Source organism: Pseudomonas sp. WS 5412 (assembly GCF_012985615.1).
GTDB lineage: Bacteria > Pseudomonadota > Gammaproteobacteria > Pseudomonadales > Pseudomonadaceae > Aquipseudomonas > Aquipseudomonas shahriarae.
The window spans coordinates 1-115,343 of sequence record NZ_JAARMB010000002.1 but is presented as its reverse complement, the minus strand read 5'-3'; the positions used below and the strand labels follow the sequence as shown (position 1 = coordinate 115,343).

General features: G+C 61.8%; 94 protein-coding genes (1 of these 94 running past the window's edge). 52 read left to right on the top strand and 42 right to left on the bottom strand.

Translation table 11 applies throughout. The annotated features are described in order from the left end of the window. The 9 genes from tssH to HBR94_RS03450 form a co-directional block, all read left to right on the top strand. On the top strand, nt 1–2,505 hold the 3' portion of the coding sequence (gene tssH, locus HBR94_RS03485) for a type VI secretion system ATPase TssH (RefSeq protein WP_170044295.1). 69 nt of this gene lie to the left of the window's left edge; the window shows 2,505 of its 2,574 coding nt (coding positions 70–2,574); the start codon falls outside the window, past its left edge; the stop codon is at nt 2,503–2,505. After that, on the top strand, nt 2,505–4,031 hold the full coding sequence (locus HBR94_RS03480) for a sigma 54-interacting transcriptional regulator (protein WP_170044154.1): 1,527 nt from the start codon (nt 2,505–2,507) through the stop codon (nt 4,029–4,031). The genes tssH and HBR94_RS03480 overlap by 1 nt, the downstream gene beginning before the upstream one ends. A 67-nt stretch (nt 4,032–4,098) precedes the next feature. Beyond that, complete coding sequence (locus HBR94_RS28510; RefSeq protein ID WP_081044223.1) at nt 4,099–4,236, top strand: type VI secretion protein TagU; 138 nt, start codon at nt 4,099–4,101, stop codon at nt 4,234–4,236. Nucleotides 4,237–4,251: 15 nt separating this feature from the next. Continuing rightward, complete coding sequence (gene tagH / locus HBR94_RS03475) at nt 4,252–5,370, top strand: type VI secretion system-associated FHA domain protein TagH (protein ID WP_170044153.1); 1,119 nt, start codon at nt 4,252–4,254, stop codon at nt 5,368–5,370. A 5-nt stretch (nt 5,371–5,375) separates the two neighbouring features. Then, nucleotides 5,376–5,876, top strand: coding sequence for a type VI secretion system lipoprotein TssJ (gene tssJ, locus HBR94_RS03470; RefSeq protein ID WP_057436897.1), 501 nt, complete (start codon nt 5,376–5,378; stop codon nt 5,874–5,876). Further along, the gene (gene tssK / locus HBR94_RS03465) at nt 5,863–7,194 is read left to right on the top strand and encodes a type VI secretion system baseplate subunit TssK (protein ID WP_057436895.1); all 1,332 of its coding nucleotides are present in this window, start codon (nt 5,863–5,865) and stop codon (nt 7,192–7,194) included. Before tssJ ends, tssK begins: the two co-directional genes overlap by 14 nt. A 4-nt stretch (nt 7,195–7,198) precedes the next feature. Beyond that, on the top strand, nt 7,199–8,065 hold the full coding sequence (gene icmH / locus HBR94_RS03460) for a type IVB secretion system protein IcmH/DotU (protein WP_057436893.1): 867 nt from the start codon (nt 7,199–7,201) through the stop codon (nt 8,063–8,065). A gap of 15 nt (nt 8,066–8,080) precedes the next feature. After that, on the top strand, nt 8,081–11,467 hold the full coding sequence (gene tssM, locus HBR94_RS03455; protein ID WP_170044152.1) for a type VI secretion system membrane subunit TssM: 3,387 nt from the start codon (nt 8,081–8,083) through the stop codon (nt 11,465–11,467). A 141-nt stretch (nt 11,468–11,608) separates the two neighbouring features. Beyond that, complete coding sequence (locus tag HBR94_RS03450) at nt 11,609–12,490, top strand: serine/threonine-protein kinase (RefSeq protein WP_262383356.1); 882 nt, start codon at nt 11,609–11,611, stop codon at nt 12,488–12,490. On the opposite strand, the gene HBR94_RS03445 is transcribed toward HBR94_RS03450, so the two are convergent. Together HBR94_RS03445 and HBR94_RS03440 are read right to left on the bottom strand one after the other, a co-directional pair. Further along, entirely contained in the window at nt 12,487–12,825 is a 339-nt protein-coding gene (locus HBR94_RS03445) for a DUF6388 family protein (protein WP_057959356.1), read from the bottom strand. The genes HBR94_RS03450 and HBR94_RS03445 overlap by 4 nt on opposite strands. Before the next feature lie 32 nt (nt 12,826–12,857). Then, a complete protein-coding gene (locus HBR94_RS03440) occupies nt 12,858–13,037 on the bottom strand; it encodes a hypothetical protein (protein WP_252117166.1) in 180 nt (59 codons plus the stop codon). Between the two features lie 447 nt (nt 13,038–13,484). On the opposite strand from HBR94_RS03440, the gene HBR94_RS03435 reads away from it, so the two are divergent. The 3 genes from HBR94_RS03435 to HBR94_RS03425 all read left to right on the top strand — a co-directional run bounded on the left by HBR94_RS03435 (nt 13,485) and on the right by HBR94_RS03425 (nt 18,458). After that, the gene (locus HBR94_RS03435; RefSeq protein ID WP_170044150.1) at nt 13,485–15,587 is read left to right on the top strand and encodes an EAL domain-containing protein; all 2,103 of its coding nucleotides are present in this window, start codon (nt 13,485–13,487) and stop codon (nt 15,585–15,587) included. A gap of 818 nt (nt 15,588–16,405) precedes the next feature. Continuing rightward, on the top strand, nt 16,406–16,915 hold the full coding sequence (gene praB, locus HBR94_RS03430; RefSeq protein ID WP_057436883.1) for an alkane oxidation protein activator PraB: 510 nt from the start codon (nt 16,406–16,408) through the stop codon (nt 16,913–16,915). A gap of 100 nt (nt 16,916–17,015) precedes the next feature. Next, a complete protein-coding gene (locus HBR94_RS03425; RefSeq protein ID WP_170044149.1) occupies nt 17,016–18,458 on the top strand; it encodes an outer membrane protein transport protein in 1,443 nt (480 codons plus the stop codon). Nucleotides 18,459–18,559: 101 nt separating this feature from the next. On the opposite strand, the gene HBR94_RS03420 is transcribed toward HBR94_RS03425, so the two are convergent. The 11 genes from HBR94_RS03420 to nirS form a co-directional block, all read right to left on the bottom strand. Next, nucleotides 18,560–20,020 (bottom strand): cytochrome D1 domain-containing protein, encoded by a 1,461-nt coding sequence (locus HBR94_RS03420; protein WP_057436878.1) that lies wholly within the window; start codon nt 20,018–20,020, stop codon nt 18,560–18,562. Next, nucleotides 20,017–20,850: a uroporphyrinogen-III C-methyltransferase gene (gene cobA / locus HBR94_RS03415; RefSeq protein ID WP_115128345.1), complete on the bottom strand. Its 834-nt coding sequence runs from the start codon at nt 20,848–20,850 to the stop codon at nt 20,017–20,019. Before cobA ends, HBR94_RS03420 begins: the two co-directional genes overlap by 4 nt. A gap of 67 nt (nt 20,851–20,917) precedes the next feature. Next, nucleotides 20,918–22,096, bottom strand: a complete 1,179-nt coding sequence (nirJ, locus tag HBR94_RS03410; protein ID WP_170044148.1) for a heme d1 biosynthesis radical SAM protein NirJ — start codon at nt 22,094–22,096, stop codon at nt 20,918–20,920. 57 nt (nt 22,097–22,153) lie between these two features. Then, nucleotides 22,154–22,684: an Lrp/AsnC family transcriptional regulator gene (locus HBR94_RS03405; protein ID WP_169989810.1), complete on the bottom strand. Its 531-nt coding sequence runs from the start codon at nt 22,682–22,684 to the stop codon at nt 22,154–22,156. After that, nucleotides 22,659–23,102: an AsnC family transcriptional regulator gene (locus HBR94_RS03400; protein ID WP_169989811.1), complete on the bottom strand. Its 444-nt coding sequence runs from the start codon at nt 23,100–23,102 to the stop codon at nt 22,659–22,661. The genes HBR94_RS03405 and HBR94_RS03400 overlap by 26 nt, the downstream gene beginning before the upstream one ends. Continuing rightward, on the bottom strand, nt 23,095–23,610 hold the full coding sequence (locus tag HBR94_RS03395) for an Lrp/AsnC family transcriptional regulator (protein ID WP_057436868.1): 516 nt from the start codon (nt 23,608–23,610) through the stop codon (nt 23,095–23,097). The genes HBR94_RS03400 and HBR94_RS03395 overlap by 8 nt, the downstream gene beginning before the upstream one ends. Then, a complete protein-coding gene (locus HBR94_RS03390) occupies nt 23,607–24,065 on the bottom strand; it encodes an Lrp/AsnC family transcriptional regulator (RefSeq protein WP_057959364.1) in 459 nt (152 codons plus the stop codon). The genes HBR94_RS03395 and HBR94_RS03390 overlap by 4 nt, the downstream gene beginning before the upstream one ends. 1 nt (nt 24,066) lies before the next feature. Continuing rightward, complete coding sequence (locus HBR94_RS03385) at nt 24,067–25,239, bottom strand: cytochrome D1 domain-containing protein (RefSeq protein ID WP_170044147.1); 1,173 nt, start codon at nt 25,237–25,239, stop codon at nt 24,067–24,069. Then, complete coding sequence (locus tag HBR94_RS03380) at nt 25,236–25,562, bottom strand: cytochrome c (RefSeq protein WP_170044146.1); 327 nt, start codon at nt 25,560–25,562, stop codon at nt 25,236–25,238. Before HBR94_RS03380 ends, HBR94_RS03385 begins: the two co-directional genes overlap by 4 nt. Before the next feature lie 16 nt (nt 25,563–25,578). After that, nucleotides 25,579–25,893 carry a c-type cytochrome gene (locus HBR94_RS03375; RefSeq protein ID WP_057436867.1) on the bottom strand — a complete coding sequence of 105 codons (315 nt, stop codon included), beginning with the start codon at nt 25,891–25,893 and terminating at the stop codon, nt 25,579–25,581. Nucleotides 25,894–25,917: 24 nt separating this feature from the next. Beyond that, on the bottom strand, nt 25,918–27,486 hold the full coding sequence (gene nirS, locus HBR94_RS03370; RefSeq protein ID WP_232544800.1) for a nitrite reductase: 1,569 nt from the start codon (nt 27,484–27,486) through the stop codon (nt 25,918–25,920). Between the two features lie 302 nt (nt 27,487–27,788). Between nirS and HBR94_RS03365 the strand changes: the two genes are divergently transcribed. The 7 genes from HBR94_RS03365 to HBR94_RS03335 all read left to right on the top strand — a co-directional run bounded on the left by HBR94_RS03365 (nt 27,789) and on the right by HBR94_RS03335 (nt 33,822). Further along, complete coding sequence (locus tag HBR94_RS03365; protein WP_057436862.1) at nt 27,789–28,565, top strand: CbbQ/NirQ/NorQ/GpvN family protein; 777 nt, start codon at nt 27,789–27,791, stop codon at nt 28,563–28,565. Next, nucleotides 28,549–29,115, top strand: coding sequence for a cytochrome c oxidase subunit 3 (locus tag HBR94_RS03360; protein WP_170044145.1), 567 nt, complete (start codon nt 28,549–28,551; stop codon nt 29,113–29,115). Before HBR94_RS03365 ends, HBR94_RS03360 begins: the two co-directional genes overlap by 17 nt. After that, nucleotides 29,112–29,333 (top strand): cytochrome C oxidase subunit IV family protein, encoded by a 222-nt coding sequence (locus HBR94_RS03355; RefSeq protein WP_057959367.1) that lies wholly within the window; start codon nt 29,112–29,114, stop codon nt 29,331–29,333. Before HBR94_RS03360 ends, HBR94_RS03355 begins: the two co-directional genes overlap by 4 nt. Nucleotides 29,334–29,486: 153 nt before the next feature. Further along, entirely contained in the window at nt 29,487–30,005 is a 519-nt protein-coding gene (locus HBR94_RS03350) for a sigma-70 family RNA polymerase sigma factor (protein WP_057436856.1), read from the top strand. Further along, nucleotides 30,002–30,937, top strand: a complete 936-nt coding sequence (locus HBR94_RS03345) for a FecR domain-containing protein (RefSeq protein WP_169960670.1) — start codon at nt 30,002–30,004, stop codon at nt 30,935–30,937. Before HBR94_RS03350 ends, HBR94_RS03345 begins: the two co-directional genes overlap by 4 nt. 161 nt (nt 30,938–31,098) lie before the next feature. Then, nucleotides 31,099–33,489, top strand: a complete 2,391-nt coding sequence (locus HBR94_RS03340; RefSeq protein ID WP_170044144.1) for a TonB-dependent receptor — start codon at nt 31,099–31,101, stop codon at nt 33,487–33,489. A gap of 117 nt (nt 33,490–33,606) precedes the next feature. Beyond that, the gene (locus HBR94_RS03335) at nt 33,607–33,822 is read left to right on the top strand and encodes a TOBE domain-containing protein (RefSeq protein WP_003173733.1); all 216 of its coding nucleotides are present in this window, start codon (nt 33,607–33,609) and stop codon (nt 33,820–33,822) included. Nucleotides 33,823–33,855: 33 nt separating this feature from the next. Here HBR94_RS03335 and HBR94_RS03330 read toward each other — a convergent pair whose 3' ends face one another. Genes HBR94_RS03330 through HBR94_RS03320 form a run of 3 tightly spaced genes read right to left on the bottom strand, consistent with a single transcriptional unit; the run spans nt 33,856 to nt 36,669 of the window. Then, on the bottom strand, nt 33,856–35,004 hold the full coding sequence (locus tag HBR94_RS03330) for a PatB family C-S lyase (RefSeq protein WP_170044143.1): 1,149 nt from the start codon (nt 35,002–35,004) through the stop codon (nt 33,856–33,858). Between the two features lie 49 nt (nt 35,005–35,053). Then, on the bottom strand, nt 35,054–35,734 hold the full coding sequence (locus HBR94_RS03325; protein ID WP_169960672.1) for a Crp/Fnr family transcriptional regulator: 681 nt from the start codon (nt 35,732–35,734) through the stop codon (nt 35,054–35,056). 47 nt (nt 35,735–35,781) lie between these two features. Beyond that, nucleotides 35,782–36,669, bottom strand: a complete 888-nt coding sequence (locus HBR94_RS03320; protein ID WP_170044142.1) for a LysR substrate-binding domain-containing protein — start codon at nt 36,667–36,669, stop codon at nt 35,782–35,784. A gap of 113 nt (nt 36,670–36,782) precedes the next feature. Here HBR94_RS03320 and HBR94_RS03315 point away from each other — a divergent pair, with 113 nt between their 5' ends. Then, entirely contained in the window at nt 36,783–37,643 is an 861-nt protein-coding gene (locus HBR94_RS03315) for a DMT family transporter (RefSeq protein WP_170044141.1), read from the top strand. 89 nt (nt 37,644–37,732) lie between these two features. Here HBR94_RS03315 and narL read toward each other — a convergent pair whose 3' ends face one another. Further along, nucleotides 37,733–38,380, bottom strand: coding sequence for a two-component system response regulator NarL (gene narL / locus HBR94_RS03310; protein ID WP_170044294.1), 648 nt, complete (start codon nt 38,378–38,380; stop codon nt 37,733–37,735). Between the two features lie 11 nt (nt 38,381–38,391). Beyond that, nucleotides 38,392–40,197, bottom strand: coding sequence for an ATP-binding protein (locus HBR94_RS03305; protein ID WP_057436849.1), 1,806 nt, complete (start codon nt 40,195–40,197; stop codon nt 38,392–38,394). 310 nt (nt 40,198–40,507) lie between these two features. Here HBR94_RS03305 and HBR94_RS03300 point away from each other — a divergent pair, with 310 nt between their 5' ends. From HBR94_RS03300 to HBR94_RS03240, 13 genes are all read left to right on the top strand, one after another. Next, nucleotides 40,508–41,773 (top strand): nitrate/nitrite transporter, encoded by a 1,266-nt coding sequence (locus tag HBR94_RS03300; RefSeq protein ID WP_081044233.1) that lies wholly within the window; start codon nt 40,508–40,510, stop codon nt 41,771–41,773. Continuing rightward, nucleotides 41,770–43,167 (top strand): NarK family nitrate/nitrite MFS transporter, encoded by a 1,398-nt coding sequence (locus HBR94_RS03295; protein ID WP_057959377.1) that lies wholly within the window; start codon nt 41,770–41,772, stop codon nt 43,165–43,167. The genes HBR94_RS03300 and HBR94_RS03295 overlap by 4 nt, the downstream gene beginning before the upstream one ends. A gap of 71 nt (nt 43,168–43,238) precedes the next feature. Continuing rightward, complete coding sequence (locus tag HBR94_RS03290; protein WP_057959378.1) at nt 43,239–47,012, top strand: nitrate reductase subunit alpha; 3,774 nt, start codon at nt 43,239–43,241, stop codon at nt 47,010–47,012. Nucleotide 47,013: 1 nt separating this feature from the next. Beyond that, nucleotides 47,014–48,552: a nitrate reductase subunit beta gene (gene narH, locus HBR94_RS03285; protein WP_029291316.1), complete on the top strand. Its 1,539-nt coding sequence runs from the start codon at nt 47,014–47,016 to the stop codon at nt 48,550–48,552. Nucleotides 48,553–48,555: 3 nt separating this feature from the next. Then, complete coding sequence (gene narJ / locus HBR94_RS03280; protein WP_057436843.1) at nt 48,556–49,311, top strand: nitrate reductase molybdenum cofactor assembly chaperone; 756 nt, start codon at nt 48,556–48,558, stop codon at nt 49,309–49,311. Beyond that, nucleotides 49,304–49,981, top strand: coding sequence for a respiratory nitrate reductase subunit gamma (gene narI / locus HBR94_RS03275; protein ID WP_057436841.1), 678 nt, complete (start codon nt 49,304–49,306; stop codon nt 49,979–49,981). The genes narJ and narI overlap by 8 nt, the downstream gene beginning before the upstream one ends. A gap of 10 nt (nt 49,982–49,991) precedes the next feature. Beyond that, the gene (locus tag HBR94_RS03270) at nt 49,992–50,906 is read left to right on the top strand and encodes a peptidylprolyl isomerase (protein WP_115128330.1); all 915 of its coding nucleotides are present in this window, start codon (nt 49,992–49,994) and stop codon (nt 50,904–50,906) included. Nucleotide 50,907: 1 nt separating this feature from the next. Continuing rightward, entirely contained in the window at nt 50,908–51,894 is a 987-nt protein-coding gene (moaA, locus tag HBR94_RS03265) for a GTP 3',8-cyclase MoaA (RefSeq protein ID WP_057959380.1), read from the top strand. A gap of 120 nt (nt 51,895–52,014) precedes the next feature. After that, nucleotides 52,015–53,067 carry a PDDEXK nuclease domain-containing protein gene (locus tag HBR94_RS03260; protein WP_170044140.1) on the top strand — a complete coding sequence of 351 codons (1,053 nt, stop codon included), beginning with the start codon at nt 52,015–52,017 and terminating at the stop codon, nt 53,065–53,067. Between the two features lie 96 nt (nt 53,068–53,163). Beyond that, nucleotides 53,164–55,158, top strand: coding sequence for a ribonucleoside triphosphate reductase (locus HBR94_RS03255; RefSeq protein WP_057436835.1), 1,995 nt, complete (start codon nt 53,164–53,166; stop codon nt 55,156–55,158). A gap of 64 nt (nt 55,159–55,222) precedes the next feature. Next, nucleotides 55,223–55,378: an anaerobic ribonucleoside-triphosphate reductase gene (gene nrdD, locus HBR94_RS03250; RefSeq protein ID WP_038441552.1), complete on the top strand. Its 156-nt coding sequence runs from the start codon at nt 55,223–55,225 to the stop codon at nt 55,376–55,378. Continuing rightward, nucleotides 55,375–56,070 carry an anaerobic ribonucleoside-triphosphate reductase activating protein gene (locus HBR94_RS03245; RefSeq protein ID WP_170044139.1) on the top strand — a complete coding sequence of 232 codons (696 nt, stop codon included), beginning with the start codon at nt 55,375–55,377 and terminating at the stop codon, nt 56,068–56,070. The genes nrdD and HBR94_RS03245 overlap by 4 nt, the downstream gene beginning before the upstream one ends. Before the next feature lie 100 nt (nt 56,071–56,170). Beyond that, nucleotides 56,171–57,790 (top strand): methyl-accepting chemotaxis protein, encoded by a 1,620-nt coding sequence (locus HBR94_RS03240; RefSeq protein WP_120733256.1) that lies wholly within the window; start codon nt 56,171–56,173, stop codon nt 57,788–57,790. Nucleotides 57,791–57,984: 194 nt separating this feature from the next. On the opposite strand, the gene HBR94_RS03235 is transcribed toward HBR94_RS03240, so the two are convergent. From HBR94_RS03235 to HBR94_RS03220, 4 genes are read right to left on the bottom strand one after another with little or no spacing between them, the layout of a single operon-like run. Continuing rightward, nucleotides 57,985–59,310 carry a 4Fe-4S binding protein gene (locus HBR94_RS03235; protein ID WP_170044293.1) on the bottom strand — a complete coding sequence of 442 codons (1,326 nt, stop codon included), beginning with the start codon at nt 59,308–59,310 and terminating at the stop codon, nt 57,985–57,987. Nucleotides 59,311–59,342: 32 nt separating this feature from the next. Then, nucleotides 59,343–60,185, bottom strand: coding sequence for an FTR1 family protein (locus HBR94_RS03230; RefSeq protein ID WP_169960677.1), 843 nt, complete (start codon nt 60,183–60,185; stop codon nt 59,343–59,345). A 17-nt stretch (nt 60,186–60,202) separates the two neighbouring features. Then, nucleotides 60,203–60,526, bottom strand: coding sequence for a cupredoxin domain-containing protein (locus tag HBR94_RS03225; protein WP_057436827.1), 324 nt, complete (start codon nt 60,524–60,526; stop codon nt 60,203–60,205). Further along, nucleotides 60,527–61,057, bottom strand: a complete 531-nt coding sequence (locus HBR94_RS03220; protein ID WP_115128326.1) for an iron transporter — start codon at nt 61,055–61,057, stop codon at nt 60,527–60,529. A gap of 176 nt (nt 61,058–61,233) precedes the next feature. On the opposite strand from HBR94_RS03220, the gene HBR94_RS03215 reads away from it, so the two are divergent. Further along, entirely contained in the window at nt 61,234–61,443 is a 210-nt protein-coding gene (locus HBR94_RS03215) for a DUF3079 domain-containing protein (RefSeq protein WP_057436825.1), read from the top strand. A 105-nt stretch (nt 61,444–61,548) separates the two neighbouring features. Then, on the top strand, nt 61,549–61,761 hold the full coding sequence (locus HBR94_RS03210; RefSeq protein WP_057959387.1) for a PLDc N-terminal domain-containing protein: 213 nt from the start codon (nt 61,549–61,551) through the stop codon (nt 61,759–61,761). 202 nt (nt 61,762–61,963) lie between these two features. On the opposite strand, the gene HBR94_RS03205 is transcribed toward HBR94_RS03210, so the two are convergent. Beyond that, entirely contained in the window at nt 61,964–62,848 is an 885-nt protein-coding gene (locus tag HBR94_RS03205) for an alpha/beta fold hydrolase (RefSeq protein ID WP_170044138.1), read from the bottom strand. Between the two features lie 74 nt (nt 62,849–62,922). Continuing rightward, entirely contained in the window at nt 62,923–64,092 is a 1,170-nt protein-coding gene (locus HBR94_RS03200; RefSeq protein ID WP_170044137.1) for a GGDEF domain-containing protein, read from the bottom strand. A gap of 183 nt (nt 64,093–64,275) precedes the next feature. Between HBR94_RS03200 and HBR94_RS03195 the strand changes: the two genes are divergently transcribed. After that, nucleotides 64,276–64,872 (top strand): NUDIX domain-containing protein, encoded by a 597-nt coding sequence (locus tag HBR94_RS03195; RefSeq protein WP_057436817.1) that lies wholly within the window; start codon nt 64,276–64,278, stop codon nt 64,870–64,872. A gap of 97 nt (nt 64,873–64,969) precedes the next feature. Continuing rightward, complete coding sequence (locus tag HBR94_RS03190; RefSeq protein ID WP_169989820.1) at nt 64,970–65,557, top strand: LysE family translocator; 588 nt, start codon at nt 64,970–64,972, stop codon at nt 65,555–65,557. A 1-nt stretch (nt 65,558) separates the two neighbouring features. On the opposite strand, the gene HBR94_RS03185 is transcribed toward HBR94_RS03190, so the two are convergent. The 11 genes from HBR94_RS03185 to gloB all read right to left on the bottom strand — a co-directional run bounded on the left by HBR94_RS03185 (nt 65,559) and on the right by gloB (nt 80,679). After that, nucleotides 65,559–66,380, bottom strand: a complete 822-nt coding sequence (locus HBR94_RS03185) for an AraC family transcriptional regulator (RefSeq protein WP_057436815.1) — start codon at nt 66,378–66,380, stop codon at nt 65,559–65,561. Between the two features lie 111 nt (nt 66,381–66,491). Further along, a complete protein-coding gene (locus tag HBR94_RS03180; protein WP_057959390.1) occupies nt 66,492–68,960 on the bottom strand; it encodes a TonB-dependent receptor in 2,469 nt (822 codons plus the stop codon). Between the two features lie 227 nt (nt 68,961–69,187). Continuing rightward, the gene (locus tag HBR94_RS03175) at nt 69,188–70,156 is read right to left on the bottom strand and encodes a FecR domain-containing protein (RefSeq protein WP_170044136.1); all 969 of its coding nucleotides are present in this window, start codon (nt 70,154–70,156) and stop codon (nt 69,188–69,190) included. Continuing rightward, nucleotides 70,153–70,683, bottom strand: a complete 531-nt coding sequence (locus tag HBR94_RS03170) for a sigma-70 family RNA polymerase sigma factor (protein ID WP_115128320.1) — start codon at nt 70,681–70,683, stop codon at nt 70,153–70,155. Before HBR94_RS03170 ends, HBR94_RS03175 begins: the two co-directional genes overlap by 4 nt. Nucleotides 70,684–70,859: 176 nt before the next feature. Next, nucleotides 70,860–72,470, bottom strand: a complete 1,611-nt coding sequence (locus tag HBR94_RS03165) for an ABC transporter ATP-binding protein (protein ID WP_115128319.1) — start codon at nt 72,468–72,470, stop codon at nt 70,860–70,862. Nucleotide 72,471: 1 nt separating this feature from the next. Further along, nucleotides 72,472–73,491 (bottom strand): ABC transporter permease, encoded by a 1,020-nt coding sequence (locus HBR94_RS03160; protein WP_057436809.1) that lies wholly within the window; start codon nt 73,489–73,491, stop codon nt 72,472–72,474. 1 nt (nt 73,492) lies between these two features. Continuing rightward, nucleotides 73,493–74,566, bottom strand: coding sequence for a microcin C ABC transporter permease YejB (locus HBR94_RS03155; RefSeq protein WP_057436807.1), 1,074 nt, complete (start codon nt 74,564–74,566; stop codon nt 73,493–73,495). A 1-nt stretch (nt 74,567) separates the two neighbouring features. After that, nucleotides 74,568–76,406 (bottom strand): extracellular solute-binding protein, encoded by a 1,839-nt coding sequence (locus tag HBR94_RS03150; RefSeq protein ID WP_057436805.1) that lies wholly within the window; start codon nt 76,404–76,406, stop codon nt 74,568–74,570. After that, a complete protein-coding gene (locus HBR94_RS03145) occupies nt 76,403–78,232 on the bottom strand; it encodes an extracellular solute-binding protein (protein WP_170044135.1) in 1,830 nt (609 codons plus the stop codon). The genes HBR94_RS03150 and HBR94_RS03145 overlap by 4 nt, the downstream gene beginning before the upstream one ends. 168 nt (nt 78,233–78,400) lie before the next feature. After that, on the bottom strand, nt 78,401–79,813 hold the full coding sequence (locus tag HBR94_RS03140) for a lytic transglycosylase domain-containing protein (protein ID WP_115128317.1): 1,413 nt from the start codon (nt 79,811–79,813) through the stop codon (nt 78,401–78,403). Between the two features lie 98 nt (nt 79,814–79,911). Continuing rightward, complete coding sequence (gene gloB, locus HBR94_RS03135) at nt 79,912–80,679, bottom strand: hydroxyacylglutathione hydrolase (RefSeq protein ID WP_057436801.1); 768 nt, start codon at nt 80,677–80,679, stop codon at nt 79,912–79,914. A gap of 65 nt (nt 80,680–80,744) precedes the next feature. Between gloB and HBR94_RS03130 the strand changes: the two genes are divergently transcribed. Then, nucleotides 80,745–81,503, top strand: a complete 759-nt coding sequence (locus tag HBR94_RS03130) for a methyltransferase domain-containing protein (protein ID WP_057436800.1) — start codon at nt 80,745–80,747, stop codon at nt 81,501–81,503. A gap of 84 nt (nt 81,504–81,587) precedes the next feature. After that, nucleotides 81,588–82,040, top strand: coding sequence for a ribonuclease HI (rnhA, locus tag HBR94_RS03125; protein WP_057436798.1), 453 nt, complete (start codon nt 81,588–81,590; stop codon nt 82,038–82,040). Between the two features lie 55 nt (nt 82,041–82,095). Here rnhA and HBR94_RS03120 read toward each other — a convergent pair whose 3' ends face one another. Further along, nucleotides 82,096–82,401 (bottom strand): DUF2388 domain-containing protein, encoded by a 306-nt coding sequence (locus HBR94_RS03120; RefSeq protein WP_057436795.1) that lies wholly within the window; start codon nt 82,399–82,401, stop codon nt 82,096–82,098. Nucleotides 82,402–82,601: 200 nt separating this feature from the next. Here HBR94_RS03120 and dnaQ point away from each other — a divergent pair, with 200 nt between their 5' ends. The 3 genes from dnaQ to HBR94_RS03105 all read left to right on the top strand — a co-directional run bounded on the left by dnaQ (nt 82,602) and on the right by HBR94_RS03105 (nt 86,387). Next, a complete protein-coding gene (gene dnaQ, locus HBR94_RS03115) occupies nt 82,602–83,342 on the top strand; it encodes a DNA polymerase III subunit epsilon (protein ID WP_162947798.1) in 741 nt (246 codons plus the stop codon). A gap of 217 nt (nt 83,343–83,559) precedes the next feature. Next, nucleotides 83,560–85,815 carry an Orn/Lys/Arg decarboxylase N-terminal domain-containing protein gene (locus tag HBR94_RS03110; protein WP_115128315.1) on the top strand — a complete coding sequence of 752 codons (2,256 nt, stop codon included), beginning with the start codon at nt 83,560–83,562 and terminating at the stop codon, nt 85,813–85,815. 8 nt (nt 85,816–85,823) lie between these two features. Further along, entirely contained in the window at nt 85,824–86,387 is a 564-nt protein-coding gene (locus tag HBR94_RS03105; RefSeq protein ID WP_057436789.1) for a GNAT family N-acetyltransferase, read from the top strand. 18 nt (nt 86,388–86,405) lie between these two features. On the opposite strand, the gene HBR94_RS03100 is transcribed toward HBR94_RS03105, so the two are convergent. Further along, nucleotides 86,406–87,305 (bottom strand): LysR substrate-binding domain-containing protein, encoded by a 900-nt coding sequence (locus HBR94_RS03100; RefSeq protein ID WP_057959400.1) that lies wholly within the window; start codon nt 87,303–87,305, stop codon nt 86,406–86,408. Nucleotides 87,306–87,397: 92 nt separating this feature from the next. Beyond that, nucleotides 87,398–87,622 (bottom strand): hypothetical protein, encoded by a 225-nt coding sequence (locus tag HBR94_RS03095; protein WP_057436787.1) that lies wholly within the window; start codon nt 87,620–87,622, stop codon nt 87,398–87,400. 227 nt (nt 87,623–87,849) lie between these two features. Between HBR94_RS03095 and HBR94_RS03090 the strand changes: the two genes are divergently transcribed. From HBR94_RS03090 to HBR94_RS03065, 6 genes are all read left to right on the top strand, one after another. Further along, nucleotides 87,850–88,407, top strand: a complete 558-nt coding sequence (locus HBR94_RS03090) for an NAD(P)H-dependent oxidoreductase (RefSeq protein WP_170044134.1) — start codon at nt 87,850–87,852, stop codon at nt 88,405–88,407. Nucleotides 88,408–88,762: 355 nt separating this feature from the next. Continuing rightward, entirely contained in the window at nt 88,763–90,277 is a 1,515-nt protein-coding gene (locus HBR94_RS03085; protein ID WP_170044133.1) for a class I adenylate-forming enzyme family protein, read from the top strand. Continuing rightward, entirely contained in the window at nt 90,267–90,878 is a 612-nt protein-coding gene (locus tag HBR94_RS03080; protein WP_170044132.1) for an HAD family hydrolase, read from the top strand. Before HBR94_RS03085 ends, HBR94_RS03080 begins: the two co-directional genes overlap by 11 nt. A gap of 57 nt (nt 90,879–90,935) precedes the next feature. Beyond that, nucleotides 90,936–92,306, top strand: a complete 1,371-nt coding sequence (locus HBR94_RS03075; protein WP_170044131.1) for an FAD-dependent monooxygenase — start codon at nt 90,936–90,938, stop codon at nt 92,304–92,306. 99 nt (nt 92,307–92,405) lie between these two features. Beyond that, nucleotides 92,406–93,263, top strand: a complete 858-nt coding sequence (locus HBR94_RS03070; RefSeq protein WP_170044130.1) for a polyketide synthase — start codon at nt 92,406–92,408, stop codon at nt 93,261–93,263. Between the two features lie 41 nt (nt 93,264–93,304). Continuing rightward, nucleotides 93,305–96,721 (top strand): beta-ketoacyl synthase N-terminal-like domain-containing protein, encoded by a 3,417-nt coding sequence (locus HBR94_RS03065; protein ID WP_170044129.1) that lies wholly within the window; start codon nt 93,305–93,307, stop codon nt 96,719–96,721. Nucleotides 96,722–96,813: 92 nt separating this feature from the next. Here the strand turns inward: HBR94_RS03065 and HBR94_RS03060 are convergent, their stop codons facing one another. Then, entirely contained in the window at nt 96,814–97,308 is a 495-nt protein-coding gene (locus HBR94_RS03060; RefSeq protein WP_029291397.1) for a DUF934 domain-containing protein, read from the bottom strand. Then, nucleotides 97,292–98,950 carry a nitrite/sulfite reductase gene (locus tag HBR94_RS03055; protein ID WP_170044128.1) on the bottom strand — a complete coding sequence of 553 codons (1,659 nt, stop codon included), beginning with the start codon at nt 98,948–98,950 and terminating at the stop codon, nt 97,292–97,294. Before HBR94_RS03055 ends, HBR94_RS03060 begins: the two co-directional genes overlap by 17 nt. Nucleotides 98,951–99,402: 452 nt before the next feature. Here HBR94_RS03055 and HBR94_RS03050 point away from each other — a divergent pair, with 452 nt between their 5' ends. Further along, nucleotides 99,403–100,482, top strand: coding sequence for an ABC transporter substrate-binding protein (locus HBR94_RS03050; RefSeq protein WP_170044127.1), 1,080 nt, complete (start codon nt 99,403–99,405; stop codon nt 100,480–100,482). 6 nt (nt 100,483–100,488) lie between these two features. Here the strand turns inward: HBR94_RS03050 and HBR94_RS03045 are convergent, their stop codons facing one another. Beyond that, nucleotides 100,489–100,704, bottom strand: coding sequence for a DUF2970 domain-containing protein (locus tag HBR94_RS03045; protein WP_057436772.1), 216 nt, complete (start codon nt 100,702–100,704; stop codon nt 100,489–100,491). Nucleotides 100,705–100,840: 136 nt separating this feature from the next. Between HBR94_RS03045 and HBR94_RS03040 the strand changes: the two genes are divergently transcribed. After that, on the top strand, nt 100,841–107,953 hold the full coding sequence (locus HBR94_RS03040; RefSeq protein WP_170044126.1) for an NEL-type E3 ubiquitin ligase domain-containing protein: 7,113 nt from the start codon (nt 100,841–100,843) through the stop codon (nt 107,951–107,953). Nucleotides 107,954–108,003: 50 nt separating this feature from the next. Here the strand turns inward: HBR94_RS03040 and metH are convergent, their stop codons facing one another. Continuing rightward, the gene (gene metH / locus HBR94_RS03035) at nt 108,004–111,714 is read right to left on the bottom strand and encodes a methionine synthase (protein ID WP_169960694.1); all 3,711 of its coding nucleotides are present in this window, start codon (nt 111,712–111,714) and stop codon (nt 108,004–108,006) included. Between the two features lie 165 nt (nt 111,715–111,879). Here metH and HBR94_RS03030 point away from each other — a divergent pair, with 165 nt between their 5' ends. Together HBR94_RS03030 and nfuA are read left to right on the top strand one after the other, a co-directional pair. Further along, nucleotides 111,880–114,171, top strand: coding sequence for a fatty acid cis/trans isomerase (locus HBR94_RS03030; protein ID WP_170044125.1), 2,292 nt, complete (start codon nt 111,880–111,882; stop codon nt 114,169–114,171). Between the two features lie 86 nt (nt 114,172–114,257). Continuing rightward, a complete protein-coding gene (gene nfuA, locus HBR94_RS03025) occupies nt 114,258–114,842 on the top strand; it encodes a Fe-S biogenesis protein NfuA (protein WP_057436766.1) in 585 nt (194 codons plus the stop codon). Nucleotides 114,843–115,343 lie beyond the last annotated feature (501 nt).

The following is a 115,343-nucleotide window of genomic DNA, read 5'->3' as shown; positions in this document are numbered from 1 at the left end:
GCCGCCGAACGCTGTGTGACCCGGGGCGGGACGCAAGTCCTGGTGGAGGACATGTTGCTGGCGCTACTGGAGCACCCGCAAGGATTGCTGGTGCGCGCGCTGCAAGATGCCGGTGTCGAACAGGGCGAGTTGCAAGCCACCCTGCAGCCCAGGGTGGGCCAGGGCACTTCACGCAATCCGGTGTTTGCGCCGTTGCTGGTGCAATGGTTGCAGCAAGCGCTGGTGGTTGCCCAGCTGGAATTGGCGCAATCCCAGGTCGGTGACGCAGCCTTGATCCTCGCCTTGCTGCGTAACCCACAGTCTCACGCAGGCAGTCGTTATCAGGTGCTGCTGGCGCGCCTCGATGCGCAGCGCCTGCTTGAATTCGCCTTGAACGCCGAGATTGAGGGTTCCCGTGGGACAGCCGGCGCCAACAATGAGTCGTTGTTGCAGCGCTTCACCCATGATCTGACTCAGCAAGCCTTAGAGGGGCGGGTTGACCCGGTATTGTGCCGCGACGCAGAAATCCGCCAACTGACCGATATCCTGGCGCGTCGGCGCAAGAACAATCCGATCATTGTCGGTGAGGCCGGTGTCGGCAAGACTGCGCTGGTCGAGGGGCTGGCCCGGCAGATCGCCTGTGGGCAAGTGCCGCCAGTGCTCAAGGATACGCGCCTGCTGGTCCTCGACATGGGGCTGCTGCAGGCCGGTGCCAGCATCAAGGGCGAGTTCGAGCGGCGGCTCAAGGGCGTTATCGACGAAGTGAATGCTTCACCGGTGCCGGTGATCCTGTTTATTGACGAGGCACACACCTTGATCGGTGCCGGCAGCGCGCCCGGCAGCGGCGATGCGGCGAACCTGCTCAAGCCGGCGCTGGCCCGTGGCGAGCTGCGTACCATCGCCGCCACCACCTGGTCGGAGTACAAGAAATACTTCGAAAAGGATCCCGCATTGGCCCGGCGCTTTCAGCCGGTGCATGTCCAGGAGCCCAGTGTCGATGACGCAGTGATCATCCTGCGTGGTCTGACTGCGGTGTATGAAGCCAGCCATGGCGTGTACGTGCGTGATGACGCCGTGGTTGCCGCCGCGCAGTTGTCTGCCCGTTACCTGGCGGGGCGACAGTTACCCGACAAGGCCGTGGATCTGCTCGATACGGCCTGCGCCCGTGTGCGCATCAGCCTGGTGACAGCCCCGCCGGCGTTGCAGGCCGTGGCGGCGCAACTGGCTGAAAGCACCGGCCAGCACCAGGCGCTTTGCCGCGATAGGGACGCTGGGTTACCTATAGATCCGGGCGCGCTGCAGGTTCTGGCTGCACGCCTGCAAACCATCAGTTGCGAACACGAGCACCTCAAGCAGTGCTGGACGCGCCAGCGCGAGAGGGCCGAAGCGATACTGGCCCTGCGCATACAGGTGAGCCAGGCCCGTCAGTCGGGGCAGGCAATCGAGGTGCTTGAGCAGCAATTGTGCGAGGCCCACGGCAGTCTGCTGGCCGAGCAATCTCACCAGCGCCTGGTCAGCTTCGAAGTGTGCCCACGGCTGGTGGCGGAAGTAGTCAGCGCGTGGACGGGAATTCCGCTGAGCCAGGTGGCCTGCGAGCACAGCACCCAGGTCCGCGATTTCGCCACCGATCTGCGGGCGCGCATTCTTGGCCAGGCGCACGCCGTACAGGCGCTGGATCGCTCGATGCGTGCGGTTGCGGCAGGCCTGAACCGCCCCGATGCGCCCGTGGGCGTGTTTCTGCTGGTCGGCCCCAGTGGCGTCGGCAAGACAGAAACGGCACTGGCCCTGGCCGAGCTGTTGTATGGCGGTGAGCGGTTCCTGACCACTATCAACATGTCCGAGTACCAGGAGCCACACTCACTGTCGCGCCTGATAGGTGCTCCGCCCGGGTATGTCGGCTATGGCGAAGGTGGCGTCCTCACCGAGGCGGTCAGGCAAAAGCCCTATTCGGTGCTGCTGCTCGATGAAGTCGAGAAGGCGCCCCCCGGTGTGATGAACCTGTTCTATCAGGTCTTCGACAAAGGGCGGGCCAATGACGGTGAGGGACGTGAGATCGATTTTCGCAACACCCTGATCCTGATGACCTCCAACCTGGGCAGCGAATGCACCATCGACCTGTGCCGGGCTACATCGCGTCCCACCCCACAAGCGTTGCAGGAAGCGCTTGCACCGCTGCTCAAGCAGCATTTCAAGCCGGCGCTGCTGGCCCGTATGCGCGTAGTGCCGTACTACCCGATCGACGGAGCGGTGCTGCGGGAATTGGTAAAAAGCAAATTACAGCGCCTGGCTCAGCGTTTGTTGCAGCGCCAGTTGGCGTTCAGCTATTGCCCGCGGCTGGTCGATTACCTGGCAGAGCGCTGTACCCACAGCGACAGCGGGGCGCGGTATGTCGATCAATGGATCGACGCCAATCTATTGCCCCTGGTCGTCGATCGCCTGCTTGAGGCAATGGCCAGGGACGAGCATCTGCAGCGTGCCCACGGGACGCTGGATGGCGACGGTCACGTAATCTGTGAGTTTGCGTGATGAGGGAGAACCCGTTGTCACAGGCGCTTGATCCTGCCGAACAGCTGGTGCAGTGGCTCTTGCACATGGGCATCGACAGCGATCGGGCAAGTATGCCTGGCCAACTTGCCCATGCCGCCGTGCAGTTGAGCCAGTGCTCGCTCAGCCAGGTGTACCTGGCAGATGAGGGCGACCGTGGTCTGGTGCTGGCTGCCGAATACCGGCGAGATGCAGGGCCTGGGGATATCGGCGCACGTGCAGCAGTTGATCAGCAGCACCAGCAATTGCTGCAGTTCGCCCTGGAGCACAAGCGCCCCCTGAGCATCCGCGGCCTGCAAGACAGCATTTATGACACGACTTTTATTCCGTCAGGCCCGGTGCCCTGGCAATCGCTGCTGTGCGTCCCCGTCACCCATCGCCACCTTGCTGTGAAGGGCGTGTTGTTATGCGTAACCGAACGCAGCATCGACCTGCAGGGGTACGCCACGACACTGGGGCAGTTGGCGGTGTTTGCGCTGCGCCAATGGTCGCTGTTACCGGAGCCTTGCCCGCCGCCGGCCCATTCGGTGCTCGAAAACGTGCTGCATCCCGTAAGTCTCGGCCTGATCGGCAACAGTACGGCGATGGATGAGACCTGCCGCCTGATCGGCAAGGTGCTGGACAGTACCTATACCGTGCTTTTGTGCGGCGAGACCGGCACGGGCAAGGAGGTGGTCGCGCGGGCGATCCATGCCATGGGCCCGCGCCGGTCCAGGGCCTTTGTCGTGCAGAACTGCGCGGCATTCCCGGAAGGGTTGCTGGAGAGCGAACTGTTTGGCTATCGCAAAGGCGCGTTCACAGGCGCCGACCGGGACCGACCGGGGCTGTTCGATACCGCCGACGGCGGCACGTTGCTGCTCGATGAAATCGGCGACATGCCGATGTCACTGCAAGCCAAGTTGTTACGGGTATTGCAGGAGGGCGAAGTACGCCCGCTGGGCGCCCGCGTCGCCCATAAAGTGAATGTACGGATCATTGCCGCCACCCACCGCGACCTGCCTGCAATGGTGGCCCAGGGCAGCTTTCGCGAGGACCTCTACTACCGGCTGGCGCAGTTTCCAATCGAGCTGCCGGCCCTACGCCATCGCGAAGGCGATGCACGGCAATTGGCTCGCCATTTTGCGGGCCAGGCCTGCGCGACCCAGGGGCGAGCACCGGTGTCCTGGTCGGACCAGGCCCTGGATCAACTGTCCAGCCACAGCTTCCCCGGCAACGTGCGCGAACTCAAGTGCCTGGTGGAGCGCGCGGTGTTGTTGTGCGACGACGGGGTGATCCTGCCGCAACATTTGTCGTTGCCATTGGCGTCCTCCACACAGGCCAGCGACGCAACGCTGCGCCAACGCCTGGAGCGCGTCGAACGTGGCTTGCTGATTGATTGCCTGCACAAGAATCGCGGCAATCGCACCCGCACCGCCCGCGAGCTGGGAGTCGCCAGGCGCACCCTGTTGTACCGCCTGGCGCGGCTGAATATCCCTTTCGGTGAAGTATCAAGGGGGAGCGCTGAATGATGCCAGCCCTGACTGACAGGCGCCGGCTGTTGCGCTCGGACGGATTTATTTCAATGGGAGAGGCGTGATGATTGTTTCTCGGTGGCAGGTATTAGTCCTTGTTCTGCTGATGTTGGTGCTGAGTGGTTGTACGGCAAATTACGTGTTTGACGACGATGAATATCGGCCGCTGGGAGATCCGCGGCCCGACCAGTACGCGCAATAAGCCCGGAGGCCCCGTATGCAGTTGATATTTGAGATCTGTGGCAATTGGCAAGGCATGCCCGGCTCGACCCGCAACAAAGTGTTTGACGGCGCCGGCGGGGTGATTGGCCGTGGTGCCGATTGTGATTGGGTCATTCCCGATCCCAGCCGTCAGTTGTCCAATCATCATGCCTTGATCAGCTTTCGTGACGATCAGTACTTTCTGACGGACATCAGCAGCAATGGCATTTGCCTGGGGGACAGCGCCGTGCGCTTGCGCAAGGGCCAGGCCCGGCCTATTGGTCAAGGCATGGTGTTTCGGATGGGCCCGTTTGATATTCGCACGCAGTTGGTGGCGGTGGCTGGCGCCGCGAGTCACAGCGACAACCTGATTCCGGATGATGCGTTCCTGCAGCTGGATCCGCTGTATGCCATGCCCGGCCAGGCCCAGCAGTCAGAGGAAACGCGCTGGACGGACACCAGCACGGTCGAGCGCCAGCATGTGACTGTGCCGACCCTGGTAGAGCCTGCCCCGCAGATTGCACCAGCGGCAGAAAGCCCCCCGGCAGGTAACGACCACGCGCTGTTCTGGGGGGCGTTTTCCAAGGCGCTGGGCGTGTGCCTGGACCCGCTCGACGAACCAGGGCGGCAAGCGCTGGCAATCAAGGTCGCGGGCTTGCTCAGGCAGGCCGTCGAAGGGTTGCAGCAGAACCTGCACACCCACGAAGAGTTGAAAAGTGAGTTGAGCGCTTCGCTCGGGCGTCCGAGCGACCAGCCTCCCTTGATGGGCGGTGCCGATTCCCTGGAGGCCATGTTGGGCGGTGAGCGGCAGGGGCTGCCAGCCGAACTGGCGGTTATCCAGGCTTACCGCGATTTGCAGGTGCATCAGGTCGCGGTGCTCGCGGGTTGTCGTGCCGCCGTGCGCGGCGCACTGGCGGCGTTTGCCCCGGGCCAGTTGCTGGTGCGTTTCGAACAGCAGGGCAACACGCCGCGGCTCCCCACCAGCGGCGCCTATTGGCGCGCCTACCTGCGCCATTATCAGCGCCTGGTCGAGGACGAAGGCTGGAGTGAGCGCTTACTGAGCGAGGACTTTGCCAACGCCTACCGGGAGCAGGTGCGCCTGGTTTCCACCCTTCACAGTACTTGTTCTGGATGATCCCCATGTCACGCTTCACCTTTGTTCTGTTACTCGCTGTGATGGGCCTGTTGCCCGGTTGCAGCAACCTGTCCCCCTATTCGAAGCTGACCAAGCTGGACCTGACGCTGACTGCCAGCGATCAGGTCAACCCGGATCTGAATGGTCGGCCGTCGCCTATCGTGGTGCGTTTGCTGGAGCTCAGCAATCCGGTGGCCTTCGAGAACGCGGATTTTTTCAGCCTGTATGGACGTGCCGAAAGCACTTTGCCCAAGGACCTGATAAGCAGCGAAGAATGGGAGTTGCGCCCTGGTGAGCAGGTCCCGCTGAAGCTCAGGGCAACGTCGGGCGGCCGCTACATCGGGGTGTTGGCGGCCTACCGGGATTTGCCCCAGGCACGTTGGCGCTATGTCGTGCCGTTGGCCGTTGGCTCGCGGACCCGTATCGAACTGTTGTTCGATGAAGCGGGCGTGCGCGCAGCCGATTGGCAGCCGGCCCAGGCAGGTGACTCACATGCTGCTCGATAAAGTCACCTGGCAGGAGGGCATGTTGTTGCGCCCTCAGCATCTGCAGCACAACGACCGTTACTACCACCAGCAACTGGCCCGCCGCAGCCAGTTGTCACAGGGCTATGCCTGGGGCTTCCTGACCCTGGAAATCGACCCGCAGTACCTCGAGATGGGCAAGGTGGTGGTCAGCCAGGCCAGTGGCGTGCTGCCTGATGGGACGCTGTTCGATATGCGTGACCTGAGCGCGCCGCTGGTGCTGGAAATTCCTCCAAACAGCGGCAGCCAGGCGGTGTACCTGGCGTTGCCGATGGTTGCCGGCAATGCCGTCGAGGTTCGCCGCCCGGCGCAAGCTGATGTAGTGGCGCGCTACACCGCGTACGAAGTGGAAGTGGGAGACGCCAATGCCGGCGAAGACACACGCTGCGCCATAACCTGCGCCCGCCCGGATTTTCGCCTGCTGCTTGGCGACGACCATGACGTCCAGACCTACGTCAGGCTCAAAGTCGCACAGGTCCTGGATTGTAACGGCCAGGGCGTTGTAGCCCTCGACAGCCTATTCTCGCCGACGTTCATGCACCTTCATGGGTCGCCCTTTTTACTGTCCTGCCTCAAGGAGGTGGTCAGCCTGTTGGCGTTCCGCGGGGACGCGATTGCCGAGCGTTTGCAGGACGCTGGCCAGGCGGCCGGGGCCGAGATGGGGGACTTCCTGATGTTGCAGTTGATCAACCGTACGGAGTTGATCCTGCGCCACTATCTGGACCAGACCCGCTTGGGCCCCGACGTGTTGTACCAGGCTCTACTGGCGTTGCTGGGGGAGCTTTCGACGTTTTCCAGCGCTACCAAACGCGCCGGTTTTGATGGGCGCTACCAACATAGCGAGCAGGGACCGAGCTTCCGTGAACTGATGGCGGCAATTCGTGCGGTGTTGTCGATGGTACTCGAGCAGCACGCCATTGAGCTGGTGCTGCAGCCCCGTCAATACGGGGTGTTGGTGTGTCCGGTCAACGACCTGAACCTGCTGGGCGCTGCGACCTTCATTGTGGCCGCCAGTGCCCGTAGCGATTCGGAGGTGTTGCGCCAGCGGTTGCCGGCGCACCTGAAAATCGGGCCGGTGGAGCGGATCCGCGAGCTGGTCAACCTGCACCTGGCTGGCATTAGCGTCAAGCCGTTGCCCGTGGCGCCCCGGCAGATTCCTTTCCATGCCGAAAAAACCTATTTCATGCTCGAACTCAGCCCCCGCGACCTGGAGCAGTTGGCACATTCAGGTGGATTCGCCTTCCATGTCAGCGGCGAGTTTGCCGATCTTGAATTGAAATTCTGGGCTATCAGGAACTGAACCGATGACGATGGAAAGGACATACCCGCAGGATGACAAGACGGTCCTGCTGGATCGTCATGGATTTGGCCCGGCGCAGGGCGCCATCACGGATTTCGAGGCACCACCGCGCTTTGAACAGCTTGAGGACCGGATGATGTACGCCGCCCATTTGCAGGGCGCAGAACACTTCAGGCTGGGGCTCAACCCGCTGGTGACAGCGGCCTGGGACCTGTTGTCGGAGGTGGTCCGGCTCAAGGGCGGCACGGCCCGTGAAGGCCTGCACGCGCTCAATGATCGGTTGTCATCGGGCATTACGCTGTTTGAAACCCGCGCCCGCCACGACGCAATCCTCGACAGCCAGATCACGGCGGCGCGTTACGTGCTGTGTAGCGTAATAGACGAAGCGGTGGTGACCACGGCCTGGGGCAGTCAGAGCGACTGGTCGCAGATGAGCCTGTTGAGCCGCTTTCATAACGAAACCTTTGGCGGTGAAAAATTCTTCGAGCTGCTTGAGCGATTGTCCAGGGATCCGATCAAGCATCTGGCGCTGCTGGAGTTGATGTACGTCTGCCTGGCGCTGGGCTTTGAAGGCAAATATCGGGTGATGGAGCGTGGCCTGCTGCAATTGGACGGCATTCGCGACGCTTTATACCGGCAGATCATCCATGTGCGCGGCCACGCGCCTCTGGCCAGTGAGCCCCGGCCACCGTCCAGCCGCAAACCCCGGCAGGCGATGCGCATTGTTTCTGCAACCTGGGTCTGGGTCTTCGTCGTAATGGGCCTGGCCCTCATGTATTCAGGGTTCGCCTGGGTGCTTGGAGAACAGCGCGAGAGCGTGCTCAAAGCCTATCTGCCGACCACCACCGACATCATCCGGACACCGCAGTAGCGCAGGGAGCGATCCATGAAAAATCTATTCAAAATGCTGGCCTCTGCCTTGGGTCTGACCTGGGTCTGGAGCTTGCTGCTGGTACTGTTGCTGGCGTGGACCGTGTGGCGGTTCGGGCCGCTCCTGGCGGTCGATGACAAGCGCTTCTGGCTCGGTGCGACATCGCGCTTATTGACCGTCAGCGGCTTGTTCCTGGCCTGGGGGTTGGCAATGGTCTTTGCCCAGCGGCGCACCCCCGCACAATCCCCCGCACAGGCTTGCGGCCCGGACCAGGCGCCGCCTAAGTCCCGCAAGGGCCTTGTGGAGCACGAACAGCACAACGTGCGTGGCCGCTTCAAGGAAGCGCTGCACACCCTCAAGGCAGCGCGGCGTTATGGCAAACGCAGCGAACGTTGGCGCAACGAATTACCCTGGCACCTGGTGATGGGCGCCAGCGCCAGTGGCAAGACCTGCCTGTTGCAGGCGGGTGGCATGCAGCTGCCATTGGACCGGACTGATTGCGGCGCCCCCCACACTGCCGGCGCAATACCCCATTGCGAGTGGTATTTTGCCGATGAGGGGGTCCTGATCGACACCCCGGCGCGCTACCTGACCCATGCCGACAGTGAGGTCGATGGTGGCGGCTGGGCGACCTTGTTGACGCTGTTGAAAGCCCGGCGCCGTGCGCGCCCGCTCAGCGGCGTGCTACTGACACTGTCGGTGGATACCCTACTCAATGGCAGCGAGCAGGACCTGAGCGTTGCTGCGCGCCAGTTCAACAGCCGTCTTCACGATCTGCAGCAGACCTTGCATGTGGAGTTACCGGTCTATCTGGTGCTGACTCAGGCGGACCATTTGCCCGGTTTTGTCGAGTTCTTCGAGCGAACGGAGGGGCAGGGCAGCGACGGTCTGTTGGGCGAGCCCATCGTACCCGGCACGGCGGGAACCGATATTGCTCAGGTGCGCCAGGCATTTGAAGCCGTGCTGCAGCGTTTGAGCGGGGAACTGATACAGCGCCTGCATCTGGAGCGCAGCGGCGAGCGCCGCGGGCGTATGGTGGATTTTCCTCGGCAGGTGGCGCAGATCGGCGAGCGCCTGTGTCTGTTTACCGAACTGGCGTTTTCTGCCCATCGTTACCAGCGCGTCAACGCATTGCGCGGTTTCTACTTGACCAGCGCCGGCGAGCGTCCACGGTTTATCCAGGGTCTGTTCAGCCGGGTGGTGTTCGGCGAGGTCGACCTGGCCGGCCTGGACCACCGGGAGCGCGCGCAGATCCGCCGGCGCCAGCGAGGCCTGGCCCTGGCTGCCTTGCTGGTGCTCGGCGGCGCAGGTTCGCTGTGGATGTACAGCTATTCGCAGAATCATCAACGCCTGGAACAACTGCGGGAGTTGGCGCGGTCTCCGGCTCCTCGGCAGGCGGCAGAAGACCCGAGCGTGGCGATAGTTCCACTATTGGACCGTCGATGGGCGGCCACGCAGGTTTTTCCGGCACCGCAAGGCGCGGGATGGTTGCAGTTTTCAGGTTTGTACCAAGGTGACAGGAGCCGCCCGGTGCTGGACACCGCCTACCGCCAGGCATTGCTCCAGCACCTGATGGCACGGGTCAGCGAGATGCTGGAGGAGCAGGTGCGCAGCAACTTGCACGACCGTCAGCAGTTGCTTCTCAGCCTGCGGGCCTATCTGATGCTCAATCTGCCTGAGCGGCGGGACACACAATGGTTGATGGATCGCGTCGCCGAGCGATGGTCGCTGCGCTACCCTGGCGACACTGCCCTGCAGAAGCGTTTGAATGCACATTTTGCACAATTGCTTGCGCAACCCTTTGTGGCACCCCTCAACGAAACCCTGGTGGCCCAGGCTCGCCAGGTCTTGAAAGCGCAACCTTTGGCTGGCGTGATCTACCGTCTGCTGCGTGAACAGGGCAGCGAGCTTGAACCCTATCGTTTCGCCCAACACCTGGCCCCCCAGGAGCAAGTGTTCGCCGGCATTGACCAACCCATTCCTGGCTTCTTCACCCAGCAGGGCTACCGTCAGTTCTTTGCCGTGCAGGGCACTCGGATGGTCGCGGCCATAGTGCGTGATAACTGGGTACTGGGGGAGGGTACAGAACTGAGTGCCATCGGCCTGCGCCAACTGATGGTCGAGCTGGAGCAACAGTATTTCAGCGACTATGCCCAGGCCTGGGGGGCGGCGCTGGCCCAGGTGCGCTTGCAGGAAAACGATAGCCCCCGCGAAATTGCCGAGCAGCTGGCGGGCCTGACATCAGCCCGTTCACCGTTGTTGCAGTTGCTGCAGCAGGTCCGGGAAAACACCCGCTTTTCAAGCCCTGTCGAACGCCTGGAGGCGCTTCAGTCGGGTTCGCCGGTGGTCCAGGCGGTCGTGGACAGTGTCACGCAACGGCTGCCCGACACCCCGCAGCGCGCAGTGCAGCGGCGCTTTGAATCACTGCATCAGTTGCTCGATGAGCAGGACAACCCTGGGCCAGAATTGTCCCAGGTGCTGCAAACCCTCAACCAGGTGCATCTGCAGTTGGCCGCCCTTGGGCGGGAGAACCGGCCTGAACGAGCCGCCTTTGAGCTGGTCAAGCGGCGCATGCAGGGACAACAGGACGCCCTGGGCAACCTGCGCAATGCTACGGCGCGCCTGCCGGCTCCCCTCAACGGCTGGCTCGCGGGTGTCACTGATGACACCTGGCGCCTGGTGCTTGACGAGGCCTACCGCCACCTGAACCGGCGCTATCAGAGTGAGGTGTATGGGTTCTATGCTTCGGCGATCAAGCAACGCTACCCGTTCAGCGCCCATGCCAGCAGCGACGTGGCCCTGAATGATTTTCGCGAGTTCTTCAAGCCCCAAGGGGTGATGGCGCGGTTTCTTGACGACGACCTGCGGCCTTTTGTGATGGGGGACGGCGACCGCTATCGGTTGCGCAGCCTGGATGGCCGCAGCCTGCCGATGTCGCGGGCGTTGCTGGACCAACTGGCAAAGGCGCGCACCATACGCCAGGCGTTCTTCGCCGATGACCCGAGTGAGCCGGGGGTGCGCTTTACCCTGGCGCCATACAGCCTGGACCCCACGGTCAGTCGAGCGATCCTGCGGTTCGGCGACCAACAGATGGAATACCGCCACGGGCCGATTGTCCCGATGCTGTTCCAGTGGCCCACCGATACCGAGGACGGGCGCAGCAGCCTGGTGCTGGAAGGTATGGCGCAACGGCCAATGGGCATCGAGAAAAACAGCGGGCCATGGTCGCTGTTCCGCCTGTTTGACTTGCTGCAAGGCGAACCCTCGAATGGCCGCGATGCGCGCCTGCTCAAGGCGGACATCGGCGGCCTGCGTGCCCATTATCTGTTGACCAGCCAGCGCACGCCGAACCCGTTCGAGATGGCGACGTGGCGGACCTTCCGCATACCGGAGCAACTATGAGCCCATGGCAAGACACCTGTCGCAACGCAATGGGCGAGGCATTGAACCCGGAACCCCCGAATTGATGCTGAATCGCGGGTTCGACGGGGTATTGCGTGGTCAGGCCAGGGATAATCTGACGGCCCTGGTGATGCAAGCATGATGGAAAACCAGCCCCAGCCTGGCGCCTGTGCCCTGCTCATATCGAGCCCGCTGCCGATGTTGCTGGGCGGCCGCTATCGCCTTGAACGGGTGCTCGGGGAAGGGGGCATGGGGATTGTCTATCGCGCCCGTGATTTGCTCCACGAGCAATTCGGTGAGCCAAGGCCCCTGGTGGCACTCAAGGTTCTCGGTGAAAGCCTTGCCCAGTCACAGGATGCGCACCTGCTGCTCTACAGGGAGTTTTCCCTGACCCGCAGCCTGGGGCACGCGCGCGTGGTACGGGTGTTTTCGTTTGATGTGGATACGGCGAGCGAAGTGGCGTTCTTCACCATGGAGCTGATGAGTGGCGCGACCCTGGACCAGTTGTTGTTCGACTGCCCGCGCGGGGTGCCTTGGCAAGAACTGCGGCGTATTGCAACGGGGCTGCTGGACGCGCTGGGTTACATCCATCGACAAGGTGTGTTGCACGGCGATGTGAAGCCCAGCAATGTCATGTTGGACGATGACGGGGTGCGGCTGTTTGACTTTGGCCTTGCCCAGGCGCTTGCGCCGCCGCTGTCCGGGCTGCCGGCCTTGAACCCACAGCGCTTCACTGCCTGGACACCGGCCTATGCCGCCCCGGAACTGCTGGACGGCGCACCCCTGTCAGCCAGTAGCGAAGTCTATGGTGCCGCGTGTCTGGTGTATGACCTGGCGCTGGGCAGGCGTAGTACACAAGGCGCGCGACTGGCGCCTCCGCGACAACTGCCCCGGCGTTGCTGGCCGGCACTGAAAATAGCGCTCAATGGCGACCCGCAGCGACGAACCATCACCCTCGACGAGTTGCAGGTGGCGATGCAGTGTGAACATTCGGTGGTGGGCCGCTGGTTCGCTGCCCGTTAAGGTGAACTGTCTGCCAGACCATGCAGCTGACAATACTCAGCCCACTCCAGGCCCGCCATCTGGGCCACTTCCTTGTGAACCTCCAGGCGCTTGGCCTCGAACTCCTGTGGCGACTGGCTGATCAGTTGCAGTGTCAGTTCCCAGGCAAACAGGTTGCGGGCTTCTGCCTCGGCCTCAAAGGCCTCATGCAGGCGCTCGGCCCGGTATTGCGCCATGGTTTCCCGCTTGGCCTGGGCCGCCAAGGGGTTCAGCGTGTCCAGTTCGGTGCGCAGATCGGGGTGCTGGCTCAGGAATATATCCAGGGCAAGCTGAAGGTTTTCGCCAGGTTCAGACAAGGGGGAACTCCGCAAATACAGGTTGCGCGACCTCAGGACGAGGCTTGTTCGTAACGGCTTTTGCGTCGGGCGCGTTTACGCAGCCGATTGGCTGTCCACTGTTGCAATGGATCCAGCAAGAAAAAAAACAGGTAGGCGGTCAGCACCAGGGTCAAGTCGACCCAGGTTTTGCTGATAGGCCCTTCGACGGCTTCAACGGCGGCCTTGATCAAAAACAGTACAGCGACCCCACACAACCAAAGCCCTACGGTGAAAACCAGAGGTCGCGCACGATTTGTAAGCCTGCGTTGCATGTTCAATACATCTCCCTGAGAACGCTGGGTCAGTCGGCGTACCGATGCCTGCGGGTGTAAACGTGGCCTGCGGATCGAGTCATTCGATGCCGGCCTGCGGGTCGACAGACCCGTACAGCTCATGACAGGAGCGGGTGGCAGTTGGTTCCGAAAACCTGCGGTACCCGCGTGGGCAGCAAGGCCCTCACGCACGGTATTGTTTCAAAAAGCGTAGGAAATTACACCCTTGTCTGCACGTCTGCTGGTATCCCAGGACGACGCATCGATGCCAAACGCGGCAAAATCCTTTCATTTTCGGGGCCCGGCCGTGTAGCGTTAAGCCCTCGTTGAAGACCGGTGTGATGGCCCGAGGGCAGGGAGATAGTCATGGCGCAGACGCTGTTCAAGCTGTTCTTCACCCAACGCCTGGCAGCCCTGGCCAGTACGGAGTCGTTGCGAGCCATCCGGGAAGGCCTGTTATGGATCTTGCCATGCCTGCTGGTCTCGGCCGGTTTTCTGCTGTTGTCCGAATGCGCCCGGATTCTCGACTTCCCATCGCCGGTCGTGGCATTCCTGGCCGGCCTGCATGCCAAGATCAGTTCCGTGATCCCGCTGCTGGTGGCCGCTTCCATCGGCTATATGCTGGCAATCCAGCACCGCTTAGCGCAGTTGCCAGTAGCGTTTTTGTGCCTGGCACACGTGGTCATTGCCTCCTTTGTCCTGCGAGACTATCCACGTGCGTCGGCAACCTTTGTCCTGTTTATTGCCATCGCCTCGCCGTTGATCAATGTCCCGGTGATTGCCTGGCTGCATCGCTACCGCTGGACCCGCTTGGTCAACGCAGACCTGGTGGGACACAACCTCAGGGGTACGATCAACATGGTGGTACCGGGAGCAATCACCGCATTGCTACTGGTGGTGACGTTGTCGTTGCTGTTGCAGGTTGCTCATGTGGCGCAGTTCCAGGGCCCGGTGATGCTCGATACGCTGCAGTCCCCTTATGGCACCGGTGTGTTTGTCACGGCGATCAATTCGCTGCTGTGGTTTTTTGGCATCCATGGCGTGTACGCGATCCAGCCGCTGTTTGATGCCCTGGACCAGGCCGTGATACTCAATGGCGCGGCATTGGCGGCGGGGGAGCCCGTCCTGTATGCGTTGAATGGCGGTCTGCTGGGGTGCTTTGCCTTTATTGGCGGGGCTGGCGGTTCCCTGTGCCTGTTGCTGGCGATTCTGCTGTTTTCCAAGAGCCAGTCCATGCGGTTGCTGGCGGTGGCCAGCCTGCCGCTGTCGCTGTTCAACGTCAGCGAAGTGCTGCTGTTTGGCTTGCCGATCATTCTCAACCCGCGCCTGTTTATCCCTTTTTTAGCCGTGCCGGTGATCAATACGGTGCTGGCATTGCTGGTGGTGCAGGCCGGCTGGGTCTCGCCAGCGTTGGCCAGCGTGCCGTTCACCGCGCCGGTGCTGCTCAACGCTTACCTGAGTACCCAGGGCGATCTGGCTGCGGTGGCGCTGCAACTGGTGCTGCTGGGAGTCGGGATACTGGTCTATGCGCCCTATGTCCGCGCGATTCATCGGCAGGCGGTGGAGGGCGGTACGGTTTACCTCAAGTCTTTCGACATGACCTTTCGCGGGCTCGAAGAAAAAGGGCGTCTGCTGGAACTGGACCCAGTGCTGACTGCGCACCGGGCGCTAGCACGCCAGGCCAGTGCATTGAGCAGGATCCAGCAGATCAGCGACTACGAGTTCTACCTGGAGTACCAGCCCCAGGTGTCCTCCCTGACGGGTTTGTGCACCGGCTGTGAAGCGCTGATGCGCGCGCGCGATAGCCAGGGCAAGGTGCATTCGCCGTGGGAGTTCCTCCAGTGGCTGGCCCAGGCCCGGTTGATGCCGGACGTGGACGTGTGGGTCGCCTCCCAGGCCGTGCGTCAGTACCAGAAGTGGCAGAAAATCGGCTTTGCCCTACCGATCACCATTAATGTCTCCAGCGCCACCCTGACGAACCCCGCCTATGGCAGGCAACTGGTGGACATCCTCTCCCTGGCCCACGGCCATGTGTCGGTGGAGATCACTGAGGATGCGCTGGTGGGCGATATCCAGGCGACCCGGCAGATGATCCAGAAGCTGCAGGCCATTGGTGCCAAGGTCTATATCGACGACTTTGGCACGGGGTTTTCGGCGCTGAGTTACCTGCACCAGTTCCCGGTGGACTTCATCAAGATCGACCGCAGTTTTGTGGTGGCCCAGCAGGACCCCAAGGGCGCGCAGGTCTTGACCGGCATGCTGCGTTTTTGTGAGGCGCTGAATCTGGGGGTGGTGGTGGAAGGGGTGGAAACCGCTGAGCAGTTGGCCTTCCTCCAGTCGGGCAGGGGGCACGCCGGGGCGGAGTTGATTATCCAGGGCTGGTATTTCAGCAAAGCGTTGCCCGGCGACGCGGTGCAACGATTTGTTCGCGAGCGGGCAGTCAAGATGAATGATGAGGCCGGTGCATAGCCACGTCTTGCATTGATCCTACAAATAAGTCCTGCAAATAATTCCACTCTATATTGAGCCTTGACTTCCCGTGCGCTGGCGCTTGCGCCGAAGTTGGCCGGTGGTTCGAGTTATTCGACTTTCCTACGAGTATAAAGCTGTTGCGTAGGACTTCTCGTAAATGGAGGGTGCCCCTCTGGCGTAAGTAATTTTTTCAGGTAGATTATTTGATACGAGTTTTAAAAAGAAATTTATAAATATAGGCTCTTGTGGAGGCGATTGACTTGTCTGCAATGTTTTTAGGCGCAATTTTCTAGTTTAAGTTTCCGTACTTGCTTGGGGCCTTGTTTGATGTCGGCACTGTTCTGTATCTATGTTCTTTATGGAAGGTGTTGGCAAAGGGCTAATCAAGTCTTGCAGTATCGACCTGTCGCCAATGCCCACCCGGCAGGGCTCCTGGAGTGGGTGTAGCAGTACCAGCATCGTCTTGCTTGATCTGAATGTCGTGGGTTTTTTCGGAGTCGATGGGGCTCACAAACGCTTATTGCCAGAAATTTGTCTGCCTTGGGGTTAGGGACGTTACTGAGTGTATGTGGCGTTAAATAAAGATGCAGCGCGCCCTATGTAAGTGTCCGGCAAGCCAGAAACTAACGAGTGGTAATAAAGCAGAGCTGCTCGGGGTTTTATAAGTTTAAAAAGGTTCCTGGATTGATAAGCGATTTAATGCCGTTATTTGAATTGAGATTTGGTCGGAGAGGGGGTGTCACAGCTTCAATGTGAACTCTTGCTCATGGCCATTACCCCGGCGAAATAGTTCGCCATCCATGTGAGGAAAAATAATGAAAAGTTTGAAAGCCCTCGTTCGTGTAAGTTCGTTTGCTCTGTTGTTCGGGGCGGCTTCCATGGCCAGCGCCGTGTCGATTATCCCGGAAGGTCCATTTACCACTGAGGCAGGCACGATTGTTGTAACGTCGCCATCTTCCTTCGGGGCTCCCATTACCTGCGGCGTCACTTTCGGCGGCAATGTATCCGCAGGCGTAGCCACCATCACTTCGGCAACGCTCACTGGCGGTGGCCTGTGCAATCTGCCGAAGATGAAAAACGTTCCGTCTCCGGGTTGGGTATTGACCGCGACCAGCTATAACGCGAGCACCGGCATCGGTAGCGGCACCGTCTCAAATGTGGGTTGGACCGTGGCGTTCCCTTCCTCCAACTGCGGCCCGGGTACCCTCAATGGCGAGTGGAACCAGGCGACTCGCACGTTGACCGGTAAAAACCAGCCGCTTTCCGGCAACTGCGCCGTCCAGTCCCTGACCGTCAAGGTCCCGAGCCTGAGCGTGGCGCCTTGAGCCATCGCGCTTGCTAGTGCAAAGGGCTGATCACCCGTGAAAGGCAGGTGCCTTATTCGAGGCACCTGCTGGGGTGGGTAACGATACGACGGAGTGGTGCATGAAACACAACAAACAGCAGGTCCTGGCATTCTTTGCCCTGGCAGTGTTGGGTGGGCTGACGGTTGCGGCGTGCCCGGTCCAGGCCGGCGGGTTCATGACGCCGACTGCCAACACCGCAGGCTGGGGCCGGGCGTTCGGTGGCGGTTCGCTGTTCAGGAACGACCCATCAGCGGCCTTCAACAACCCGGCGGCGATGGCCTTTATCGACCGGCCCGTTTCGCAGTTCACCCTCAACTACGCCAATATCGACATCAAGTACAAAGGCTCGGCGTATGACTACGCGGGCAATCCCGCATCCATTACGGTCCTTGATCCTGATACCGGCCTGCCGACCTCGACGCCGCGCACCGGTGACGGTGGCCAGGGTGGGTTTGAAGCCTGGGCACCGACGGGCTTTACGGTTATCCCGATCAACGAGCGTTTTGCCTTTGGCCTGAGCCAGGTGGTGCCCATGGGGGCCCGCACGACGTGGGACGAGGACTGGAAGGGCCGTGACTTTGCGGTAGACACCAAAATCGAAACCGTGGGCCTGACCGGTTCGCTGTCGTTCAAGGTCAATGATGAGTTCTCCATCGGTGGCGGGGGGATTTTGCAGCACACCACAGGCTTTGTAAGCCAGAACGTTGACCTCTACGCCGCCGCTGCGCAGTCGCCGGACCTGGGCTACACGCCGTTTCCCGCCGGCCAGGGCCTGGCATTGATGCGGGTCAAAGTCGACAACACTTCCCTGGGCTGGTTTGCCGGTATGGCTTGGAAGCCGACCTCCCGGGATACCTTGGGCCTGAACTACCACGCCAAGATCAAGAACAAGCTGGAGGGCAAATACAATATCTACGCCGATGGACTCTCCAGAGATGTCATGACCACCCCTGTGCTGGATGGCAAGACCCTGGTCGAACTGGCCTATCCAGGCCTGCATCTGTATCCCGGTGGCGCCAATGCCTCGGCCCAACTGGACATCCCGGCCAATGCCTCCCTGGATTGGGTACACCAGTTCTCCGACCGCCTGACCCTGGGCGTGAGTGCCACCTGGACCCAATGGTCATCGTTCAAGGCCCTGACCTTGAAGTCGGAGGGCAGCACCCTGGTGTCGATTCCCTACAACTACAAGAACACCTGGATGTACGCCCTAGGCGGCGACTACCAACTCACCGATGACGTCACCCTGCGCAGCGGCGTGGCCTTTGACCAGACCCCGACCCCCAACTCCACCCGTGACCCGCGGATTCCTGATGGCGATCGGATATTTGCGTCCCTGGGGTTTGGCTACAACATCCGGGCGGTTCCGGGCTTGAGTATCGACGGTGCCTATTCACGGCAGTTTGTAGAAACCGTCAAGCTCAAGACCAAGAACGTTGATCGCCTTGGCGCGGCGTCGCTGGACGGCAAGGCCCAGCTCAAGGGCGAAGTGCTCAGCCTGGGGGCTACCTACGCCTTCTGATCCAGATCCCGTGTGGCAGCGGGCCTGCCCGCGATGGCGGCCCTTCAGTCACCGCCGCTACTGGCTGGCACACCACTGTCGCCAGCCATCCAGCCCCCCCATCAATGCGAAGTCCCCTCCGCAAACTCAATCTTGTTCCCCACGTTGTACTTGCCCGAAGGCTTGTTCATGGGGATCCGCTTGACCTCCTGCAACGTCTGGCTGTCATACACGATCAACGCGCCCTCGCGATCCCAGATGCTCAACAGCAAGTAGCGCCCATCCTTGGTGAACTCCACATGTGCTGCGGTCTTGCCCGGCATGGGCCGCAGGGTATGGGCGATTTCCAGGGTCTGCTTGTCGATCAAGTGGATCGCATCGTTGCCGGGTGCGAAAAACACATCACTCCACACATAGCGCGAGTTGCTGTGGCTGCGCATAAAGAACCCCGGCCCGAGGGTGGGAATTTCCTTGATCAGTTTCCAGGTCTTGAGGTCCAGCACCGAGATCTGCCCCTTGCTGATATTCGGCGTGGCAAACACCCACTGCCCATTGCGTTGCCAGTAGGTCCCCGAGCCCAGGTGCGGCATACCCGACAGCGCGATGTCGGTGACCACCTTCCCGGAGTCGAGGTCGATCACTTGCCCGCCACCGGCCTTGCGCGAAGTGGCGAGCAGTTGCCGGTAGTCAGGGGAAAAGGAAAAGTCATCGAGCACGTCCTGGGCCTGGATACGCCGGGGCTCGAAGCTCGGGGTCGCGGCCGCGTAGGACAACTCCCAGACCTCATTCACATCCTTGAGGGCGACGATAAAACTGTTGCGCGGCGGCGCGGTGTACACCGCGCTGACCCGCGAATTCGTCGGCAGGGTCTTGACCAGCGACAGGTCGCGCGCATCCAGCACCACCAGATTGCCCGGCAGGTAATTGCCCACCAGCACCCAGCGCCCGTCCTTGCTCACCGCCAGGTTGCGGGTATTGAGGCCGGCGCGAACCTCGGCGATCAGCTTGAGGTTATGCAGGTCATACAGGCTGATCCAGCCGTCGCGCGAAGCAAAGTACACAAAGCGCCCGTCCGGGGAAAACTTCGGCCCGCCGTGCACGGCAAAGTGCGAGGCAAAACGGTCGAGCACCTCAAAACGGTCACCGTCGAGAATGTCGATGTGATGGTCACCGGATTCCACCACCACAAACAGGTTCAGCGGGTCGGCGTGATGCTGCGGGGTGCTCGGCAGTTGGCTGAGGTCGGCCAGTTGGCGGTGGCTGCTGCGGATACTCTGCTCGTTCCAGGTCGCGGGCGTGGCGGGCGGCTGTTGCAGGAACGTCACCAGGCCGTCGATCTGTTGCGCGCTGAGTTGACCGGCGAATGCCGCCATCTGGCTGGCCGGGCGCCCGTGTTCGATGACCTGGCGAATCTCGGCCGGCTTGATCCGTCCCAGGCTCTCCGGCAACAACGCCGGGCCGGTGCTGCCGACCCGGTTGAGGCCATGGCAGCTCTGGCAATGCTGCTGGTAATCGGCGGCGGCATCCGGCGCACCGTGGGCGGCGCTGGCCCAGAGCAGCGGCACCAGCCACAGGCGCTTCATACTGCCACCCTGGGCCGCGCGAGGTGAGCGGGCGCGAGGCTGGCGGGGTAGTGCAGGGGCGCATCGGCAAACAGATCCACCACATGCCCGATCACCGTCAAGGTCGGCACGCCGGGCTCGCACATCAGGGCCAGGGCCGGCAGTTGGCGCAGGGTGCCGCGATGCACTTGCTGGTCGACGCGGGCCCCGTTGCAGATCAGCGCCGCCGGCGTCTCGGCGGACAGCCCGGCGCCGATCAGGCGTTCGGCGATCATCGCCAGGTTCGACAGGCCCATGTAGAACACCAGGGTCTGGCTGCCGTCGGCAAGGCTGTCCCAGGGCAATTTCAACTCACCGTCGCGCTGCAAATGCCCGGTGACGAAGCGACACGAGTTGACCAGATCACGGTGCGTCAACGGGATGCCCGCATAGGCGCTGCAGCCGGATGCTGCGGTGATGCCTGGCACTACCTGGCACGACACCCCTTGCGCCAACAGGTATTCCAGCTCTTCGGCACCGCGGCCAAACACGAAGGGATCGCCGCCCTTGAGCCGCACCACGCGCTGTCCTTGCTGAGCCAGTTCGGCCAGCAGTTCATTGATCTGCTCCTGGGGCAGGCTGTGATAACCGCTGGCCTTGCCCACGTAATGGCGGGCGCAGGTCAGCGGGATCAGGGTCAGCAACTCGGCACTGATCAGGCGATCGAACACCACTGCATCCGCCTGCATCAGCAGGCTCCAGGCGCGCAGGGTCAACAGGCGCGGGTCGCCGGGACCGGCGCCGACCAGGGCGACTTCGCCGGGGTGGAAGGGGCTGTGCAGCGCGTAGGGTAAGGCGTAGGTTGAGTGCATGAGACTTCCTTGGTTCATCATCAGGTTGGCGCTCCCCGGTTGTTTCACCAGGTGAGCGGCCGGTGGTTCAGCGTGCCGAGCAAGGAATCAAGGTGGGCGGGGTGCGGGCGATTTCTGCGTTGCTGAGGTAGCAACCGGGGTCCGGGCCCCAGAGATCGCCGTCGGCCCAGGCGCGGGTGCGCGTGTTGCCGTTGCAGATGTTCAGCCAGCGGCAGTCGGTGCAACGGCCACCGACCTCCCGCGGGTATTGGCGCAGGCGCAGCAGTAACGGGTCGGGGCGTTCCTGCCAGATTTCGCGAAACGAGGTGCGGCGCACATTGCCCACCGAGTGTTGCCACCAGTAAGTGTCCGGGTGCACTTCGCCGGTGTTGTCGATATTGGCGATACCGCTGCCCGAGGCATTGCCGCCCCAGGCATGCAGCAGGTGTTCGAGTTGCGGGTAGTGTTCCGGCAAATGCTGATGCACCCATTGCAGCAACAGCACGGCGTCGGCGTCGTTGTTGCCGCTCACAAAATCGCTGGCCACGCCGTTCTGGACGTCGTTCCAGGCCTGCTGGAAGATCATCAGCATGGCGTCGCGGCTCATCTGCTGATGGGCGTCCAGTTGCCGGCTGCGCTTGCCGCGCCCGCTGTAGTTGAGGTGCGAGAGGTAGAACTTCTGCACATCGTATTCGCGCATCAGCCCCAGCAGTTGCGGCAACTGCGCGTGGTTTTCCTGGGTCAGGGTGGTGCGCAGGCCTACACGAATGCCAGCCTGGCGGCACAGGCTGATGGCATGCATCGAGCGCTCGAAACTGCCCTCGCACTGGCGGAATGCATCGTGGGTGGCCTTCAATCCATCAATGCTGATGCCCACATAGTCAAAGCGCGCATCGGCGATCTGCTGGATATTGCCTTCGTCAATCAACGTGCCATTGCTCGACAGCGCCACGAAAAAGCCCTTGGCGCGGGCATAGGCGCTGAGCTGGAACAGGTCATCGCGCAGCAAGGGCTCGCCGCCCGAGAGGATCAACACCTTGACCCCTGCGTCGTGCAGGTCGTCGATCACCTTCAGCGCGGCCTCGGTATCCAGCTCATCGCGGAACACACTGTCGGCGCTGGTGGCGTAGCAGTGCTTGCAGGTCAGGTTGCAGCGGCGCAGCAGGTTCCAGATCACCACCGGCGCGCGGTCGCTGCCCGGTTTGGCGCTGCGCGGTGGTGGGCATTGGCCGGCCAGGGTGCGCAGGTAATGACTGATCCTAAGCATGGGGTGGTCCTTGTGTGGGGGAGCTGTCTCGCCCTGCGAGGCTGCGTTAGCGGTGGGTCATCCAGCATCTGTGTGGGCAGCTTCCACCGTGGATCGTTGGGTCAGGCGCAGGCCGGTTTTTTTCAGGATGCGACTGCTCACCAACATCTCGTCCGCCCGGCTGGCATCGCCCAGCAAGAAGCGCAGGTGTTCACGGTAACTGTCGATTTCTTCGCGGCTGCGGCCATGGACCATGGCGAACAGGTTGTAGGGCCAGTCCGCGCGCCGGGGCCGGCGATAGCAGTGGCTGACAAAGGGTTGGGCGCCGATCAGTTCGCCCAGGCGCGGCATCTGTTCATCGCACACATCCCACACGGTCATGCCGTTGTGGCGATAGCCCAGGCGATAGTGATTGGGCACGGCGGCGATCCGGCGGATCGCGCCTTCACCCTGCAAGCGCTTGAGCAGGTCCAGGGTGGATTCGACGCTGATCCCCAATTGCTCGGCGAGCCAGGTCCAGGGGTCTTCCAACAGGGGCAGGCCGGCGTCGGTCAAATGGATCAAGCGCTGGGCCAGGGTCTCGTCAAACCGGGAAGTACAGACCGACATGGTAGGTTTGCTCCTTGGGCAGGTTAAGCACCTCAAGCCCGGTGATGGTGTGGATGTGCGAGAGGGTCTGCTCGAGGTCTTCGGCGGTGCCGCAGGCCAGCACAAACCACATGTTCCAGTGATGCTCGCGCCGGTAGTTATGGGCCACTTGCGGGAGTTCGTTGAGCTGCGTCGCGACCTGTTCAAAGCGTGCTTCAGGTACCGCCAGGGCGGCCAGGGTGAATGCGCCGCCCAGGCGCTCAATATCAAACATCGGCCCGAAGCGCGTCAGCACGCCGTCTTCGAGCAGCAGGTGCAGGCGGTCGAGCAGTTCGTCGGGCGTGCTGTGCAGCTCTGCAGCCAATAACTGCCACGGGTGACGAACCAGGGGCAGGCCCCGTTGCAGGCGGTTGATCAACTGACGGTCAAGTTCATCCATGGGCCCATACCTGGGATGGCGGTGGCGCAAAACGCCCGCCGCACTGCTTGAACATGCGTGTACTGAATAACAGGTGGTGGGGCAGGTCGCTGAGCAGGTGCTGTTGCAACAGTGCCTCGATCTGCGCCTGCACCGCTGCGCGCTCACGCCCGTGGACCATGCAGAACAGGTTGTAGCGCCAGTGCGGCAAGCGCCGTGGCCGCTGATAGCACAGGGTGATGCCCGGCGCGCAACCCAGGCGCTGGCCGACTTCGTCGATCAGCGCATCGGGCACATCCAGCACCAGCATCGCGTTGGCCACAAAGCCCAGGGCGCGGTGGTTGAGCACCAGGCCGACGCGGCGGAACAGGCCCTGCTCCTGCCATTGCTGCATCTGCCGCAACACTTGCTGGTGATGGGCGCCGATCTGCTCGGCCAGGTCTTCATAGGGCCGCGACACCCTCGGCAGGCCGCGCTCCAGGCATTGGCGCAGGTCGAGCAGTTGCTCGTGGTTCAGCGGCGCGATCACAGGTGGCCTCCCAGGGCAAAGCCCAGGTCGATGCGGTAGGAGGTGAGCATCGGCAGGTCCAGAGGGATCAGGCCGGTGTCTTTTTCCAGTTCGTCGAGAATCTGTTCCAGGTGCCGGCGATTGGGCCCGGTCAGCACAAACCATAGGTTGTAGTGATGCTCGCGGGCGTAGTTGTGATTGACCTCGGGATAGCGACTGATGCGCGCGGCCACCTGCTCCAGGCGTTCGGCGGGCACCGCCAGGGCGGCCAGGGTACTGGCCCCGGCGCGGCTGTGATCGAACACCGGCCCGACCCGTGACAGTGCGCCTGCCAGTTCCAGGCGTTGCAGGCAGGCCATCAACTGTTTCTCGCTGCAGCCGAGGGTGTTGGCCATTTCCATGTAAGGCTCGGCGCACAGCGGCATGCCATGTTGATAGCGGTCGATCAGGCGCGTGGTGAGCTCGTCAAGTTCCATCTCAATACCCCATTTTTTGCGCGCGGCTGCTGAAGAAGATTCCGCTGGGGCTTTCGGCCGGCAGGGTCTTGATCAAGGTCAAGCGATAAGGATCCCAGACCTGCACCTGTTGGCCGTCGCGAACCGACAGCCACAGCTGCTCACCGCGCCCGGTGAATTCCATATGCAGCACACCAGGGCCGGGACGCAGGTCCGCGACCACCTGGTGGGTTTCAGTGTCGAGCACCTGTACCCGGTCGTTGTCCGGGTAGGCGAAGTTGACCCACAACTGGCGCCCGTCGGGCCGTGCGGTGACAAAAATCGGTTGGCCGGCCACGGCAATGGTGGCGGTCTGTTGCCAGGTGCGCGCATCCATCACCAGCACCTGATGGCGGCCCACGGCGGGCACGAAGGCCTGGTTATCGGCCACGGCCCAGCCTTCCAGATGCGGCATCTTGTACACCGGCAGTTTTTCCTGGCCGCGACCGTAGTCGGCGAGCACACGCTTGACCCCATGTTCGGGGTGCCACAGGTCGAGCTGGGCCATGCCGTCCTCGCCAAACAACCCGGCCATGTAGAAACGGCCATCGGCGGTGATCAGCGCGTCATAGGGCTGGCGACCAATGCCAGTGAAGCGGGTGATGGCCGGGGTGTTGCCCTGGCTGAAATCGGCGCTCCAGATTTCGTCGGTATCGAACAGGCTGAACACAAAGCGTTGCCCCGGCGCATCCACCAGGCCCACCACCCGCGAGCGTTTGCCGTCGGCCAGGGGCGTGGCCGGGATATCGGCCACCTGTTGCAGGGTCACGGCGTCGAACACCTTGACGCCACCGGGCTGGTAGTTGGAGACGGCAATCAAACGCCCGTCCTGGCTGATCGCGCCACCGATGCTGTTGCCCCCCTGGATCAGGCGTTTGTCGATGCGCTGGGTCAGCAGGTCGACCTTGGTCAGCCCGCCGTCACGGCCAAACAGGTAGGCGTAACGCTGGTCCCGGGAAAACACTGCCGAGGCGTGGGACAGGTCGCCCAGCCCCTCGACCCGTGCCAGGCGGGCCTGGTGGCTGCTGTCGATAATCAGCAGGCTGCCGCTGGCGCGCTCCACCACCAGGCCCAGGTCGCCGCTGCCGCGCAACGGTGGCTGGGAGCAGGCGGTGAGCAACAGGCCGGCAATGCAGGCAAGCAGGGGACGGATCATGGCGCGGGGGTTCCTTGCAGGAGGCGATCCACCAGCCAGGCAATATCGCCGGCATTGAGCAACGGCGCCCAGCCGGGCATCGCCAGGGCAGGGCGGCCATAGGTCACGGTGGCAATCAGGCTGTCGCGGGTTTGCCCGGACAGGGCTTGCGGGGTCAGGGCCGGGCCCAGGCCACCGGTCAGGTGCAGGCCGTGGCAGGCGCCACAGTCCTGGGTCAACAGGTGTTCCAGTTGGACCTGGCGCGCAGGCGCCGGTGCTCCGTGCACCGGCGCAGGAATGAGGAAGAGCAGCGCCATGGCCGAACCGATCATCGAGACTTGCATGGCGCGCTCCTTGTGCTTATTTCAGACTCAACACCCATTGGGCGAGGGTCAGGGCTTCGGCATCCGTGACGGGGTTGGCCGGCATCGGAATCGGTCCCCAGTTACCCTGGGTGCCGTTCTTGATGTGGCTGGCCAAGGTTTTGTCAGCGTCCTTGACGCCGGCATTTTTTGCCGCCACTTCCTTGAGCGCCGGGCCCACCATCTTGCTGTCGATGGTGTGGCAGGCGGCACAGGGTTTGCTCTTGAACAGCGCCGCGCCGTCATCGGCCATTGCGGTGGACAGGCTCAGGGCCGCGCCCAGGGTCGCCAGTGCAAGCAGGATATTTTTCATTGGTTTGCCTCTTGTTGATGAAGCTCAATAAATGTCGAATTGGGTGTTGTAGACGTTGAACTTGCCGGTCGGGGTAATCAGGCGCTTGTCCCGGATCACGTTCTTGAGCTTGAGGGTCTTGTCATCGACCACCACCAGCGCCGACTCCTCTTCCTGGCCGTTCCACACCGAGAACCACACTTCATCGCCTGCCTTGTTGTATTCCGGCTGCACCACGCGCAGGGCGCCTTGCTTGATGCCCGACCATTCGGCAATCGGCAGTACGGTGTAGCCAGCGTCGAGCTTGTCGATGTTGAACACCGCGACCGACTGGCTGAGCTTGGTGTCGGGGTTGAGCGTGGTGTCGACATACAGGTGCCGCGAGTTGGGGTGGGTCTTGATAAACAGCGAGCCACCGCCCTGGCCGTTGAGCGAGGTCACTTGCTTCCAGGCGTACTGCGGGTGCTTGACCGGGTCGGTGCCGATCACCGAAACCCCACCGTCACCCAAGTGACTGGTGGCCCACACCGGACCGTATTGCGGGTGTACAAAGTTGGCGCCACGGCCGGGGTGCGGGGTCTTGCCGACATCCACCAGAGCGGTGAGCTTGCGCTCCTTGGAGTCAATCACTGCAACCTTGTTGGAGTTGTTCGCCGCCGTCATGAAGTAGCGATGGGTGCTGTCCCAGCCGCCGTCGTGCAGGAAGGGCGCGGCGTCGATGGTGGTGATGGTGAGGTTTTTGATGTCTTGGTAATTGACCAGCATGACCTTGCCGGTTTCTTTGACGTTGACGATGAACTCGGGCCATTCGTGGGACGCGATGATCGCCGCCACCCGTGGTTCGGGGTGGTATTCCTGCTTGTCCACGGTCATGCCGCGGGTCGAAACGATCTGCTTGGGCTCCAGGGTCTCGCCGTCCATGATGGTGAACTGCGGCGGCCAGTAGGAACCGGCAATCGCGTACTTGTCTTCATAGCCTTTGAACTTGGAGGTCTCCACCGAACGGGCCTCGATGCCCACCTTGATCTCGGCGACTTTGGTCGGCTCGGCAGGCCACAGGTCGATCATGTCGATCTTGGCGTCACGGCCGATCACCAGCAGGTAGCGGCCCGAAGCGGAAATCCGCGAGATGTGCACGGCGTAGCCGGTGTCGATGAGCTTGACGATTTTCTTGCTGTCGCCGTCGATCAGGGCGATTTTGCCGTCGTCACGCAGGGTCACGGAGAACAGGTTTTCCAGGTTCAGCTGGTTGAGCTGCTTCTTGGGACGGTCTTCGGGTTTGACCAGCAGCTTCCAGGTCTTGAGCGTCTCGGCCATGCCCCATTCCGGTGGGGTGGGCGCGGTGTGCTGGATGAAGGTCGCCATGCTGGTGATCTGCGCCTTGGTCAGCGCATTGGAGGTACCCCAGTTCGGCATGCCGGCGGGGGAACCGTAGGTGATCAGGGCTTCCAGATACGCCTGGCCCCGGGCCTGGGTGATGTCCGGGGTCAGCGGCTTGCCGGTGGCGCCTTTACGCAACACACCATGGCAACCGGCGCAGCGCTCGAAGTAAATCTGCTTCGAGGCATCGAACTCGGCTTGGCTCAAGTCCGGTGCGCCGGGGCTTTTGACCATGGCTGCAACCGGCGCGGGAGCCGCCGCGAAGGCCTGTGTTGATAGGGCCAGGGCCAGCGCGCAGCTGAGCCTGGCCAGCGTCAGTACGAAGGGTGTTTTGTTGCGAGTCAGCATTCCATATCTCCTCAGGCAAGACCTTTGCGATCTGGGTAGAGCGCAGGTTCTTAGTGCCAGCAGAGACTATGTCGCGGCGGGTGAATGACCGCTTGACGGCGATCAAGTTTGCCCTGAGTACGGCTTGCCAGGTTGTCGCAGGCCCCCGTAGCGTGGCTACCAAACCCGCTGTCCATGCAAGGTGCGCTATGACCGAACCCTTCTACCAAGCCGTCAACAACGAACATGAGTTGTTCGAGCACGCCTGGCGCCACCGCATGCCGGTGCTGATCAAGGGCCCCACCGGCTGCGGCAAGACCCGCTTCGTCCAGCACATGGCCCACCGTCTGCAATTGCCGCTGTATACAGTGGCCTGTCACGACGACCTCAGCGCCGCCGACCTGATCGGCCGCCACCTGATCGGCGCCCAGGGCACCTGGTGGCAGGACGGCCCGTTGACCCGGGCAGTGCGTGAAGGGGGCATTTGCTACCTGGACGAAGTGGTCGAGGCACGGCAAGACACCGCCGTGGTCCTGCACCCGGTGGCCGATGACCGTCGCGAGCTGTTCCTGGAACGCACGGGCGAAGTCCTCAAGGCGCCGCCGTCGTTCATGTTGGTGGTGTCCTACAACCCCGGTTACCAGAACCTGCTCAAAGGAATGAAACCCAGCACCCGCCAGCGGTTTGTGGCGATGCGCTTTGGTTATCCCGCGACAGCCGAAGAAGAGCGCATCGTCGCCCGCGAAGCCCAGGTGGACGGCGCTTTGGCGGCCCAGGTGGTGCGCCTGGGGCAGGCCTTGCGCCGGCTGGACCAGCATGACCTGGAAGAAGTGGCGTCCACCCGCTTGCTGATCTTCACCGCCCGCCTGATTGCCGCTGGCATGCACCCGCGCGAAGCCTGCATGGCCTGCCTGGCGGAAGCGCTGAGCGACGACCCGCAAACCGTCGCGGCCCTGATGGACGTGGTTGATGTTCACTTCAGTTAAGCGGCGGCTGCCGGGTGATTTGGCGATGTGGTTCTTTATCCTCGCCGAACTCTCGGTGTTTGCGATTCTGATCCTCGCCTTTGCCGTGACCCCGACGCTGCGGCCCGAGGTCTTTGCCGAGGGCCGCGCACAGTTGGATACCTCCACCGGCCTGGCGATGACCCTCAGCCTGCTGACGGCCGGCCTACTCGCCGCGTTGGCACAGCAACAGGTCATTGCAGGTCGCCCACGGCGGGCAGGTGGGTTACTGGCGTTGGGACTGGCGGTGGCGGCGGTTTATGTGTGGATCAAACTTGGCGAGTACGGGCACCTGGCTGCGGCCGGCCTGGGCCTGGAGCGCAGCACGTTCTTTACCCTGTACTGGATTTTGACCGGGTTTCATTTTCTGCATGTGTTGTTGGGCATGCTGATCCTGGCGTGGTTGGCGTTGCGCTGCTGGCGCCGGGCCTATGGTCCGGGGCGTCAGTCGGGGTTCGAGTCCGGGGTGTTGTACTGGCATATGGTGGATCTGGTGTGGGTGGTGCTGTTTCCGTTGGTGTACGTGTTGTGAAATTGCTGGCGTGCTGGGCCGGGCTGGTGCTGCTCAGCGTGGGCACCGTCATGTCCGGTGCGGCGGGCTGGTGGTGGCTGGTGGTGTTGGCAGCGGTGGCCAAGGCCTGGGTGATTGCCGATGGGTTTATGGAATTGCGACATGCGCCTTGGGGATGGCGGGCGGCGATGTTGGCGTGGCCGGTGGTGCTGGTGGCAGGGATGGTCGTGATGCGTTGATGACGATGATGGACCTCCTGGCTGTGGGAGTGGGCAAAGACTTCAAGGAGAGCCGGCGGTCTGCCCGGTAAAAAGATCATGGTGTGGCGCAGGGATATTAAATAGAATGAATCTCATTTGAGACTCACTCGCGCCGCCCAGGGTTCGCTTGCCATGAATGATGCCGTATTGCCAACGACCGCCGCAGAACCCAGCCTGAGCACCTTGTACCGCGACCATCGCAGCTGGCTGGAAAGCTGGTTGCGCCGGCGCCTGGGCAACGCCTGGGATGCCGCCGACCTGAGCCAGGACACCTTCCTGCGGGTACTGGCCAGCGCCCAGCCAGTGGCGCAATTGCAGGAACCACGGGCCTATCTGGTGACGGTGGGCAAGCGCCTGCTGGTCAATTTCCACCAGCGCCGCAGCCTGGAGCAGGCGTATCTGAATGCCTTGGCACGCCTGCCTGAAGAGTGCGTGCCGTCGCCGGAGCAACGCTGGTTGCTACTGGAAACCCTGCAGGCCCTGGATGAATTGCTTGACGGTCTGGCGCCGGTGGTGCGCCGGGCGTTTCTCTGGAGCCAGCTCGAAGGCCTGGGCTACCGGGAGATTGCCGAGCGCCTCAAGGTCTCGGAGCGCACGGTCAAGCGCTATATGGCCCAGGCCTACGAACATTGCCTGCTGGTGGAACTGTGAGCCGTACCCCAGCGGATGTGGCCCGGGCCGCGGCGCACTGGCTGGCGCTGTTGGAGTCCGGCACCGCTGGCGAGCGCGACCATGCCGGCTTGCAACAATGGCGCGACAGCCATCCCCAGCACGAACAGGCCTGGCAAAAAGCGCAACTGCTGCGCCAGCGCTTTGCCGACTTACCATCCTCCCTGGCCATGGCCAGCCTCGACCGCCCGCAACCGGGCCGGCGCGCCGTGCTCAAGCGTGCCCTGGGCGTGGCTGCGCTGGTGCCGGCGGCCTGGTTGCTCAGTCGCCAGTTACCCCTCGACGTATGGCGTGCCGACCTGCATACCGCCACTGGCGAGCGCAAGCGCGTGCCGCTGGTCGATGGCAGCACCCTGCAACTGAACACCGCCAGCGCGGTGGATGTGGACCTCGCTGCGCGGCGCCTGACCCTGGTCGAAGGGGAGATGGCGCTGACCGTACCCGGTACGACGGCATTGACCGTACATAACCGTTATGGCCAGGTTATCGCCAGCCAGGCCGAGGTCTGCGTGCGCCAGTTGGCGGATGCTTGCCTGGTGTCGGTGCTCAAGGGCCGGGTACAAGTACTCGACGGGCACGGGCGTGCTGCCTGGGTGCAGGGAGGGCAACAAATACGGCTGCAACCTGTGGGGCTGGGGGCGCCGATGCCGTTCGACGTGCAGCAACTGGGGTGGCGCGACGGTGTACTGACGGCGCAGAACCAGGCGCTGGGTGACTTCCTGCGCGAACTGGATCGCTACCGCCCGGGCGTCCTGCGCTGGGACCCGAGCCTGGAAACCTTGCGCGTCACCGGCAGTTTCCGCCTGGACGACACCGACTCCATCCTCAGCCTGTTGGCCACCACTCATGGGCTGCAGGTGCAGTTCCGCACACGCTATTGGGTCACGCTGCAGCCGCGCAAAACCCTGGGCTGATCGCGATCTTATTGTCCAGGCAGATCCCATGGGAGAGCTGGCTTGCCTACTCCCACACAAGCCCTTTCCCACCTTTTTATCGGCCAGTTCGCAAGACCGTGGCCCTTTTTTTCGGCTCGCCTGTCATCCAAGGCAAGTGAACGAAAACAGAGAGCCTTTTAATGCCCGTCGTCCCGCCATCGTTGTTGCGCCTGAGTTTGGTGCTGAGCCTGAGTGCCAGTCCGTTGTTTGTTCCTGTGAGCTGGGCCGAGGACGCGGCCCGACGCAGTTATCAGGTGCCGGCCGGCAGCCTGGGCAGTGCGTTGACCCGCTTTGCCGGGCTGGCCGGGGTCAATCTGTCGGTCGATCCGGCCCTGGTCGGCGGCCGGCAAAGCGCCGGGATCTCCGGTGAGTTTGCCGTCGAGGAAGGCTTCGCGCGTCTGCTGCAGGGCTCGGGCCTGCAATTGCAGGCGGTGGGTGAGCGTGCCTACACCTTGATCCCCGCGCCGCAGGGCGGTACCTACCAGTTGCCAGCCACCTCGATTCTCGGGGCCGCGAACACACCCGTCGCCGAAACCTACGCCGGTGACCAGGTCACGCGCAAAGGTGCGCAGGGCATGCTCGGCGACGGCGACTTTATGGATACGCCGTTCAACCTCACGTCCTATACCGCCAAGGCAGTGAAAAACCTGCAGGCGCGGACCCTCGGCGAGATGGTTGCCAGCGATCCTTCGGTGCGCATCACCAACCCGGCCGGCGGGCGTTTCGAGCAGTTCTCGGTGCGCGGTTTCAGCCTGTTCAACAGTGATGTGTCTTACGGCGGCCTGTATGGCGTGCTGCCGACCTACGCCATCGACATGGAAATGGTCGAGCGCGTCGATATCCTCAAGGGCCCCGGCGCCTTGCTCGGTGGCATCGCGCCTCGGGGCAGCATCGGTGGCGGGATCAATATCGAGCCCAAGCGCGCCGGCGACACACCGCTCACCGAGTTCACCGGCAGCTATGCCTCGGCCGGGCAGTTCGGGGGGGCGGTGGATATCGGTCGGCGGTTTGGCGATGAGCAGCAGTTTGGCGTGCGCTTCAATGGCGTGAAGCAGTCCGGCGATACCGAATGGGATCACCAGGAGGTGGACCGTGAAATGACAGTGATCGGCCTCGACTACCGCAAGGAGCGGGTGCGCCTGTCCCTCGACCTCGGGCGCCAGGAACGCACCGGCGACGCACCTCAGGAGCGCGTGGAAATCGCCAAGGGTAGCGTGATGCCCAAGGCCAAGGACATCCGTGACAACTTCGCCCAGTCCTGGACCTATTCCCATACCAAAGACACCTTTGGCGCGGTGCGTGGCGAGTTTGATGTCAGCGATTCATTGATGGTCTATGCCGCAGCCGGGGCGCGCAAAGGCAACTATGACTTCCTGCGCCACGGCGTGCAGGCAACCCAGAGCAATGGCGACTTCACCGTGGTGCCGCGCAGCTTCCGTCGCGACGAAGACGTCAAGACCGTCACCGTCGGCGCGCGCAGTTGGTTCGACACCGGCTCGGTAGGGCACACCCTCAATGTCAGCCTCAATCAGTTCAATATGGATTTCGACAATGCCGGCGAGCGCTACACCCCCGGCAAGAGCAACCTCTACAACCCGGTGGTTTTGCCCCACCCAGGCAAGGCCGTGCGCTGGGACACCAGCACCCACACCGAAAACCGTTTCACCAGCCTGGCCCTGGCCGACACCCTGGCGTTTTTTGATGAACGGGTGCTGCTGACCCTCGGCGCACGCCTGCAAAAGGTCCAGGTCACCTCCTGGAGCAATGGCATCAAGGACCAGCCGGAGTACGACGAACAAGCTACCTCGCCGGCCCTGGGCCTGGTGGTGAAAGTCACCGATCAGTTGTCCCTGTACACCAACTACATGGAAGGCTTGAGCCAGGGCGAGACCGCGCCATCGAGCGGGGTGCGCAATGAAAACGCGATCTTCCCACCGACCAAGAGCAAGCAGGTGGAAGTCGGCGCCAAGTACGACATGGGCAGCTTCGGCATGAGCGCCAGCGCGTTCCGGATCAAGCAGCCGGCCTATGGCATCGACAGCCAGGGTTTCTTCAAGCCCAACGGCGAATTGCGCAACCAGGGTGTGGAACTGAACGTGTTTGGCGAGCCCCTGACGGGCGTGCGCCTGCTCGGTGGGGTGATGCTGCTCGACAGCGAACAGACCAAGACCGCCCAGGGCCTGACCGACGGCAAGCGCGGCACCGGTGCGCCGATTGCAAACGTCAACCTGGGCGCCGAATGGGATATCCCACGCCTGCAAGGCGTGACCCTGACCGCCCGTGCGATCCATACCGGCGCGCAGTACCTGGATGCGGCCAACCAGCAGAAAATCGACAATTGGGAACGCTATGACCTGGGCGCGCGCTACACCTTCAAGGTCAAGGAGAACCCGGTGACCCTGCGCGCGACCGTGGAGAATGTGCTGGACACCACTTACTGGGCGTCGGCCGCGACCTCCAGCGACAGTGCGCCGGGCCTGACACTGTCGACGCCGCGGACGTGGCTGGTGTCGGCAACAGTGGGTTTTTGATATTCAAAAAAGGAATAAATAAATATTTATTTATTCCTTTTGTTGTTGGTGTGGATGGCGCATTTTGAAGGCCTGCGCATTCGTGCGGATTGACCCAACAGTGAAAGGAAAACCCACATGACCATCAAAGCGATCAACGTGCGCAACCAGTTCAAGGGCGTGATCAAGGAAATCCTGCTCGGCGAAGTGGTGTCCGAAATCGACGTGCAGACGGCGTCCGGAATCGTCACTTCGGTGATCACCACCCGCTCGGTGCGCGACCTGGAGTTGAAGGTGGGCAGCGAAGTGATTGCCTTCGTCAAATCCACCGAAGTGTCCATCGCCAAGCTCTGAGTCCAGCCCTTGCAGGCGTCGGCAAGCCGGCGCTTACAAGGTTTTCAGCGCACGTTCCAGGCGTGAAATACCTTCTTCGAGCAACGCCCGCGGGCAGCCGAAGTTCAAGCGCACGAACTGCTGGCTGTCATCGCCAAACTCCACACCTGCACTCAAACCCACCTTGGCCTGTTCCAGGAAGAACCGCTGTGGGTCGTCCAGGCCCAGGGCGCTGCAATCCAGCCAGGCCAGGTAGGTGCCTTGCGGGGCATGCATGACCACGCCGGGCAGGCGTTTTTGTACGGCATCCAGCAGGTAGTCGCGGTTGTCTTGCAGGTACGCCACCAACGCTTTCAACCATTCATCACATTGGCTATAGGCCGCCCAGGTGGCTTCCAGGCCCAGGGGGCTGACGCTGTCGACCATGCCGCAGCGCGCCTTGTTGAAGCGTTCGCGGATAAGCGGGTCCTGGACAATGGCAAAGCAGGTCTTCAGGCCGGCGACGTTGTAGGCCTTGCTGGCTGACATCAGGGTAATGGTGCGGCGGGCGATTTCTGCGCTCAGCGACGCGGTGGGGATATGCCGGCGCCCGTCAAAGCACAGCTCGGCATGGATTTCGTCAGAGATAATCAGCGTGCCCTGATCCAGGCAGGCGTTGGCCACGGCCAGCAGCTCCTCGCGGGGGAACACCTTGCCCAGTGGGTTGTGGGGGTTGCTCAACAGCAACGCACCGGCGCCTTTCAAGGCCTGGCGCAAAGCGGGCAGGGGGGTGAGGTATTCGCCCTGGTCGTTCAGTTCGAAGGGCACTTCGATCTTTGGCAGGCTCCAGTTGCCCGCGGCATGGCGCAGCGGCGCATAGTTGGGGGTTTGCAACACCACCGACTGGCCTGGCTGGACAAAGGCGTGCAGAGCCATGTTGAAACCGGGCTCGACGCCCGGCAGGAACAACAGTTCATCGGGCTGCACGCGCCAGGCGTACTTGTCCCACAGGTCGTGGATGATCGCTTCGCGCACTTCTGGCCGGGCGACGCTGTAGCCGAGCATCTGCTGGTCCAGGCGTGCGTGCAGGGCCTTGAGGATCGCCGGTGGCGCGGCGATATCCATGTCGGCAATCCACATCGGCAAGACATCTTCTGGGTAACGGCTCCACTTGGTACTGCCGGTGCCGAGGCGAGGGTGGATCGTGTCGAAATCAAAGCTCATGGGGGCGCTCGTGTCAGGAAGGCGGGCGAAGAATGCCGTCGATTCTAAGTCAGCCGGCCTGATAGGTCATCAATTGCTCCTCGCACATAATGCGGATGGTGCGCCGTTGCACTTCAATCAGCCCGGCGTCCACCAGCCGATGCAGAATCCGCGAAAACGTTTCTGGCTGAATTCCCAGTTTGGAGGCCACCAGGCGCTTGGGCACTTGCAGCACTACATCGCCACTGGCCAGATCGCGCTCCTGGATCAGGAAGTTGATGACCCGGCGACTAGCGTTGGCCAGGCTCAGGGTGTCGATGTCCTTCAGGCGTTGATGCAGGTGGATGCTCATCGTGCCGAGGATCGCCAGGCAGATCTGCGGCTGGTCCTCCAGGGCCTTGCGGTAATGATGGCCCTCGATGCTCACCAACACGCTGTCCTTGAGCGCCGTGGCACTCACCGGATACGCCTTGGCGTGGCTGAACAACAGGGCTTCGGCAAAGGTCTGGCCGGGGCGGATAACCTCCACCAAGTGCTCCTGGCCTTCGCCGGTGACCCGGTGCAACTTGACCTGGCCGCTGACCAGCAGGAAAAACCGATCGGCAGGGTCGCCCTGGTGCATCAGGGTCACATGCCCGGGCAGACGCTTGAGGTTGGCCAGGGTGCAGACGTCCTGGAAGATCTTCTCCGGCAACGGACTGAACAGATGATGCCGGCGCAGGGTTAAGACGATGGATGGGTGGGTCAACATGGCGTACCTCCGCTCCCGCCCATGGTAGGGCGTGCGGCCGGCGGGGCCTATGCCTCGTTGGAGGTAGCCCCGTAGAGGGAGTGTTCGCGCAGCAGTGCCGAAAATGCATCCCGGGCCGGGTGACAACCTGCATGGGCGTGCCAGTAAAACCGGTTGTCGATGTGCGTCAGTTCCGCGAACTCATGGCCTTGCCAGTTGGCACCCTGGCGGTATTGCTCGTAGATCCCCCGAGGCACCAGCGCGGCGCCGCTGCCAGCACTGACACAACCGACAATCGTGCCGTAGCTGGCGATGCTGACGATGGGGCAGACCTGGTTGTGGCGAGACAACCACTGCTCCAGCGCCAGGCGATAGGGGCAACCTGAGGGCCACATAAACAGGGTCAGGCCCTGCAGGTCCGCGACGCTGCGCACCGGGCCCAGCGACGTGGGGGCAATCAGTACCAGGTCTTCGCTGTACAGCGCCGCGCTTTCCAGTCCCGGGCGTTGCACATCCACGGCGACAATCGCCGCGTCCAGCCGATGGTGCTGGATATCATCGAGCAACTGCGACCAGGTGCCGGTGCTCAACTCCAGCGACACTTGGGGGTACAACGCGTGATAACGCGCCAGCAGCTGTGGCAAGCGCCCGGTTGCACTGGACTCGATAGCACCGATGCGCAGTCGCCCATGGGGCGCGCCACCGGGGGCCACGGCACGCCGGGAGGCTTCGGTCAGGTCGAGGATTTTCGTCGCATATTCGATAAACACTTCGCCGGCGGGGCTGACCCGCAGACCCCGGCCCTCGCGCACAAACAGCGCGACGCCGAGTTCCTGCTCGAGGGACTTGAGCCTTGCGGTGATATTGGACGGCACGCAATGCAGCTGCTGCGCCGCACGGGCGATGCTGCCCAGTTCGTAGACCGCCTTGAACATGCGCAGTTGGGACAGTTCCATGGTTCACCTGGAGTGAAGAGTGGGCTCAGTTTAAGTCACTTTTTTCCGGGGCTGGGGTTTCTCATACTTTTGCCAGGCAGTGCCTGTGCGCTGCCACGTCCCTGAGAACGCTCATGCCCCGTGCAAAAATTATCCTGGCAACACTCTTCGTCATTCTCTGCTGGGCGTATTCGCCGATCGGCATCCATATCGCTTTGCAGGCTTATGCGCCCGATAACCTGGCGTTGTTGCGTTTTTTGATCGCCTCCGGGTTCATGGCCGGTGTGGCCTGGATCAAGGGGATTTCCCGGCCCCGACTGCGGGATTTGCCTTTGTTTGCGGTGCTGGGATTGTTTGCCGTGACGCTGCACCACATCGCCCTCAACTACGGCCAGCGCGGTGTGAGTGCCGGCGCTGCCAGCGTCCTGGCGCAATCCACGCCCTTGTTCAGCGCGTTACTTGCCAGCACGCTGTTCAAGGAGCGGCTCGGGGCCTGGCAGTGGGGCTGTGTGCTCGGCGGCCTGCTCGGCGCCGGAGTCGTGGCGGTAGGGGATCGCGGCTTGGGCGAGCTGGATGGGCATGGGTTGTTGATCCTGCTGGCGGCGGCGTCCTGGAGCCTGTATTTCGCTCTGCAAAAGCGTTATTCCCAGCATTACGACGGGCTGACCCTGGTGTGTTTCACCCTCTGGTCAGGTACGGCGTTGCTGCTGGTGTATCTGCCAGGGCTGCCGGCGGAGTTGGCCCAGGCTTCGGTGTCGGTGAACCTGGCAGTGCTGGTGCTGGGCATCTTTCCCAGTGCGCTGGCGTACCTGGCCTGGGCTTATGTGCTGACGCATAGCCAGGTCAGTCGGGCAGCGATTGCGCTTTATCTCATACCGCCGGTGGCGATGCTGATGGCGTGGGTGATATTGGCGCAGCGGCCTTCGGTGATGGTGATTGTGGGGACGGTGATTGTCCTGGCGAGTGTGGGGGCGTTGACGGCGAAAGTGCGGTGACGTAACTGACTGTCGCCGTTGGGTGGCTGGCGATGGCCATGTTTGGGGTGGGGTACAGATCCGTTGTTGCGATGGCGGTACATCAGTCCCTAACCAGCCTGACGCAAATGCTCCATCGCCCACACCGCCGCTTCCACCCGCGAGCGCAACCCCAGCTTGTGCAGCAAGTTCTTCACATGCACCTTCACCGTGCCCTCGGTAATCCCCAGTTTGTGCCCGATCACCTTATTGCTATACCCCCCGGCAATGGTCTTCAACACCTGCCGCTCGCGCTCGGTCAGTTCCACCGCCGCATGGGGCTGGGGCGAGCGCAGGGCCTGGGCCAGCACCCGGGTCAGGCCGGGGCTGATCACCAGGGCGCCGTGCAGGGCATCGCGGATGTACTGGATCAGCAACTCCGGCTCCATGTCCTTGAGCAGATACCCATTGGCATCCAGGCGCAGGGCGTCGCGGATGCCGTCTTCGGCATCGGACACGGTAAACAGCAAGACCTTGCCGCCATAGGTCATGGCCCGCAGGCGGCGCAGGGTTTCCAGGCCGTTCATCTGCGGCATGTTGTTGTCCAGTAGCACCAGGTCCGGTTGCAGCGATTCGATCAGGCCCAGGGCTTCTTCGCCATTGCCGGCTTCGCCCACCACGTGCAGGTCATCTTCCAGTTCGAGCATCTGGCGCATGCCGTGGCGCATCATCGGATGGTCGTCGACGAGCAGGATGCGGTGGCGGACTGATGGGTTGATGAGCGCCGTGTTCATGACAAGCTACCTTCTTGTAGGGAGGGCCCGAGAAATTCCGGGCGAAACAGCAAGTGCACCCGAGTGCCCTGGGGCTCGCGGGAGGAAATGTCCAGCTGGCCGTGCAGGCTGCGGGCGCGTTCGTCCATGATGGTCAGGCCGTGGTGTTCACGTTGGTCCACCGGCTCGCTGAAGCCGCGGCCATCGTCTTCAATGCTCAGGCTGACGGTTTCGCCATGCTGGCGCAGTTGCAGCCAGGCATTCTCGGCATGGGCATGGCGCAGGCAGTTGGACAGGGCTTCGCGGGTCACCTGCAACAGGTGGATCTGTTCACTGGCCGACAGCTGGAAGGCCAGGGCATCCACGTGCAGGTGTACCTGGAACTCGCCACGCCGGGAGAATTCCTCGGCGGTGTCTTTTAGCTCCTGGACCAGCCCGGCATCGTGGATTTGCAGGCGGAAGGTGGTGAGCAGCTCCCGCAGTTGCCGATAGGCATTGTTCAGGCCTTCGCGCAGTTCGCCGGTGACGGTTTCCAGGGTGGCCTTGGGTTCGTCGCGGCGCAGCAGGGTCTGCATGCGGCTGACTTGCAGCTTCATATAGGACAGGGCCTGGGCCAGGGAATCATGTAGTTCGCGGGCGATGATGGTGCGTTCGTCGAGCAGCAGCAGGCGGTGGTCCTGTTCGCGCTGGCGTTTGAGGGACAGCGAGGTGCCGATCAGGTTGGCCAGGGCCTGGATCAGTTGTTGCTCCCAGGCCTGGGGCGCATGGCCGTCGACAAAGTGTGCCTTGAGTTCGCCCAGTTCCGCGCCCTGGTTGCTGATGCTGAACACCTGGGGCGGGGCCACGTGATGGCGCTCGCAGGTGGCGCAATCGCCAATGGCGCAGACGTTGCGGCTGTTGCCGCCGTGCAGCGCGAGCATCTGTTGCGCCGGGGCGAGGAAGTGCCCTTGCAGGCACAGCGACAGGCGCAGGCCCGGCAGGCGTTTCTGGAAGCGCCGGATCAACTCGTCGAGCCCTTCGGCGTTGGCCAGGCGCGTGGCCAGGCTGCGACTGCTCTCGTAGAGCAATTCCAGGGCGGCGTTGGCCTGTTGCAAGTTGAGGGTTTTTTGCTGCACCTGGCTTTCCAGGGTGCGGTGGGACTGCTCGATGGTTTCGGCCAGGGTGTTGAAGCTCAGGGCCAACTGCCCCAGCTCATCCTGGGAGCGGTGATTGACCCGGGTCTGGTAATCCCCCTCACGAAAGCGCCGGGTGGCGTCCACCAGTTCCTTCAAGGGGGTGACCACGCCGTACTGCAATTCATACAGCCCAAGCAGCAGGATGATCAGCGTGCTGAACAGCGCCAGGCCCTGGATCAACTGTTGCCAGCCTTGTTTGTGCTCGCTCTGTTGCTGCAACAGGCTGACGAACTGGTTCAGTTGCTCGACAAAGGCCGGCGCGCGTTCGCGGAAGAGGGCGCCGTCGTCGCGCTCGATGGCCGGGCGCAGCTCCTGGTTCCAGTGTTGCTGGATCTGCCGGTAGCTCTGTTGCAAGGCGCTGTGGGGGCCGTCTTCCAGTACTGCTTTCAGCGACTGGCTGTCGAGGCGCCGTTGCAGGCTTTGAGTGATGGCCTGGATCTCGTCGGCGGGGGCATGGTCGGCGAGCTTCCAGCTCAGGTGGTAGGTCTCCATGCGCACCGAGCCTGCGGTGTTGATGGCCGCGCCATCGCCCTGGCTGAACCAGGCGATCAGCCCGGCGCTCAGGGAACTGGCCAGGGCCAGGATTGCAATCAGGATGACCGCGACACCGGCGCGTGCGGGCAGGGAGCTGCGCAGCCAGTTAAACATCACGGCGTAATCGAAGGGGTAAGAACAGCAGCATGACGGCACCTGGCACGGGAAACAGCATTGAATTGTGCATTCCCTGGCGCACTACCTCTAAAGAGTTGCCGGCGGACCCTCCCACGGGAAAAAGCCGGCACAAGAGATCAATCCATTGATAAATAAAGACTTTCTCTTGTTATTGGGCCTACCTCCTTAGAGGTAGACGGGGTAAGCATAGGCCAATACCCCCCAGGCGGACGTTGATCTGGGTCAAGTTCCTGGAGGACCTCGCCCCTAACCTGCGCTCATGGAATCACTTCTGGGAGCGCAAACCGTGACTCAACCCCGTGTAAGACAGGGCCTGGTGCTGGGCATGAGTACACTGGCCTTCACCGTGTGCTTTATGGTCTGGATGATGTTCGCCGTCCTCGGCGTGCCGATCAAAGAGCTGCTGCAACTCAACGAAACCCAGTTCGGCCTGCTGGCCGCCACCCCGGTACTGACCGGCTCCCTGGTGCGCCTGCCCCTGGGCCTGCTGACTGACCGCTTCGGCGGGCGCATCGTGTTCTTTGTCTTGATGCTCACCTGCGTGCTGCCGCTGTACTTGATCACCTACGCCACCGCCTTCTGGCAATTCCTTGTGCTGGGGCTGTTTGTCGGCCTGGCCGGCGGCTCGTTCTCGGTTGGTATCGCCTACGTCGCCAAGTGGTTCGACAAAGACAACCAGGGCTTTGCCATGGGCGTATTCGGCGCCGGCAACGCGGGGGCTGCAGTCACCAAGTTTCTGGCGCCGGCCCTGATTGCCCTGGGGACCTGGCACCTGGTGCCGAAAGTGTTCAGCGCGATCCTGTTTATCACCGCGCTGCTGTTCTGGTTCCTCACCAGCGAGAACAAGGCCCACCGCAGTGCCGGTGGCGCGACCTTGCGCGAGCAACTGCTGTGTCTCAAGGACCCGGCCGTGTGGCGCTACTGCCAGTACTACTCGATTGTGTTCGGCGGCTACGTGGCCCTGGCGCTGTGGGCGACCAAGTACTACGTGCAGGAATACGGCTTCAGCCTGCAAAGCGCTGCGCTGTTGGCCGCGTGCTTTTCCCTGCCCGGTGGCGTGCTGCGCGCTGTGGGCGGCTGGATGTCCGACCGCTGGGGCGCACAGAGCGTGACCTGGTGGGTGCTGTGGGTCAGCTGGATCTGCCTGTTCCTGCTCAGCTACCCGCAGACCCAGTTGCAGGTGCAAACCGTCAATGGCCCGCTGGACTTCCATATCGGCCTCAACGCCACCCTGTTCACCGTGCTGCTGTTTGTGATGGGCATCGCCTTCGCCTTCGGCAAGGCCTCGGTGTTCAAGTACATCGCCAATGACTACCCGCAAAACATGGGCGCTGTGTCCGGCATCGTCGGCCTGGCGGGCGGCCTTGGCGGCTTTGTCCTGCCGATCATGTTCGGCGCCCTGGTGGACCTCACCGGCGTGCGCTCCTCCTGCTTCATGTTGATGTACGGCGTGGTCTGGGTATCCCTGACCTGGATGTACTTCAGCGAAATCCGCAAGCAACCGCTGCTTGGTAAAGCGGCGGCCCAGCCTCTTCAAGGAGAATCCGCATGACTATCGCGCAAAAGCCCAACTCGGGCCCGGTGATCCACGACTGGCGCCCTGAAGACCCGGCGTTCTGGGGCGCCAGCGGCAAGCAGACCGCGACCCGCAACCTGTGGATCTCGATCCCGGCGCTGCTGTTGGCCTTCGCCGTGTGGATGGTGTGGAGCACGGTGATCGTGCGCCTGAACGCCATCGGCTTCAGCTTCACCACTGACCAGCTGTTCTGGCTGGCGGCATTGCCCGGCCTGTCTGGCGCCACCTTGCGCGTGTTCTATTCGTTCATGGTGCCGATCTTCGGTGGCCGCCGCTGGACGGCACTGAGCACCGCGTCGCTGCTGATTCCGTCACTGTGGATGGGCTTCGCGGTACAAGACCCGAGCACCTCCTACAGCGTGTTTGTATTGATCGCGCTGCTGTGCGGCTTCGGTGGCGGCAACTTCGCCTCGAGCATGTCCAACATCAGCTTCTTCTATCCCAAGTCCCAGCAAGGCACGGCCCTGGGCCTGAACGCCGGCCTGGGTAACCTGGGGGTGTCGGTGATGCAGTTCTGCGTGCCGCTGGTGATTACCTTCGGTGTGTTCGGCCTGATTGGCGGCCAGCCACAGACCCTGGAAGACGGCAGCCAGTTGTGGTTGCAGAACGCCGGGTTTATCTGGGTGCCGTTCATCATCACCGTGACCCTGTTTGCCTGGTTCGGCATGAATGACCTGTCTAGCGCCCGCGCTTCGTTCAGCGAGCAGGCGGTGATCTTCAAACGCAAGCACAACTGGCTGATGTGCTGGTTGTACCTGGCCACCTTCGGCTCGTTCATTGGCTTCTCGGCCGCCTTCCCGATGCTGATCAAGACCTCGTTCCCAGACGTCAACGCCTTGAAATTCGCCTTCCTCGGCCCGCTGGTAGGTGCCCTGGTACGCCCATTGGGTGGCTGGCTGGCCGACAAACTGGGCGGTGCGCGGGTGACCTTGTGGAACTTCGTGCTGATGATCGTGATGGTGTTCGGCGTCCTGCACTTTTTGCCCCTGAACGGCGAGGGCGGCAGCTTCTACGGCTTCCTCGGCATGTTCATGCTGCTGTTCATCACCACCGGCATCGGCAATGGCTCCACCTTCCGCATGATCCCGGTGATCTTCCGCACCCAGCATGAAAAGGCCAGCGCCGGCAAACCTGCCGCCGTGCGTGAACAAGCCCTCAAGGATGCCAGCAAGGAGTCGGCAGCAGTGCTGGGCTTCAGCTCGGCAATGGGCGCCTTCGGTGCGTTCTTCATCCCCAAGACCTTTGGCTCGTCCATGGCCTACACCGGCAGCCCGGCCATGGCGTTCTACATGTTTGTCGGCTTCTACCTGACCTGCATCGTCGTGACCTGGTGGTGGTATGCGCGCAAAGGCGCCGAGACCCCCTGCTGAGTCTGACCCCGAATTCAAACCTTGCGTGGGCGGGGCACAGAACCCCGCAGCAAGCCTGAGAGGAAAGCACCATGAGTCATTTACTGGATCAACTGCGGTTCTTCAATCGCAAGCAAGACGAGTTCTCCGAAGGTCACGGCGAGACCCGCAAGGAGTCCCGCGACTGGGAAAACGTCTACCGTTCGCGCTGGCAGTACGACAAGATCGTGCGCTCCACCCACGGGGTGAACTGCACCGGCTCGTGCTCGTGGAAGATCTACGTGAAGAACGGCCTGATCACCTGGGAAACCCAGCAGACCGACTACCCGCGCACCCGTAACGACCTGCCCAACCACGAGCCGCGCGGCTGCCCCCGTGGTGCCAGCTACAGCTGGTACATCTACAGCGCCAACCGCCTGAAATACCCGAAAATCCGCAAACCATTGCTCAAACTGTGGCGCGAGGCGCGCCTGACCCTGTCGCCGGTCGAGGCCTGGGCGAGCATTGTCGAGGACAAGGTCAAGGCCGACTCCTATAAAAGCAAGCGTGGCATGGGGGGCTTCATCCGTTCCAACTGGGATGAAGTCAACGAGATCATCGCTGCGTCCAACGTCTACACCATCAAGCAATACGGCCCGGACCGTATCGTCGGCTTCTCGCCGATCCCGGCCATGTCCATGGTCAGCTACGCCGCAGGTTCGCGTTACCTGTCGCTGATCGGCGGTGTGTGCCTGAGCTTCTATGACTGGTACTGCGACCTGCCGCCAGCCTCGCCGATGGTCTGGGGCGAACAGACCGACGTGCCGGAATCGGCCGACTGGTACAACTCCAACTACATCATTGCCTGGGGTTCCAACGTTCCGCAGACCCGTACCCCGGACGCGCACTTCTTCACCGAGGTGCGCTACAAGGGCACCAAGACCGTGGCGATCACGCCTGACTATTCGGAAGTGGCCAAGCTCACCGACCTGTGGCTCAACCCCAAGCAGGGCACCGACGCGGCACTGGCCCAGGCCTTCAACCATGTGATCTTCAAGGAATTTCACCTGGATAAACCGAGCGCCTACTTCACCGAATACGCCAAGCGCTATACCGACTTGCCGGTGCTGGTAATGCTCAAGCCGATGACCGGTTTTGCGCCGGGTGCAGGCTTCCAGCCGGACCGCTTCCTGCGCGCCTCGGACCTGGTCGACAACCTGGGCCAGGACAACAACCCGGAATGGAAAACCATCGCCCTCGACGAAAGCGGCGAGCTGGTTTCGCCACAAGGTTCCATCGGCTATCGCTGGGGCGAGAAGGGCAAGTGGAACATCCTGGCCAAAGAAGGCGGTGAAGGTCGCGAGATCGACCTGAAACTGAGCCTGATCGGCGATGACGTCGCCGAAGTGGCGTTCCCGTATTTTGCCGGTGAAGCCCACGACTACTTCCAGCACGTGGCCGGCGATGCCGTGCAATTTCGCCGGGTACCGGTACACAGCGTGACCCTGGCCGATGGCACGGTGGCCAAAGTGGCAACGGTGTTCGACCTGTCGGCGGCCAACCTGGCCATCGACCGTGGCCTGGGCGGCAACAACGTGGCCAAGGACTACAACGACGCCAGCGTACCGGGCACGCCAGCCTGGCAGGAGGCAATCACCGGGGTCAGCCGCGAGAAGGCCATCCAGATCGCCCGTGAGTTTGCCGACAACGCCGACAAGACCCGTGGCCGCTCGATGATCATCGTCGGCGCGGCGATGAACCACTGGTACCACATGGACATGAACTACCGCGGGCTGATCAATATGCTCATGCTCTGCGGTTGTGTCGGCCAGACCGGCGGCGGTTGGGCGCACTACGTGGGCCAGGAAAAACTGCGTCCGCAATGCGGCTGGCTGCCCCTGGCATTCGGCCTGGACTGGAACCGTCCGCCACGCCAGATGAACGGCACCAGCTTCTTCTACGGCCACAGCTCGCAATGGCGCCACGAGAAGATGAGCATGCACGACATCCTCTCGCCGCTGGCCGACAAGTCGCAGTTCCCGGAACACGCCCTGGACTACAACATCCGTGCCGAACGCGCCGGTTGGTTGCCCAGCGCGCCACAACTCAATACCAACCCGCTGCATATCTGCCGTGATGCGGCGGCTGCCGGTATGGACCCCAAAGACTACGTGGTCAAATCCTGGCAGGACGGCACCCTGCGCTTTGCCTGCGAGCAGCCGGACAGCCCGGTGAACTTCCCGCGCAACATGTTTATCTGGCGCTCCAACCTGCTCGGCTCGTCGGGCAAGGGCCACGAGTACATGCTCAAGTACCTGCTCGGCACCAAGAACGGGGTGATGAACGAAGACATCGGCCACAGCACCGAATGCAAGCCAACCGAGGCCGAATGGGTCGAAGACGGCGCCATCGGCAAGCTGGACCTGGTGACCACCCTGGACTTCCGCATGTCCTCGACTTGCGTGTATTCCGACATCGTCTTGCCGACCGCGACCTGGTACGAAAAAGACGACATGAACACCTCGGACATGCACCCGTTCATTCACCCGCTGTCGGCGGCGATTGATCCGGCGTGGGAATCGCGTTCGGACTGGGAAATCTACAAAGGCATCGCCAAGGCGTTCTCGGCCATGTCGGTCGGCCACCTGGGTGTGGAACAAGACCTGGTCACCGTGCCGTTGATGCATGACAGCGTGGGTGAACTGGCCCAGCCGTTTGGCGGCACTGACTGGAAAAGCGCCGGTGTGGCGCCGGTACCGGGCAAGAATGCGCCGAACATGGCGGTGGTGGAACGGGACTACCCGAACATCTACAAACAGTTCTCGTCCCTCGGCCCGATGCTGGAAAAACTCGGCAACGGCGGCAAGGGCATCAACTGGAACACCGATGAAGAAGTGCAGTTCCTCGGTGAACTCAACCACCACGAAGGCGACGCGGGCATCAGCCACGGCCGGCCAAAAATCGACACGGCGATTGACGCGGCCGAGGTGATTCTGTCCCTGGCTCCGGAAACCAACGGCAAGGTCGCCTTGAAAGCCTGGGCGGCGCTGTCGGAATTCACCGGCATCGACCACAGCCACCTGGCGATTTCCAAGGCCCACGAAGCAATCCGCTTCCGCGATATCCAGGCACAGCCGCGCAAGATCATCTCCAGTCCCACCTGGTCGGGCCTCGAAGACGAACACGTGAGCTACAACGCCGGCTACACCAACGTCCATGAAAACATCCCATGGCGCACCATCACCGGTCGCCAGCAGTTCTACCAGGATCACCCGTGGATGCAGGCGTTCGGCGAGCAGTTGATGAGCTACCGGCCACCGGTCAACACCCGCACCATCGAAGGCGTGAAGGGCAAGCGCAGCAATGGCGAGACCGAGATCGTCCTGAACTGGATCACGCCGCATCAGAAATGGGGGATTCACAGCACTTACAGCGACAACCTGCTGATGCTCACCTTAAGCCGTGGCGGCCCGATTGTGTGGCTCTCGGAAATCGACGCCAAGCGCGCCGGGATCGAGGACAACGACTGGATCGAATGCTTCAACGTCAACGGCGCGCTGACCGCCCGTGCGGTGGTCAGCCAGCGGGTCAAGGAAGGCATGGTGATGATGTACCACGCCCAGGAACGCATCGTGAACGTACCGGGTTCGGAAACCACCAAGACCCGCGGCGGCCACCACAACTCGGTCACCCGTGTGGTGCTCAAGCCGACCCATATGATCGGCGGCTATGCCCAGCAGGCCTACGGTTTCAACTATTACGGCACGGTCGGCTGCAACCGCGATGAATTCGTGGTGGTGCGCAAGATGGTCAAGGTCGATTGGCTCGATGGCTCCAGCGGTGATGATCTGCCGCGTCCATTGCCGACCGATATCGAGGAGAACTGAGATGAAGATCCGCTCACAAATCGGCATGGTCCTGAACCTGGACAAATGCATCGGCTGCCACACCTGCTCGATCACCTGCAAAAACGTGTGGACCAGCCGTGAAGGCATGGAATACGCCTGGTTCAACAACGTCGAATCCAAGCCCGGGATCGGCTACCCGAAAGAATGGGAAAACCAGGACAAGTGGAAGGGCGGCTGGATCCGCAACGCCAACGGCTCGATCAACCCACGCATCGGCGGCAAGTTCCGCGTGTTGGCGAACATCTTCGCCAACCCCGACCTGCCGAGCCTGGACGACTACTACGAACCGTTCGACTTCGATTACCAGCACCTGCACACCGCGCCTTTGGGCGAGCACCAACCGACCGCGCGGCCGCGCTCGGTGGTGTCCGGCAAGCGCATGGAAAAAATCGAGTGGGGCCCCAACTGGGAGGAAATCCTCGGCACCGAGTTCGCCAAGCGCCGCAAGGACAAGAACTTCGACCAGATCCAGGCCGACATTTATGGCGAGTACGAAAACACCTTCATGATGTACCTGCCGCGCCTGTGCGAGCACTGCCTGAACCCGGCGTGCGCGGCGTCGTGCCCCAGCGGCGCGATCTACAAGCGTGAAGAAGACGGCATCGTGCTGATCGACCAGGAAAAATGCCGTGGCTGGCGCATGTGCATCAGCGGCTGCCCGTACAAGAAAATCTACTTCAACTGGAAGAGCGGCAAGTCCGAGAAGTGCATCTTCTGCTACCCACGGATCGAAGCTGGCATGCCTACCGTTTGCGCAGAAACCTGCGTCGGGCGTATCCGCTACCTCGGCGTGCTGCTGTATGACGCCGACCGCATCAGCGAAGTGGCCAGCACCGCCAACGAGCACGACCTGTACGAGAAGCAGCTGGAAATCTTCCTCGACCCGAACGACCCGGCGGTGATCCGCCAGGCCCTGGCCGATGGTGTACCGCAGTCGGTGATCGACTCGGCCCAGCGTTCGCCGGTGTACAAAATGGCCGTGGACTGGAAGCTCGCGCTGCCGCTGCACCCGGAATACCGCACCTTGCCGATGGTCTGGTACGTGCCGCCACTCTCGCCGATCCAGAACGCGGCCGCCGCTGGCACCGTGGGCATGAACGGGGTGATCCCGGATGTCGACAGCCTGCGTATCCCCCTGCGTTACCTGGCCAATATGCTCACCGCCGGTGACGAAAAACCGGTCAAGCGTGCCCTGAAACGCCTGCTGGCCATGCGCGCTTTCAAGCGTTCGCAGCAAGTGGATGGGGTTGAAGACCTGCAAGTGCTGGCCGACGTGGACCTGAGCGTGGCCCAGGTGGAAGAGATGTACCGCTACCTGGCGATTGCCAACTACGAAGACCGTTTTGTGGTGCCCAGCGCCCACCGTGAAGACGCGATGAGCGATGCGTTTGCCGAGCGTTCCGGCTGTGGTTTCAGCTTCGGCAGCGGCTGCAGTGGCAGCTCCGACACCAATATGTTCGGCGCCAAAAAGGCTAACCGCCGCGACGTGTTGAAAACCGTCCAGATCTGGGAGGACTGAGCCATGCGCATTCTTAAAGTGATCTCGTTGCTGCTGGACTATCCCACCCAAATCCTGGTCGACGGCCATGATGAGCTGGAAAAGGCGATTATCGAATCGCGGGAAATCAGCCCCAAGCAGCGCGGTGCGCTGTTTGAGCTGCTCGAACTGATCTGCAGCAATGACCTGATGGACGGCCAGGAGCACTACGGCGCGCTGTTTGGCCGTGGCCGCTCGCTGTCGCTGCTGTTGTTCGAACACGTGCATGGCGAGTCGCGGGACCGTGGCCAGGCCATGGTCGACATGATGGCCCAGTACCAGGAAGCCGGGTTTGCCATCGGCGTCAAGGAGCTGCCGGACTACATCCCGCTGTACCTGGAGTTCTTGTCCACCCGCGAAGACATTGAGGCCCGCGAGGGCCTGGCGGATGTGGCGCACTTGCTGGCCCTGCTGGCGGCGCGCCTGGACGAGCGTGAAAGCGCTTACGCCAGTTGCTTCCGTGCGCTGTTGCAGATCAGCGGCGCCGAGCCGCACCAGGCCATCGCCGAGTTGCGTGCCCAGGTCGCCGCTGAAGTCCGCGACGACTCCCTCGAAGCCCTGGACAAGGTCTGGGAAGAGGAGGCCGTGGACTTTATGCAGGCCGAGCAGCAGGACCGTTGCAGCTCGATGCCCAGCGCACCGGGCAAGGCCCGCGAAGAAAGTGCGGTGCCCTTGCACTGGGTGGATTTTCAGCACGAAGGGCTGGCCGCTGTGCCAGCCAAGGAGGTGGGTAATGTCTAAGTGGAATTTGTTGGTATTTGGCGTGTATCCGTATGTCGCCCTGGCCATTTGCCTGTTGGGCAGTTGGGCGCGGTTTGACCTGTCCCAGTACACCTGGAAGGCCGGCTCCAGCCAGATGCTCAGTAACCGTGGCATGCGCGTGGCGAGCAACTTCTTCCATATCGGTGTGCTGTTCGTGCTGGCCGGGCATTTTGTCGGTCTGCTGACCCCGGCGTCGATCTACCACCATGTGATCAGCACTGAGCACAAGCAACTGCTGGCGATGGTTTCCGGTGGTTTCTTCGGCCTGCTGTGCCTGGTGGGCCTGCTGATGCTGGTCAAGCGCCGCCTCACCGATCCACGGGTACGGGCCACGTCGAGCCCGTCGGACATCTTGATCCTGCTGGTGTTGCTGGCGCAGCTGGTGCTGGGCTTGCTGACCATCGTCGCCTCCACCGGGCATATGGACGGTTCGGTGATGGTGATGCTCGCGGACTGGGCGCAGAACGTCGTGCTGCTGCGACCTGTGGAAGCGGCCGCCGCGATTGCCCCGGTGAGTCTGATCTACAAGTTGCACGTGGCGCTGGGTTTGACCCTGTTTGTGCTGTTCCCGTTTACCCGTCTGGTGCATATGGTCAGCGCACCGATCTGGTACCTGGGGCGTCGTTATCAAATCGTGCGGCAGAAGTGAGGAGAACGTCATGACTACAGGATGCGGATGTGGTGGCGGCGGTGCAGGCGGTGGCGGTTGCAGTTCTTCGGCCAAGGCTGTGGACGTTGTGGTACCCGAAGTCGAGGTGGCGGTTGAGCCGCAACTGATCGCCAGTAGCGAGCAGGAATGGCCGATTGTCAGCGTCAACGGGGTGGTGATCACCCCGGAAAACATGGCCCAGGAGTTGCAATATCACCCGGCTGAAAGCCGCGAGGAGGCGGTCTTCCTCGCTGCCCGCGCGCTGGTGATCCGTGAGCTGTTGCAGCAGCGGATTCGCGAGTTGGGTGTGCAACTGGAAGTCGGCGCCGGCGAGAACGAAGAGGAGGCGGCGACCCGCCTGTTGCTGGAGCGCGAAGTCCAGGTGCCGGACTGCGACGAGGCCACTTGTGTGCGCTACTTCGAGAGCAATCGCGGGCGCTTTCACAGCGCGCCGTTGCTGGCGGTGCGCCACATCCTGCTGGAGTGCGCGCCGGATGATGCTGAGGCGCGTCATCAGGCCCATGCCCAGGCCGAGGTGCTGTTGCAGAGCCTGGAAGAGTCGCCCGGCAGCTTTGCCGAGCTGGCGCTGCAGTATTCGGCGTGCCCCTCCAAGGCCCAGGGCGGCTCCCTGGGGCAGGTCAGCAAAGGCCAGACCGTGCCGGAGCTGGAGCGCCAGTTGTTCACCCTGGCCCCGGGCCTGGCCGGCAAACCCCTGGAAAGCCGCTACGGCTGGCATGTGATCTGCGTCGATCAACGCATCGAAGGCCAGGCGCTGCCATACGAGGCGGTGGCCACGGCGATCCGCACCCAGTTGCAGCAAGGGGTATGGCAGAAGGCACTGGTGCAATACCTGCAAACCCTGATTAGCGCGGCCGATGTGCGTGGCATCGCGTTGCAGGGCGCCGACTCGCCGTTGGTGCAGTGACATGAGCCTGGTGGATGGTGTGGGCCGTTCCATTGACTACCTGCGGTTGTCGGTGACCGATCGTTGTGATTTGCGCTGTGTGTATTGCATGGCGAAAAACATGACGTTCCTGCCGCGCCAGCAGGTCCTGACCCTGGAGGAGCTGCAACGGCTGGCGACGGTGTTCGTCAGCCAGGGTGTGCGCAAGATCCGCCTGACGGGGGGCGAACCGCTGATCCGTCCAGGCATTGTCGAACTGTGCCGCCATATCGCCGCGTTGCCCGGCCTGCGTGAGCTGGTGATGACCAGCAACGGCACGCAACTGGGGCGCCTGGCCCGGCCGCTGGTAGAGGCTGGGGTCAAGCGTATGAATATCAGCCTCGACAGCCTCGACCCCGAGCGCTTTCGCGCGATTACCCGCAACGGCGACCTGCGCCAGGTGCTGGACGGCATCGAGGCGGCGCGGGACGCGGGGTTCGAGCGGGTCAAGCTCAACTGCGTGGTAATGAAGGGGCGCAATTTCGATGAAGTCCCGGCGCTGGTGCAGTACGCCATCGACCAGGGCATTGATATCAGCTTTATCGAAGAGATGCCGCTGGGCGATGTAGGGCGCTCGCGGGGCGAATCCTTTTGCTCCAGCGAACAGGTGAGGGCGGTGATCGCCGAGCATCATGGCTTACTCGACAGCACCGAAAACAGCGGCGGCCCGGCGCGCTACGTGCGCCTGGCCCGCCATCCGCGCACGCGCATCGGCTTTATCTCGCCCAACTCCCATAACTTCTGCGCCAGCTGCAACCGGGTGCGGATGACGGTGGAAGGGCAGTTGCTGTTGTGCCTGGGGCAGGACAATGCGGTGGATTTTCGGGCGTTGGTACGCCGCTATCCGCTGGATGACCGGCCGTTGGTGGAAGCGCTGCACAAGGCGTTGCGGGGCAAGCCATTGCGCCATGATTTCACCGGGCAGGGCGAGGTGCAGGTGGTGCGGTTTATGAATATGAGTGGGGGGTGAGGCTGGCCAACGGTAGTTCCCATTGTTTTGTATCAAGGGCATTCCGCTGGCCCGCGTGGCTTTTTTCGGTCGTTACCATTGCCGGTTTCTACAACGAGCACTATCGAAAAGGAGTTAGGTATGAATCGACCCCCTGACGGACTCACCGCACCACCTGAGGGATATGGCGACTGGTTGAAAGAACTGAAAAGCCGCATCCACTCTGCCCAACTGCGTGCATCTCTGGCGGTAAACCGTGAGTTGGTGCTGCTGTACTGGCAGATTGGCCAGGACATATTGACCCGACAGGCGCAGCAGGGATGGGGAGCAAAAGTCATCGAGCGTCTGGCGCGGGATTTGCGTTCAGCTTTTCCTGATATGAAAGGTTTTTCGCCACGCAACCTCAAGTACATGCGCGCATTTGCCGAGGCTTGGCCTGATGCTCAGTTTGTGCAACAGGCTGCTGCACAATTGCCGTGGGGTCATAATTTGGTCCTGCTGGATAAACTGCCTGGGCCCGAAACCCGTCGCTGGTACGCCGCCCAAGCCATTGAACACAACTGGTCACGCAACATTCTGGTCATGCAGATCGAGACCCGTTTGCTCGAGCGTAGTGGCAATGCTGTCAGCAACTTCGAAACCCTGCTGCCCAAGCCCCAGTCGGACTTGGCCCGCGAGTCGCTGAAAGATCCTTACCGTTTCGACTTTCTGGGACTGACCCTGGACGCGCAGGAGCGCGAGATCGAAAGCGCACTGATCAGGCATGTGACCGACTTTCTACTGGAGCTGGGGGCAGGCTTTGCCTTTGTCGGCAAGCAGGTGCTGCTGGATGTGGGCGGCGAAGAGTTCTTCCTCGACCTGCTGTTTTATCACCTGAAACTGCGCTGTTACGTCGCGATCGAGCTCAAGGCGGGCAAGTTCAAACCAGAACATCTGGGGCAGTTGGGTTTTTACCTCGCTGCGGTGGACGCCCAACTCAAGCACCCACAAGACAGCCCCACCATTGGCCTGCTGCTGTGCAAAAGCAAAAACAAGATAGTGGCTGAATACGCTTTGCGTGACAGCGCTCGCCCCATCGGGGTGGCGGAGTACCAGTTGGTCGACTCCCTCCCGGCAGAACTCCAAATCAGCTTGCCCAGCATTGAACAGATTGAACGTGAACTGGCCGGTGACGATACGTCTTCGCAAACTTGACCCTGGTCAATTGCAACCCGCCATTCACTGCGTACCATCACTGCATCTTGTGTTTATGCGAACTATTAAATCTATATGTAGTGTTTGGAGCCCCCAATGCAGATCACCTCAAGCCCGCTGGTCAGTACCCGCCTACACAAGCGCGATGGCACCCAGGTCGCCTTTGACGCCGAAAAAATCCGCCAGGCGATGATCGCCGCCGGTAACGCCACCGGCGAGTATCAGGAGGCCGAGGTCGATCTGTTGTTGGGGGCGGTGCTCGCCAGGTTGCGCGGGATCGCCCGGCTGGATGTGGAGCAGATCCAGGACAGCGTCGAGCGGGTGTTGATGGATGCCGGGTACTTTATGGCGATGCGCGCCTATATCGTCTACCGCGAGCAGCACGGGCGCCTGCGCCGGGATCGCAAGACCCTCGTGGAGGTCGCCACCTCGATGAACGAGTACCTCGACCGCGAGGACTGGCGCGTGCAGGCCAATGCCAACCAAGGCTATTCCCTGGGTGGGCTGGTGCTTAATGTGTCGGGCAAGGTCACGGCCAATTACTGGCTGGACGAGGTCTACAGCCAGGAGATCGGCCAGGCCCACCGTGAGGCGGACTTGCATATCCACGACCTGGACATGCTCGCGGGATACTGCGCCGGCTGGTCCCTGCGCACGCTGCTGCACGAAGGCCTCAATGGCGTGCCTGGCCGTGTCGAAGCCGGGCCACCCAAGCATCTGGGCAGCGCCCTGGGGCAGATGGTCAACTTCCTCGGCACCCTGCAGAACGAGTGGGCCGGCGCCCAGGCATTCAGTTCGTTCGACACCTACCTGGCGCCCTTTGTGCGCAAGGACCAACTGACGTTCCCCGAGATCCGCCAGGCGGTGCAGGAATTCATCTACAACCTCAACGTGCCGTCGCGCTGGGGCACCCAGACACCGTTTACCAACCTCACATTCGACTGGGTCTGCCCGGAAGACCTGCGCGAGCAGATCCCGATTATCGGCGGCGAAGAAATGCCGTTTGCCTACGGCGATCTGCAAGTGGAAATGGAGCTGATCAACCGCGCCTATATCGAAGTGATGCAGGCGGGCGACGCCAAGGGCCGGGTGTTTACCTTCCCGATCCCGACTTACAACATTACCCATGACTTCCCGTGGGACAGCGAAAACGCTGACCGCCTGTTCGAGATGACCGCGCGCTACGGCCTGCCGTACTTCCAGAACTTCCTCAACTCCGATATGCAGCCCAACCAGGTGCGCTCGATGTGCTGCCGCCTGCAACTGGACGTGCGCGAGTTGCTCAAGCGTGGCGGCGGGTTGTTTGGCTCGGCGGAACAGACCGGTTCATTGGGGGTGGTGACGATCAACTGCGCGCGCCTGGGCTACCTGTTCAAGGGCGATACCAGTGGCCTGCTGCAACGCCTGGACCACTTGATGGAACTGGCGATGGAGAGCCTGGAGGTCAAGCGCAAAGTGATCCAGCACCATATGGACGCCGGCTTGTATCCCTATACCAAGCGCTACCTGGGCACCTTGCGCAATCACTTCTCGACCATTGGCCTGAACGGCATGCACGAGATGCTGCGTAATTTCACCGGCGACGAGGAGGGCACCCATACCGCCCGTGGCCGCGAGTTTGCGCTGCAGGTGCTGGACCATGTGCGCGCCACGTTGCTGCGCTTCCAGGAAGACACCGGCCACCTGTACAACCTGGAAGCCACACCGGCCGAAGGCACTACCTACCGGTTTGCCAAGGAAGACCTCAAGCGCTACCCCGACATTCTCCAGGCCGGCAGCCTTGATGCGCCGTACTACACCAACTCCTCACAACTGCCGGTGGGCTTTACCGAAGACCCCTTCGAAGCCCTGGAGCTGCAAGACGAACTGCAATGCAAATACACCGGCGGCACCGTGTTGCACCTGTACATGGCCGAGCAGATTTCCTCGGCCCAGGCCTGCAAGCAACTGGTGCGCAAGGCCCTGGGACGCTTCCGTCTGCCATACCTGACAGTAACCCCCACGTTCTCCATCTGCCCGGTGCACGGCTACCTGGCGGGCGAACACGAGTTCTGCCCCAAGTGCGACGAAGCCCTGGGCCTGCCCCATTAATCAGTGGTTACCACAAGTGCCTGTTGCCGGTTTGGCAATAGGCTTCACCCCAAGGAGATTGACCATGCAAACCTCTCAGCCCCAACGCCAACGCTGTGAAGTCTGGACCCGTGTGATGGGCTACCACCGACCGGTTTCGGCCTTCAATCCCGGCAAGCAATCGGAGCATCGCGAGCGTGCGCACTTTACCGAAAGTGCCGCTGCGGCCGGGCGCCAATGAGCCGAGCGCTACGGGTCGGGGGCCTGGCGCCCCTGACCACCCTCGACTACCCCGGCATGCTCGCCTGCGTGCTGTTTTGCCAGGGCTGCGCCTGGCGTTGTCGGTATTGCCATAACCCGGACCTGATCCCCCCTCGCGGCAGCGATGAGGTGGATTGGCGCCGGGTTTTGCTGTTTCTGCAACGCCGCCAGGACCTGCTGGACGCCGTGGTGTTCAGCGGCGGCGAACCGACCTTGCAGGAAGGCCTGCCGGCAGCCATGGACGAAGTGCGCCATATGGGCTTTCGCATTGGCCTGCACAGTGCCGGGATCAAGCCTGCCGCGTTCGGCCACGCCCTGGTTCATGCCGACTGGGTCGGGTTCGACGTCAAGGCCCTGGCCGAGGATTGCCAGTTGATCACCCAGGTCAAAGGCAGCGGCGCCGCCAATTGGCGCAGCCTCGACCTGCTGCTGCACAGCGGCGTGGACTATGAGTGCCGCACCACCGTGCACTGGCACCTGATTGACCCGCAGCGCCTGCTGCTGCTGGCCCAGCGTTTGCAGGAACGAGGAGTCAAGCGTTTCGCCGTGCAGCTGGTGCGCACCGCGCGCATGCTCGATGAGCAGTTGCCGAGCGTTTCGGCGCAAGCCTTGCTGCCAGAACTGTGGGAAAAAATGCGGGCACTGTTCCCGGCATTTGTTTTACGGGGTTGAGCCTTTCGCACAACCCCTTTCAAGCGTGGCGACTGAACTCCCACCGGATCTACAAAGATGCTGCCCCTTGTGGGCAGGTATTCATCAGGGAGCTTATGACATGACTCGATTGACCACCGCCCGCCGCATCGCCATCGGCTTTGCTATCGCCCCCCTGGCCCTGGCCGGCATGGCGTTGTACGCCTTGCACGACCTGGGCACCCTCAAACAACAGTCGGAGCTGATCGTGCAGCAGGACTGGCCGAAAATCGCCCCGATCATGGTGATTGCCACCGGCGTGCGCGATAACGGCCGCAACACCCGAGACTTGCTGATCGACCAGGACAACCAGGCGGCCCAGCAGGCCATTGGTACTACCCGGCAACGCATCACTGACGCCTTTACCCAGTTAGAGCCATTGTTCGATACGGCCGCCGGCCAGGCGGCCTATGCCGACCTGAAGAAACACCGCGAAGCCTATGTGGGCGCCTTTACCCAGGTGCAGGCACTGATCCGCCAGGGCGCCCATGCCGAGGGTGTGGCCCAGCTCAAGCAAAACGTACAACCCGCCGAGCAGGCGGTGTTCAAGAGCCTGGAGGCGATGATGGCCCTGCAGGGGCAGATTTTTGCCGAGCGCGAACACGCAGCGCAAACCCTGTACAGCGACGCGCGGCGCAATATGCTCGGGCTGTTCCTGCTGTGCGTGGCCCTGGTGGTGGCGGCAGCGGTGATTGTCACCCGCAGCGTGACCCGGCCCCTGGGCGGCGAGCCCGACGAGGCGGCGCGGGTGTTGAGCCAGATTGCCCAGGGCGACCTGACCACGGTAGTGCCAACGGCAGGCAGCGCTGACGGCAGCGTGATGAAGAACCTGCAGCACATGCAGCACAACCTTAACGAAATGGTGCGCCAGATCGCCGCGTCGGTGGACCGCGTGGCCAGTTCGTCCGAGGAGTTGAGCGCGGTCAGTAGCCAGACCAGCAGCAGCCTGCAGTCGCAAGGTATGGAGATTGAACAGGCGGCCACCGCGGTCAACGAGATGACGGCGGCGGTGGATGAGGTGGCGCGCAATGCCGTCAGCACCAGCGAAGCCTCGCGTCTGTCGGCGCAGACCGCCCAGCTTGGGCGTGATCAGGTGCAGGAAACGGTCGCCTCGATCAGCACCCTGGCAGACGGTGTGAGCGGCACGTCGGTGCGCATCCAGCAACTGGCCGGGCGGGTGCAGGACATCAGCGGCGTGCTGGAGGTGATCCGCAGTATTGCCGACCAGACCAACCTGCTGGCGCTCAACGCGGCCATCGAAGCGGCACGGGCCGGGGATGCCGGGCGTGGTTTTGCGGTGGTGGCTGATGAAGTGCGGGCCCTGGCCCATCGCACCCAGGCCTCGACCCAGGAGATTGAGCAGATGATCGGCAATATCCGTCTGGACACCGAACAGGCCGTGACCGCGATGCAGGGCAGCAGCGACCTGGTGCGAGCCACCTTGAGCGTGGCACAGCGCTCGGGCGAGGCGCTGGAAGCGATTACCCAGTCGATCTCGCAGATCAACGAACGCAACCTGATGATCGCCAGCGCCACCGAAGAACAGGCATTGGTGGCGCGGGAAGTGGATCGCAACCTGGTGGGCATTCGCAACCTGTCCGAGCAGGTGTTGCTGGGGGCCCGGCATACCGATACGGCGGGGCATGAGCTGGCGCAGATGGCCAGCGAGTTGCACCTGACAGTCGCCAGGTTCCGCGTTTAGCGCTGGGCCTGTGTGCGGGCTTGCCCGAATGCCGTTCAGTTAAGCGCAGATCCCCTGTGGGAGCGGGCTTGCCCGCGAAGACGTCGGCCCAGCAACCATTGATGTTGACTGACCCACGGCTTTCGCGAGCAAACGCGCCCCCCCATTTGATCTGCGCCGCTTTGAGTATTGCGTTCGCTTGACCGAACGGCGTCTTACAGGTTCCAGCCCCAGAACTGTAGCCACCAGCCATACGCCACCAGCCCATTACCCAGTAGCAGGCAAGCCGAGGCAGCGCAGCGTCGCGCCAGGGGTAGATCGGCCAGCTGTGTCCACGCCAGCCACACACACCAACCAACAGCCCCGACCAGCAATGCGCCGCGCGCCGGTTGGACCCATTCGAGCAGCAACCCTTCGTAGCGCAACAACTTCACTGTGGTGGCCGACAGCCCGAGGAACAGCCCCGCACCGCCCAGGGGCGTCAAGGTCAACGCCAGGGCCCAATACCGTGCACGATCACCGCTGATTCTTGCGGCCAGGCGCACCAGCCCCATCAAGGCGCCGCCGATCAGCAGGCCGCTGGCGCCCAGGTACGCGACGATGCAAAAGCCGTCCAGCCAACTGAAACTGTCGTTGGCCTGGGGGTAATGGGTCAACAGCCACCAGGGCGCGCTGTCCTGCAATGGCCACAGCCAGTCGCGCTCCACCAGCCACTGCGCCAGGGACTGCTTGAGCGTGATAAACCATGGGCTGACGGTCCACTGGAAGGCGCCCATCGCCAGGCCGATCACCCCGAACAGCAACAAGCGCGTATCCCAGGCCAACGCGGGTTTGCGTGGGGCCTGGAGGATTTCGCTATTGCATGAGCGGGCAATCAACTGCACCGCGCCCCGTTGCCCGCTGCAGCGCCCGCAGGCGTGGCAATCGCTGGCGCCTTGCAGGCGGCGGATGTCCAGCAGCGGCGCGCAGTTGGGCAAGGGCAGGCGCGGGCCGTCGTTGGCTTTCCAGCGTTGTTCGTCGACCTGGAAATGCACCGGTGCCAGGCGCGCGAGCAGGGCGAACACACCGCTGACCGGGCACAGGTAGCGGCACCACACCCGTTTGCCACGCACGAACAACAACCCCACCAGCACGGCGGCCACGGTCGAACCGCCGAGAATCAGCAGGGCCGCCTGGGCGTAGTCGTAGACACTGATCAACTGGCCGTAGAGGGTGGTCAGGCAGAAGCCTACCGTGGGCCAGCCGCCCCAGCGGATCCAGTTCGGAATGCCCAGGCCACGTCCGTGGCGGCTGGCCCATTCGCTCAAGGAGCCCTCGGGACAGAGCACGCCGCACCACACGCGGCCGAACAACACGATGGACAGCACCACGAACGGCCACCACAGGCCCCAGAACAGGAACTGTGCCAGCAGCGTCAGGTTATCCAGCAGGCGTGCCTGGCTGTCGGGCAGCGGCAGCCACGCCGGCACTACCAGCAGCCCGGCGTAGAACAGCACCACGGCCCATTGCACGCCACGAATCACCCGCCCATGGCGGCGCATGCCATCCCCCAGGCGTTGCAGCCAGGGGGTGTTCACAACGGCGCTCGCCGGGCCCGGTACAGCCCGCGGCCGACCAGCAACCAATACCCCGCCAGCACCAGCAGGGTGATAGTGCTGGGCGTCGCGCGGTAGCCGGCAAACCCTGCGAGCACGGCGCCCAGGCCGTGGCTGTCACTGAGCAGCACGCTGCTGTCCCACCAGGCTTCGCCGACCAGGGTGTAGACCCAGTTGGGCATGTCCATCGCCAGCAGTTGCCCGCCGATACGTTCCACGGCGGCCACCAGCAAGGAGGCCGCCAACAGCAGTAACAGAGCCTCGCTGAGGGCGAAAAAACTCGACCAGGAAATCAACCGGCGTGTACTGCGCAGCAGCATCACTGTGAGCCCGGCCAACACCAGGCCCAGCCCGCCGCCAATGGCGAACAGAGCCAATGCCGGGCCGTCCAGATGGGCGCCGGCGCCGTACAGAAACACCACGGTCTCGCTGCCTTCACGGCTGACCGCCAGCAGCGCCAGCAACAGCAACCCCAGGCCACCCTGGCGTGCCGCGCGCTGGTCGGCTTCGCGCAGCAGGGTATGGCGCAGGCCCGGCCCGTGGCGATGCATCCAGAACACCATCTGCACCATCAGTAGGCTTGCCAACAGGGTCATGCCGGCCTGGAACCATTCGCCGCCAGGCCCGCTCATGGCTTCGCCGGCCCACAGCATCAGGCCGGCCAGCCCGGCAGAACACAGCAGGCCCAGCACCACGCCAGCCCACAGGAGGCGCCCCAGGCGCGAGTCCTCGGGCTGCTGGCTGATCCAGGCCTGAAGGATGCCGATCACCAGCAACGCCTCGACGCTTTCGCGCCAGACGATAAACATCGATTGATTCATCAAATGCTCCTGGGCCGTTATTCGGCGAGGATGCTGCCTTCGGGCAGCTGTGAGTTGAATTCGTCGAAAAAGGGATAGGCGCCCGGTTTGAGCGGGTGGATCACCACAAAGGTGGTGACCCCCGGTGACAGCACCTTTTCCACGCGCAGTGGTGTGCTCTCGAACTCGGCCGGGCCCTGGCCAATGTTTTTCAGCACGATCTTGAAGCGTTGGCCGGCCGCCACCTTGAGTTGCGCCGGGGTGAAGTGGCCGTCTTGCAGGGTCAATTCATAGGTGGGCAAGGGCGCGGCCAGGGCCGAGCCACAGGCCAGCAGGGCGCAGAGGGCGAGGGGGCGGCGCATTCAGTAGCCGCCTTTTTTGCCGATCCCCGCGTAGACGAATTCGTAGTGCACTTCACATCGCTCGAACCACGGCGCGACCCCGGTTTCCTTATCGGTGTGTCGGCCCAGTGAGCCATGGCCGCTGGGCGGCATCACGGTGAAGGTCAGCTGATATTTGCCCGGGCCCAGCAGCTTGACGTTGTCGCCGTAGTGCGGCCCGTCGTTGGCCACCATGGCGTGGAACTCACCGATGATCGGGCTTGCGCCGCCTTGTTTCTGCAGGCGGAACGACACGTTGAGGTAGGGCACGAAACTGCCCTCCTGGAAGCCCTGCTGGTTGTCGGCGGTGGCGCGGATATCGGCTTCCAGATGCACATCCGAATCGGCGGTGGCGCGCATCATGCCTGGCGGTGCCATCTCGATCGGTTGCAGATAGACCGCGCCGACTTCCAGGCCAGGGCACATTTGTGGCTCGCCGATCGGGTATTCCTTGGCGACGGCCGCGCCAGTCGACAACAGCAGGGCCAGTGACAGCGTGAAGGGGATACGCATGGGTACTTCCTGACAGGGCAAATGAGAAGTCGAGTCTAGAAAGCTTTGCTGTAAATAATAATGATTCCTGTCAAGTTTCCAGGGATATACACATAACCATTCTTGACGTTGGTCAAGGCCGTGGGGCGGCGGCAGCCGTAGGATCCAATCACTGCCCACCGCTGTGGAGCCTGCTCATGGCCAAGCCATTCCCGCTCAACCCCAAACACCCCGAACGTATCTGCTGGGGCTGTGACCGTTACTGCGCGACCACCTCCCTGGCCTGCGGCAACGGGGCTGACCGCACCATGCATCCGGCCGAAATGATCGGCGACGATTGGTACCTGCATGGTGATTGGGGGATTGAGTTGCCGATTGCTACGGACAAAGTACCGGAAGCTGGCTGACCGGTGGTGAGGGGACTTGCCAGGTGCCTGAGCAGTCGTTGGCATTTTTTCTGAACCCTCACGTTCACCCCTGGCCCTAAGGTATATGACCTCAGGAGGTGAACCATGCAAATCGAATACATCTGGATTATTTTGGCAACGCTGTTGGTGCTGGCTGAGTTGTGGGCGATCAACTGCGTATTGCGCAGTGCCAGTCGAGCCGAAACCAAGATGCTGTGGGTCGTGGTGATTGTATTCGTGCCGCTGCTGGGCATGATTCTGTGGGCGATCACCGGGCCCAAGGCGATTGCCAAGGAAAACGCCGGCGCCAATCGGTGAACCTCCCGCGTAAAAAAATCGTTTAAATGCCAAAAGAGTTGTCCACGAAAACCGTGGGTATCTCTGTGGATAACCTTGCGCGGGCCCGGCAGCGCTGGCGATTCAACCCGCGGTTAATATTTGATCAGGATCGTTCGCAAGCCTTTTGGCGTGCGGCTTGCGCTTGACACGCGTCGCTGAAATCGGTGCCGGATCCGCAGTTCTACAGCAAACCCTGGAGCGCCTGGCGATAGCTGCGACCACCCAGGCTCAGGCTGTTGTTATGACTCGCCCCCGGCACCAACAGCAGGTGCTTGGGCTCCAGGGCCGCATCAAACAGTTGCTGGCTGAAGCGCGGCGGCACATAGCGGTCGTCAAGGCCATGCACCACCAGCAAGGGCATATGGATCTCGGCGATCTTGTCGATGGAATCAAACTTCTGCGACAGCAACCAGCGCACCGGCAGCGAGGTATTGGCCACGGCCGCCGCCACGTCGGCCAGGGAGGTAAAGGTGGACTCGATCACCAGCCCGCGCACCGGCGGCGGCAGCTGTTTATTGGCGGCCTGCTGGCCCAACTCGGCCGCCAGGTCGATAGCGACGGCGCCGCCCAGGGAATGGCCGTAGATCAGGCGCTTGCCTGGATCAGGTTGCAGCAACTGGAAGCGCTCCCAGGCAATCCGCGCATCTTCATAGACGCTGGTCTCTGACGGCAAGTCGCCCTGGCTCTGGCCAAACCCGCGATAGTCGATGGCCAGCACCGAGTAGCCCTGGGCGTGCAGTTGCTCGATGCGAAACAGCTGGCCAGTGAGGTTCCAGCGCACGCCGTGCAGGTACAGGATCGCCGGCGCGTCTTTTTTCGCCGCCGGCCACCACCAGCCATGCAGGCTCTGCCCGGACTTGAAGCTGGCCGGCTTGAGTTCGAACTCCTGTAAGCCTTGCGGCAGGCCGCGGTACCAACTGGCGGTGCCGGGCTCGATGCGAAACACCAGCTCGCGCTCCTTGTGTTGAAGCACATTGCAGCCCACGGGCAGGCCGATGATCAGCAATGCCATGCACAGCAGGGGCAACCAGCGCAAACGCAGGCGCGAGAGAAAACGTGAGACCATGGAGGTTCCAGGACAGGAGCGAAGCCGGATTTTTACCAGATGCCTGGCCAGTGAGGGGAATATTCAGACCACCGTCAGGGGGCGATTGCTTGCAAAGTGTTACAGGCGGTCTGCACGCGATTGCGCCCCTGATCCTTGGCGCGATACAGCGCCTGGTCGGCCTGGGACAGCAGGCGCGACAGATCGTGGCAGGCCGGCGTGGTGGTCACCACCCCGATGCTCACACTGAGGAACCCCGGTGCCAGCAGGTCCAGTTCGGCGAACCGCTGGCGAATGCGTTCCGCCACTTGCACGGCGCCTCGTTCATCGGTATTGGCCAGCAGGCAGGCAAACTCTTCGCCACCAATACGCGCAAACAGATCGTGCTTGCGCAAGATCGACGCGGTCAGTTGGCTGAAGGCGATCAACGCCTGGTCGCCCATGGGATGGCCAAAACTGTCGTTCAGGCGCTTGAAGTAATCGAGGTCACACAACAGCAATGTCACCGGCTGCCCGCGCTGCGTGCTGTCGGCCAGCAGTTGTTCGCCATGGAGCATGAACGCCCGGCGGTTGCCGATACCGGTCAGCACGTCGGTGAAGGCGGCCGCCTTGAAGTTGAGTTCGGCGCGCTCCTTGACCATCGCCAGGGTGACGTAGGCGATGCCGATGGCATACAGCATGGATTCGAACAGCATGAACGAAAAAAGCTGTACGCCGTCGTTCATCAATGCGTTCGGGTCCTTGTACGGCATGCCGGGATCGAGCACGCCGCGCACGCAGTAAAAGGTCGTATGCAACAGCATCAGCACCACGGCTGGCAGATAGGCCACTTCCAGGTGTTGACGGTGGCGCCACAACTCCAGGGCCGACAGCACGCCGTAGCTCGCGGCTATCAGGGAATACAGGGTCACCCGGCTGGACATCGAGCCATAGAACTGCGGGACCAGGCACATCACCAGCCACAGCGCCGGCCCGGCAAGGATGCCCGGCAGGTGTGGCTTGCCCTGGACAAACAGGCGCATGGCGGTCCAGTTCATTGCCGCGCTCATCAGGAGCACCACATTGCCTATCACCAGCGCGACGAAGTCCACGCCCACCCCGCGCACGACCATCAACGCCGTGCCGAGGGAGGCCAGCAACAGCATCACGCCAAGATAGCCCAGGGTGGGCTCACGTACGCGATGCCAGGCATGCACGGTGAGCAAGCCCATCAGGCAAAAAACGAAGACGGCAACTATCAGGAGCGTCGGTATGTGCAGCATCATGTCCTTGACCCCGAAGGATGCACTGTCGAGATCACCCCGTCGGACACGTGCCTGGGCGGTGATCCGGTGCACAAAGGGCGCAATTGTAGCTGGATAACCCATAACAATGCTGGCCTATGGACAGCTTGACGCTGGCAGGGCGTCACCGACATGCTGCGCGACCCTGCGACCAAAAGGCTCCCCATGGACAACAGCCCCGTACGCATCACCGCCGAAGAGTTGCTCTCGGACAACTGGTACCTGCTGAAAAAATACAGCTTCGACCTGCGTCGCCGGGACGGCAGCTGGCAAGCCCAGACCCGCGAGGTGTACGACCGTGGCAACGGTGCAACCATCCTGCTGTACAACACCTTGCAGCGCACAGTGTTGCTGATCCGCCAGTTCCGCATGCCGACCTTCGTCAATGGTCATGACGGCTACCTGATCGAAACCGCCGCTGGCTTGCTGGACAACGCCAGCCCCGAAGAACGTATTCGCCTGGAAGTCGAGGAAGAAACCGGCTACCGCGTAGGCCACGTGGAGAAAATCTACTCGGCCTTCATGAGCCCGGGCTCGGTGACCGAGCGCATTCATTTCTTTATCGGTGAGTACCAACCTGCCGACCGCGTGGGCGAGGGCGGCGGGCTGGAGCACGAAGGCGAAGATATTCAGGTGCTGGAGTTGGGATTCGACGAGGCCATCGCCATGGTTGGCCGCGGCGAAATTGTCGATGGCAAGACCATCATGCTCCTGCAATACCTGGAGCTGCGGCTGCTCAAGGCGGCGCTGACCCTCGCGTAGAAGCCAGCGCCTCCAGGGGCATTTTCTTCAATACGCACTGGCTACAGGGACGTAGCGTACAGGCCTGTCCACCTGTCATTACAAAAAAGGAAGTGCAATGAGTTTGATCATGTCCATGGCCGCCTTCGCCTTGGCGACGTCCATCACCCCCGGCCCGGTCAATGTGGTCGCCCTTGGCTCGGGCGCGCGCTTTGGTTTTGCCGCCAGCCAGAAACACGTGGCCGGCGCGGCCTTGGGCTTCACCTTGCTGCTGGTGTTGATTGGCCTGGGCCTGCACGAACTGCTGGTGCGCTGGCCGATCCTGACCCAGGGCATCCAGTGGGGCGGGGTGGCCTTTCTGATGTACATGGCCTACAAGCTGGCGATGGACGACGGCCGGCTGGATGCGCAAGACGCGGCTGTTGCGCCGTCGATGCTCTATGGCGCGGTCATGCAATGGCTCAACCCCAAGGCCTGGCTGGCGTGTGTGGCGGGCATGGGCCTGTTTGCGGCCGATGGTGAGGCCGCGCGGGTCTGGCAACTGGCGGCGGTGTACCTGGTGATTTGCTATCTATCGGTGGCTTGCTGGGCGTATGTCGGCACGTTCTTTCGTCGTTACCTGAGCAATGCCCGGGGCATGCGCCTGTTCAATCGGGCCATGGCGCTGTTGCTGGTGATCAGCGTGGTGTACCTGTTGCTGGCGTGAGTCAGCCGCGATACTGCCCCGGCGTGGCCGCCAGGTGTTGTTTGAACGTGCGCTGCAGATGTGCCTGGTCGGCAAAACCGGCGGCCAGTGCCACATCGGCAATCAGGTGGCCGCTACGTAACTGGTTGCGGGCGAACTGGACGCGCTGGTTGATCAGGAACGCATGGGGCGTCATGCCGTAAGCCTGCTTGAACGCGCGAATCAGGTACGACGGCGACAGCTGCGCCGCCTGGCAGATTGCTTCCAGCTTCAGCGCCTCGGTGCAATGCGCGCGGATGTACTCGGCGGCGTGTTCCAGCTTGTGATTGACCTCGCGTACAGGCTCGGCAGCCGGGTTCAGGCGCAGTTGCACCTCAGTGAAAAAACTCACCACGGCGCTGTGTTTCTGCAGGTGTTCGGTGTGCTCGTCGACCAGCACGGTGTACAGCTCCAACAGGCCGGCAAACAGCAGCGGGTCGTCGGTATGGGTCGCGTCGAAGCGGCGAAAGCCCAAGTCACTGGCAAACCCCAACTGGTGTTGCAGATCGGTCAGCCAGGGCGTGTCGATGTAGAGCATGTGATACGACCAGGGTTGGTCGTCGATGGGGTTGCAGGCATGCACATCGCCCGGGTTCATCAGCACCACAGTGCCGGCGCGGATGTGGAAGGTGTCCGGGCCATGGAGATAAAGGCTTTGCCCGGCGGTGATCGCGCCAATCGAGAAGTGGTCGTGGGCATGCCGGGTGTAGCAGACCTTGCGCCCATCCTCGATGGTACGCGCCTCGATAAACGGCAGGCTGGCATCACGCCAGAAGCGTGGGGCGGCGAGGTCGGGCAGCGCCATGGTGCAATCTCCGGGGGACCTTGTAGGACCACGATGATTGCACATAAATACGCCGCCGACCTTATGTAGAAGCCGGCAAGCCCCCACATTTCTCAGGGGGCGCCCCCAGGCTTAGAAGTCCCAGCGCGTCGCCAGTTGCAGGCTGCGCGGCTCGCCGTAGAACCCGGTGCCGAAGTTGCCCAGGCCGGTGTAGTACTTTTTATCCAGGGCATTTTTCACGTTCAACGTCGCGCTCAAGTGCTCGTTGAAGCGATAGCGTGCCATCAGGTCCACCAGGTAGTAGCTGTCCTGGGTGATGCGCGCGTATTGGCCAAAGTTGACCGTGTCATTCGGGTTGGGCTGGAACACATTGCCGAAGAATTCGCTCTGCCAGTTGACCCCGGCGCCGAGGGTCACCTTGTCCAGCGCGCCCGGTAGGCGATAGGTGTTGAACAGGCGCACCACTTGTTGCGGCGTGGTGGTTTGCAGCACCGAGCTGTAGACGTAATCGTCGTTGGCATCGCGGGTGTGCTGGTAGGTGTAGCCGGCCGAGACATTCCAGCCGTCCAGCACTTCGCCGGCCAGTTCCACCTCAAAGCCCTTGGTGGTGGCGCCGGCAATCGGGCGATAGATCGAGTCGCTTTCAAAGCCCGAGACGTATTGCGCGACATTGTCCTGTTCGATGCGGAACGCGGCGAAGCTGGCGTTCAGGCGGCCGTCGAAAAAGGCTGCCTTGAGCCCGGCTTCGTAAGTGTCGCCCTCAATCGCGTCGAGCAATTTGCGGTCGGCATCCTTGCTGTTTTGCGGGCGGTAGATCTTGGTGTAGCTGCTGTACACCGACCAGATGTCGTTGAGGTCATAGACCACCCCGGCGTAGGGCGTCACCACCCCGGTTTGTTTGTAGCTGGTGCGGGCGTCGGTACTCGTCGCAGCGTAGAAGTCGGTGGTGTCGGTGTTGCTGAAATTGCTGACGCGGGTACCCAGGATCACCGACAGGTCATCGGTAGGCTTGAGGCGGGTCGCCAGGTAGGCGCCGGTTTGGCGTTGCACAATATCGTTCTGGCCGCTGCGCGGGATATCCGGCTTGGCGTACTCACCACGCCAGTCATAAATGCTGCCGCCCACCGGCGGGTAGATCGAACCGTAGACCGGCACGTCCTGTTTCGAGCGGGTTGCCATAAAGCCCATGATCAACTCGTGCTCGCGACCCAACAGGCTGAACGGGCCGCTGAGGTTGACGTCGAGGGTGTTCTGCACCTGGTCGCCCTTGTACTTGCCCATGAACATATACATGCCCTCACCAGTGACCTGGTCCGGGTTGCCGCCACTGGCGGAGGCGAGCAAGGTGTCGTGCTGGCTGCGCTTGCGGTCCAGGCTGACTTTGAGCGACCAGTCGTTGGCCAGCTTTTGCTGGACCGAGGCGAAGATCGTCTGGTTCTGGAAGTCGCGGCGGCTCCAGTCGGCGGCCGGATTGAACGAGCGCGAGAAATTCGTGCGATTGCCATTGCTGAAATACATCGGGAAACCGGTCCAGCTGGCGCCACGGGAGCGGGTGTCCTGCTGGTCGATACCGAAGGTCAGCAGGGTGTCGGGAGTCAGATCGGCTTCGAGGATGCCGTAGGCAATGTCCTTGGTGTGCTGGTAGTGGTCCAGGTACGACGAGCGATCCTGATAAACCCCGACAAAACGCCCGCGCACATTGCCCGACTCGGTCAGCGGCCCGGAGATATCGCCTTCGGTGCGATAGTTGTCCCAGGAGCCCACGGTGCCGGTAACCGAGGCCTTGAAGTCCTTGGTGGGCTTTTTGCGGATCAGGTTGACCGTGGCCGACGGGTCGCCCGAACCGCTCATCAGGCCCGATGAGCCCTTGATGATTTCCAGGTGGTCGTACACCGCCATATCGGTGCTGGTGGTGCCGTAGTCATACACGCCGTCATAGGTGGAGTTGACGCCGTCGTACTGGAAATTGGTGATCGGCAGGCCACGGCTGGAGAACTCCCAGCGCTCGCTGTCGTAGTTCTGCACGCTGACGCCAGGGGCGCGGCGCAGGGTGTCGGCGATGTTGTTGGAACCCTGGTCATCCATCTGCTGGCGGGTGATCACGGTGACCGACTGCGGCGTCTCGCGGATCGACAGCGGCAGGCCGGTGGCCGAGGCCATCGAGCCGGTGGTGTAGGAATGGCTGTCTTCGGTGGTGGCGCCCAGGGCCACGCCGGAAATGGTGGTGGCACCCAGCTCCAGCTCGCCGGTATTGAGCGGCACCAGCTCCAGCACATAGCCATTGTCGCCCTGGGGCTGGGCCTGCAAACCGCTGCCTTGCAACAAACGCTGCAAGCCGGCTGCGGGGGTGTAGCTGCCACTGAGTCCAGGGCTGGTCTTCCCCGCTGCCAGGCTGTTGTGGCCGGCGATAAACACCCCGGACTGCTCGGCAAAGCGATTCAGCACGCTGACCAGCGACCCGGCGCCAATGTTGTAGCTGCGCGTGGTTTCCTGGGTCGACGGCGTTTCCACCGCCTGCACATTGAGCGGGCCCAGGCAGAGCAGGGTCGCGGTGATGGCCAGCGCCAGGGGGCGCAGCGTGAAAGCAGCGGGTTGCGACATGGAAGGTTCCCTACGGATTCGGCGAATATGAAAGCGTCTGCTGGGTTAACCGAACGAACGTCGAAAAGGGGAACAGGTGGAGCCAAAAAAACTGCTCGCCTTGAGCCAGGCCTGTTGTGGCGAGCGGGCTTGCCCGCGTTGGACTGCGCAGCAGTCCCATCTTTTGGGGCCGCTACGCGACCCAACGCGGGCAAGCCCGCTCGCCACAACAGCCCGGATGGTTGGCGTTAGGTAGCGTGTGTTTTGGGCCCCACGCTGACCCACCACGGCAGCACTCTGTCCACCTGGATCGGCAATGCCGCCTCCAGCAGCCGCAACGCATGCTCGCTGTCCTTGAGCGGGAACGAGCCCATCACTGGCAGATGGGCCACGGCCGGGTCACAACCGAGGTGGCCGGGCCGGTAGCGGTTCAGTTCACCGATCAATTGGCCCAGGGGCAGGTTGTCGGCCAATAGCACGCCGCGGCTCCAGGCCTCGCGGGTGGCGGATGCGGGCACTGTGCTGCGGATCGTGTGCCGACCGAACACCGCCTGTTGTCCGGACTCGATAATGCGTACCTGCTGGCCGTCGGCGGTGCGCACTTCTACCCGGCCGTCGAAGACATTCAGGGTGGTGCTGTCTTCGCTGTGCAGCACACTGAAGCGCGTACCCAGGGCACGCAGGTGGCCGTGCGCCGTGTCGACCAGGAACGGCCGCTGGAGGTCCTTGGCGGTGTCGATCAACACTTCGCCAAAACGCAGGTGCAGCAGGCGCTGCTGCGCATCGAAGCGTACATCCATGGCGCTCAGGGCGTTGAGCCAGATATGTGTGCCGTCGGCGAGCAATGCGTCGCGGATCTCGCCGCTGGCCGTGGCGTAGTCGGCGCTCCAGCCGCCGATCACCCGGGGCAGGGCAGTGCCGCGCCAGGTGCCCCAGGCCAAGGTCGAACCGGCGCACAGTACCAATAATGTCTTGAGGGTTTGCCGCCGCGTGCTGCGCAGGGCGCGGCCGGCGCCGATGGGCTCGTCGGTCAGGGGCGCGAAGCGTTGGCTGACGCGCTCGACATAGCGCCAGGCAGCCTGATGCTCGGGGTTCTGCCCCAGCCATGTCTGCCAATGCTGTTGTGCCTGGCTGCCGCCTTGCGGGTCCTGTAGGCGCACATACCATTGGGCTGCCTGCTGCAGGCTGGCGTGGCTGAGTTTTCCGCTGGGGTTCATTCCACCAGCAACCCGTCGAGTTCGGCTTCCAGCACCGCGCAGTGCAACAGCGCCTGGGCCATGTATTTTTTCACCATGCGCTCACAGACCCCCAACTGCAGGGCGATTTGCTTGTAGGTCAGGCCATGCAGTTGCGCCAGCAGGAAGGCGTCGCTGACCTTGCGCGGCAGGCGCGCGAGCATGGCATCGACCTCGTACAGGGTTTCGACAATGATCGCCCGCTGCTCCGGCGATGGCTGCACCGCCTGTGGGCGGTCGGCGAGGCTTTGCAGCCAGGCCTGCTCCAGTTGGCGGCGGCGCCAATGGTCGATGCACAGGCCACGGGCGATGGTGGCCAGGTACGAGCGCTCGCGCACGGCGTCAGCCTGGTCAGGCGGGCGCTTGAGCACGCGGATAAAGGTGTCTTGCGCCAGGTCGGCGGCATCCCAGCGGTTGCTCAGGCGCCGGCGCAACAGGCCGAGCAGCCAGGAGTGGTGGCTGCCGTAGAGCTGACTGAAGGAAGCGGGGGAAGTCGACACAATATCCAACCGGCGCTGGCGCCACGACGTGAATAGGAATTGGTCGCGATTAAAGCAAAGGCCTGCGGGCAGCGCAAATGATATTGGTTTGCTTTTGCGAAAGGCTTTGCCTGCAGAGCTGCACAAATCAAATGTGGGAGCTGGCAAGCCAGCTCCCACAAGGCGTCTCCGGCATAAACTCAAGATCAGCTACGTGAGGTCGGCACCAGAAACGCGGCCTCCAGCAACTGCCGGGTATAGGCATGCTGGGGATCGGCGAAGATGGTTTTGGCATCCCCCTGTTCCACCACTTGCCCCTGTTTGACCACCATCAACTGATGGCTCAGGGCTTTGACCACCGCCAGGTCATGGCTGATAAACAGGTAAGTCAGGTTGTACTTGGCCTGCAGGTTGCGCAGCAGTTCCACCACCTGGCGCTGCACCGTGCGGTCGAGAGCTGAGGTGGGCTCATCCAGCAGGATCAGGCGTGGCTTGAGCACCAGGGCGCGGGCAATGGCGATGCGCTGGCGTTGACCTCCGGAGAATTCGTGGGGGTAGCGGTGACGGGTCTGCGGGTCGAGCCCTACCTCCTTGAGCGCGGCGATAATCGCTGCTTCCTGCTCGGCCGCGGTGCCGATCTTGTGGATGCGCAAACCTTCGCCAACGATCTCGCTGACGCACATACGCGGGCTCAGGCTGCCAAACGGGTCCTGGAACACCACCTGCATTTCCCGGCGCAATGGCCGCACCTGTTGCTGGGTCAGTTGGTCCAGTTGCTGGCCCTCAAAACGGATCCCGCCCTTGCTGCCGATCAACCGCAGGATCGCCAGGCCCAGGGTGGATTTGCCCGAGCCGCTTTCGCCGACAATACCCAGGGTCTGGCCCTGGGGCAGGCTGAAGTGGATGCCGTCCACCGCCTTGACGTAATCGACGGTATTACGCAGGAAGCCTTTTTTGATCGGGAACCAGACTTTCAGGTTGTCGACTTCCAGCAGCGGTGGGCCAACCGCGTTGCTCGCCGGACCGCCACTGGGCTCGGCGGCCAGCAGTTCCTGGGTGTACGGATGCTGCGGGGAGCGAAACAGTTCTTCGCAGGACGCCTGCTCGACAATGCAACCGCGCTGCATCACACACACGCGGTGGGCAATGCGCCGCACCAGGTTCAAGTCATGGCTGATCAGCAACAGCGCCATGCCCAGGCGCGCCTGCAACTCCTTGAGCAGTTCGAGGATCTTCAACTGCACGGTCACGTCCAGGGCTGTGGTCGGCTCGTCGGCGATCAGCAGTTCCGGCTCGTTGGCCAGGGCCATGGCGATCATTACCCGCTGACGCTGGCCGCCGGACAACTCATGGGGCAAGGCCTTGAGGCGCTTGTGCGGTTCGGGGATGCCCACCAGGTCCAGCAATTCCAGGGTGCGCAGGGTCGCGGCCTTGCCGGTCAGGCCCTTGTGCAGGCCCAGCACTTCGTTGATCTGCTTTTCGATGGAGTGCAGCGGGTTCAGCGAGGTCATCGGCTCCTGGAAGATCATCGCAATGCGGTTGCCGCGAATCTGGCGCAGGGGCTTTTCTTTCAGGGTCAGCAGATCCTGCCCGGCATACTTGATCGTGCCGGACGGATGCCGCGCCAGGGGGTAGGGCAGCAGGCGCAGGATCGAGTGGGCGGTCACCGACTTGCCGGAGCCGCTTTCGCCGACCAGGGCCAGGGTTTCACCGCGGCGGATATCGAAGCTGATATTTTCCACCACGCGCTGATGCTGCTCGCCGGTGACGAACTCGACGCTGAGGTCGCGGACTTCGATCAGATTGTCCTGATTCATCTCATTTCCTCGGGTCGAAGGCATCGCGAGCGGACTCGCCGATAAACACCAGCAAACTCAACATGATCGCCAGCACCGCAAAGGCACTGATGCCCAGCCATGGCGCCTGCAGGTTGGATTTGCCCTGGGCCACCAACTCGCCCAGGGACGGCGACCCGGCGGGCAAGCCGAAGCCCAGGAAGTCCAGGGCGGTGAGGGTGCCAATCGCGCCGGTGAGGATGAAGGGCATAAAGGTCATGGTCGAGACCATGGCATTGGGCAGGATATGGCGGAACATGATCGCGCCGTTCTGCATGCCCAGGGCGCGGGCCGCGCGCACGTATTCCAGGTTACGGCCGCGCAGGAACTCGGCGCGCACCACGTCCACCAGGCTCATCCAGGAAAACAGCAACATGATCCCCAGCAGCCACCAGAAGTTCGGCTGCACAAAGCTGGCGAGGATGATCAGCAGGTACAGCACCGGCAACCCCGACCAGATTTCCAGGAACCGCTGGCCGGCCAGGTCGACCCAGCCGCCATAAAAACCCTGCAGGGCCCCGGCCGCCACACCGATGATCGAGCTCAACACCGTCAGGGTCAGGGCAAACAGCACCGACACTCGAAAGCCATAGATCACCCGCGCCAGCACGTCGCGGCCCTGGTCGTCGGTGCCCAGCAGGTTATCCGCCGAGGGCGGCGCCGGCGCCGGGACTTTCAGGTCGTAGTTGATGCTCTGGTAGCTGTAGGGGATCGGTGCCCAGAGCGTCCAGGCATCCTTGGCCTTGAGCAGTTCGCGGATGTACGGGCTTTTGTAGTTGGCTTCCAGGGGGAACTCGCCGCCGAAGGTGGTTTCCGGGTAGCGCTTGAGCGCCGGGAAGTACCAGTCGCCGTCGTAATGCACTGCCAACGGCTTGTCATTGGCGATCAACTCGGCGCCCAGGCTCAGGCCAAACAGGATCAGGAACAGCCACAGCGACCACCAGCCACGTTTATTGGCCTTGAAACGCTCGAAGCGGCGGCGATTGAGGGGGGATAGCGTCATCTCAATGCTCCCGGCTTTCGAAGTCGATACGCGGGTCGACCAGGGTGTAGGTCAAATCACCGATCAGTTTCACCACCAGGCCCAGCAGGGTGAAGATAAACAGGGTGCCGAACACCACCGGGTAATCGCGGTTGATCGCCGCTTCAAAGCTCATCAGGCCCAGGCCGTCGAGGGAGAAGATCACTTCGACTAGCAGCGAGCCGGTAAAAAAGATGCCGATAAACGCTGAAGGGAACCCGGCGATCACCAGCAGCATGGCGTTGCGGAACACATGGCCGTAGAGCACGCGGTGATTGGTCAGGCCCTTGGCCTTGGCGGTGATCACGTACTGCTTGTTGATCTCGTCGAGAAAGCTGTTTTTGGTCAGCAGGGTCATGGTGGCGAAGTTACCGATGACCAGGGCCGTGACCGGCAGCGCCAGGTGCCAGAAGTAGTCGAGGATCTTGCCGCCCCAGCTCAGTTCGTCAAAGTTGTTGGAGGTCAGGCCTCGCAGCGGGAACCAGTCAAAATAACTGCCGCCGGCAAACACCACGATCAGCAGGATGGCAAACAGAAACGCCGGGATCGCATAGCCGACGATGATTGCCGAACTGGTCCACACGTCAAAGTGGCTGCCATGGCGAGTGGCCTTGGCGATCCCGAGGGGGATCGAGACCAGGTACATGATCAGGGTGCTCCATAACCCGAGGGAGATGGACACCGGCATTTTCTCCTTGATCAGGTCGATGACCTTGGCGTCGCGAAAGAAGCTGTCGCCAAAGTCCAGCTGGGCGTAGTTCTTGACCATGATCCACAAGCGTTCCGGCGCCGACTTGTCGAAGCCGTACATCTTCTCGATTTCCTTGATCAGCGTCGGGTCCAGGCCCTGGGCCCCGCGGTAGCTGGAGCCGGCCACCGAGACTTCGGCACCGCCACCGGCGATACGGCTGGTAGCACCTTCAAAGCCTTCGAGCTTGGCGATCATTTGTTCCACCGGGCCGCCGGGGGCGGCCTGGATAATCACAAAGTTGATCAGCAAAATGCCGAACAGCGTGGGGATGATCAGCAGCAACCTGCGAAAAATATAAGCCAGCATGTCAGTCGCCTCCGCTCGCCGGATCGGCCGTGGTCTGGGGTTGCGGCGTTACGGCCGGGGCCTGATGGGGCTTGATCCACCAAGTGGCAATGCCCACGTCATAGCGGGGCGGGACTTTAGGGTGGCCAAGGTGATTCCAATAGGCCACGCGGTAGGTCTTGATATGCCAGTTGGGGATCACGTAGTAGCCAAACTGCAAGACCCGGTCCAGGGCCTTGGCGTGGGCCACCAGGCTGTTACGCGAGTCGGCATTGATCAATTGTTCCACCAATTCGTCGATGGCCGGGTCCTTGAGGCCGATGTAGTTGCGGCTGCCGGGCTTGTCGGCACTGCTCGATTGCCAGAACTCACGCTGCTCGTTACCCGGTGAAGAGGACTGCGGAAAGCTGCCGACCATCATGTCGAAGTCCCGCGAGCGCACGCGGTTGACGTATTGCGAGACATCGACCCGGCGGATCACCAGTTCGATGCCCAGGTCCGCCAGGTTGCGCTTGAACGGCAGCAGGATGCGCTCGAAGTCGGTCTGGGCCAGCATGAACTCGATGCTCACCGGCTTGCCGGTGGTGTCGACCATCTTGTCGTCAACAATGCGCCAGCCGGCCTCTTGCAACAGTTGGTAGGCTTCGCGCTGCTGGGTGCGGATCATGCCGCTGGCATCGGTTTTTGCCGGGGCGAAGGCCTGGGTGAAGGCTTCGTCAGGGATCCTGCCGCGCAGCGGTTCGAGAATCGCCAGTTCGGCAGGGCTGGGCAGGCCGGTGGCGGCCATGTCCGAGTTCTCGAAATAGCTGCGGGTACGGGTATAGGCGCCGTTGAACAGTTGCTTGTTAGTCCATTCGAAGTCCATCAACAGGCTGATCGCCTTGCGCACCCGCACGTCCTGGAACATCGGCTTGCGGATATTGAACACAAAACCCTGCATCCCGGTGGGATTGCCGTTGGGCAGTTCTTCCTTGATCAGCCGGCCCTCGGCCACGGCCGGGACGTTGTAGGCGTTGGCCCAGTTCTTGGCCGTCATTTCCTGCCAGTAATCGAACTGCCCGGCCTTGAGCGCCTCCAGGGCCACGGTGCTGTCGCGGTAGTAATCGCTGATGCGGTAATCGAAGTTGTACAGGCCCTTGTTGACGGGCAGGTCCTTGCCCCAGTAATCCTTGACCCGCTCGTAGCGGATCGAGCGCCCTGGCTTGACCTCGGCCACTTTGTACGGGCCGCTGCCCAGGGGGATCTCCAGGCTGCTCTTGGCAAAGTCACGCCCGGCCCACCAGTGTTTGGGCAACACTGGCAATTGGCCGAGGATCAACGGCAGTTCGCGGTTGCTGGTGTGCTTGAACTTGAACAGCACGCGCAACGGGTCTTCGGCGATCACTTCGGCGACGTCGGCGTAGTAGGTGCGGTAGATCGGGCTGCCCTGGGTGATCAGGGTTTCAAAGGTGAACACCACATCTTCGGCATGCACCGGATGGCCATCGTGGAAGCGCGCTTCGGGCCGCAGGTAGAAGCGTACCCAGCTGTTATCCGGGGCTTTTTCGATCTTGCCGGCGATCAGGCCATATTCAGTGATGGGCTCGTCCAGGCCCTGCTGGGCTAGGGTGTCGTAGACCAGGGTGATGTTATCGGCGGGCACGCCCTTGCTGATAAACGGATTGAGGCTGTCGAAGCTGCCCATGGCTGCTTCGCGAAAGGTGCCGCCTTTGGGCGCATCCGGGTTGACGTAGTCGACATGCTTGAAATTGGCCGGGTACTTGGGCGGCTCGTCATACAGGGTCAAGGCATGTTGTGGGGCAGCAACGGCCTGGGCGCAAAACAACAGGCCACTGATAATCGCAGTACGCAAAGGCATCATTGGGGTTTCTCCGAAGCTTTCAGCCACCACGCGCTCAGGCCCAGGCTGTAGGGCGGCGTGGTGACGAAGGCGAACCGGTTACGGTACGCCAGGCGATGATAGTTGAGATACCAATTGGGAATACTGTAGTGCTGCCACAGCAGGACCCGGTCCAGGGCCCGGCCGGCGGCGACTTGTTGGTCGCGGGTCTGCGCCGCGAGCAGTTGCTCCAGCAGGTGGTCGACCACCGGGTTGGCGATGCCCGCGTAGTTCTTGCTGCCTTTGATCGCGGCCTGGCTGGAGTGGAAGTACTGCCACTGTTCAAGGCCAGGGCTCAAGGTCTGGTTGAGGGTCATCAGGATCATGTCGAAATCAAACTGATCGAGGCGCTGCTTGTACTGCGCGCGGTCCACCGTACGCAGGCGGGCATCAATGCCGATGCTGCGCAGGTTTTCGACGTAAGGTTGCAGGATGCGCTCCAGGTTCGGGTTGACCAGCAGGATTTCGAAACGCAGCGGCTGGCCATTGCTGTCGAGCAGGCGCTGGCCAGAGAGTTTCCAGCCACCTTCGGCCAGCAGGCCGAGGGCACGGCGCAAGGTTTCCCGGGGGATGCCGCGCCCGTCGGTCTGCGGCAGGCTGAAGGCCTGGGTAAACAGATTGGCCGGTAGCTGGTCGCGATAGGGCGAGAGCATCAGCCATTCATGACCCACCGGCAGGCCGCTGGCCGCGAATTCGCTGTTGGGGTAGTAGCTCAGGGTGCGTTTATAGGCGCCGCTGAACAGGGTGCGGTTGGTCCACTCGAAATCGAACATCAGCCCCAGCGCTTCGCGCACTTTGGCCTGGCTGAAAGTGGCGCGCCGGCTGTTCATGAACAGGCCCTGGCTCTGGGTCGGGATCTGGTGGGCAATCTGCGCCTTGATGACTTCGCCACGGTTCACCGCCGGGAAGTTGTAGCCATTGGCCCAGTTTTTGGCCTGGTGTTCGATATAAATGTCGAATTCGCCGGCCTTGAATGCCTCGAAGGCCACGTCGCTGTCGCGATAGAACTCCACCTCGACCTTGTCGTAGTTGTAGAACCCGCGATTGACCGGGAGGTCCTTGCCCCAATAGTCCTTGACCCGCTCGAATACCAATTGCCGGCCCGGTTGCACCTGGCTGATGCGATAGGGCCCGCTGCCCAGCGGCGGCTCGAAGGTGGTGGCCTTGAAGTCGCGGTTTTTCCAGTAGTGCTGAGGCAGCACCGGCAACTCGCCCAGGCGCAGGATCAACAGCGGGTTGCCGGCGCGCTTGAACACGAAGCGGATGCGATGGGGGTTGAGTACATCCACCCGGGCCACTTCCTGCAGGTTGGTGCGGTATTGCGGATGGCCTTCGGTCAGCAAGGTGCGGTAGGAAAACGCCACGTCGTCGGCGGTAATGGGCTTGCCGTCATGGAAACGCGCTTGCGGGCGCAGGTTGAACACCACCCAACTGCGGTCCTCGCTGTACTCCACAGATTGGGCAATCAGGCCATAACTGGACGTGGGCTCGTCGCCGGATGGGGCGTACTGGCCGGTGCCGACCATCAGCGGCTCGTTGAGCTCGTTAACGCCGTATTGCAGGAAATTGGCGGTGGAGACCGGGCTGGAGCCCTTGAAGGTATAGGGGTTGAGGGTGTCAAACGTGCCAAATGCCATGACCCGCAAGGTGCCGCCCTTGGGCGCTGCGGGGTTTACCCAATCGAAGTGGGTGAATTTGGCCGGGTACTTGAGCGTACCGAACTGCGCATAACCGTGGTTCTCGGTAATGGTCGCATTCGCGCAAAAGCTCAAGGCCAGACTTATTAGTAGAAGGAGGGGACGCTTCAAGTCAGAGATCCGATCCGGGCGGCTTGGGCTTTATGATCGGTACAGTAACAGCTTGTTCCACTTGGAAAAAGACTGTTGAAAAGGCCATTTTCAGGCTCGGAGGGATCTTGAGCGGTGCGCAGGGCCTGTATGGGAGCTGGCTCCCATACAGGCCTGCGTGCACTCGGTTTATCTTGGCCCGGAAACCACCAGCATCTGCCCCGGCTTCAAGGCCTGGCCAGTGCGAGGGTTCCAACGCTTGAGATGTTGCATCTCGACGTTGAAGCGCTTGGCAACCATGTACAGCGAGTCACCTTTCTTGACCTTGTATTGCACCGGTTTCTTGCCGCCAGCCTTGGCCACCAGTTTGCGGGTGTCCTGCATCACCAGGGTCTGGCCAACCTTCAGGGCCTGGCCATTGAGCTTGTTCCAGCGCTGCAGGTCATGCACATCGACCTTGTTGGCCTTGGCAATCAGCGTCAGGTTGTCGCCGCTCTTGACCTTGTAGCTGCGCGAGCGCCCGGCCACGGCCTTGTGTTCGACTTCGTCAAACACCGGCTTTTTCGGGCGCAGGCTCAACAATTCCTCGGGGTTCATCGAGGACAGGCTACTGGCCAGTAACTGCGCCTTGGAGGTGGGCACCAACAAATGCTGGGGACCGTCCAGGGTGGTTCGTTGCTTGAAGGCCGGGTTGAGCTGGAACAGTTCGTCTTCGTCGATCTCGGCCAGCGCGGCGACCCGGGACAGGTCCATGCTCTGCTTGACTTCGACCATTTCGAAGTACGGCGTGTTGGCAATCGGGTTCAGGTTGACGCCGTAGGCCTCGGGGGCCAGCACCACCTGGGACAGCGCCAGGAACTTGGGCACGTAGTCCTTGGTTTCCTGGGGCAGCGGCAGGTTCCAGTAGTCGGTGGGCAGGCCGAGCTTCTCGTTGCGCTCGATGGCCCGGCTGACCGTACCTTCACCCGCGTTATAGGCCGCCAGGGCCAGCAGCCAGTCGCCGTTGAACATGTCATGCAGACGTGTCAGATAGTCCAGGGCGGCGGTGGTGGAGGCGGTGATGTCGCGACGGCCGTCGTAGGCACGGGTCTGGCGCAGGTTGAAGTAGCGCCCGGTGGAGGGAATGAATTGCCACAGGCCGACCGCATCGCTGCGTGAATAGGCCATTGGGTTGTAGGCACTTTCAATCACTGGCAGCAGCGCCAGCTCCAGGGGCATGTTGCGTTCTTCAAGGCGTTCGACGATGTAGTGAATATAGAGGCTGCCACGTTCGCCGGCATTCTCCAGGAAGGACGGGTTGCTGGCGAACCACAGGCGCTGTTGCTCGATACGCGGGTTGACGCCGACACCGTCCTGCAGTTGGAACCCCTGGCGCATGCGCTCCCAGACATCCTGGGGGACCTGCGGGCTTGGCTTCTCTGAGAGCCAAAGGGGCTTTTGCTTGATCTTGGCTGTGAGTACGGGTTTGGGTTGCACGGTGGATTGTGCAGCGAAATGAGTGGTTTGGCAGCCCGCCAGAGTTGCGGATACGGCCACCGCAATGGCTTGAGCCAGGCGGGTCAATGCGTCTGAATGGTTGGACTTACGAATAGATGACGACATTGGCTGGAAGTTAGTTCCGGGCAAAAATGTCGGGCGATTCTAGAAAGCGCTTGGGTTCCGGTCAACCATTCAGAAATTTCGTATCAGAACCTGTCTGCTTAGAACGTGTCTTTCCACGCTCGCAAGCTAGCAAAAACCTCGCTCCCAGCGCGGTTATCGCGGTTCCCCCACTCGTCCGCTTTTTGTTTAACGGATGTTTCGGCGGTGCGCAAAAACGGGTTGGTGAGTTTTTCCAGGGCCAGGGTCGAGGGCAACGTCATCTTGCCGGCTGCCCGAAGTTGGCTGACTTTAGCCACCCGTTCGGCGATATCGGCGTTGTGCGGTTCCACGGCCTGGGCAAAGCGCAGGTTGCTTTGGGTGTACTCGTGGGTGCAGTAGACCAGCGTGTCGGCCGGCAGCGCGGCCAGGCGCTCCAGGGAGTTGTACATCTGTTGCGGCGTGCCTTCGAACAAACGCCCACAACCGGCGGCGAACAGGGTGTCGCCGCAGAACAGCAAGCCATGATGATAAAAGGCTATATGTCCCAGGGTGTGTCCCGGCACGGCGAGCACGTCGAAGCCCCAGCCCAGCACCTCGATCCGGTCGTTATCGTTGAGCGCGACGTCACGGGCCGGGATTTTTTCGCTGGCCGGGCCATAGACCTTGGCGCCTGTGGCTTGCTTGAGCTGCTCTACGCCGCCCACGTGGTCATTGTGGTGGTGGGTAATCAGGATGTCGCCGAGGGTCCAGTCCGGGTGCTGCGCAAGCCACGCCATGACAGGCGCGGCATCGCCCGGATCGACCACGGCACAACGATGGCTGCGATGGTCCTGTAACAACCAGATGTAGTTATCGGTGAAGGCGGGCAGGGCACTGATCTGTATCATTCTTCTATTCGCCAAGCTGAACACATTGGTGCATCTTAGAACGTCTTGGCGAGTTGGAGAATGCAATGACTGATAAAGCGTTCGCCCAGGCCGATCCCGAGTGGCTGGCCTTGATCAGCGCAGCCCGTGAGTGGCTGTCCGGGCCGATCGGGCAATTTCTGCTGGAACAGGAGCGGCTTATGCTCGAAGAAGAGCTTGAGCGCTTCTTTGGCGGCTACCTGGTGCACTACGGCCCTTCGGCACAAACCCCGCCGCCCGCGCCCCAGGTGCAGCGCAATGTGCGCCTGGGCGCGCCGTTGCCGGGGGTCGAGATTGTCTGCGAAGAACAGGCCTGGCCTTTGAGCGAGCACGCCGCCGATGTGGTGGTGATGCAGCATGGCCTGGATTTCTGCCTGTCGCCCCATGGCTTGCTGCGTGAAGCGGCCAGCGCGGTGCGCCCGGGTGGCCATCTATTGATCGTCGGCATCAACCCCTGGAGCTCCTGGGGCCTGCGGCATGTCTTCGCCCATGATGCGCTGCGCCAGGCCCGCTGCATCTCGCCCTCGCGGGTCAGCGACTGGTTGAACCTGCTGGGCTTCGCGCTGGAGAAACGTCGCTTCGGGTGCTATCGTCCGCCGCTTGCTTCGCCCAAGTGGCAGGGCCGGTTGGCCGGTTGGGAGCGCCGTGCCGGGGCCTGGCAGTTGTCCGGGGGCGGTTTCTACCTGCTGGTAGCCCGTAAGATCGTGGTCGGGCTGCGACCGGTGAGCCAGGTCCGGCGCGAGCCCATCGGCAAACTGGTGCCAATGCCCCTGGCCAAGGTCAACCGGCGCTCCAGCGAGCAATAACTCACTTTTTGGCATTCAGGTCGTCGTGTGCGACCTCGGGAGCTGTCGGTCGATTACCGGCAACCCGCTTTGATGGATAGCGTAATGACCGATAGCGTAGAACTCTTTACCGACGGCGCCTGCAAGGGCAATCCTGGTCCGGGCGGCTGGGGCGCCTTGCTGGTGTGCAAGGGCGTGGAGAAGGAGTTGTGGGGCGGCGAACCCAACACCACCAACAACCGCATGGAGCTGATGGGCGCCATTCGCGGCCTGGAGGAGCTCAAGCGCCGTTGCGACGTGCTGCTGGTGACGGACTCGCAGTACGTCATGAAAGGCATCAACGAGTGGATGGTCAACTGGAAAAAACGCGGCTGGAAAACTGCAGCCAAGGAGCCGGTAAAGAACGCCGACCTATGGCAGTTGCTGGATGAACAGTGCAACCGCCATAACATCACCTGGAAATGGGTGCGCGGGCATATCGGCCACCCGGGCAACGAGCGGGCCGACCAATTGGCCAATCGTGGCGTGGATGACGTGCGCGGTTACAAGCAGAGCTGAGGTTCCCCATAGCCCTTGTTGGCTGGCGCGGTCCTGGATCTGGCAATCGCTGAAATCACAACGCCAGAATCCCCCGGGCGAGTTGCTCGTCCGTATCGCGTAACGCCGGCAAGGTGCGGCGAATGTGCTGCAATGCCGACTCCAGCTGGACACCCCGTATCTCGCCGTGGCTGGCAACAAACGCTGCGGCATCGTCCTTGGCCGCCAGTACGATCTTGTCATCCTTGAAGTTGCTGCTGGTGCCCTTGGTGGCACTCATCGACAGGCTGACCAGGGCGTCGGTGGTCATTACAAAGCTGGTGGCCTGGGCATGGGCAGCGCCCATCAGGCACAGGGCGAGCAGATAGTTTGGCTTGAGCATGGGTAGATTTTTACGCATCTGTAAGGAGCGGCGCAGGCTAACAAGGCGCTTGATAGCAAACTGCGCAAGCTTTGCTAAACCTTGTAAAAAACTGTTGGGCGAGGGCTCGCGGCGTTCCTCCAGGGGGCGCTCCGGTTATAGAGCGTGCTAATATCCCGCCCCTTGAAATACACACCGTTGAGAGCTGAACCCTGATGGCCATCCGATCCGTTGTACTCGATACCGAAACCACCGGCATGCCGGTGACCGATGGTCACCGGATCATTGAAATCGGCTGTGTCGAGTTGATGGGCCGCCGCCTTACCGGCCGGCATTTCCACGTGTACCTGCAACCGGACCGGGAAAGTGACGAAGGCGCCATTGGCGTCCACGGCATCACCAACGAATTCCTGGTGGGCAAGCCGCGCTTTGCGGAAGTTGCCGATGAGTTTTTCGAGTTCATCAACGGCGCGCAGTTGATCATCCACAACGCGGCGTTTGACGTGGGTTTCATCAACAACGAATTCGCGCTGATGGGCCAGACGGATCGGGCGGACATCACCCGTCACTGCTCGATCCTCGACACCCTGATGATGGCCCGTGAGCGCCACCCGGGCCAGCGCAACAGCCTCGACGCCTTGTGCAAACGCTATGGCGTCGACAACTCCGGCCGTGAACTGCACGGCGCCTTGCTCGACTCCGAGATTCTGGCGGACGTCTACCTGACCATGACGGGCGGGCAGACCAGCCTGTCCCTGGCCGGCAACGCCTCCGATGGCAACGGTTCGGCCGAAGGCTCGGGCAACCGACCTTCGGAAATCCGTCGCCTGCCGGCGGACCGCAAGCCCACGACCATCATCCGCGCCAGCGAGCAGGACATGGCCGAGCACGCGGCACGCCTGGAAGCCATCGCCAAGTCGGCGGGTGCGCCGGCGTTGTGGACCCAGTTGACCCAACACTAGTCGGGCCCGGCACGGTCTAAACATATCGGAGCAGGCTTGTATGGGAGCGGGCTTGCCCGCGATTACGGTTTGACAGCCAGTGCAGCTGTTACTGATCCACCGCCATCGCGGGCAAGCCCGCTCCCACATTGGTTCTGTATAGGCTTCGAAATCTTCATTCGCGACATTCGCTCCCAGCTTCTACCCTGAGTACATCGCTCTCAGGACGCCAAGCCCCATGTACAAAGACCTGAAGTTCCCTATCTTGATCGTGCACCGTGATATCAAGGCCGACACCGTCGCCGGTGATCGGGTCCGGGGCATCGCCCGGGAGCTGGAGCAAGAAGGTTTCAGTATCTTTTCTGCCGTGGACTATGCCGAGGGCCGGCTGGTGGCCTCGACCCATCATGGGCTGGCGTGCATGCTGATCGCCGCTGAAGGCGCAGGGGAAAATACCCATCTGCTGCAGAACATGGTCGAGCTGATCCGACTGGCGCGCCTGCGTGCGCCCAACCTGCCAATCTTTGCCCTGGGCGAGCAAGTCACCCTGGAAAATGCCCCGGCCGACGCCATGAGTGAACTCAACCAGCTGCGCGGCATTCTCTACCTGTTCGAAGACACCGTGCCATTTCTGGCCCGGCAGGTGGCCCGGGCGGCGCGTACTTACCTCGATGGCCTGCTGCCGCCATTCTTCAAGGCTCTGGTGCAGCACACGGCCGACTCCAACTACTCCTGGCATACCCCCGGCCACGGCGGTGGTGTTGCCTATCGCAAAAGCCCGGTGGGGCAGGCGTTTCATCAGTTTTTCGGGGAAAATACCCTGCGTTCGGACCTGTCCGTGTCGGTGCCGGAACTCGGCTCGCTGCTGGATCACACCGGCCCCTTGGCCGAAGCTGAAGCCCGTGCGGCGCGCAACTTTGGCGCCGACCATACCTTTTTCGTGATCAATGGTACGTCCACCGCCAATAAGATCGTCTGGCATTCCATGGTCGGCCGCGATGACCTGGTGCTGGTGGACCGCAACTGCCACAAGTCGGTGCTGCACTCGATCATCATGACCGGCGCGATCCCGCTGTACTTGTGCCCGGAGCGCAATGAGCTGGGGATCATCGGCCCGATTCCGCTGACCGAGTTCAGCCGCGAGTCGATTCTCGCGAAGATCGAGGCCAGCCCCTTGACCCGGGGCCGCGAGCCCAAGGTCAAGCTGGCGGTGGTGACCAACTCGACCTATGACGGCCTGTGCTACAACGCCGAGTTGATCAAGCAACAATTGGGCAACAGTGTCGAGGTCCTGCACTTTGACGAGGCCTGGTATGCCTACGCGGCCTTCCACGAGTTTTTCGCCGGGCGGTATGGCATGGGGACTTCGCGTACGCCCGATAGCCCGCTGGTGTTCACCACGCATTCGACCCACAAGTTGTTGGCGGCCTTCAGCCAGGCGTCGATGATCCATGTACAGGACGGCGGGGCACGGCAACTGGACCGTGACCGGTTCAATGAAGCGTTCATGATGCACATCTCTACCTCGCCGCAGTACAGCATCATTGCCTCGCTGGACGTGGCGTCGGCCATGATGGAAGGGCCGGCAGGGCGTTCGCTGCTCCAGGAAATGTTCGATGAGGCCCTGAGTTTCCGTCGGGCCCTGGCCAATCTGCGCCAGCATATTGCCGCCGATGACTGGTGGTTTTCCATCTGGCAGCCGCCTTCGGTGGCGGGCATTGATCGGGTGGCGACGGCCGACTGGTTGCTGCAGCCCGAGGCCGACTGGCATGGCTTTGGTGATATCGCCGAAGACTATGTGTTGCTCGACCCGATCAAGGTCACCCTGGTGATGCCCGGCCTTACGGCGGGCGGTGCCTTGAGTGACTGCGGAATCCCGGCGGCGGTGGTCAGTAAATTCCTCTGGGAGCGTGGCCTGGTGGTGGAAAAAACCGGGCTCTATTCATTCCTCGTGCTGTTTTCCATGGGGATCACCAAAGGCAAGTGGAGTACCCTGCTCACGGAATTGCTGGAGTTCAAGCGCAGTTACGACGCCAATAGCAGCCTGGCCAGTTGCCTGCCATCGGTGTTCGAGCAGGGCCCGACGCGCTACCAGGGCATGGGGTTGCAAGACTTGTGCGACCAGTTGCACGGCTGCTATCGCAGCAACGCCACGGCCAAGCACCTTAAGCGCATGTACACGGTGTTACCGGAAATCGCCATGAAACCGGCCGATGCCTATGACCAACTGGTGCGCGGTGAAGTCGAGGCCGTGTCCATAGATGCCTTGCCAGGGCGTATCGCCGCCGTGATGCTGGTGCCTTATCCGCCGGGCATTCCGCTGATCATGCCGGGGGAGCGCTTTACCGAATCGACGCGCTCGATTATCGACTACCTGGCCTTTGCCCGGGAGTTCGATAGCAGCTTCCCGGGGTTTGTCGCCGATGTGCATGGTTTACAACACGAAGACGACGGCAACGGTCGTTGTTACACCGTCGATTGCATCAAGTGTTAAGGATGGTTATGCAAGCTGTAGTGAATCCGAAGTACCCGGGGCTCAGTGTACGAGTCGCCGACGAGGGATTTGACGCCTACGTGTGGGGCAATGATTTCAGCTTTGAGGTGTGCGTATATGGCACGCCGGAACTGGGCAAGCCAGTTGATCAGTGGGCGGTGGAGCAGATCCTGCCGTACCGCAAATGCTACGGCATCGATCCGGAGGAGTTCGCCAGCTATCGCGATGCCGCCGACAGCGCGGTATTCATGGCTTACCTGGATGATCGGCCGGTTGGCCATATCGTCGTCAGTACCAATTGGAACGGCTATGCCCATGTCGATGAATTGGCGGTGGTGCTGCCGGCACGCCGGCATGGCGTGGCCAAGGCTTTGCTCGACGTGGCACAGTTCTGGAGCCGCAAGAAAAACCTGCCGGGGATGATGCTGGAGACCCAGAACAACAACCTCGGGGCCTGTCGGCTGTATGAACGCAGCGGCTACGTCATGGGCGGGATCGACCATCTGCGTTATCGCGGGATTGATCCGCAGACGCGTGAGGTGGCGATTTTCTGGTATCGCTTGTTCGGCTGAGCCCCACCCAGGCGGGGGCTAATTGACCGGCGACAACAGGCCCTGCGCTTTGTGCGTGACAATCTCCAGCAACGCATTGAGCGCCGGGCTCGGGCTGCTGTCCTTGACCGTCAAGCCATACAGGCTTACCAGGATCGGCGGTGATAAAGGGCAGGTATCCAGCCCGGCCTCACGCGCGCCACTGGCGGTGAAGGGATCGACCACCGCTAACCCTTCGCCGGCCTCGACCATGCTGCGCATCATCTGATAGGTCTGCACCCGTGTCTGGATTACCGGCAACGGGCGCAGCGCCTGTAATTTACTGTCCAGCAACTGGCTCAACGGGTCCTGGCCCTCCAGGCCGATCATCGACTGGCCGGCCAATTCTTGCAGGGCGATGTATTTCTGCCGTGGCTTGAGCCAGCCATGGGGCGCCAACAACTGCAACTTGCCCTGGGCCAGCACGGTACTGGTGATTTGCGGGTGTTCGGGATCATGCAGGCTCAGGCCCAGGTCGGCCTCTTGCAGCAACAGGCTCCTGACGATGTCGCGGGTCGGTTGGCTGGACAGGTTGCAGGGGGTGTCCTGGAAACGCCGACGCAACAGCGCAATGCTTTGCGGCAGCAATTGATTGGCCAGCGGCGGTGTACAGAGCGTGCGCAGCGGCGGCGCATGATGATGCTTGAGGCTGCTGGCCAGGCGTTGTATCGGTTCCAGGGCTTCGTAGAGATGGGCGATCTGTGCCTGCATCGCCAGGGTTTCCCGGGTGGCCTGCAACCGCCCGCGGACGCTGGCAAACAGCATGAATCCCAGTTGCTGCTCAGCGTCCTTGAGGGTGGCGTCCACATCGGACACAGCCAGTTGCAACCATTCGGCGGCGGTGCCGAGGTGTCCGGTCTGCAAAATGGCTTGAATCACTTCGATATGACGTAAACGCATGCATGAAGTCCATGTTCAGCAGGTAAGGGATTCACCGGGTGAATCCTAACCCAAGTCCGCTCATATGACTTCTGCCTGGAGGCACAGCCTTATCAAACAGGCGTGTTTTCGGGCTCGCGGGTCAGCGAAACCTGCGACTGGACCAGCACAAAGGTGTTGTCATCGACTTTGTTGACCCGATCACCAATCGCCAGTTTGTAGGAAATGACAGGTTCTGAACCGCCGTCTGTCGAGGTGGACTCCTGGAATTCATGCACGGAATAAACGCGGCCTTCCGCGTCGCGGGCATGGAATTGTCCGACAAGTACTGCTGCCATCTGTTTAGAACCTCTGGAGAAAAACACCGATTTGCGGTTCTGTAGACCGTCATTAAGGCGGGTAGTTTACCTACATAGAAAAAATACTATTCGATGATGTGCTGCTTATTTTTCCTACAGGTAGATCACGGCGCAAAACAGCCGCCGATTGGCCACAACCTGCTGGTGATAGGCCGGCTAAGGCTCTATAACTACAGGTTCCTTTAGTCAGATGTCGGGAAAGCCCCATGAGCAAGGTCTACACGATTGCCGTACTGGTCGGCAGCTTGAGAAAACAGTCGATCAACCGCAAGGTCGCCCAGGCATTGGCGCAATTGGCGCCTGCAAACCTCAAGCTCAGCATCGTCGAAATCGGCGAATTGCCGCTGTATAACGAAGACCTTGATGGCTCAGCGCCGCATGCCGCCTACAGCACCTTCCGCCAGCAGGTGGCTGCGGCCGATGCGGTGCTGTTTGTCACCCCCGAATACAATCGCTCGGTGCCGGCGGCCTTGAAGAATGCCATTGATGTGGGTTCGCGTCCTTATGGCCAGAGCGTCTGGAGCGGCAAGCCAGGTGCGGTCATCAGCGTTTCACCGGGGGCCATTGGTGGGTTCGGCGCCAACCACCATTTGCGCCAGTCCCTGGTGTTCCTGGATGTGCCGTGCATGCAGCAGCCAGAAGCCTACCTGGGAGGCGCGGGCAGTGCGTTCGATGAGGCGGGCAAACTGTCGGAGAAAACCAAACCGTTCCTGCAGGCGTTTATTGATGCCTATGGCCAGTGGGTAACGAAACAGAAGGGCTGACCGATCGGCAAGACCCAGGCATCGCGCCTGGGTCTTTTGCTACGGTCAGCTCAATTGGTCGGCCAGGTGCAACGCCTGCCGCCCGATAAATTTGCATGCAGGGTTTCTGGAAGCCCAAGGTCTGCGCCTGGCACTGTTGCGTTGGTGAAAAGAGGCCTATGCGGGTTCCCTAGACTGGAACTTAAAAGTGTTTCAAAGATAATTCGGCATTACATGTTGAAGTGTCCTACATGTATTCGATCCTCAGATGAGTAAGATCCAAGCGCCCTGGAAGTATAAACGGCCTCGTCACTCTACCTGTGCCTAAGGTGCTTTAGTCCAATTCACTGGTTTGAAACATCAGGAGTATTAATAAATGGAATCCTTGCTGTGTCAGGACGGCTTTCTATACCGATTTTTCGGGATATCAGAGTCCTTCCCTGAACATATCGCTATCAGGAATCTGGATGTCGACACAGGGATTGTGACATATCGCGAGTTACGACTAAAAGCCGAGCAGTGTAACGGTGCGCTCGGCACTTTAAATATCTTGCCGGGCGACAAAGTTGCACTTGTTCTACCCAGCGGTGTTGAATTTATCGCTTATTTTTTAGCGATCGTTGGACGTGGTGCAATTCCGGTCATTCTTAACTACAAGTTGACGCCATTTGAAATGGCGAGTGTGGTGGGCAGCGCCAGGCCTGTGCTGGTTGTGACAACAGCTGCGCTTTTCGAAAAACACAGCGAAATATTCCAACTCGCCAACGGCGTTCGTCACTCCTTGTTATTGGACGTGGGTGAGTCCTCATCGCTGCCTGAAAATGCGACGCCTGATGTTCAGCTTATGTGTCGCAACGAACCGCTGGTATTGCCTGAAGGCAACCCAGTCGTCTCGATACAGTTCACTTATCGGGGCACCGGCAAACCGCTGGCGGTTCCTCACCGCTACCTTGACGTGACGCATGCAATCGACGGCATGCACGAGCATATTCATCGCCAAGGGGTCGGCTCCGTCCATCTGGTCACGCTGCCGCTGCACGCCATCTTCGGGCTGTCGGCGATGATGATCTTTCCATTGAGCGTGGGCGCCACGCTGTTGATGACCGATACCTTGCTCAACAGGGACCTGGCAGAAGTTCTGTCCCGGCATAAGGTCACCTATACCTGCCTGGTGCCTGATGTCATTCGCTATTTCAATAGCCGACTGGCCAAGCGCAAAGGCGCGCTGTTGCCGATGCACCCTCAACTGATGATTTACTCAGGCGGTAGCCATCTACCCGCGGACGAAGCGGAGAAACTGGGGCGGTTGCTGGGCTGCAAACCGGTATTGCAGGGCTACGGCTTGACCGAGAGCATGCCCGTGCTGCTACAGAGTACGCTTGGCGTCGCGCAGCGCGGTGCCATGGGGCAGCCGATCAGGGGCGTGGAGCTGCGCGTCGTCGATGCTCAAGGGCAAGACGTCGCACCAGGGCGGATCGGCGAATTGCTGGTACGCGGGTCGATGGTGATTGACGGTTACGACGATGCCGAAGAAGCCAATAAGCGGTTCTTCCGTGACGGCTGGCTGCACACGGGTGACCTGGTTTGGCGCGATGACGATGGGCATGTGTTTTTCTATCGTCAACGCTTACGCATCTCAAAGATCAAAGCGCAGATGGTCGATCTGTTGGAGGTCGAATCCGTCGCCATGCAACACCCCGATGCGGTGCGTGCAAAAGCCTACATCGTTCCCGACCACAAAGAGGTCAACGCATTGCACCTATGTGTCGGGGGGCGTGCCGGGCTGACTCAGAGCGCAATTTCCACGCTGCTTTCCCAGCACCTCTCGGGGTTCAAACTGCCCAAGACCATTGAGATCATCGTCCTCAAGGAGCACAGCCATGCAAGCTGATGGCACGCCACCGGTATTGGCGGTGTTTGACTTTGACGGCACGCTCTCCGACCGGCATACGTTCTGGCGCTATATGCGTTACGTCGCGGGAACAAAAATGTTCTGGCTCAAAATGATCTGGCTGCTGCCAAAAGTGTTCAGCGTGATTCTGGGCGTGACCCCGCTGATGCAGGCTCGATTGGCGTTTATTGCGCGTTACCTGGGTGGCGTGTCGGTGGAGCAGGAGCGTGAGCACGCGCGGCATTTCGTGACTGAGCAATTGCCACGCTGGATCAGGCCCGAGGCGCTGCGCCGGCTGCAATGGCATCAATCCATGGGGCATGTCACGGCGCTGGTCAGCAACTCGCCAGAGAACTACCTGGCTCCCTGGGGGGCGGCAGTGGGGTTCGACTATGTGTGCGGCACTCGCCTGGAAACCGAGAGCGACAGGCTGACGGGGGGCATCTCAGGCACCAACTGTGTTGGGCCGGAGAAAGTCATACGGCTCAGAGGCTGCCTGGCCAACCTTGATGACTACTACATTTACGCCTACGGCGACTCATCCGGCGACGATGCCCTGCTCGGTATTGCCAACGCCCCCTTTTATCGAAACTGGTACTGACTTATGGGCGCCTCGAACACTTCAGTCCCCGGGCCATGCGCTGTGCCGACGACGGTCATGATCGTGGGTGCCGGACCTGTTGGCCTGCTACTGGCAAACCTACTGCAGAAATGGGGCGTTTCTTTCCGCCTTATTGACAAGAATGCCGGCCCTTCGACCGCCACCACGTCGCGGGTCGTGCATTCAAGAACCCTGGAAATGCTCCGGCACCTGGGGGTTGCCGAACAGGCTGTCAGCAACGGTTTTACGCTCAAGCAGTTTTCGCTGCAGGCGAACAGCAAACGGGTACCGAACGATAACTTCTCCTATCTGGATGCCTGTTACCCTTTTTTACTCAGCTTGCCAGCGTCGACGCTAGAGCAAATCCTGCTTGAGCGTCTTGATGCATCGGGCCTGGGTGTTGAGTGGAATACCGAACTGGTCGAACTGCAGAACCAGCCGCAATCCGTGCAGATGCTCCTGCATCATGCTGATGGCCGCGACGAACGTTTGAGCGCTCGCTGGATGGTCGCCTGCGACGGTGCTCATCGCCGCATTGCCACGTCCCAGCCGCGTCGTGTGCAGGCACTGCAGCACGATGCCGTGTTCCTGGCAGGCGATTCGGCGCCTATCGGCCACCCTCTGGCGGATCAGGCGATTAACCTGGGGATGGGGGAGGCCTATAACCTGTCGTGGAAAATCGCCTATGTCGATCAGGGCCTGGCAGCCCCCGCATTGCTGCAGAGCTATAACGAAGAGTGCTTCCCGACAACCTTGCGAGCCGAGAGCATGGTGTACCGAGTGCTTGTCTGGCTGCGGGATAACATCCTGCCACTGCTGGGTGACTGGCGCCCGCTCCAGCGCACGTTGGCCTCGATGATTTGTGCTCATCACTACCGCTACGGCAAAAGTACCGGTATTCAAGAGTCCCTGACGAACAAGCAGCGCGCGCATTGGAATAAAAAGGGCAGGAAGTCGCGGTTCCCGACCGCAGCGCCTCGCGCCGGCCAACTGGCTCCCGATATCGAGTTATGGCAACCCCCAGGTACGCCGCCAAGACGCTTGATGGATCTGTTCCAGGGAACGTTCACGTTACTGGTCTTCAGTGCGGCCGATCAATTTTCCTCTTTACTGCCGGGTTATTACGCACTGGCTGATGCAGTGCAGACGGATTACCCAGGTATCAAGGCCTACTGCGTTATTGATGCCCTCGGCAGTGCAGGGGCGCCGTTTCAACATTCGACGTTATTGGACCCGGACTGGCGCTTGCACAAGCGTTATCACGCGCGGGCAGGCACATTGATGCTGATTCGTCCTGACGGCTATATCGCTTTTCAGGGGCTGGATATAACTACGCTGATGACGTATCTGCACGTGCGATCCGGGCTGATCAAGGTGAACAAAAAAGCAACTTCCAGCAAGAATGATTTAACGGTGCTGCCGATTTAAACCTGTGTGCGCAGTTCATTAGTTTGCGCAAGGCCCGCGTTGGCCATGAACTGATAGTTTTTTTAAATAACCAAATTTAACTTCGGTTAGGAGGTCTCCATGCGCCTTGAACTTGGCGATGTTGTTCAGGAATTTATCGTGTCCAATGGAAAAATGGTCCAGAGTTATTTCTCTCTATCAGAGAGGATCATTGATTCGCTGGGCGACTCGGATACAGCGAAAGAATCAATATTGATGCGTTTGCTGGCTCAGGCCGAAACCGTCACGGTGCAGTATCTCAATGCTCACAAACAAGTACTTGAGGGCGCGTTTTCCCGTCGGGTTGAAGTACCGCTTAATCCAACGCTTGCACAGTTGGAAACGTCGTACTTGAACTCAGCCGCACTGGCAACGGCCACTCTTGATGAGCCAGGCAGTGCGCAATTGCCAGCTGTGGATGTCGAAGCCTCGGTGCTTGAACAACTGGCAATTATCACCGGTTTTACCGTAGACCAGATCGACCAGGAACAACCCTATGAAAGCCTGGGGCTGGACTCCCTGGTGCAGATGGAATTCCTCGAGTCGCTCGTCGACCTGTGGCCGGAACTCAAAGCCAGCGGCACTCAATTGCTCAACGCCAAGTGCCCGCAACACACTATCGCACTGATTAAAGCGGCTCTGGCCGCGCCCGAGTCGCCCCCTACGCCGGCAAGTGCTGCGCAAACGCCTGAGGCCCAGAGCGCTGAGCCGGCCTTCAGCCAACAACTGTTCGACGCCTTGGTACCGCTGATCCCGGGCGAGCCAAAAGCGTTCGATATTGATACGCCCTTCACCGAGCTGGGACTCAATGGTTTTGCCCGCGAAGCATTTTGCCAAGCACTGGCACAGCAGTGCTCTGCGAGCCAGTTTGCCGGTGACGCGTTGATGTCATGTCGTACGCCGCGGGACACGCTGTGGTTTTTGGAAAGGCTGAGCTGAGACTCGCCCCGCTGCAATTTTGGCAATCAGGAGGAAACGACATGCAGAGCACGGTGACACCAGAGGGGGATTTTTGCTTCAGCGCCATGGCTGGCGAGTTCCCTGGGGCGCCCTCAGTGGATGCGCTTTGGCACTTGCTGGCACAAGGGCAGATCGCGCCTCTGAATTCGATGCTGCCACGCTGGGAGCTGGATAAAGCGTCGATCTATTCAGCCACGGTCGGGGAAAAAAACCGCACCTATCTGGACAGTGCCTATTGCCTGTCTGATAGCGCAGCGACCCCTTCACGGTATGAAGGAAGGCAGGTCGCCATTGGCCGGAAAGTGCTGCAGGCACTCCTTGCCCAATTGACTGCACAAGGTTCGGCGTTGATCAGGGAGCGCACGGCGTTGGTCGTCGCGACGTCCTGGAGCGACGAGAGTTTTTTCCTTGCCCCCACATCGACTGACGCCCGTGCGCCACAGGGCTATGCGCCCGGCGAACAAGTGGCGGAGCTGGCGTTGACGCTGGGGCTGGGAGGGCCGGCGTTGTCCGTCGATACCGCCTGCAGTTCGTTCCCTTACGCGCTGAACATGGCCCAGGCCCTGGTCAACAGCGGGCAGGCGGATAACGCTATCGTGATGGCGTTGAACACGGTACTGCCGCTTCCACTTTTCCTGGGGTTTTCCCAGTTGACGGCGTTTTCACCCAGGGCCCGGATGCAGGCGTTCGGTCGCGACGCGGACGGTATTGTGCCGGGTGAGTGCGCGGTGGCTTTCCTGGTCGAGCCGGTATCCCAAGCCCTGCAGGCGCAGCGCCGCCCCCTGGGCATACTGCGCGCATTGGGGCTGTCGGCCGATGGCGCAGAGGGTTCAGTGTTTGCACCCGGCAAACAGGCCCAATATACGGCGTACCAACGCGCCTATCTCGGCCTGGACCCCGGCGCGGTGGACTATATCGAGACCCATGGCACGGGCACCCCGCTGGGTGATGCGACAGAACTCGACTCGCTGAACAGTTTCTTCGGTGCCTATCGGACCGAGGGTAAAAAATTACCCATAGGCTCGATCAAATCTGTCATTGGGCATCCCTTGGCGGCCGCAGGAGGTGCTTCGCTCGCCAAGACGTTGATGATACTGGCTCAAAAAACCATTCCACCCCAGCCCGACTACTCGCCAAGCGCCAAGGTCGATGAATCCTGCCTGCAACTTGCGAGCGGGCAGGGACAGCCCTTGGCTGATCGCCAGTCGGCGATTCGCATCGGCATCTCCAGCTTTGGTTTTGGCGGTGCCAACGCGCACCTGGTGGTGGATCAATACCTGCCCGGCAACCAGCCCATGGCCTCCCGAGTCAGCCCCGGCGTGCTGCTACTGGACCTGGGCATTGTCGAGGCGGAGGCGGCGATCGGCAGCCACTTCTCGTTACACTCACTCAAGCAACAACTTGATCAGCCTGCGGCCCCCTTGGTTGGTTTTCCCCACGGGCGCTTTGTTGATTACCCGGCCACTTCGGTTCAGCCGTTGCCAGGGCGATTCCTGGCGCAGGACCACGTCATTGATATCGATGGCTTCGGCATGGGCCCCAAACTGCTGGCCAGTGTCGATCCGTTCAAACTGTTGATCACCGATCGCATCAATCACTTACTGCGCCGCCTGCCAGGGGTAGCCGGCTCACCCGAGACCGCGATGGTCATGTGCTGTAACTTGGGCGGCGCGCACTTCAGTAACGCCTATAGCCGTATTCACAACTTCTTCGGCCGGGCACAGGGCATGCCACCCGAGCAGGATGCGGCGGACGTGGCAACCAGTTTGCCGAGCATGTTGTCGGGGTACCCGGCGAAAATTTTCGACTTCAAGGGATTTCATCAGACATTGGTCGGCACGCCTGGGCTGTTCTGGCACGCCCTGCTGGCCTCGCAACAATGGTTCAAGGAAGGCATCACCACGCTGTTGCTCGGTGCGGGGCGCTTCATCAGTGCGCCAGCCGAAATCGAGCGCGTTCGGCAGTCACCGACCCTGCAGGGGGAGGGCATGGGGGTGTTCGCTTTGCGGCCCTATCGAGCGCAAACCAGTGACACACCTGTGCTGGTGATCCGCGCAGCGGTCTTGGGCCATGTCGCCACCTCCCTGGAAGCGGCGTGCGCACGTCTGGGCCGGGCGCGAAGCGATGTCCAGCATGTTGAGGTGTGTGAGTTGCAGCCGGCGGCCGCCCCTGTCGGCGGTTCATGGCAAGCCATGACCGGTTGCCTGGCTGAAGCCACCGGCGTCGAAACCCTGTTGGCCGTGATGATGAATGCGTCGGTTCACTCGGTGATCGAGGTGCGCCAGGCCGGCAAGCCGGTGATGTGGTTATTCACCGAGAAACTGCGGGAGTGGGGGATCACCGCCCCCGAATGCCCGCCAGCCATCAAGCGCCCCTTTGAATTGCGCTTCGCGTACCCGCAGCCTCAGGCGTTGCAGTCATTCATCGGGCCTGACCGTCCTGCCAGCCCTGTGGTTGATTTGCAAAACGATGAGACAGGCGTGCTGGCACGCAGCGATCAACTGACAGAGACGCTGCTCTCGGCGCTGCGTGTCAGGGTGCGTGCCATCGAAGCGCTTTGCGCCCTGCGCCGTGACGCTCACGCCCGGCCTGCCGAGCACTGGCAGCGCAGCCCGGAAAACATCGTGATCAGCAATGTTCAACGCAGTGCGCAGTCACTGCACGCGCAATTGCTGGTGAATGAAGCGCACCCCTATTTTTTTGATCACCCACTGGACCATGTCCCCGGCATTCTATTGATCGAGGGGGTATTGCAGTTGACCGAACTCGCCATGCCTCCACGCAGTGGCCGGGTCGCGTATGTCAACGACCTGACGATCAAGTTCCAGCGGTACGTACAAAAAGAAGGGGCAATTGACCTGCAACTGGCATACGACCAAGACCTCCAGGTATTTCGCGCGAAGGTCCGGCAAGCCGGCAAGCTCATGTGCACCTGCACCCTGGGCATTGCATACAGCTCGGCACACGAGGCGTTGCCCGCCGCCCCGTTCACTGCGACCGCCTGCCGCGACAAGGCTCTGCTGCACAAGGACAGACAAGAAAACGTTCTGGTCAGCGACATGAGCGATGTCGCTCGGGGCTTGAGCGTCGAAACCCTTCAACCGGCCAACGAGCACTTTTTCCGCAAGGGCGGCCCCAAGCATTACTCGATGGTGTATTTCCTTGAAGTTGCGCGCCAGTGCTTCATGCAGATTGCTCACACCCACCGACGCATCCCGCTGGGCACCCCGATGAACCTGCTGGCCTTGAGTTTCACGCTGGATCGACCGATTCCGACGAACAGCCCCTTGCTACTGGCGCCACAAGGCAGCTTCGAGGCGCCTGAGCCGTCATTCAAAACCAACCAGGTCTGTATTGATCTGTTCAATCGGGGAGAAAAAATCGGTCAAGCCGTCATTACCGCTCAATTGCTGAGTCGGGCTCACGCTGGCGCATAACCGCGCTTGCCCTCAACCCCGGCAAAGCCGTGTCCGCACGGCGTAAAACCAAAAAAGCCCTGACAGGTCAGGGCTTTTTCATTGGCTGGCGCTTAGCGCCGACGGAACAGCGGCAGCGGTTCATCCGTAGCCGCCTGGTACGTCACCGAAAAGTCCTTGAGACTTTCCAGCGCTTCATACGGGTCTTTGTCAGCGCGCAAGGCGTAGGCATCGAAGCCGCAGCGATGCAGGTAGAACAACTGGTCGCGCAGCACATCGCCAATCGCCCGCAGTTCGCCCTTGTAACCGTAGCGGTCACGCAGCAGGCGCGCGTTGGAGTAGTTGCGCCCGTCGGTGAAGGCCGGGAAATTCAGGGCGATGACCTGGAAGTGTTGCACGTCATCGCCGATTTCCTCGGCTTCTTCATCGGCGTCCAGCCACACACCCAGGCCGCCATCGCGGGCCTTGAGGGCATGACCATGCTCGCGCCACAGGGCCAGTGGCACGATCAGGTCGTCGCAGTTGGAGATGCCATCGAACGTCGCGTCCTTGGGCAACAGGTGCCAGGTTTCGTCGACGACTTCGTTGTTCTTAATGATTCGCTGCATAGACGCGCTCCTTGAACAGGTCAATGCCAATGCGCTGGTAGGTGTCGATGAAGCGCTCATCTTCGGTGCGCTGTTCGATATAAACGTCGATCAGCTTGCCGATCACCTCGGGCATGGCTTCCTGGGCGAAGGATGGGCCGAGGATCTTGCCCAGGCTCGCATCGCGGCTGGCGCTGCCACCCAGGGACACTTGGTAGAATTCTTCGCCTTTCTTGTCCACCCCGAGGATGCCGATGTGGCCGACGTGGTGGTGACCACAGGCGTTCATGCACCCGGAGATGTTCAGGTCCAGCTCGCCGATGTCGAACAGGTAGTCCAGGTCGTCGAAACGGCGCTGGATCGACTCGGCAATGGGAATTGACTTGGCGTTGGCCAGGGAGCAGAAGTCGCCACCCGGGCAGCAGATGATATCGGTCAGCAGGCCAATGTTCGGCGTGGCGAAACCGCCTTCGCGCAGCTCACCCCACAGGGTGAACAGTTGGCTCTGCTCAACGTCCGCGAGGATGATGTTTTGCTCGTGGGACGTACGCAGTTGGCCGAAGCTGTAGCGCTCGGCCAGGTCAGCGACGGCGTCCAGCTGCTTGTCGGTGATATCGCCAGGTGCTACGCCAGTCGGCTTGAGCGACAGGGTCACGGCCACATAGCCCGGCTGCTTGTGCGCCAGGGTGTTGCGGGTACGCCAGCGGGCAAAGCCCGGGTGCTGCTGGTCGAGTGCGGCCAGTTCGGCGTCCTGGTTGTCCAGGGCCTTGTAGTGCGGGTCGACAAAGTGCTTGGCCACGCGATGCACTTCGGCATCGGTCAGGGTGGTCTGGCCGCCGCGCAGGTGTTCCATCTCGGCGTCGACCTTCTGGGCAAACACCTCGGGGGTGAGGGCCTTGACCAGGATCTTGATGCGCGCCTTGTACTTGTTGTCCCGACGGCCATAGCGGTTGTACACGCGCAGGATGGCGTCGAGATAGCTCAACAGGTCTTGCCAGGGCAGGAATTCATTGATGAATGCGCCCACCACCGGGGTACGCCCCAGGCCGCCGCCCACCAGGACGCGGAAGCCCAGTTCGCCGGCAGCGTTGTACACCGGCTCCAGGCCGATATCGTGGACTTCGATCGCGGCACGGTCGGAAGCCGAGCCATTGATGGCGATCTTGAATTTACGCGGCAGGTAGGCAAATTCTGGGTGGAACGTAGTCCACTGCCGAACGATCTCGCACCACGGGCGCGGGTCGATCACTTCATCGGCGGCCACGCCGGCAAACTGGTCTGTCGTCACGTTGCGCAGGCAGTTACCGCTGGTCTGAATGGCGTGCATCTGCACGGTGGCCAATTCAGCCAGGATGTCCGGCACGTCTTCCAGGGCCGGCCAGTTGAACTGCACGTTCTGGCGGGTACTGATATGGGCATAGCCCTTGTCGAAGTCACGGGCGATCTTGGCCATCATGCGCGTCTGGCGCGAAGTCAGTTGGCCGTAAGGCACGGCCACCCGCAGCATCGGCGCAAAGCGCTGGACATAAAGGCCATTTTGCAGGCGCAGAGGGCGGAACTCTTCTTCGCTCAGTTCACCTGCCAGATAGCGTCGGGTCTGATCACGGAACTGCTTGACGCGGTCCTCGATGATGCGCTGATCGTATTCGTCGTATACGTACATATAGGTCCTGTTCTCGGCAAATCTGCGCGCACGGCCGCGCACTCCCAACGGAGCCGCCGAACGATACCAGCTTGCGTTTATGCGCAAAAGTGATGTTTTAGTATATGCACATAACCAAATAGCCTAATGAGAACGGTTATTGCGATACCCACATTTGTCATGCGGGCAATCATCGACTTTACTGTGGTCGAGTCTTAATGCAATCAGCCATAAAACCGACAAGAGGCGATGCGATGAGCAATCCAACCAAAGCCCGCAAACCCGACAGCAGTGTGGATGCCTGGGCGATTCTGTTCCTGATTATCCTGGTGGTTGCCACCGCCGTGTTCTGGGTCAGCCATCAATAGGGAGCGCTGATCGCCACGCAACTGTCCTACTATCTGACAAATAGCCAAGATCAAAAGGCTCATTGCCATTATTATGATCGGTCAATTTCCAGGGTGCGGGCAGTAATGTTGAAGGTTCTCTGTGGGTGCTTGTGGTGGGTGGGGCTGACGTTCGGGACGATCGCTCATGCCACGTCGGTGGTGTTTCTCAACCCCGGCCTGTCCACTGAAACCTTCTGGGTCAGCTATTCGCAATTCATGCAGGCCGCAGCCAAGGACCTCGGCCTGGATTTGCGTGTGCGCTATTCGGAGCGCAACGGGCAGAACACCTTGCAACAAGCCCGCGAAGCACTGCAAGGCCCCAATTCCCCGGATTACCTGGTGGTGGTCAATGAGCAGTACATCGCCCCGCAGATTTTGCGGATGGCCCAGGGCAGCCCGGTCAAGTTACTGATCGTCAACAATGCCCTGACCCCGGACCAGGTGCAGTTGCTGGATGCCGGCAAATACCCCAACTGGATCGGCAGCATCACCGCCAACGACGAGGAGGGCGGCTACCTGATGCTCAAGGAGCTGCTGCGTCAGCACGGCCCGGTTCCGGCGGGCGAAACCCTCCAATTGCTGGCATTTTCCGGTGCCAAGAATACCCCCACTTCCCAGGCCCGTGAGCAGGGCCTGCGGCGGGCCTTGGGCGAATACCCGCAAGTGCATCTGCGCCAGTTGGTTTATGGCGAATGGAGCCGTCAGCGCGCCTTCGAGCAAGCAACCCTGATGTACAAGCGCTACCCGCAGGCCACGCTGGTCTGGTCGGCCAATGATGAAATGGCCTTCGGCGCCATGCAGGCCTTGAGTGGCAGTGGGCGCACGCCCGGCAAGGAGGTGTTGTTCAGCGCGATCAACAGTTCCCCCGAGGTGTTGCAGGCGCGCTTGCAAGGGCGGATCAGTGCGCTGGTGGCCGGGCATTTTACGCTCGGTGGCTGGGCCATGGTGCTGCTGCATGACGACGCCAGTGGGGTGGACATTCAACGCCATGGCGGGCGCGAGCGTCAGGTGAGGTTATTTCAGTTGATTGACAGGCCACAGGCCCAGCACCTGCTGGACCTGCGTAACCACGAGGGCGACGGGGTGAATTTTCGCGCACTGTCGGCTCAGGGCAAGCCCGCGGCCTACCAGTACCCCTTCAGCTTGAAGATGCTGTGGAAGTAAGCGCGCCTAGACCCCGGCCAGGTGCAGCACCAGCTTGACGATGGCAAAGAGGGTCAGGGCAAACACGGCGGTAAACAGGATCCCCAGCACCACAAAATGGCTGGGCTTGCCATGGGTGAAGTCCCGCGCGCGGTTCTTGCCGCTCTGCACGCCAAAAGCGGCAGCCATCACGCTGTGAAGCATCTGCCAGAAGGTCGGCGGTTTATTGTCCGGTGCGTCCATGAGTCCTCCTGCGAGGTCTGGGTGACATGATGTCTCCCAACAGGATAGCCAAGGCCGGGGGAATAGGTAGACGTAGTTACCGCTGTCGCGCCTGACCTGCGTGATGTGCTGGAGCTCCTTTTCCTGGAGCTGCATCATGCCCGACTCTCCCGTAACGCCCGCGTGCCTTGAGCCGCCAACCCTCAGTATCCATCGACAATTGTTGATCGGTGCCACCCCGCAATGGCTGATCGAGAGCACTGCCCCACGACGGGCGGCGCTCAAACACGCCGATACGTCACTGCCGCCGGCCTATTGGCGCGCCACCCCCGAGCAACGCCAGCAGTTGCATGCCTGTTTTACCGCAAGCTTTTCCACGCAGACGGCGGTGGACAAGAGCCTGTCTGCCTTGCAGGGGATCGACGCGTTTGCCAGGCCGCTGCTGGTCAATGCGCTTAAAGAGCAATATGACGTCACACTGGCCCCCCACGTCGACACCTGGTTGAGCCTCAGAAAATCCCTGCTGGTCAGTGACTTCAAGATAGCGGCGCGGACCTACGACTTTTTGAAACTGGAGCTACTGCAGGCTGCGCTGCATAACTTCGAGGAATCCGAATGCGAGGAGGGGGCCTTTCACCCCTCGTCCGGTTTCCGCTGGCACGTGTCGTCTTCCGGTTCCTCACCTGACGAGCCGTTGCTGCCCGTGCGCTTGGGCAGGCTCAAGGTCCATGAGTTTGTGCAGCTGTGCCGCAGCCTGGATCTGGGCGGAAAGTACCAGGCCTATATCAGCGATTTCTTTGCCTCGGTCGAAACCACCCTGCACCAGCAATTCATTGCCAGTCAAAAGGCGGCAATGAGGGCTGCGGCCGAGCTGGCACGCTTATGCCAGGACATTACCGAGGACGACTACACCATGATCCTGTCGGTGATCAACGGCGAGCGCGCGCCGCAGATGGATGGGCAACCGGTGTGGATCTGCGACCTTGGCCTGATGAAATTACGCATGACGGGGTGTGTGTTGTTTCTGGCCTTCGATGATGAGCATTTGGATTCGCCGATCCTCTATGTGCCCCAGGACCCGTATCATCCGCTCAAGCGCTATAAGGATCACGCACAGTTGCTGGGGACTTTGCAGCGCCGCTTCACCACGCCTGGCGCGGCCACCACCCGGGTCGAGGGGCCAACCGCGTATCAGGCCTTTTTCAGTCAGTTCGTCGAGGCCGCCGACCACCCTTATTACTTCAGGCAATTCACCCAGGATGCGCCCGATGCCACCTTGCGCGAGAAAATCGGCTCGAATTTTCCCGGCATCGGGCAACTGTATGAGCTGGTCAGTAAGCTGACGCCTTTGAGGCTGAAGAATTTCCCGCCGCTGCCTTTGGCCCCCCAGGTGCCAAACCCGGATCCGTTTTTGGCACCCAAGGCCATGGCGTTCAAAGGCCAGGCGTTCGGCAGCCATAAAGTCGATCTGTGGACCTACCTGTATGAGCAACATCGGCACAAGTGCATCGCCGATGCGGCCAGCCGCGCCGTGCCCACCGCGCAGGTCGATGCCCGGGTGCGCAAACAGAAACTGGCCATGGTGCTCAACATCGAGATGTTTGCCCTGGGTGCTGTGGCAGGCTTCGTGCCCGTGTTGGGGGAGCTCATGCTGGCAGTGATGGTCGAGCAATTGTTGACGGGGGCGATTGAGGCAACCCAGGAGTGGAGTGCGGGCGACCGCCAGGCGGCCCGTGCGCACTTGATCGACCTGGCGCAGAACCTCGCCTTGATCGGCTTGATGGCGGCGGGTGGTTCGGCGCTGCGCCAACTCAGGCCCGAGCCGGTGATCGAAGGCCTGGTGCCGGTAACGCTGCCGGACGGCCGGAAGCGCTTATGGCGGCCCGACCTGGCGCCCTACAAGAAGCACCTCACCCTTGCGTCAGGCCGCCAGCCCAACGCCTTGGGGCAGTATGAGGTCGATGGGCAGCTCCACATCCATATGGATAACGCGTTCTACGAGAAAACCTTCGATCCGCAGATCAACAAATGGCGCATCAAACACCCGCACGACCCCATGGCCTATCAGCCGATCCTTGAGCACAACCGGGCAGGGGCCTGGCGCCATAGTCATGAGCAGCCCTTGGCGTGGGACCGCCCGACGCTGCTGCGGCGCCTGGGGCATATCACCGACGGGTTCTCTGATGAGACTTTGGGGCTGATCGGCGATGTGAGTGGTGTCGATGACGACCTGCTGCGCCAAGTGCATATGGATGGCCTGCCGGTGCCGGCAGGACTGGCTGACACCCTGGAGCGATTCAGGGTCGATCAGGAGGTCGACGACCTGATCGGGCGGCTACGCCGTGGAGCCGGCCTGGACAGCCGCCACGAATACGCCTTGCCCCTCGCGGTGGAGATGGGCGGCTGGCCGCCAGGGCGGGTATTGGAAGTGTTTGAGGAGGCAGCCTTCGTGGCGCGCGCGCAGGGCCAGACGGGGCTGGGCGAGGAGGAGGCCCGGCGTCTGCTGGGCACGCCGCAGCGCGGCGAGCAGCCTGGCGCGCCGCTGATCGATGAGTGGAAAGGCGGACGTTGGGAACCGGCGGGGCGCTCCATTCGCTATGGCAGCCATGCCTTGGCAGATGATGAGTTGCCGACCCTGAAAATCAGCCGGGCCGATTTACAGCACGGCAAGCTCGCTCAGGTGCTGTTGAATGGCCTGAGCGAACAGGAAATCACCGGCCTGCTGGGCAGTGCGTCCAGTTGGAGGGGGCGGCCCAGGGAGCAGGTGTTCAACGAGCGCCTGGCCGATCATGCCCTGCACCGCCAGTCAGCGCTGTTCGACGCTCGGTTATCTGCCAAGGGTGACCCGGTGGTTGACCGGGGGCCGCTGCAACGCCGGTTTCCCTCGCTAACTGCGCGGGCCCGGGAGGAACTCCTGAATAGCGCCAGCCCCCAGGAACTGCGGCGCTTGCAAGACAGCGCGCGGCTGAGCGAGCGTCTGGATCACCAGGCCCGCAGCAGCCTGCACCAGGGGCGCTTGAGCCGAGCGATCAGTGGCCTGCACCGCGACCGACTCGCCAACGCCGACAGCGACCGGCTCGCCTTGCATACCCTGGAGCGCCTGCCCGGATGGCCTTCAGGCTTGCGCCTGGAGATGCGTGTAGACAGCATTCAAGGGCCCTTGGTCGACAGCATTGGCGAGGCGCACGCCGCCACGCGTCGCTACCTGATCAAACGCGGCAATCGTTTCCAGGCCCAGGATCAAGCCGGCAAGCCGCTCAATAGCGCACCGGCCCAGGGCCGTAATCTATTCCCGTCGATCGTCGATGCCTTGCCCGAAGCGGCGCGTCAAGCGCTGGCGCTGACCTCTCATGGGGCGGACTTGCAGCCGGTGTTGGCTGCCTACGCCAGGCGCCACCGCTACGTTATGGCCGATGACATCTTAAAGTTGCGCAGGCCCAGGTCCCGGCCGGCGCTGCGCCTGCCCAGCGGGCGCCTGGGATATGAGTTATCGGGGCGCGGCGGGCCTTTTGCAGCGGATGACTCTCTGATCGCCCAGGTTCGCACGGCGTATCCAAATATCAGCGACACCCAGGCGCAAGAGCTGATCTGGGCGCGCCGACGTGACGGTGAAAGCAACCCGCAAATCTGGCGGTTGTTCGCCAATCGCCAGCGAGAGTTGTTGGGGTTGCGCAACACCCTTGAGCAATGGGCGGGGGCAGATGCGCAGCGCTTGCGTTCGGTAGAGGACGTCATCGAATGCTGGCGCCAGGGCTATGACCGAGACCGCAGCGCCCATGCCACCCTGAGTCTGCGTGGGGAGCACGCGTTACCGCAGATGGAGGCCGACTTTTCCCATGTGCGATCCCTGCACCTGTCAGGGGCCAGATTGCTCGCCCAACAAGCCAGCGATTTATTTCGGCCATTTCCCAATGTGCAGTATCTGGAGCTCTACGTGCGCCCCAACAATCTTGGCCAGGTGGCTGAACGGCTGGCGAGCGTGCCCGGCATCACCCGGCTGTCGCTCACCGGGCCATTGCTGACCTATTCGCCTGAAGTGCTGCTGGCGCTCAATCGCATGACTGCGCTTGAACGATTGTCCCTGGCCGGCAAACTGGAAACCCTGGATATCCAAGGGCTGACGGCGCTGCGCCGCTTAACCGTGTCCGGAACCCTGGAAACCTGGCCCCAAGGGCTCCTGGCACTTGAGCACCTGGAGTTACTCGACCTTGCCCAGACCCAGTTGCGTTCGGTGCCGGCCGAGATGCTGGTCGGGCATCAACGGTTGTGGCGCGGGTTGCAGATGAATTGGGCGGCGTATGAGCCTGAAGACTTCATGCGGGTTTTTGAGTACCTGCATGACAATCCGGCCCATCTGGTCGATGAGCAGCGACTGGTGCAGGCCTACTGCGAAGGAGCTTTGGCTCGCTTGCGACGCGCGGACCCGACATTCGCCGAAAGGGTGTTGCTCAGCTTCAGAACGCAGGGGCTGAGGGCCCGCCAACGTCTGGAGAGTGTCAACGCGGTGCAGGCGCAATACCGTAGATTGGTCGATGAGCTGGAGCAATGGTCGGATCGCGATTCAAGTACTGGCCGGGTCGAGTTGGATCGTCAGCTAGCCTCTGAAAAACTCCTGGATTGCTGGCGCGAAGGCCTGGAGCAACGCCTGGTAGCAGAGGCTGAGCCACTTCCTGCCGGGGCGGCGGTGTTGGACCTGTCAGGCGCCAACCTGATTGATTTACCGCGGGTGCCGGCCAACGGGTTTGCCCATGTGCGCAGCTTGATCCTGGAGGATATCGGCGTTTCCCTTGAAGGCATCAATGCCTGGCTCGACCAGTTTCCCCAGGTCGAAACATTGAGCCTGGCCCGCAACAACCTGACCGAGCCGCCTGCGGTACTGCTTACCCATTCGTCCCTGCGCCACCTCGACCTGTCTCACAATTGGCTGGTGATCAACCCGGCGATCCAAGCGCGTTTGAGCAGGTTGACCGGCCTTTTATCATTGCGCCTGCAGTACAACCCGATCAGCCGCCTGGATGTCAGCGGCTTCCACGACTTGCGTACGTTGGACCTGAGTCACAGCGCAATCAGCGAATGGCCCCAGGGTGTGCTTGAGTTGTCGTCGTTGCAACGCCTGGATCTGAGCCACAGCGCCGTAACGGCAATCCCCGAAGCGGCGCTGAGCGGGCATGATAGTTTGCTTTCCAACACCCATCTGCGCGGTTGTCGCCTCAGCGTGACGGCGCGTACCGATGCGCGGACGTTTGCGCGACGCTACGCGATTGAACACCCATCCGCTGCCCTGGAAAACCCGTTGGGCATACCCCGTGAGTTGCTTGCCCAAGGCCTGACCGGGGGGGAGCCTGAGTATTTTTCCGAGAATGTCTTGCGCCGCCCCGACTTGCTCGTGGCACTCCCCACGGCACTTGCCTCGGCTGCACTGGCTCCCGCAGCCCGCATGCAACGCCTGGTCCCGGCGCTGGACGAGTTGCAGGCGGCGGCACGGCTAGCCGAGCTGCAAGCCAGCGGCCTCGACTCCGGGCAGATCCAGGCACGCCTCGATGAGTGGGAAGGGCAGTACAGCCAGTGGGTGCAACTGCTCAATGAATGGATAGATGTCCATGGCTACCTTGATGGCGGTTGGGTCAGTGTATTGGATCGTCGTCGCGCAGCGGACCGTGTGCTGGAAAGCTGGCGTCACACCCTACGTGCCACGCCCGGCCTGCCTGAAGTGAATAGCGCCAGCCTGCTGGATTTGTCCGGCCTGCTGTTGGGCGACCTGCCGAAGTTGCCCAAGTATTTCGCTCACGTCACCGAACTGAACCTGAGTCGCGTCAGGCTCACGGCCCAGGGTTCCAACGAGTTCCTGCGGGCCTTCAGCCACGTGCGTACGTTGACCCTCAGTGACAACGGCCTGCGAGCCTTGCCCGATGCCCTCGCAGAGTTTCACGGGTTGAGACGCTTGGACCTCAGCAGAAATGAACTACAAAACGCCTCCCAGCTTCAGGGGCACCTGGCGCGCCTGCAGGCGCTGGAATGGCTGAACCTGGGCGAGAACGTCTTGAGCGAATTGGACCTCGCTGGCGTGTCCAGGCTCGAAACGTTGTACCTGCATACCAACCTGTTGGACGAGTGGCCCATGACAGTGCTTGAGCTTGGGCGCCTGCGTACCCTGGACCTGCACGACAACTGGATCGAGACCCTGCCAGATACAGCCTTTGAGCCGCAACACCGCGCCTTGATGGCGGGGACTGACCTCTCGGGAAACCGCCTTGAGCAGGAAAGCTGTGAGCGTTTGCAGGGGTATCTGGCGCAGACCGGCAATGGCTTGGGGTTTTCCGCCGAGCAGCTTGAGGAAATGATCCAGGGATACCGGGAGCGCGATGAGCGGGGGGCTTTTGACTCGCCTGACTACTCGCTGGATCATCCGGATATCGAAACGCCGCAGATCCAGAAGGCGCGCTGGTTTGCTGATGTCTTGCCCGATTCGCCAAGGCACCGGATCTGGGACGACCTCAACGCACAGCCGGGGAGCCACGATTTCTTCTTCACCCTGTCGCAACTGCGCAATACCGAGGACTTCCTTGAGGCGCCAGGCGATCTGACCCAGCGCGTATGGGCGGTGTTGGAGGCCATTGGCGGCAACCCGGCCATGCGGCGGGACGTGTTCGCCCGGGCGACGGCGTTGATGCCCGAGGTGACCTGTGGGGATGGCAGAATCCTGATGTTCAACGCGTTTGAAACCCGCGTGCAGGAGTTCGCTGCGTTGAGATTGGCCGAGGCTGGTCAGGATGGCGCCGCCCTGTTGAGTTTCGCCCGTGGCATGCTTCGCCTGGAGGCGGTTGAAGGCATCGCCGAGGACATCATCAAGGCCCATGAGGATATTGACCCGGCGGAAATTCGTTTAGCCCTGCGCATTGGCCTTGCCGAGCGCCTGGACCTGCCCCGGCAGCCCTCCGGCATGCTGTATAGCGAGTTATCGGAAGTGACCCAGGCCGACCTCGACCGGGCATACGCCACTGTCCTGGAGGGCGAGAGCACGCCGGGCTTTGAAGAAAAGCTGGTGGGCCTTGAGTATTGGCGCAATTACCTGAAGAAAAAGTACGCCACGGATTTTGCGGCCCTGGCGCGCGAGCTGGAACACCAGACCGATCGCCTGGATGAGCGCTACCCCGAGAGCGGTGCCGACTACTTGCGTGAATACGCGGCATTGGGTGCCTGGATCAAGGAGCAGCGCAGGGCGCTGGCGATCCGCCTGACCCGGCAGGAACGAGCCGAGCTGAATCTGTAAGGCTGCCAGCGGTGTGCCAGGCACCCGAACAGAGTGCCTGGCAATCGCCCCTAGTTGTCGTAACCCAGGTTCGGCGCCAGCCAGCGTTCGGTCACGGCCAGATCCTGGTCTTTGCGTGCGGTGTAGCTGGTCACCTGGTCCTTGTCGATCTTGCCTACAGCAAAGTACTGCGCCTGTGGATGGGCGAAGTACCAGCCGCTGACCGCTGCGGCCGGGAACATCGCGTAGTGCTCGGTGAGGAACACGCCGCTGCGGCCCGCATGCATCTCGCGGGCCTCGGGGTCGAGCAGTTGGAACAACTGGGCCTTCTCGGTGTGATCCGGGCACGCCGGGTAGCCGGGGGCAGGGCGGATACCGCTGTACTGCTCCTTGATCAGCGCCTCGTTGTCCAGCTCTTCATCCTTGGCATAGCCCCAGTAGTCTTTACGCACTTGCTGGTGCAGCCATTCGGCGCAGGCTTCGGCCAGGCGGTCGGCCAGGGCCTTGACCATGATCGAGTTGTAGTCGTCGCCCGCATCCTGGTAAGCCTTGGCCACTTCCTCGGCGCCGATGCCGGCGGTGGTGATAAAACCACCGATGTAGTCGGTTACGCCGCTGTCCTTGGGCGCAACAAAGTCGGCCAGGGAGAAGTTCGGCTTGCCGTCGGTCTTGATGATCTGCTGGCGCAGGTGATGCAGTTTGGCAATCGGCTGGCCGTCGTCGCCGTAGACTTCCAGGTCATCCTCCTGCACCTGGTTGGTCGGCCAGAAACCGAACACGGCGCGGGCGCTGATGAGTTTTTCGTCGATCAGCTTGTTGAGCATTTCCTGGGCGTCGGCGTACAGCGCGGTGGCCGCTTCACCCACCACCTCATCGGTGAGGATGCGCGGAAACTTGCCGGCCAGGTCCCAGGAGATAAAGAACGGCGTCCAGTCGATGTACTCGGCCAGCACCTTGAGGTCGATATTGTCCAGCACCTTGGCCCCGGTAAACGTCGGTTTGACCGGGGTGTAGGTGCTCCAGTCGAACTGCGGCTTCTTGGCGATGGCCGCCGCGTAGCTCAGGCGCTCGGTGCGGGCGCTGCGGTTAGAGGTGCGCTCACGCACGTCGATGTATTCCAGGCGGGTCTTCTCGACAAACCCGGCCTTCAGCTCCTTGGACAGCAACTGGGTGGCCACGCCCACCGCGCGTGAGGCGTCGGTCACGTAGATCACCGCATCGTTGCTGTACTTGGGCTCGATCTTCACCGCCGTGTGCGCCTTGGAGGTGGTGGCACCACCGATCATCAGTGGCAGGTGGAAGTCCTGGCGCTGCATCTCGCGGGCCACGTGCACCATTTCATCCAGGGACGGTGTGATCAGCCCGGACAGGCCGATGATGTCGCACTTCTGCTCCTTGGCCACCTGCAGGATCTTCTCGGCCGGGACCATCACGCCCAGGTCGACAATGTCGTAGCCGTTGCAACCGAGCACCACGCCGACAATATTTTTGCCGATGTCGTGTACGTCACCCTTGACCGTGGCCATGAGGATCTTGCCCTTGGCTTCCGGCTTGTCGCCCTTTTCCAGCTCGATGAAGGGGATCAAGTGGGCGACGGCCTGCTTCATTACCCGCGCGGATTTCACCACCTGGGGCAGGAACATTTTACCGGCACCAAACAGGTCACCGACGATGTTCATGCCGGACATCAACGGGCCTTCGATCACCTCGATCGGGCGCGCGAACGACTGCCGGGATTCCTCGGTGTCTTCAACGATATGGGTGGTGATGCCCTTGACCAGTGCATGCTCCAGGCGCTTGTTGACTTCCCAGCCACGCCATTCCTCGGTCTCGGCTTCCTTGACGCTGCCGTCGCCCTTGTACTTGTCGGCGATGGCGAGGAGGGCGTCGGTGCCTTCCGGGGTGCGGTTGAGTACCACGTCTTCCACGGCGTCGCGCAGCTCGGCCGGGATCTGGTCGTAGATCTCCAGTTGGCCGGCGTTGACGATACCCATGGTCAGGCCGTTGCGGATCGCATACAGCAGGAACACTGAGTGGATCGCCTCGCGCACCGGGTTGTTGCCGCGGAACGAGAACGACACGTTGGACACGCCACCGGAGGTCAGCGCATACGGCAGTTCATCGCGGATATAGGCACAGGCGTTGATAAAGTCGACGGCATAGTTGTTGTGCTCTTCGATACCGGTGGCCACGGCGAAGATGTTCGGGTCGAAGATGATGTCTTGCGGCGGGAAGCCCACTTCATTGACCAGAATGTCGTAGGAGCGCTTGCAGATCTCTTTCTTGCGCGCCTCGGTGTCGGCCTGGCCGGCTTCATCGAACGCCATCACCACCACCGCCGCGCCGTAGCGCTTGCACAGTTTGGCGTGATGAATGAACTGCTCGACACCTTCCTTCATGCTGATGGAGTTGACGATGCCCTTGCCCTGGATGCATTTGAGGCCGGCCTCGATCACTTCCCACTTGGAGGAGTCGATCATGATCGGTACACGGGAGATGTCCGGCTCGCCGGCAATCAGATTGAGGAAGGTCACCATGGCCTTCTTCGAATCGAGCATGCCCTCGTCCATGTTGATGTCGATCACCTGGGCGCCGGCTTCCACCTGCTGCAGGGCGACTTCCAGGGCTTCGGTGTAGTTGTCCTCGCGGATCAGCCGAGCGAATTTGGCGGAACCGGTGATGTTCGTACGTTCGCCGACGTTGACGAACAACGACTGGCGATCAATGGTGAAAGGCTCCAGGCCCGACAGGCGGCAGGCCTTGGGAATGTCCGGGATTTGGCGCGGCGCGTAGCCGGCCACGGCCTTGGCGATGGCCTCGATATGGCCCGGCGTGGTGCCGCAGCAGCCGCCGACGATATTGAGGAAGCCGCTCTGGGCGAATTCTTCGATGACCTTGGCGGTTTGCGCTGGCAGCTCGTCGTACTCGCCGAACTCGTTGGGCAGGCCGGCGTTGGGGTGGGCGGACACGTAGGTGTCGGCCTTGTTCGACAGTTCTTCCAGGTACGGCCGCAACTCGCTGGCGCCCAGGGCGCAGTTCAAGCCCACGGAAATCGGCTTGGCGTGGCTGATGGAGTTCCAGAACGCCTCGGTGGTCTGGCCCGACAGCGTGCGGCCGGAGGCGTCGGTGATGGTCCCGGAAATCATGATCGGCAGTTCGACACCCAGTTCTTCGTAAACGCCTTGCACGGCAAAGATCGCGGCCTTGGCGTTGAGGGTGTCGAAGATGGTTTCGATGAGGATCATGTCCGCACCGCCTTCGATCAGGCCTTTGGTGGCCTCGGTGTAGTTCTCCACCAGTTCATCGAAGGTGACGTTGCGGTAGCCGGGGTTGTTCACGTCGGGCGACAGCGAGCAGGTGCGGCTGGTCGGGCCCAGCACGCCCGCGACAAAGCGCGGTTTGTCCGGGGTTTCCAGGGTCTTGGCGTCGGCGACCCGGCGGGCCAGGCGTGCGCCTTCCAGGTTCAGCTCGTAGGCCAGCGCCTCCATGCCGTAGTCGGCCTGGGACACTTGGGTGGCGTTGAAGGTGTTGGTCTCGAGGATGTCGGCACCGGCATCCAGGTACGCTTTCTCGATCCCGCCGATCACGTCCGGGCGGCTCAGGATCAACAGGTCGTTGTTACCCTTGACGTCGCTGGGCCAGTCGGCGAAGCGTTTGCCACGGTAGTCCTCTTCCTCCAGCTTGTAGCTCTGGATCATCGTGCCCATGCCGCCATCGAGGATCAGGATGCGTTCCTTGAGGGCTTGGTGGAGGGCTTGCAGGCGAGTGCTACGATCGGACATGGGACTACTCTAATCAGGCATTACGGAGGGCGTGGATCATAGCAAACCTGTGCGCTTTTAGAGCATGCCTGGGTTTTGCATGAATATCGCTCATGTTGAGGGCGCCTCGACATCGGTAGAATCGCGGCAATTTTTCAGCGCTCGCATCGACTCGGGACCGGATACATGTCACTTCGCCTCATCACCGGCGCCGCCTTGGCGTTGGTCGCCTGCCTCGCGCAGGCCAACGGACCCGCCCCGGCGCTTTCCTATACCCGCGATATTCAACCGATCTTCACCGAGAAATGCGTGGCCTGCCATGCCTGCTACGACTCCGCCTGTCAGCTCAACCTGGGCAGTGGCGAAGGTGCGGCACGCGGCGCGAGCAAGCTGCCGGTGTATGACGGCGAGCGCAGCCAGGCGTCGCAGCCGACCCGGCTGTTTTATGACGCCTTTGGCAAGGCCGCCTGGCAGCGCCACGGTTTTGCCTCGGTGCTGGATGCCCAGGGCACCCAGGCGGCGCTGATGGCGCGCATGCTGGAGCTGGGTCATAAAACCCCATTGGCGCCCAATGCCAAGCTGCCCGAAGAGATTGTGCTGGGCCTGAACCGCGAGAATATGTGCCCATTGCCGGGGGAGTTCGACGCCTACGCCGGCGCGCACCCCAAGGAAGGCATGCCGTTGGCCGTCACCGGCCTGACCGATCAGCAATACCAGACCCTGCAGCGTTGGCTGGCGTCCGGTGCGCCTATTGATGAGCAGGGCCTGGCGCCGAGTGCCCAGGAAGCCTTGCAGGTACAGCAATGGGAAAACCTGCTGAACCAGCCCGGCGCCCGGGAAAGCCTGGTGGCGCGCTGGTTGTTCGAGCACCTGTTCCTCGCTCATATCTATTTCGAGGGCGGTGAGCCGGGGCATTTTTTCCAGTGGGTCCGCTCGCGTACGCCCAGCGGCCAGCCCATCGACCTGATCAACACCCGTCGCCCGAATGACGACCCTGGCACCCGCGTGTACTACCGCCTGTGGCCGGTGCAAGGGGTGATCGTGCACAAGACCCACATTACCTACCCCTTCAGCGCGGCGAAGATGGAGCGGGTCAAGTCGCTGTTCTACAGTGGCGACTGGCAAGCCACGGCGCTGCCGGGCTACGGCCCTGGCCGTCGGGCCAACCCGTTTGAAACGTTCGAGGCGATCCCGGTCAAGGCGCGCTACCAGTTCATGCTGGATAACGCCGAATACTTCGTGCGCACGTTTATTCGTGGGCCGGTGTGCCGTGGGCAGATTGCCACGGACGTAATCCGCGACAACTTCTGGACCCTGTTCCAGGACCCGGACCATGACCTGTACATCACCGATGCCCGCTATCGCGGCCAGGCCACGCCGCTGCTGGCGATGCCGGGGCAGAACGATGACGTGGGCAGTGTGTTGAGCCTGTGGCTGGCCTACCGTGACAAACGCAATGAATACGAGGCCCTGCGCCGCGACAACTACGCTGATTTGCCGGCGCCGGGCTGGTCGAGCCTGTGGCAGGGCAATGACAACGCGTTGCTGAGCATCTTCCGCCACTTCGACAGTGCTTCGGTGAACAAGGGACTGATTGGCGAAGTCCCGCAGACGATGTGGCTGTTCGACTACCCGCTGCTGGAGCGCACCTATTATCAGTTGGCGGTGAATTTCGACGTGTTCGGCAATGTCTCGCACCAGGCCCAGACCCGTTTGTATTTCGACCTGATCCGCAATGGCGCCGAGCAGAACTTCCTGCGCCTGATGCCGGCGGATTCGCGCGATGGCTTGCTCGACGACTGGTACCAGAACAGCGGTAAGGTCAAGCTGTGGCTGGACTATGAAGCCATCGACAATGACAAGCCCAGCGGCCTGAAGCTGGACCCGCAGGACCCGAAACGCGACTTTGCCAACCAGTTGCTGGCCCGTTATGCCGCCTTGAACGCCAGCCCGGACCCGATCAACCGTTGCATCAGTGCCTACTGCTCACGTCTGGGTATCGACCCGCAACTGCGCGACGTCGAACAAACCCTCAGCCGCCTGACCTCAAGGCCGGCGGCCGGGCTCAAGGTGATCGAGCAGTTGCCGGAAGCCACCTTGCTGCGCATCCAGACTCCGAGCGGCAAACGCGAGGTCTACAGCCTGCTGCGCAACCGCGCCCACAGCAACGTGGCCTTTATGCTCGGCGAGGCTTATCGCTATCAACCGGGCCTGGATACCCTGACGATCTATCCGGGCGTGCTCAGCAGCTACCCCAACTTCATCTTCAATGTGCCGGCCGAGGATGTGCCCGAGTTTGTCGAGGACATGGAACTGGCCAGGGACGCCAAGCGCTTTGAACGGATTGTCGAACGCTGGGGCATTCGCCGCAGCCACCCGCAGTTCTGGGAGTACTTCCACGATTTATCGCAGTACATTCGCGAAACCACTCCGGTGGAAGAGGGTGTGCTGGATATGAATCGCTACGAGAACCTGTAGGTGTGGATTTGCCTGACAAAAATACTAGGACTTTGTACCGTCGCGGCGATTGGCGTAAACTGCCGGCAAGCCTGTGAGGAGTTCCCATGACTGCCATAACCATTACCGACGCCGCCCACGATTACCTGGCTGATCTGCTGTCCAAGCAGAACACCCCGGGTATCGGCATCCGCGTCTTTATCACCCAGCCTGGCACCCAGTACGCCGAGACGTGTATTGCCTACTGCAAGCCGGGCGAAGAAAAGCCTGAAGACACCGCCCTGGGGCTCAAGAGCTTCACCGCGTATATCGACGCCTTCAGCGAAGCCTTCCTTGACGATGCCGTGGTCGACTACGCCACTGACCGCATGGGTGGCCAACTGACCATCAAGGCGCCCAACGCCAAGGTGCCGAACGTCAATGCCGATAGCCCGATCAACGAGCGTATCAACTACTACCTGCAGACCGAGATCAATCCGGGCCTGGCCAGCCATGGCGGCCAGGTCAGCCTGATCGACGTGGTGGACGACGGTATCGCCGTGCTCAAGTTCGGTGGCGGCTGCCAGGGCTGTGGGCAGGCTGATGTGACCTTGCGTGAAGGTATCGAGCGTACGTTGCTGGAGCGGATTCCCGAGCTCAAGGGCGTACGTGACGTGACTGACCATACGCAGAAAGAAAACGCCTACTATTAAGGTGTTCGCTGCAAACAAAAAACGGCGTCCGTGAGCGCCGTTTTTTTATGCTTTAAAATTAGTGATTTATGCGATCTATTTAATAAATAAGATGAACTGTTGGGGCTGGCTTGCATGCGATAGTCGTAGGTATCTACGCATCTCTTTTATCTAGTGCTTGTTGGGTGTGTGTACATATCCGTTGCTGCGGTTACGGCGGCTATTAGTTCCGCTCTTACAGCGGGTCACTTTTGGAAAAGAGCCCCAAAAGTAACCAAAAGGGCTCTTGCCCCACCACTCGGCACCTCGCCTAGGCTCGGTGTGCCCGTCATCCGACATTGATTTGGGGGGCCGCCGCGATGGGCCATCCATGGCCCAGCGCGGCTAACCCGGCGTCCTGCCGGGTTACCCCCCAAATCAATATCGGATGACGGCCAGCGTGGTTTAACGGGGCGCCTCAGATCAAAATCACAAGCAAAGCGAGGCGGCCTGACAGCCGACCTGATCGTCGAAGCGTGCGCG

What these genes read in the sequence shown, in the direction of transcription:
- HBR94_RS03480 (WP_170044154.1), top strand. Translation starts at nt 2,505, where the DNA reads ATGAGGGAGAACCCGTTGTCACAGGCGCTTGATCCTGCCGAACAGCTG.
- HBR94_RS28510 (WP_081044223.1), top strand. Translation starts at nt 4,099, where the DNA reads ATGATTGTTTCTCGGTGGCAGGTATTAGTCCTTGTTCTGCTGATGTTG.
- tagH (WP_170044153.1), top strand. Translation starts at nt 4,252, where the DNA reads ATGCAGTTGATATTTGAGATCTGTGGCAATTGGCAAGGCATGCCCGGC.
- tssJ (WP_057436897.1), top strand. Translation starts at nt 5,376, where the DNA reads ATGTCACGCTTCACCTTTGTTCTGTTACTCGCTGTGATGGGCCTGTTG.
- tssK (WP_057436895.1), top strand. Translation starts at nt 5,863, where the DNA reads ATGCTGCTCGATAAAGTCACCTGGCAGGAGGGCATGTTGTTGCGCCCT.
- icmH (WP_057436893.1), top strand. Translation starts at nt 7,199, where the DNA reads ATGACGATGGAAAGGACATACCCGCAGGATGACAAGACGGTCCTGCTG.
- tssM (WP_170044152.1), top strand. Translation starts at nt 8,081, where the DNA reads ATGAAAAATCTATTCAAAATGCTGGCCTCTGCCTTGGGTCTGACCTGG.
- HBR94_RS03450 (WP_262383356.1), top strand. Translation starts at nt 11,609, where the DNA reads ATGGAAAACCAGCCCCAGCCTGGCGCCTGTGCCCTGCTCATATCGAGC.
- HBR94_RS03435 (WP_170044150.1), top strand. Translation starts at nt 13,485, where the DNA reads ATGGCGCAGACGCTGTTCAAGCTGTTCTTCACCCAACGCCTGGCAGCC.
- praB (WP_057436883.1), top strand. Translation starts at nt 16,406, where the DNA reads ATGAAAAGTTTGAAAGCCCTCGTTCGTGTAAGTTCGTTTGCTCTGTTG.
- HBR94_RS03425 (WP_170044149.1), top strand. Translation starts at nt 17,016, where the DNA reads ATGAAACACAACAAACAGCAGGTCCTGGCATTCTTTGCCCTGGCAGTG.
- HBR94_RS03420 (WP_057436878.1), bottom strand. Translation starts at nt 20,020, where the DNA reads ATGAAGCGCCTGTGGCTGGTGCCGCTGCTCTGGGCCAGCGCCGCCCAC.
- cobA (WP_115128345.1), bottom strand. Translation starts at nt 20,850, where the DNA reads ATGCACTCAACCTACGCCTTACCCTACGCGCTGCACAGCCCCTTCCAC.
- nirJ (WP_170044148.1), bottom strand. Translation starts at nt 22,096, where the DNA reads ATGCTTAGGATCAGTCATTACCTGCGCACCCTGGCCGGCCAATGCCCA.
- HBR94_RS03405 (WP_169989810.1), bottom strand. Translation starts at nt 22,684, where the DNA reads ATGTCGGTCTGTACTTCCCGGTTTGACGAGACCCTGGCCCAGCGCTTG.
- HBR94_RS03400 (WP_169989811.1), bottom strand. Translation starts at nt 23,102, where the DNA reads ATGGATGAACTTGACCGTCAGTTGATCAACCGCCTGCAACGGGGCCTG.
- HBR94_RS03390 (WP_057959364.1), bottom strand. Translation starts at nt 24,065, where the DNA reads ATGGAACTTGACGAGCTCACCACGCGCCTGATCGACCGCTATCAACAT.
- HBR94_RS03385 (WP_170044147.1), bottom strand. Translation starts at nt 25,239, where the DNA reads ATGATCCGTCCCCTGCTTGCCTGCATTGCCGGCCTGTTGCTCACCGCC.
- HBR94_RS03380 (WP_170044146.1), bottom strand. Translation starts at nt 25,562, where the DNA reads ATGCAAGTCTCGATGATCGGTTCGGCCATGGCGCTGCTCTTCCTCATT.
- HBR94_RS03375 (WP_057436867.1), bottom strand. Translation starts at nt 25,893, where the DNA reads ATGAAAAATATCCTGCTTGCACTGGCGACCCTGGGCGCGGCCCTGAGC.
- nirS (WP_232544800.1), bottom strand. Translation starts at nt 27,486, where the DNA reads ATGGTCAAAAGCCCCGGCGCACCGGACTTGAGCCAAGCCGAGTTCGAT.
- HBR94_RS03365 (WP_057436862.1), top strand. Translation starts at nt 27,789, where the DNA reads ATGACCGAACCCTTCTACCAAGCCGTCAACAACGAACATGAGTTGTTC.
- HBR94_RS03360 (WP_170044145.1), top strand. Translation starts at nt 28,549, where the DNA reads ATGTTCACTTCAGTTAAGCGGCGGCTGCCGGGTGATTTGGCGATGTGG.
- HBR94_RS03350 (WP_057436856.1), top strand. Translation starts at nt 29,487, where the DNA reads ATGAATGATGCCGTATTGCCAACGACCGCCGCAGAACCCAGCCTGAGC.
- HBR94_RS03340 (WP_170044144.1), top strand. Translation starts at nt 31,099, where the DNA reads ATGCCCGTCGTCCCGCCATCGTTGTTGCGCCTGAGTTTGGTGCTGAGC.
- HBR94_RS03335 (WP_003173733.1), top strand. Translation starts at nt 33,607, where the DNA reads ATGACCATCAAAGCGATCAACGTGCGCAACCAGTTCAAGGGCGTGATC.
- HBR94_RS03330 (WP_170044143.1), bottom strand. Translation starts at nt 35,004, where the DNA reads ATGAGCTTTGATTTCGACACGATCCACCCTCGCCTCGGCACCGGCAGT.
- HBR94_RS03325 (WP_169960672.1), bottom strand. Translation starts at nt 35,734, where the DNA reads ATGTTGACCCACCCATCCATCGTCTTAACCCTGCGCCGGCATCATCTG.
- HBR94_RS03320 (WP_170044142.1), bottom strand. Translation starts at nt 36,669, where the DNA reads ATGGAACTGTCCCAACTGCGCATGTTCAAGGCGGTCTACGAACTGGGC.
- HBR94_RS03315 (WP_170044141.1), top strand. Translation starts at nt 36,783, where the DNA reads ATGCCCCGTGCAAAAATTATCCTGGCAACACTCTTCGTCATTCTCTGC.
- HBR94_RS03305 (WP_057436849.1), bottom strand. Translation starts at nt 40,197, where the DNA reads ATGTTTAACTGGCTGCGCAGCTCCCTGCCCGCACGCGCCGGTGTCGCG.
- HBR94_RS03295 (WP_057959377.1), top strand. Translation starts at nt 41,770, where the DNA reads ATGACTATCGCGCAAAAGCCCAACTCGGGCCCGGTGATCCACGACTGG.
- HBR94_RS03290 (WP_057959378.1), top strand. Translation starts at nt 43,239, where the DNA reads ATGAGTCATTTACTGGATCAACTGCGGTTCTTCAATCGCAAGCAAGAC.
- narH (WP_029291316.1), top strand. Translation starts at nt 47,014, where the DNA reads ATGAAGATCCGCTCACAAATCGGCATGGTCCTGAACCTGGACAAATGC.
- narJ (WP_057436843.1), top strand. Translation starts at nt 48,556, where the DNA reads ATGCGCATTCTTAAAGTGATCTCGTTGCTGCTGGACTATCCCACCCAA.
- narI (WP_057436841.1), top strand. Translation starts at nt 49,304, where the DNA reads ATGTCTAAGTGGAATTTGTTGGTATTTGGCGTGTATCCGTATGTCGCC.
- HBR94_RS03270 (WP_115128330.1), top strand. Translation starts at nt 49,992, where the DNA reads ATGACTACAGGATGCGGATGTGGTGGCGGCGGTGCAGGCGGTGGCGGT.
- moaA (WP_057959380.1), top strand. Translation starts at nt 50,908, where the DNA reads ATGAGCCTGGTGGATGGTGTGGGCCGTTCCATTGACTACCTGCGGTTG.
- HBR94_RS03260 (WP_170044140.1), top strand. Translation starts at nt 52,015, where the DNA reads ATGAATCGACCCCCTGACGGACTCACCGCACCACCTGAGGGATATGGC.
- HBR94_RS03255 (WP_057436835.1), top strand. Translation starts at nt 53,164, where the DNA reads ATGCAGATCACCTCAAGCCCGCTGGTCAGTACCCGCCTACACAAGCGC.
- nrdD (WP_038441552.1), top strand. Translation starts at nt 55,223, where the DNA reads ATGCAAACCTCTCAGCCCCAACGCCAACGCTGTGAAGTCTGGACCCGT.
- HBR94_RS03245 (WP_170044139.1), top strand. Translation starts at nt 55,375, where the DNA reads ATGAGCCGAGCGCTACGGGTCGGGGGCCTGGCGCCCCTGACCACCCTC.
- HBR94_RS03240 (WP_120733256.1), top strand. Translation starts at nt 56,171, where the DNA reads ATGACTCGATTGACCACCGCCCGCCGCATCGCCATCGGCTTTGCTATC.
- HBR94_RS03235 (WP_170044293.1), bottom strand. Translation starts at nt 59,310, where the DNA reads ATGCGCCGCCATGGGCGGGTGATTCGTGGCGTGCAATGGGCCGTGGTG.
- HBR94_RS03230 (WP_169960677.1), bottom strand. Translation starts at nt 60,185, where the DNA reads ATGAATCAATCGATGTTTATCGTCTGGCGCGAAAGCGTCGAGGCGTTG.
- HBR94_RS03225 (WP_057436827.1), bottom strand. Translation starts at nt 60,526, where the DNA reads ATGCGCCGCCCCCTCGCCCTCTGCGCCCTGCTGGCCTGTGGCTCGGCC.
- HBR94_RS03220 (WP_115128326.1), bottom strand. Translation starts at nt 61,057, where the DNA reads ATGCGTATCCCCTTCACGCTGTCACTGGCCCTGCTGTTGTCGACTGGC.
- HBR94_RS03215 (WP_057436825.1), top strand. Translation starts at nt 61,234, where the DNA reads ATGGCCAAGCCATTCCCGCTCAACCCCAAACACCCCGAACGTATCTGC.
- HBR94_RS03210 (WP_057959387.1), top strand. Translation starts at nt 61,549, where the DNA reads ATGCAAATCGAATACATCTGGATTATTTTGGCAACGCTGTTGGTGCTG.
- HBR94_RS03205 (WP_170044138.1), bottom strand. Translation starts at nt 62,848, where the DNA reads ATGGTCTCACGTTTTCTCTCGCGCCTGCGTTTGCGCTGGTTGCCCCTG.
- HBR94_RS03200 (WP_170044137.1), bottom strand. Translation starts at nt 64,092, where the DNA reads ATGATGCTGCACATACCGACGCTCCTGATAGTTGCCGTCTTCGTTTTT.
- HBR94_RS03195 (WP_057436817.1), top strand. Translation starts at nt 64,276, where the DNA reads ATGGACAACAGCCCCGTACGCATCACCGCCGAAGAGTTGCTCTCGGAC.
- HBR94_RS03190 (WP_169989820.1), top strand. Translation starts at nt 64,970, where the DNA reads ATGAGTTTGATCATGTCCATGGCCGCCTTCGCCTTGGCGACGTCCATC.
- HBR94_RS03185 (WP_057436815.1), bottom strand. Translation starts at nt 66,380, where the DNA reads ATGGCGCTGCCCGACCTCGCCGCCCCACGCTTCTGGCGTGATGCCAGC.
- HBR94_RS03180 (WP_057959390.1), bottom strand. Translation starts at nt 68,960, where the DNA reads ATGTCGCAACCCGCTGCTTTCACGCTGCGCCCCCTGGCGCTGGCCATC.
- HBR94_RS03175 (WP_170044136.1), bottom strand. Translation starts at nt 70,156, where the DNA reads ATGAACCCCAGCGGAAAACTCAGCCACGCCAGCCTGCAGCAGGCAGCC.
- HBR94_RS03165 (WP_115128319.1), bottom strand. Translation starts at nt 72,470, where the DNA reads ATGAATCAGGACAATCTGATCGAAGTCCGCGACCTCAGCGTCGAGTTC.
- HBR94_RS03160 (WP_057436809.1), bottom strand. Translation starts at nt 73,491, where the DNA reads ATGACGCTATCCCCCCTCAATCGCCGCCGCTTCGAGCGTTTCAAGGCC.
- HBR94_RS03155 (WP_057436807.1), bottom strand. Translation starts at nt 74,566, where the DNA reads ATGCTGGCTTATATTTTTCGCAGGTTGCTGCTGATCATCCCCACGCTG.
- HBR94_RS03150 (WP_057436805.1), bottom strand. Translation starts at nt 76,406, where the DNA reads ATGATGCCTTTGCGTACTGCGATTATCAGTGGCCTGTTGTTTTGCGCC.
- HBR94_RS03140 (WP_115128317.1), bottom strand. Translation starts at nt 79,813, where the DNA reads ATGTCGTCATCTATTCGTAAGTCCAACCATTCAGACGCATTGACCCGC.
- gloB (WP_057436801.1), bottom strand. Translation starts at nt 80,679, where the DNA reads ATGATACAGATCAGTGCCCTGCCCGCCTTCACCGATAACTACATCTGG.
- HBR94_RS03130 (WP_057436800.1), top strand. Translation starts at nt 80,745, where the DNA reads ATGACTGATAAAGCGTTCGCCCAGGCCGATCCCGAGTGGCTGGCCTTG.
- rnhA (WP_057436798.1), top strand. Translation starts at nt 81,588, where the DNA reads ATGACCGATAGCGTAGAACTCTTTACCGACGGCGCCTGCAAGGGCAAT.
- HBR94_RS03120 (WP_057436795.1), bottom strand. Translation starts at nt 82,401, where the DNA reads ATGCTCAAGCCAAACTATCTGCTCGCCCTGTGCCTGATGGGCGCTGCC.
- HBR94_RS03110 (WP_115128315.1), top strand. Translation starts at nt 83,560, where the DNA reads ATGTACAAAGACCTGAAGTTCCCTATCTTGATCGTGCACCGTGATATC.
- HBR94_RS03105 (WP_057436789.1), top strand. Translation starts at nt 85,824, where the DNA reads ATGCAAGCTGTAGTGAATCCGAAGTACCCGGGGCTCAGTGTACGAGTC.
- HBR94_RS03100 (WP_057959400.1), bottom strand. Translation starts at nt 87,305, where the DNA reads ATGCGTTTACGTCATATCGAAGTGATTCAAGCCATTTTGCAGACCGGA.
- HBR94_RS03095 (WP_057436787.1), bottom strand. Translation starts at nt 87,622, where the DNA reads ATGGCAGCAGTACTTGTCGGACAATTCCATGCCCGCGACGCGGAAGGC.
- HBR94_RS03090 (WP_170044134.1), top strand. Translation starts at nt 87,850, where the DNA reads ATGAGCAAGGTCTACACGATTGCCGTACTGGTCGGCAGCTTGAGAAAA.
- HBR94_RS03085 (WP_170044133.1), top strand. Translation starts at nt 88,763, where the DNA reads ATGGAATCCTTGCTGTGTCAGGACGGCTTTCTATACCGATTTTTCGGG.
- HBR94_RS03080 (WP_170044132.1), top strand. Translation starts at nt 90,267, where the DNA reads ATGCAAGCTGATGGCACGCCACCGGTATTGGCGGTGTTTGACTTTGAC.
- HBR94_RS03075 (WP_170044131.1), top strand. Translation starts at nt 90,936, where the DNA reads ATGATCGTGGGTGCCGGACCTGTTGGCCTGCTACTGGCAAACCTACTG.
- HBR94_RS03070 (WP_170044130.1), top strand. Translation starts at nt 92,406, where the DNA reads ATGCGCCTTGAACTTGGCGATGTTGTTCAGGAATTTATCGTGTCCAAT.
- HBR94_RS03065 (WP_170044129.1), top strand. Translation starts at nt 93,305, where the DNA reads ATGCAGAGCACGGTGACACCAGAGGGGGATTTTTGCTTCAGCGCCATG.
- HBR94_RS03060 (WP_029291397.1), bottom strand. Translation starts at nt 97,308, where the DNA reads ATGCAGCGAATCATTAAGAACAACGAAGTCGTCGACGAAACCTGGCAC.
- HBR94_RS03055 (WP_170044128.1), bottom strand. Translation starts at nt 98,950, where the DNA reads ATGTACGTATACGACGAATACGATCAGCGCATCATCGAGGACCGCGTC.
- HBR94_RS03050 (WP_170044127.1), top strand. Translation starts at nt 99,403, where the DNA reads ATGTTGAAGGTTCTCTGTGGGTGCTTGTGGTGGGTGGGGCTGACGTTC.
- HBR94_RS03045 (WP_057436772.1), bottom strand. Translation starts at nt 100,704, where the DNA reads ATGGACGCACCGGACAATAAACCGCCGACCTTCTGGCAGATGCTTCAC.
- HBR94_RS03040 (WP_170044126.1), top strand. Translation starts at nt 100,841, where the DNA reads ATGCCCGACTCTCCCGTAACGCCCGCGTGCCTTGAGCCGCCAACCCTC.
- metH (WP_169960694.1), bottom strand. Translation starts at nt 111,714, where the DNA reads ATGTCCGATCGTAGCACTCGCCTGCAAGCCCTCCACCAAGCCCTCAAG.
- HBR94_RS03030 (WP_170044125.1), top strand. Translation starts at nt 111,880, where the DNA reads ATGTCACTTCGCCTCATCACCGGCGCCGCCTTGGCGTTGGTCGCCTGC.
- nfuA (WP_057436766.1), top strand. Translation starts at nt 114,258, where the DNA reads ATGACTGCCATAACCATTACCGACGCCGCCCACGATTACCTGGCTGAT.